Source organism: Roseovarius sp. MBR-51, from assembly GCF_053628575.1.
The window spans coordinates 111,468-223,870 of the sequence record NZ_JBRJGQ010000007.1; the positions used below are offsets into that span (position 1 = coordinate 111,468).

Sequence of the window (112,403 nt, forward strand, 5' to 3'; positions counted from 1 at the left end):
TCAAGGACAGTCTCAAGCGCTGGCGCGAGATGGCCGGGGACGCCCCCGAGCGTGCCGAACTCCGCGCCTTGATTGCGGACCAAGCGATCGTGGTCGATATGGGCGGACGCGAGCCGGATACGCTCTGGCTGAAACTGCTGGAGACCGAAGAGGCGTTGATTCCCGAGGGCATGCATGTGCTGGGGCGGCCCATGAGCGCCGAAGCGCGGGCGGGCTATCTTGCGATCATGGACAGCACCGATGCCGAAACGCGCGCTCGGGTTGATCTGATGCTGCAACAGGAAACGGAGATCCCCGCCCTGCTGCATGCGCTGGGCGGGCGGTTCACCGCGCCGGTGCCGGGGGGCGACCTGATCCGCTCGGCGGATATTCTGCCCACGGGCCGCAATATCCATGCCTTCGATCCCTTCCGCATGCCCACTGAATTCGCCTGTCGGGATGGTGCGCGGCAGGCACAGCGTCTGCTCGACACGCATAAGAGCCTGCCGCGTTCAATCGCGCTGGTTCTCTGGGGATCGGACAATATAAAATCCGACGGTGCGCCGATGGCGCAGGCGCTGGCGCTGATGGGGGCAAAGCCACGGTTTGACTCTTTTGGACGCCTCTCCGGTGCGGACCTTATCCCGCTCGAGGTGCTGGGCCGCCCACGCATTGATGTGATGATGACGCTTTCGGGCATTTTCCGTGATCTGCTGCCCTTGCAGACGCGGATGCTGGCCGAAGCGGCCTTGGTGGCCGCACAGGCCGATGAGCCCGACGAGATGAATTTCATCCGCGCCCATGTGCGCGCTCAAATGGCCAAAACCGGGTGTGATCTCGAGGCGGCAGCGCTGCGGGTCTTCTCGAATGCCGAGGGTGCCTATGGTTCGAATGTGAATCAGATGGTGGACAGTTCCGCCTTTGACGACGAGGACGAGCTGGCCGATGCCTATCAGGCGCGCAAGGGCTTTGCCTACGGCGTCAACGGCAAGGCGACCGCCCAGGGCGCGCTGTTGCAGGCGGCGCTGGAACGGGTCGAAGTGGCCTATCAGAACCTCGAGTCGGTCGAGTTGGGTGTCACCACGGTGGACCATTATTTCGACACGCTGGGCGGCATTTCCCGCGCCGTGCGCCGGGCGCGCGGCGGCAAGGAAGCGGTGATCTATATCTCGGACACCACGCGCGGCACCGGGACCGTACGCACACTGGCCGATCAGGTGGCGCTGGAGACACGCTCGCGCTCGCTCAACCCGAAGTTCCACGAGGGTTTGTTGCGCCATGGGGCCGAAGGCGTGCGCCAGATCGAGGCGCATGTGACCAATACGATGGGCTGGTCGGCCACCACCGGACAGGTGGAGCCGTGGATCTATCAGCGGATTTCCGAAACCTTCGTGCTCGATGAGGTGATGCGCAAGCGGTTGAGCGATCTCAACCCGGTGGCCTCGTCGCGCATGGCGAACCGCCTGCTCGAAGCGCATGACCGCGCCTATTGGCAGACCGATGCCGCGACCCTCGCCGCCCTGCAATCCGCAGCGGCGGCAATGGAAGACCGTATGGAAGGGGTGGCCGCAGAATGACGACTGTTTGCACATGTGACGAGTGCCGGCGTGGGGGCCAGCCCCCACACCCCCGGAGTATTTCGGGAACGATGAAACACAACATCACGGCGCAAGCCGATTGGAGGACAACATGAGCCCGCGCGACGACATTCCCAGCTTGAGGGGACAGGACGGCGAGGGATCGGTGCAGGTGCATCAGGACGCCGATATGAAAATCGAAGGCGCCAAGGTGTTCTCGGTCTATGGCAAGGGCGGGATCGGCAAATCGACCACCTCGTCCAATCTCTCGGCGGCCTTTGCCGCCATGGGCAAACGGGTGTTGCAGATCGGCTGCGACCCCAAGCATGACAGCACCTTTACCCTGACGGGTCAGTTGCAGCCGACGGTGATCGACATTCTCAAGAGCGTCGATTTCCATGCCGAGGAATTGCGCCCCGAGGATTTCGTGACCGTGGGCTGGGGCGGCGTGAAATGTGTCGAGGCTGGTGGCCCCCCTGCCGGCACCGGCTGTGGCGGCTATGTGGTCGGCCAGACGGTCAAACTTCTCAAGCAGCATCACATGCTCGATGATGCCGATGTGGTGATTTTTGACGTGCTGGGCGATGTGGTCTGCGGTGGCTTTGCGGCACCGTTGCAGCACGCGGATCGCGCTCTCATCGTCACCGCCAATGATTTCGACAGCATCTATGCGATGAACCGGATCATTGCCGCCGTGCAGGCCAAATCCGCCAATTACAAGGTGCGGTTGGCGGGCTGTGTCGCCAATCGGTCCAAGGATACGGACGAGGTGGACCGCTATTGCGACGTGGTGGGCTTCAACCGCATTGCGCATATGCCCGATATCGACGCCATCCGCCGCTCGCGTCTCAAGAAAAAGACGCTGTTCGAGATGGAGCTGGATGACGAGGTGCAGATGGTGCGCGACATCTACACAGGGCTGGCGCAGCATCTCTGGAACGGCACCGATCCCTTGGCCCCCGCGCCGATGGAAGACCGCGACATCTTTGAATTGCTGGGGTTCGATTGATGCGTGACTTCAGCTCGCCTCCGGCCCTTGGTGCCCCCCAGGATGACTGGGCGCAGACGCGCGACCGGGTCGAGACCTATTTCGACCGCACCGCGACCCAGGTCTGGGAGCGGCTGACGTCGGATGCGCCGGTTTCGAAGATCCGCCAGACGGTGCGGATCGGTCGCGACGCGATGCGCGCGCAGATGCTGGCGTGCCTACCGCAGGACATGCGTGGTCTGCGGGTGCTCGATGCGGGCTGCGGCGCGGGGCAGATGACGGCGGAACTGGCGGCACGCGGCGCCGAGGTGATGGCGGTCGATATCTCGCCCGCCCTCATCGACGTGGCGCGGCGGCGGTTGCCGGAGACGCTGGCGCCGCATGTCAGCTTTCACGCGGGCGACATGCTCGATCCGGCCCTTGGGGTGTTCGATCACGTCATGGCGATGGACAGCCTGATCTATTACACTGAGGCCGATCTGGCGCGGGCGCTTGATGCGTTGGCGGCGCGGACCAAAAGCACGGTGATCTTTACCGTGGCGCCGCGCACGCCGCTCTTGATGGCGATGTGGCGCATGGGCAAGCTCTTTCCCCGCGCCGACCGGTCGCCCAGCATGGTGCCGCATTCGTCGGCGCGGCTGCTGCGGGCGCTGCGCTACGCGGGCAGCACATGCAGTTTGAAACCGCTAGAGCGGGTGACATCGGGCTTTTATATCTCTCAGGCGATGGAGGTGCTGGGATGAGCATGCGCCGCCCCTCCCCCCTTATGGCGCTGACCACGCGCTGGCTGCCCTTTGCAGATGCGGCAAGCGAGGGTCTGCCGCTTGGGCAGCTCTTGCGCCTGTCGCTCTTTCAGGTGTCGGTGGGGATGGCGACGGTGCTGCTTTTGGGCACGCTCAACCGGGTGATGATCGTGGAGCTTTCGGTGCCGGCCCTCGTGGTTGCGACGATGATCGCGCTGCCGGTGCTGATCGCGCCGTTCCGGGCGCTGATGGGGTTTCGGTCCGACACACACCGCTCGGCGCTGGGGTGGAAGCGTATTCCCTATCTCTGGTTTGGGTCGCTCTGGCAGATGGGTGGGCTGGCCGTCATGCCCTTCGCGTTGTTGGTCCTGTCGGGCCAACAGGTCGTCGGCCCGACGTGGGCGGGCGAAGTGTTGGCGGCGCTGGCTTTTCTGATGACCGGCCTTGGGCTTCATATGACACAGACCGCCGGTTTGGCGCTGGCCAGTGACCGCGCCACGGATGAGACGCGGCCGCGCGTCGTGGCACTCCTTTACGTCATGTTCCTTTTAGGCATGGCGATTTCGGCCATCGTGATCGGCTGGCTCTTGCGGGATTTCGCGCCCTTCACGCTGATCCGCGTGGTGCAGGGCGCGGCGTTGGCTGGTATCCTGTTGAATCTTGTGGCGCTCTGGAAACAGGAAAAGTTGAACCCGATGAGCCGCGCCGAACGCGAGGCTCCACGCCCCGAATTCCGTGCCGCCTGGGCCGACCTGATGGCCGGGGGCACGGCAGGGCGTTTGCTGGCGGTGGTGTTCCTTGGCACCATGGCCTTCAACATGCAGGATGTGCTGCTGGAGCCTTATGGCGGTGAAGTCCTAGGGCTTTCGGTGTCATCCACGACGATGCTGACCGCCGTTTGGGCGATCGGCGCGCTCATGGGGTTTGCGCTTGCGGGACGCGCGCTCTTGCGGGGGGCCAATGCCTATCGGATGGCAGGCACCGGCCTCTTGATCGGGATTGTCGCCTTTTCCACCGTGATCTTTGCCGCGCCGATGCAGGCACCTGCGCTGTTTTTTGCCGGGGCTGGTCTCATTGGTCTCGGTGGCGGACTCTTTGCGGTATCCACACTGACCGCCGCCATGGCGCTGGCCGCGGGCGGCATGGCCGGGCACGGTCTCGCACTTGGCGCTTGGGGGGCCGCACAGGCCACGGCGGCGGGGCTCTCGATCGCGATTGGCGGCGGCGTGCGCGACGCGGTCAATCATCTGGCCCTATCAGGGCAGATGGGCGAGGCGCTGAGCACAGCAGCCACCGGTTATTCGGTGGTCTATCACGGGGAAATTGCCCTGCTTTTCATTACCCTGGCCGTTTTGGGACCGCTGGTGCGGTTCAAGCAATCCGGCAGCACAACACAATCCGGGGGCGGCCGCATCGGGCTGGCCGATTTCCCCACATGACCTGCGTTCGCTCGAAAGGAGTCTGACATGACCGAGCCGTTCTTTGGAAATTTCGATCTCGCGAGCCTCTCACTTTGGCTTTTCTATGGGTTTTTCGCGCTGCTGATCTTTTACATTCAGCGCGAGAACATGCGGGAAGGCTATCCGCTGGAGGATGACGACGGCAGGCCGTCGGCCAATCAAGGGCTGTTTCCGCTGCCCGGCGACAAGACCTTTAAGCTGCCGCATGGACGGGGTGAATTGACGGTGCCCTCGGGGCAGAACCCCGAGCGCACCGATCTGGCGCTGGAAAAGACCGCGGCGGGCAACGGGTTTCCGTTTGCGCCCACTGGCGATCCGATGGTTGACGGTGTTGGTCCCGCCTCTTGGGCACCGCGCCGCGATGTGCCGGAACTGGATGGCCACGGCCACCCCAAGATCGTGCCAATGGCTGCGACCGAGCATTTCGTCGTGGCCGCTGGCCGCGATCCCCGCGGCCTTGCGGTTCATGCCGGTGACGGCGAGATCGTGGGCAAGATCAGCGACATGTGGATCGACGAGCCCGAGCAACTGGTGCGCTATCTCGAGATTGATCTGGCGGCCCCGTTTGGCGAAGGCAAGCGACTGGTGCCGATGACCTTTGCCCGGATCAAATCCGACCGCGTCAATGTTCGCTCGATCTTTGGCAAGCATTTCGCGGGCGTGCCGCACCACGCCTCGCCGCGTCAGGTGACCTTGCTCGAAGAAGACAAGATCAGCGCCTATTACGGCGGTGGGACACTCTACGCCAGTGAAGCGCGGCAAGAGCCGCTGCTGGGATAAGGACCGAAGCCATGAGCCACGACGATTTCGCCTTTGAACCCGTAAAGGGCCTTCCAGAGACACCGCCAGACGGCGAGCGTATTCTCTGGCAAGGTCGACCCGACTGGTGGCAACTGAGCGTTGAGTCGCTCAGCCTGCCGTGGGTTGCGGGCTATTTCGTCGTGCTCGCCGTCTGGCGGTTCGTGACCCTGATGGATCAGATGCCGCTCATAGGGGCCTTTGCCGCCGCCTCGCCGCTCTTGATCATGGGCGTGGTGGTGTGCCTGATGCTGATGTTGGTCGGTTACATTCAAGCGCGCGCCACGGTTTATACGATCACCAACCGCCGCGTTGCGATGCGGATCGGGGCGGCGCTGACGGTCACGCTCAACCTGCCCTATACGCAGGTCGGACGCGCCGATTTGAAGCTCGGGCGTGGCGGCACCGGCACCATCGCGCTCGATTTGATGGGTGAGACCCAGCTGAGTTATCTGGTCTGCTGGCCGCATGTGCGCCCTTGGGTGATGCGCCGCACTCAGCCTGCGCTGCGCTGTATTCCCGAGGCCGCCAAAGTTGCACAGATGCTGGCCGAAGCGGCGGAGACCCGCATCGCCACGCCCAAGATCATGCGCAGCGCGCCCGCGCGTGCCATGGCGGCGGAATAGACAGGAGCCGATGACATGACCGATACAAGCGCCCCAAGGTATAAAGCTCCGCCAGATCGCGACCTCGTGCCGCGCATGATGATCCGCGCGATGCTGGGGCTGGTGCTGGCGGTGCTGGCGCTGGTCACCTACGCGCGCCTCACCGATGCGCCGCTGGTCGCGACCCCGCCCGACAGTGAAATCGTGCTGGAACGCCATGTGTTTCTGAGCGGCGACATGAGCGGGGCGGCGACGGTTCTGGATGCCAATGGCACCCTGATCGCCAATCTCTCGCCCGAAGAGGGTGGATTTATCGCCGGTGTCGCCCGCGTTCTTGACCGCGAGCGCGCCAAGCATGGCGTGGACCTCACCGGCCCCGTCACGATCATCGCCCGCAAGGACGGCCGCCTCTCGGTCTACGACCCCTCGACCGGATGGGGCGCGGATCTGATGGGCTTTGGCCAGACCAACTCGATGGCTTTCACCAAACTTTTGACCCGCTAGGAAAGGAACACCACGATGGGACTTCTGACACGCGAATTTGAACGCGCGCCCTGCACGGTCGAGATCAGCCACTGTTTCGAGAGCCTGCACGCCCATGTGCGTTTCAACAACGGCACCACCGTCTATCCCGGCGACAGCGTCAAGGTGCATGGCCCCGAGATCATGGCCCCCTACGGCATGGTCGTGAGCGAAGACCGCGAGGCCACCATCATCCGCGCGAGCGCGATTGAGCGCCTCTGGACCCGCCTGACTGGCGATTTCGAAGTGATGGAACTCTGTGAATTCTCCTTCTCCGATGAGGTGACGCTATGAATATCGCCGTCAAACATTCCGCCGACGCCACCACCGTCGAAGAGGGTCTCGCCATCCAAGAGGCGAATGCGAAATTCGACAGCAAGGCCGCCACGGACCTCGCGATGCAGAACACCCTGCTTACGCCGCGCTTTTACACCACTGATTTCGACGAGCTTGACGCGATCGACGTCTCGTCGGTGCGCGAGGACTGGGACAAGCTGATCGACCAGATGGAAGCAGACCCCAACAAGGGTCATTTCAAGAAGAACGAGGACTGGGACCATGTCGATTGGGCGGGGATGGAACCGAAACTGAAGAAAGAGTTCATCGACTTTCTCGTCTCAAGCTGCACTGCCGAGTTTTCCGGCTGCGTGCTCTACAAGGAAATGAAGCGGCGCGGCAATAACAAGGACATCACCCAGCTCTTTCAACTGATGGCGCGCGATGAGGCACGCCATGCGGGCTTTATCAACGACGCCCTGCGCGAAGCGGGCGTTGCGGTGAACCTCGGGTTTCTGACCCAGCAAAAGAAATACACCTATTTCCGGCCCAAGTTCATCTATTACGCCACGTACCTCAGCGAAAAGATCGGCTATGCCCGCTATATCACGATCTTTCGGCATCTTGAGGCGCATCCCGAGCACCGGTTCCACCCGATCTTCAAATGGTTTCAGGAATGGTGCAATGACGAGTTCAGCCATGGTGAGGCCTTTGCGCTTCTGATGAAGACCGACCCCAAGCTGACGAGCGGCAAGAACGTGCTGTGGATCAAGTTCTTTCTCACTGCCGTCTATGCCACGATGTATGTGCGCGACCATCAGCGGCCTGCCTTTCACAACGCGCTCGGGGTTGATCCCGATTGGTACGCGCATGAGGTGTTCACCAAGACATCGGACATCAGCAAGCAGATTTTTCCGATCACCCTCGATATCGAAAACCCACGCTGGCAAGCGGGGCTGGTGCGGCTGCAAAAGGCCAATGCAGACCTCGCGGACGCGCGGGCACAAGGCGGGTTTGGCGGACGCTTGCGGTCAATCGGCGCACAGATGCGCGCGGCGGCGGCCTTTGTCGGGCTCTACACGATCCCGGCCAAGAAACATGCGCTGCCTGCGTCGCCCCGGATGGTTCCGGCCTATTGAAACGATGGATCTGGATATTTCTTGCAAGATGAAGGACTGACCGTGCAAAGCCCTTGGATCGCAGCCCTCTTGGCGCTTTTTGTCTGGTGGTTCGCCACCGGGGCGATCCTCTTGGTGGTGCGCCTGTGCGAGCGCAAAGGGGACAGGGCCGGCCGCCGCGCGGTGCTTCTGGCCCTTCCTGTGCTGGGTCTTGGCATCTGGGGCTATGAGGCGAGTTTGGGCTTGACCGGCACCGGGGCGGCCTGCGGCGCATTCCTTGCTGCACTGGCGATCTGGGGCTGGATCGAGATGAGCTTTCTCACCGGGGCGATCACCGGACCCAACACGCGCCCCTGCCCGGCACATGTGGTCGGGTGGGAACGGTTCATCCGCGCCTGGGGCACGGTCGCCTATCACGAGATGCTGCTCACCGGCGTTCTGATCCTGCTCTGGTTCTATGCCGCCGGTGCAGTCAATACCGTCGGGTTGTGGACGTTTACGATCCTCTATTTTGCCCGCATCAGCGCCAAGCTGAACCTCTATTTCGGCGTGCCCAAGATCAACACCGAATTCCTCCCCGCGCAGCTGGCGCATCTGGCCAGCCATTTCCGCGTGGCCCCGGTGGGCTGGTTCTTTCCGCTCACGGTCTCGGCGCTCAGCTTTGCCGTGGCCTGCTGGCTGGAGCGGCTCTGGTCCGCGCCCACGCCCGAAGCGGTTGTGGGATTTGCGCTTTTGGCGGCAATCACCGCGTTGGCGCTGCTCGAACACTGGTTGATGGTGCTGCCATTGCCGGATGCGAAACTCTGGCGCTGGATGCTGCCCGCGCCCAAACCAACACCTGAAAAATCAAGACCGGAGGGACATCATGGATTTTGATGCCATGTTCACGGCGCAGTTGGACGCGCTGAAAAAGGAAGGCAACTATCGCATTTTCGCGGAACTGGAGCGGCAATGCGGTGCCTTTCCCAAGGCCAAGAGCCATGACGCGGAGGCGCCTGCAGAGGTCACGGTCTGGTGTTCGAATGACTATCTCGGCATGGGACAGCATCCCGTGGTCCGCCAAGCAATGAAGGACGCGATCGACGCCTGCGGCACGGGTGCTGGTGGCACGCGCAATATATCCGGCACGGCGCATCACCATCTGGTGCTGGAGCGCGAGCTGGCCGATCTGCATGGCAAGGACGCCGCGCTTCTGTTCACCTCGGGCTATGTGTCGAACTGGGCTGCGCTCTCGACCTTGGGCGCGCGGCTGCCGGATGCCGTGATCCTCTCGGATGAGCTGAACCATGCCAGCATGATCGAAGGCATTCGCCACAGCCGTGCCAAAAAGGTGATCTGGCGGCATAACGACCCCGAGGATCTGGATCGCAAGCTGGCCACCCTGCCCGCTAATGCGCCCAAGATCGTGGCATTCGAGAGCGTCTATTCGATGGATGGCGACATCAGCCCCATGGCGGAAATCGTTGAAGTTGCAGAGAAACATGGCGCGATGACCTATCTCGACGAGGTGCATGCCGTGGGTCTCTACGGCCCGCGCGGCGGTGGAGTGTCAGAGGAACGAGGCCTTGCGCATCGGATCACGCTGATCGAGGGAACGCTGGGCAAGGCCTATGGCTGCATGGGCGGCTATGTCACCGGGTCGGCGGCGATGTGCGATTTCATCCGGTCCTTTGCGAGTGGATTTATCTTTACCACGGCCCTGCCCCCGGCGGTGGCGGCGGCGGCGACGGCGAGTATTCGGCATCTCAAACAGTCGCAGGAGGAACGGCAGGCGCAACGGGCGCAGGTGGCGCGGCTGCGGTCGCTGCTGGACCGGGTGGGGATTCCACATCTGGAAAACGACAGCCATATCATCCCGGTGATGATCAAGGACCCGGTCAAATGCCGGATGCTGGCCGATATCCTGATGCGCGACTACGGGATCTATGTGCAGCCTATCAACTATCCCACCGTGCCTAAAGGCACGGAAAGGTTACGTTTTACCCCCGGTCCGCTGCATTCGGATGCCGATATAGATCATCTGGTCCGGGCGCTGACCGTGCTGTGGAAACAATGCGCTCTGGCGCATGCGGTGGCCTGACAACGCCACCTCACACAGGCTGCGCACGCGGGCTGACAAGCGCGTGATCCGAGCCCTACACTGATTGACTCAGCCTGTCTGCCGCCCACCTATTGAGGGGGCGCGCAGAGGCGAGAGGGATACACAGTGTACAATCTGTACGCGATTTTTGTACTCGGTTTTGTCGGTCTCGCAGGACCGGCCCTCGCCGGGGATGTGGCGCGGGGCAAGGCGCTGTTCAAGGACTGCCGTGCCTGTCATTCGATCATCGACGAGACCGAAACGCCGGTGGTGCGGGGTGGGCGAACCGGTCCCAACCTCTATGGTGTGATCGGGCGGCATGCGGGTAGCGTGCCGGGATTCCACTACTCGACCTCGATGATCGCGGCGGGCAAGTCCGGCCTGCGCTGGAATGAGGAAGATTTCGTGGTCTACGTGCGTGACGCCACGGCCTATCTGCGCAATTACCTCGACGATCCGAGCGCTCGCGGCAAGATGGCCTATCAATTACGAGACGTGCAAAAGGCGCGCGATGTCTGGGCCTATCTCCAGACCGTGACACGCCCTTGAAGCCATATTCTGTCAGAGCACCTGACGCAGCGGCACGACCTCTGCACGACCTGCCAGAGCGGCCCGGATCATATCGGCAATGCCGGTGGCCGACAGTCCGGCATCAGCATACATATCCTCGGGGTTGGCCTGATCAATGAACCGGTCGGGCAGGCAGAGGGTGCGGAGGATGAGACCTTTGTCAAAGGCGCCGCGCCGGGCCAATTCGTGCATCACCATGCTGCCAAAGCCGCCCATCGCCCCCTGCTCCACGGTGATGAGCGCGCGGTGGTGGCTGACGAGTTGCATCAAGAGATCAGTGTCGAGCGGCTTGGCAAAGCGGGCATCGGCCACAGTCACGGAAATTCCATCATCGGCGACCATGTCGGCAGCGACCTGACATTCAAAGAGATGCGCGCCAAAGCTGAGGATCGCCACATCCGTGCCCTCCTCGATGATGCGGCCTTTGCCGATGGCGAGCGGTTTGCCCCGTTCCGGCAGAGCCACGCCGGTGCCGGATCCGCGCGGGTAGCGGAATGCGATGGGGCCGGTATCATGGGCGGCCGCCGTAGCGACCATATGCACAAGCTCGGCCTCGTCTGCGGCGGCCATCAGGGTCATGCCGGGCAGATTGCCGAGATAGCCGATATCGAACGCCCCCGCGTGGGTCGCGCCATCGGCCCCGACCAACCCGGCGCGGTCGATGGCAAAGCGGACGGGGAGCCCCTGAAGGGCCACGTCATGCACCACCTGATCATAGGCGCGTTGCAGGAAAGTCGAGTAAATCGCGCAGAAGGGTTTGAGCCCCGAGGCCGCCATGCCAGCGGCAAAGGTCACGGCATGCTGTTCGGCAATGCCCACATCGAACACCCGCGCCGGAAACCGCTCGGCCATTTTGGTGAGGCCGGTGCCATCGGGCATAGCGGCGGTCACGGCCACGATGCGATCATCGCGCGCCGCCTCATCCGTCAGAGCCTGCCCGAAGACGCCCGTATAAGAGGGAGCGCCGGGTTTTGATTTGGCCTGTGCGCCGGTGGCGGGATCGAATTTCGACACGCCATGCCCGCGGTCGGCGGCCCCTTCGGCCGGGGCATAGCCCTTGCCCTTGACGGTGCAGCAGTGAATGAGGACAGGCCCGGTCGCCCGAGTGCGCGCGGCGCGCAGGACCGATAGAAGCTGCCCCATGTCATGGCCGTCGATGGGGCCGACATACTGAAAGCCAAGTTCCTCGAACAGAGTGCCGGAGCCCGTCAGCCCCGTCACCAATTGGCGCGCCCGCTTGGCGCTCTCGCGCAGGGGCGCGGGCAAGGCGGCCTCGAACCCTTCGGCAAGCGAGGCCATGCGCGCCAGAGGTTCGCTGGCATACATCCGGCTGAGATAAGAGGACATGGCACCCACCGGCGGCGCGATGCTCATTTCATTGTCGTTGAGAATGACGAAGAGGCGGCGGCCCTCGGCCCCGGCATTGTTCAGCGCCTCATAGGCCATGCCCGCGCTGATCGAGCCGTCACCGATCACCGCGATGGCGTCGCCTGTGGCCTGTCCCATGTCGCGGGCCACGGCAAATCCCAATGCCGCACTGATCGAGGTCGATGAATGGGCCGCCCCAAAGGGATCGTAGATGGATTCCGAGCGTTTGGTGAATCCGGAGAGCCCGTCCTTTTGCCGCAGGGTGCGGATGCGGTCACGGCGGCCGGTCAAGATCTTGTGCGGATAGCACTGATGGCCCACGTCCCAGACGAGTTTGTCAATCGGGGTGTTGAAGACCGCATGAATGGCCACCGCCAATTCGACCACGCCAAGCGATGACCCGAGATGCCCGCCGGTTTCCGAGACAGCGGAAATGACCTCGGCGCGCAGTTCATCGGCAAGCAGGGCCAGTTTCTCATCGGGCATCTGTCGCAGATCCGATGGTCCGGCGACGCGGTCCAGAAGCGGTGTGTTGGGTCTGTCTTGGGTCATGGCGGCCTCCTCCCCGGTGGCGCTGATGCCACCCGCGCGAGGGGCGGCAAGGGGCAGCGGGGGCGCATCAAGCGCCCCCGTGCATCATCAGTTGCTGTAATCCGGCTCGCCGCTGGTGGTGGCGAGTTCCGGCCAGTTGCCGATCACATTGGTGCCTTGCAGGGGCTGCTGATAGCCCTTGTGGCAGGTCTTGCAGGCGGCCTTGGGCGCGTCTGCATAGATCGGGCCTAGGCGCTCTTCGGGCAAGAGACCTTCGAGCGGCACGAGATAGGTATTGTTCAACTCCAACACCATCTCGATGCCCAAAATCTCTGTGCCCCATTGCGGCGTCACTTGAGACCCGTCGTAAAAGGCGCGGCTGTTGTGGCAAAAGACACAGTTCACCCCGAGCGAGTTGCTGACATAGTTCATCAGCGCAAAGGTCCGCTCTGCCTGTTGGATGCCGGGATAGTCATCGGTGCCCGGAATTCCGGCCACGCGCGATTCCAAGTCATGCACCTTGATGCTCTCGCCATCGAGCAGGTATTTCTCGAGCGCATCCGAGGGCAGCGAGGTATATTGCGACTGCACCGTCACCCGGTTCTGATTGGCCGACCAGCCTTCGGTGCTCTCGTTCACCGGGTTGATCCTGAACCAGACATCGGACGGCACCGGCTGACCACGGTGACAGGTGTAACAGGTCACACCCACCTCCTTGTTGGCGTTTACATGGCCGGACCATGCCTCGTTGAGGTTTTGGGTCATGCCGATCATCACATGGCCAACAGCGGTCTGGTAGTTGTCCGGGCTCTCGAAGAGATCGGGAATCCCGGTCCAGACACGCATTGCAGCCAGCAGGCGGTCATAGTTCTCGACCGTCAGCCCCTCCAACCCCGGCGGCACGTTCTCACGCGCCTCACCAGCGGTCTGCTCGCCACCCTGCGGCACCACCGGTGCCGAGGTTGAGGCAAGAAAGCTCTCGATCCCTGGATCTGGCTTGGCCAGATCCAGCTTGAACTCGGGCACCGACATGCCGGTGCCGCGCGGGCCGGTCTGGAGGCTCTCGGTGGCATAGGGCTGACCCCATGTCACCAAGACTGCTGCCACGAACACTGCCCCGCCGATCACACCTATGCCAATCGCAGGCCCATAGATATTGGTCGGATTCTGACGGTTCCATTTGTCAAACCATTTGGGAAACATGGCTTACTCTCCTTGTCCGATGAAGGCTTCGTAAGAGCCGTAAGCGTCGTAGCCGTAAGATCCGTCATAAAGGGGCGCAAAGTTGTGTTCCTGTGCCCAGATGAACCAGTTGTCCACGACCGTGCCGGTCAGAAGGATGCCGATACCACCCGTGATCGGGGTGAGAACTGCAAACCACCAGGCCCAGCGGTGAATCCCCTCCATTGTCGCGTTGAACCCCATGGTCCAGCGCCAGAAGAGGGCGGCGCGCTCTGAGGCCGTGCCACGGTCAACGATCTGCTCCAACTCCCGGTCGCCGCCGAAACGGCTAACCGCGAGAATGGTGGCACCGTGCATCGCAAAGAGCAGGACCGAGCCATAGAGGAAGACGATCGAAAGGCAGTGGAACGGGTTGTAGTAGAGGTTGCCGTAGCGGATCGAAAACGCGGTGGTCCAGTCAAGGTGCGGGAAGATGCCGTAGGGCACAGCCTCGGACCACGATCCCATGAGGATCGGCCGGAAGAGGCCCAGCACCAGAAAGAGCCAGATCGCAGAGGCAAAGGCCCAGGCGACATGCTTGCCCATCTTGTGGCTCGCGGCCAGTTGATAGGTGCGCAGCCACCAGCCCAGCACCGCCACCAGCAAAAAGAAGGACGAGATGATATACCAGCCGCCATCATTGAGCGGGGGCATCGACAGGCCGTGCTCGGGCCCCGGCGGCTCCAGTGCCAGCCAGAAGAGTTGGCGCAGGAATTCCGGCAGCGACCAGCCGACCTGCGCCAGCATGTTGAGGCCCACGATAAAGAACCAAATGAAGCCGCTGGCAAGACTGATCACACCCAGCATGCCGAGATTGATCGGTCCGATCTGCGCGTTTCCGAGCCAGCCTATGAGGGTTGAGAAAAACGGCTTGCCAACCCGCTCTTCCATCATCCGGCCGTTGTCGTCCATGCCCCATTCAGGTTGGCCCTGAACCTGCACTTGGGTGAATATATTCTGATACTCAATCATTGTCACATCCCCACTTGGCTAGGCCAGATCGGCAGCTCGAGCCACCAATTCCACCATTCGGGCCAACCCTTGGTCCAGACCGGGCCGGAGATGATGATACAGACAGCCGAGAAAAAGACCGCATTGATCGCCAGAAGAAAGCCGACACGGTGGATGCCCAATGTGCCAACAGAGTAGCCAATGAAGTCGCGAAAGAAGGTATCCTCGTGATCGGGCGTTTTCATCTCTTCGCCCTTCTCGGGATTGGCCGCCGACAGGATCAACCCGCCATGCAGCGCCAGTGCAAAGGTGGTGGTGAAGAACAGTGTCACCGCCAGCATGTGCGCCGGGTTATAGTGGAAGTGCAGATAGGCATATCCGGTGTTCGAGACCCAATCGAGGTGACTGAAGATCCCGTAGGGAAACCCGTGCCCCCAGGCTCCCATCAGAAGCGGGCGAAAGATCACCAGCGTCATATAGGCCAGGATCGCGAAGCTGAAGGCGAAGGGCACATGATAGCCCATCCCCAGCTTGCGACAGATTTCCACTTCACGCAGCGCCCAGCTGATAAAGGCACCGGTGGCGCAGAAGGTGATGATTTGCCACAATCCCCCCTCCATCAGCGGTGCCAGACCCAGACCGTAGCTGAGGTCGGGCGGCGCGATATTGATGAGCCATGGGTTGAACGTCCCTTGTTGCGACGCCCCCCAGAAAATCAGGATCGTGCCCAAAGCGGCGAAAAATGCTGTCGTGACCCCGAAGAAACCGACATAGAAGGGCCCGACCCAAAAATCGAACAGATCGCCGCCTACCAGCGTTCCTCCGCGGACACGGTACTTTCTTTCAAAACTGAGCAAAGCCATCTCGTGGTCCCCGCGTTGTGCGGCTGTCCGGATGTCCCGCTCAGCCGTTTCGTTTCGTTTGGTGGCTGCGGGCGAAGATCGACGCCCCGCCCGCAGCGATCATGTGGACGGCGGGGTCATTACCCGCCATACTTTGCTGTCGCGATTTCAAGCCAGTTGAAACCGTCGGTGCTCAGCAGCACGAGGTGAATCATCACCGCGAGCAGAAACAGGAACACGCCCTGCGCCACGAATACGCGGCGGGGGTCGAAGATGAGCCAGATCTTGTAGAACTTTGCCATGTCTTAACCCCTTTCCTAGAACCACGGGAACCAAATGAAGGTTGCAATATGTGCAACCACTGCAATCGCCGTGAACAGCCATAGGCCGCTCATGTAGACGGAATGCAGCTCTTGGGCCTGCTCGTCTGTGAGACCTGTGAACGACAGGTCAGATTTATCAGCCATGAACTTTCCTCCGGAACGTTATGCTGACGTCGCGTGCCCCGCGACCGGGTCCTTCGAGGCCTGCATGGCCCCGCAGGTTTCTGTCCGCCCCATCATGGGACAGGCAGTCCTTGATCTCGGTCCTTGTCAGGCCGAGAATATCAATGGCGTTGTGCGGTCCGCCTCGGCCCAAGCGCGGGCCAAGGGGCCGCGCAGATCGAGGGTGCGGTACTGAACCGCCTCGCGCATCCAACGGAACGTTGCGAAGGGCAGAGCCAACACAAAGATCATTGCGAAATAGAGCTGAAATTCCAGACCCCGCCGGCGTGCCTGCCGGCTGCGCACACGGGGCGGGTTTGATGTCATGTCAGTCATCGTCTCAGTCCTCCTCTCGAACTGGGGCCCCGGCCATACGGGGTGAAATCGCTTGAACGGTTTGCAGCACGACACGTTCGTCGCCCTGCCGCAGCGCGGCCTCTTCGGCGGCGTCGCGCAATGTCTTGGCTGCGGAAATTCGGGTGAGCACCGGATGGGAGGCGACGATCCGCTCCAATTCGCGGGCCGCGTCCGAATCCCATGGGAAATCCCGGCGCAGGGGCGTGGGCGTGGCCTGAACCGCGTCCATTTCCGTGCCCAAGGGCAGGATGTGAAAGAGCGCATCAAAGAGACTGTTGCACACTTCCTGAACCAGCCATGTGGCCCCCGCATAGCCCATCACCGGAGTGCCGGTCGCGCGCCGGATGGCAGCGCCCGGAAAGCTCATCGGGATGAAAGACGGCTGCGGGCCAAACCCGGCCTTCATCTCGGCCAGATACATTTTCTCGTTGATCGACCCCATCAGGATAAGGGGTCGTTTGGTGTGCACAAGGCTGCGCACCTCCTCGTTGTTGGTCTTTTTCCCGGCTGTCCGGGCCACCGCAAAGGCGCAGGGCAGGCCCATGTCAGTCTCGAGGAAATTGCGCACCCCGCGCGCGTAGGTTTCATTGGCCACGATGCCAAAGTTCGCCGTGGCAAAGAAATCCTGCGTCACCGAGCGCCAGAGATCCCAGACGGGTTTCAGCGTCGAGTGCTTTTCGCGGGCGATGAAGGGTTCTGGGTCAAGCCCGAGCATCTCGCCCAGTGTCCGCAGGAACAGCGTGGTCGATTCGACCCCGATGGGGGCCTGAAGATAGGGCTTGCCCAGAACCTCGGCCAAACCGCGGCCAAACTCACGATACATGACGATATTGACGTCGGCGTTGACCAGATTGCGCATCTCGGCCAGATGCGCGCCCAGAGGCATCACCATGTTCACCTCTGCCCCGACCCCTTCGACCAGACGACGGATTTCATGCAGGTCCGACGGCATGTTGAAGGTGCCATACATCGGCCCAAGGATATTGACGCGGGGGGCGCTGCCCTCTTCGCGCTTTTTCTCGGGGGGCATGCGCCCCTTGGTCATGCCGAATTCGCTGAAGATCCAGGTCATCGCGCGATCCGCCGACTGCCATTGATCCTCATCAATGGTGCGCGGCAGGAAGCGTTGAATATTGGTGCCCTGCGGCGTCACACCGCCGCCGATCATCTCGGCAATAGAGCCGGTGACAACGACCGCTGGCAGGGCGGGATCAAGCGTGCCCCAGGCGCGTTTCATCGCCTCTTCGGTCCCTGATCCCATTTCGCTCTCGCCCAGACCGGTGACCACGATGGGCAATTCATGGGGGGGGAGCGCGTCGGTGTAATGCAGGACCGATGTGACGGGGAGGTTTTCACAGCCCACGGGGCCGTCGATCACCACCTGCAAACCCTTGACGGCGCAGAAGGCATAGACCGCCCCCCAATATCCGCCCGCGCGATCATGATCCTGAATGAGCATCAGATCATCTCCTGCGCGGCTGCGGCGCGGGCCTGCTTGTCGAGTTTCTTCTGATGCTGCGCGCGGAAATCGGGGCGCAGATTCGGGCTGCCCTCCCAGATTCCGGCGGTATCGCCTTCGCCCACACCGGCAAAGAAGGCGCGCATGTGATCCATCCGGGCCTTGTTGCCCATGGCGGCATTGACCACCTCGGCCAAGCTGCCCGCACCGGCCGGCCCCATAAGCGGGCGGGCGGAGATGAGATTGGTGAAGTAGAGCGCCGGGATGCCCTGCTCCTTGGCCTTTTGCACGACGGGCGTGGTGCCGATGGCGAGATCAGGTTTGACCGCCTCCATCGCGGCGCAATCATCCTCGAGCGAGGCGCGGAACTTGACCTTGACGCCTTTGGCCGCAAGCCACTCGGCGTCCGCCGCAGACCACGGGGTTTTCGGGCAGGCGGTGCCGACATAAGGCACATTTGCGCCGCTTTCGATCAAGAGACGCGCCACCAGCAATTCGCTGCCCTCATAGCCCGAGAGCGTGATCGTGCCCTTGATGGGCGCATTGGCCAACGCGCCCTTGATGGCGGGCAGGAAGGCGTTTTGCGCCGCCGCAACCCTGTCCGACGAGAGACCAAAGGCGTCGCCGATACCCGCAAGCCAAGTGGCAGTGCCGTCATGGCCCACCGGGGCCGAGCCCACGATGGGGCGGCCTGCGGCCTCGAACTCGCGGATCGCGGCGGTGTAGAACGGATGGATCGCCGCCACCGCCCCGCAGTCGAGCGCGGCATAAAGCTCCCGCCACTCACGGCAGGGCACGACGGGACCGGCGGCCAAACCCATGGGGGCCAGCATCGCGCCGATCATCATCGGGTCCGCCGGAAACATCTCGCCCAGCAGCGTCACCGTGGGACGGTCGGATTTGCCACCCTGAGGGGCCGCAACCGGGCCTGCCATCACTTCTTTGCGGGCGTAACTCAGCATCGCGCCGGCCAACACATCCTTGGCCTCGGCATGGGTGGGGATACCAAAGCCCGGCACGTCGATGCCCACGATGCGCACGCCGTTGATTTCGCTGGGGAGTAGACGCAGCGGCACGCCGCTCGCGGTTGGCACGCAAAGGTTGGTCACGACAATGGCGTCGAACCGATCCGGGTCCGCCATCTCATGCACGCTCTCGCGGATATCCTCAAAGAGCTTACCGGTAACGAGCGTCTCGGAATTGAAGGGGACGTAACCCACCGAACGGCGCGCCCCGTAGAAATGCGACACGAAAGTCAGGCCATAGACGCAGCAAGCGGACCCGCTCAGCACCGTCGCCACGCGCTTCATGCGCAGGCCCACACGGAGCGAGCCAAAGGCCGGGCACATGCTCTGGGGTTGGTCATGCGGTCCCTTGGGATAATCGCGGGCGTATCGGTCGAGCAATTCGGATTGCCCCGCCATACGCGCGGCCTTGTCCATCTCCGCCCCGGAATGGCAGCCCCCTGCCCCGTCCGAAACCTCGGGCGAAGACTCTACGGCGGTGCCGGAGATCACATGGGCCGTTGCAGCCCCGTCATATGTGACTTCATCGCTCATGAGACCCGCCTTTGGGGGGATGCTCGCTCATCCCGGTCGGTGATCTGATCTGCGGCCCGGTCTGCGGCCCGGTCTGCGGCCTGAATATCGGCCAAGAGGCGGCACAATTGCTCGGGGCGGGCGCGCGCCAGCAGTCGCTGCACCTCGGCCAATGTCTCGCGGCGGGGGTGATCAGGCGTCGTCATAGACCACCTCCAGCGATGCTTTGGGGGCGGCGTATTTGCCGCGCATATCCTCGTCTGTTGCAGGCACCAGGACGTAATCTCCGCCGGTGTCCTTGCTGTCGAAGAGGCCCAGAAGCCCATCCTGATCGAGCGGATTGGGGCGTACCGGGGGCGCGACAGAGACCGCGTTGGCCAGTTCGGCAAAGAGATCACCCCATTGGCTCGCCGCTGTGCCGACGATCTGGTAGTTCGCGGATTTCTTGCGCAGGTCATCATCCTGCGGGATCGCAGCCAGCACCGGGATATTGACCGCCTTGGCAAAGGCCTGCGCCTCTCCGGAATGGTCATCCTTGTTGATCACAAGACCCGCGACACCGACATTGCCGCCCAGCTTGCGGAAATACTCGACCGCGGAGCAGACGTTGTTGGCGACATAGAGCGATTGCAGATCGTTCGAGGCCACCAGAATGACCTTTTGCGCCATGTCCCGCGCGATGGGCAGGCCAAAACCGCCGCAGACCACATCGCCCAAGAAGTCCAGAAGGACGTAATCGAAATCCCAATCGTGAAAGCCGAGTTTCTCCAGCAGCTCAAAGCCATGGATGATCCCGCGCCCGCCACAGCCCCGGCCCACTTCCGGCCCGCCCAGCTCCATCGCAAAGACGCCGCCGCGTTTGAAACAGACATCGCCGATCTTGACCGGCTCACCAGCCAGGTTCTTCTTGGCGGAGGTTTCGATGATCGTGGGACAGGCTTTGCCGCCAAAGAGCAGGCTTGTGGTGTCGGATTTCGGATCACAACCGATCAGCAGCACGCGTTTGCCCATTTCAGCCATCATATGGCTGAGGTTGGCGAGCGTGAAACTCTTGCCGATGCCACCCTTGCCATAAATCGCAATGATCTGCGTCTTGGACTTGGGTTCGCCCTGCGGAATTTCGAGTGTCGGCTCTTCATGCGCTTCGTCGCGCAGCCGCTGGTCGAAATCCTTCAGATTCGGTACTTCGTCCTTCATGCCGCGTCCTTCCAGTTGAGTATCATTTTCAGGCAATCGGGATCGCTGAACGCGGTCCGATAGGCCTGCGGCGCGGCATTGGCCGACGCCTGATGCGTGATCAGCCCCCCGAGGCTGAGCACGCCCGATTCCACCAGCGCACGAGTTGCGGTCAGGTCGTCATTAACCCATTCCGCCGCCACGCGCAGCCGCGCTTCCTTCATGAACGCCATGGGAAAGGCAAAGCTGAGCGCCTGCGGATAGAACCCCGCCAGCACCACCTCGCCGCCCTTGGCCAGACGGCCAATCAGTGTGTTGAGTATGGTGGGGTCGCCAGAGGCGTCGTAAATGGCGCGGTAATCGCGGCGCGTATCCGTATCGGGATGCATTACCGGATACCCCTGCGCGCCCTTGCAACGGTCAGCCTGGGTTTCCCAGACGGTCGGCGCAGGCGCACCGGCGGCAATCGTCAACCGCGCCAGCAAACGGCCCAGAACGCCGTGACCGACGATCAGATCCGGCACTGCCTTGTCCAGCCCCGCCATCGCATGCCGCGCCGTGGCTGCAAGCGCGAGAAGCGCACCCTCGGCCCCGAAACCCGCATCGATTCGACACACACGCGAGGCCTTGGTCACGAGGCGCGCAGAGGCGCCACCAAAGAGACCAAACGCCCCTTCAAAACAATCAGCACCGGGCACGAACACATGATCGCCGGGTTTGTAGCCTGTACCAGGAGCCGCCTCGACCACTTCGCCTGCGGCTTCGTAGCCAGGCACCAGCGGATAGCCCATGCCGGGAAACGGCGGCATCTGACCGGACCAAAAGAGTTTTTCCGTGCCGGTGGAAATGCCTGAATGGGTCACATCAACCACCAAATCGCCCGCACCCGGCGCCTTGAGCATCAGGGTGTCAACCGAGAGATCTTCTGGACCTCTGAGATGGACGGCGCGGGTTTCGATGGTAGCCTCCTATCCCTTGTCTGACACTGTCAGATTTTGGATTCCTCTTCCTTGTAAGTGTAACCGGACACGCCAATGTGTCACTCTTTCTTTACATGTATATTCAAATTTCCGTCAGGCTGACTTGACACACATCACCGCGCTGGCAACGAAAGGGCGCAGGCTGCGCGGTGTGTGGATATGGTCAAATCCAGCGGTCCGGCAAAGCTCGGCGATGCGCGCGGCAGAACGTGCGCGTCCGGTACCCATCGCCATGGTATAAAAGGAAAAATACACATCGCCCGCGCGCTCTGGCCGTGCGCCACCGGCCATTGGCTCGGCCACGATCAGCCGCCCGCCGGGGGGCAAGGCGGCATGTATCTTGGCCAAGAGCGCCGTCACCGTGGCGTCGTCGTGATCGTAAAGCACCCGGATGAGCGAGATTGTATCCGCGCCCGTGGGCAGGGAATCTGTGCGAAACGAGCCGGGAACGAGTGTCAACCGCGCGCTCAACCCAGCCTGTGCCAGACCGGCGCGCGCGGAGGGGATCACCTCGGGGAGATCGAAGAGCGTAAGGCTCAGCCTGGGGTAACGCGCGGCGACGGCGCCCAGAAACGCGCCGCTGCCGCCGCCGATATCCAGCAGGTGATGCGTGTCCTTGAACGGGATCATCCGCAGCACATCCTGCGCCACAAGTCCCTGAGATTGCGCCATGAGGTCCGAATAGCGGCGGGCGACCTCCGGCTGCATTTCTGCGGCTGCGCCAAAGACATAGGGCCAGAAGCGAGCCAATTCCGTCTCGCCCTGCCCGCGCAAGAGGGCGACGGGATCTGCCATGTCGGCGTAAAAGGCGTGATGATGGCGAATCATCGCTTCAAGCCCCGGCACCCCGAGAATGGCTGCGCCTTTGCGGGCCAGGGCATAGCGCCCGTCCCGACGACGTTTGAGGAGATGGAGGGCCGCGCCCGCCTGAAGCAGAATCGTCATGCGATCCTCGGGCACACCCGTGCGTCGCGCCAGACCGGCGGGGCCCTGCGGTCCCTCGGCGAGACGATGCAAAAGCTCCAGCTCGACCAGCGCCGATAGCACCTGGGACTGCACAAACCCTTGGACGATATCGAAAATCTCGGCCCCGTCGCGCCGCGCAATGCCGCGCGTCAAGGGAAAGCCGCTGGCCCAATGCTGAAAGCGTGGATTGGAGATCAGGCGCGTGAGCCAGCCGCCGCGCCTCTGCGGGCGACGCTCTGTCAGGTCGCCGGCCACGGTCATGCGATCAGGCCCGCATGCGCGCGGGCAGAACAGAGATGATCCGCTCGGCCTGCATCTGCACCATCTTGGCCAGACGCGCCTCGCCGGGGCAGGACGGGATCGAGGAAATCGCCCCCGCCAGAATATCCTTGAGCCGCGTCACGGCGCCGGGCACACCCAACTCCGCCACCGCATTGGGCCGCCCGTGCAGATCGTCCTGCCCCACCGGCTTGCCCAAGGTCTCGGCATCCAAGAGCGCGTCGCGCAGGTCGTCGGCCACCTGAAAGGCGGCACCGATACGCGCACCCAACTCATACCACGGTTCGGGTTCGTGCCCCGCCGCGATGGCCCCCATCTGGGTTGCGGCGATAAAGAGCGCGCCGGTTTTCGAGCGGTGATAGGCCTCGAGATCGACCTTTGGTTCGCTCTCCCAGCCCTGCCCTGCGCAGATCCCATTCGGCATGCCGCTGCGGCGGGCAAGCGCAAGAATCAACGCCGTGGCGCGGCCGGCATCGTGATGGGCCACGCGGGCGAGAATTTCAAAGGACATGATGATCAGCGCATCGCCGGTCAGCACTGCCAGCGGTTCGGAATAGGCGCGATGCACCGACGCCTTGCCGCGTCGCAGATCGGCATCGTCGAAACAGGGCAGATCGTCATGCACAAGGCTCGCACAATGCATGATCTCCAGCGCGGCGGCGGCGGCATCGCTGAGGTCGGGCCGGTCATCGCCACAGGCCATTGCCACAGACATGAGAATCGTCGGGCGGATGCGCGCGCCACCGGGGCTTGTCGCGTAATCAAGGGCGTCGGCCAGCCGTGCCGGGGTCTGCCCTGCCTGCCCCCGCGCAATCGCCTGCGCAATGGCCGCCTCAATGCGGGTCTCGATGGGCATAGCCGCTCCTTTTCGCCGGATGTCTCACAAATCTGACACATCATGTGTAAATCATACTGGACACATTGCGTGCATGAGTCAACAATCGCGTTATGAAGTCAGACACCCCTCTTTCAGACGCGCGCAACCGGGTCGTGGTCGTCGGTGCCGGGATCGCGGGGCTGGCGGCGGCTGTGCGGCTGGCGCATGCGGGCCTGTCGGTCACAGTGCTGGAACGCCACGCCGGTCCGGGCGGCAAGATGCGCGCCCTGCCCTCGGAGGCCGGGCCGGTCGATGCGGGGCCAACTGTTTTGACCCTGCGCGGCGTGTTTGACGCGCTCTTTGCCAGTATCGGCGAGCGTCTTGAGGATCACATCGAGCTTGTCCCGCAAGAGATCCTTGCGCGGCATTTCTGGCCGGATGGCAGCGCGTTGGACCTATTTGCCGATGAGACGCGGAGCCGCGCGGCGATCCATGCCTTTGCCGGGGCGCGGGCCGCGCGGCAGTTTTCTAGATTTTCCAAACGCGCACGCCGCCTCTTCGCGGCTTTTGACGGGCCGATGATGCAGGCGACAGCGCCTTCTCCGTTTGCCCTGAGCGCCGTTGTTACGCGACAACCGACGCTGATCCGCGCCATGGCGCCGCTGTCCACACTGGCGCAGAGCCTTGCGCGGCACTTTGACGACCCACGTCTGGCACAGCTCTTTGGGCGCTATGCGACCTATGTCGGCGGGTCGCCCTATCACTCCCCAGCCCTTCTGGCATTGATCTGGCGAGCCGAGGCGGCGGGGGTCTGGGTGGTGCGGGGCGGCATGCACCGGCTGGCGCAAAGTCTGATGGATTTGGCGCGCGCGCGCGGGGCCGAGTTCCGATTTCAGGCGCATGTCGCGCGGATTGATACCGTCGCAGGGGTCGCGACCGGCGTGACCCTTGCCGATGGCACCCATATTCACGCAGCGCATGTGGTTTTCAACGGCGATCCGCGCGCTTTGGCCTCGGGGGCGCTTGGGCCAGACCTGTCGCATATTGCCCCGCAAACACTCAAGACCGCGCGCAGCCTCTCGGCACAGGTCTGGGCCTTTGCCGCCACGCCCTCGGGCATTGATCTGGCGCATCACAACGTGTTCTTTGCCACCGATCCCAAGGCCGAATTTGACGACCTGCGCACCGGGCGCTGCCCGCGTGATCCCACGGTCTATGTCTGTGCGCAGGATCGTGGACTGCTCGAGCCGCCCCCAACGCGGGAGCGGTTCGAGATCATTCTGAATGCTCCGCCGCTCGACGGCCTCACCCAAGCAGCCGAGGATTTTGCCTCATGTCACACCCGGACCTTTCAGACCCTCGCGGGTTTTGGCCTACGCTTCAATCCCTTGCCGGGCGAGGGGGCGCTGACGACGCCGGCGCGGTTCGACCGGATGTTTCCAGCCTCGCTCGGATCGCTCTACGGGCAGAGCCCGCAGGGGATGATGGCGGCCTTTCAGCGCCCCGTCGCGCGGACGCGGGTGACGGGCCTCTATCTGGTGGGGGGTGGGGTACATCCGGGGGCGGGCGTGCCCATGGCCACGCTCTCCGCCCGGCACGCGGCCGAGGCGATTCTGAGCGACCGAATTTCAACCTCGACGTCCCAAGCAATGGCTATGCCTGGTGGTATATCGACGGCCTGAGCGACGATGGCCGCCGTGCGGTCAGCGTCATTGCCTTCATCGGGTCGGTATTTTCACCCTGGTATGCGTGGTCAGGCCGCAAGACCCCCGCCAATCACGTCTGCATCAACGTGGCCACCTACGGGCAAGGTGGGCGGTTTACTATGACCGACCGAGGCACCTCGGCGCTACGGCAGACGCAAGAGTGTCTCACGGTGGGTCCGTCGTCGATGCGGTGGGAGAACGGGCGGTTGATCATAGAGATTGACGAGATTTCCTCGCCCCCGCTCATCGCCCGCGTGCGGGGGCGGATCACGGTCACGCCCACCGCGTTGACCGGGGTGGAATTGCCGCTCACACCTGAAGGCACCCACATCTGGCGGCCCTTTGGCCCCACCTCGACCATCGAAGTCGATCTCGACGCGCCCGGTTGGCAATGGCAGGGGCACGGCTATTTCGACGCCAATTTCGGCACGCGCGCGCTGGAACAGGATTTTCGCTATTGGACCTGGGGGCGGTATCCGGTGCGGGGGGGCTCGACCTGTTTCTACGATGCGGTGCGGATGGATGGATCGGAACTGGCGATGGCGGTGCATTTTGATGCAGAAGGCAACGCGGAAACCATTCCTCTGCCACCCAAGGTGGCGATGCGCCGGAGTCTCTGGATGGTGGCGCGCGAGACCCGGGCCGATGCAGGCTATCAGCCCAAGCAGGTCAAGCCAATGCTGGATGCGCCGTTCTACAGCCGCTCGGCAGTCCGCACGCGTCTGGATGGTGAGGACACCGTGGGCGTGCACGAGGCGCTGGATCTGACACGGTTTCGGATGGGGTTGCTCAAGCCGATGCTCGCCGTGCGCGTGCCACGCCGATCACGGTGGCGGTTTGAGTAGAGACGGGAAACTGAGCCAAGATGACATTGCTCGAGGTCAGAGGGGCCGCGTGGGTAAACCGCAACCAAGCTCCGCTCAAGACCAATCGCCGTGGGCTAGCGCACCGCATCCGGGTTGAGCCGCAGCACTGACAGGTTGAGCAGCCCCGCCACGCTGACCCATGTGAGATAGGGTACAAAGAGCAGCCCTGCGATCCAATCCACGGACCAGAGCGCCACCAACGTTGTCGCCACCGAGACCCAAAGGGCGCAGAGCACGATCAGCCCCAACCGCATCCGCCGCAGGCCAAAGAAGACCGGCGTCCACAGGCCGTTGAGGGCGATCTGTAAGGACCAGAGCGCCATCGCAATCCCGTTGCCGGGGCTGACCGCCACGCGTGCGCCCGCCGCCGCAATGCAGACATAAAGGGTCGTCCACGCCACGGGAAAGAGCCAGTTGGGCGGAGTCCACCACGGCTTTTTCAGGCGCGCATACCAGTCACCCGGCGGAAACAGCCCGCCGGTCGACCCTGCCGCGAAGCAGGCTGCCAGAAAAATTCCGAAGGTGATCCATATCATGCAGTCTCTCTAACCTGTCCGACATCGCGGCTCAACCCTGTCTCGCGCTCGATGTCCTGAGCCTTGAGGCGGGCCAGCGCCTCGTAGAGCGTATCGCTCCAGTCGGCGGCGCGCGGGGCATCCTGAGCGGCGGCGCGCACCAGAAACTCGGTTTCAGGCAGGGATTTGGCGTAGATCATGGGGGAGCGGGGCAGGATCACCGTGCCGCCCGCCCGAAGCATGGCCAGCATGAGCCAGCCCAGTTTCTGTCGACCATTGGTGCGGGCGCGCCGGGTGATGCTGTCATAGCCACCGGCCCGCACCCGCCCGCCAATTCCGGCGTAGATGAAGCGCGCGGCAAAGATGCCCGGCCGTGCCGCGATCGGAAGTGCAGCAATGCCGGATTCAGAGCGGTGATAGAGCGCTTCGGCCTCGTGCAGGAGTTTGCGCACCATGCGACGGTTCTCGGAGGTTGCCGTTGTGCTGTGCAGGAACGCCTCGGGCGTCATGCCCGCCTCGGAGAGCCAGTCGAGCGGCAGATAAAGCCGCCCCTCGCGCGCGTCTTCTCCGACATCGCGGGCAATATTGGTGAGTTGCATGGCAACGCCCAGATCGCAGGCCCGTGCCAGCGCATCACGGTCGCGCACCCGCATCAGCACGCACATCATTGCGCCTACGGCAGAGGCCACGCGCGCCGCATAGGCCCGCAACTCGGACAGGGTTGCATAGCGCCGCCCTTCGGCATCCCAAGCCAAGCCTTCGAGCAGCGCATCAGGCAGGGCGCGCGGCATGTCGAACCCTTCGATGATGGCGGCAAAGGCGCGGTCGGCGGGGGCATTGCGGGGTCGCCCCGCATAGGCGAGATCCAGACGTTCGTGCAGCGACAGGACCGCCGCCGCCTTTTCCCGGTTCTCGTCTACCGCATCATCCGCCAGACGGCAAAAGGCGTAGAGCGCCAAGGCCGGATCGCGGACCCGGCGCGGCAAGAGTTTGGAGGCGGCGTGAAAAGAGCGTGACCCGTGGCGGATCGCCTCGGTGCAATGCGCCAGATCATGCGGGTCAATCATCGCTCTACCCCCACGGGCACCGCATCGGGCACCAATTGCGCCAGCACTTCGGCGCTGGAAATCACCCCCGGCAATCCCGCGCCCGGATGGGTGCCTGCCCCGACAAGGTAGAGGCCACGCGCCTCTTCACTGACGTTATGGGGGCGGAACCACGCGCTTTGCAGGATGCGCGGCTCGATGGAAAATCCGGTGCCATAGGGGCTGAGATAGCGGTCGCGAAAGGTTTCGGGCGTGAAGACCTCGGACGCGGTCAGATGCGCGCCCAACCCCGGAAGTAATTGATCTTCGAGCACCTTTTGCACCTTTTTGCGATAGGGTTCGGCCTCGGCGGCCCAATCTACCGGATCGGCATGGCCCAGATGAGGCACCGGGCTGAGCGCGTAAAACGTGTCCCCCCCCGCAGGGGCCACACCCGGATCGGTGACTGAGGGGCGATGCACATAGAGGCTCATGTCCTCGGACAGAATGCCACGCCGAAAGATGTCGCGCACCAGCCCTTTGTACCGGGGGCCGTTCAGAATGGTGTGATGGCCCGCATCCGGCCACATCTCGCGCGTGCCTTGGGTGCCGAAATACCAAACAAAGAGGCTCATCGACCAGCGCGAGCGTTTCAGACGTGCCGGTGTCCAGCGCCGTTTTGCGTGATTGCGCAACAGGTGGTCATAGGTGTGTCCGGCATCGGCATTGGAGACGACGATATCGGCGTTGATCGCCTCACCACCCAACAGCTTGACGCCCGTTGCATGGCCCTTGGTGATGACGATCTCATCGACATCGGCCCCCTGCCGGATCAGACCGCCCTGCCCCTCGATCACCCGGACCATGGCGCGGGCGATGGCATCGACACCGCCGATGGCGTAATGCACCCCAAAGGCCGCCTCCAGATGGCTGACGAGCGCGTACATGGATGTCACGTTGAACGGATCACCGCCGATGAAAAGCGGATGGAAGGACAGCGCCATGCGCAGGCGTTCATCCTTCATCCGCCCTGCCGCATGGGCATAGACCGAGCGGTCGGCCCGCAGCCACGCGAATTTCGGCAAGACCTTGATCAGATCGACCAGACGGTGCATGGACCTGCGCCCCAGATCCTCGAAGCCGAACCAATAGCGCGCCTCGCTGTCCTTGACGAAGCGATCATAGCCCGCCAAGTCACCGGGTGACAGGCGAGAGACCTCAGCGCGCATCGCCTCCCGGTCCTGACGTGCCGTAAAGGTGCTGCCATCCGGCCAGCGGATTTCGTAGAATGGATCGAGCGCGCGCAGATCGACATCGGTGTCGAAATCGCGCCCGCAGGCCGCCCACAACTCGCGAAAGAGCTGCGGCACGGTGACAATTGTCGGCCCCAGATCAAAGCGGTGACCGTCCTTGGTGATGCTGGAGCCGCGACCGCCGGGGCTGTCAAGGCGGTCCAGGACTGTCACGCGGTATCCCTTGGCCCCCAGTCGCATCGCGGAGGCCAAACCCCCGAGCCCTGCCCCAATGACCACAGCATGCGGGGCATCGGCGCGTGTGGCCTGTTCCATCAGGCGCGGATCGACTCTTGTCAACATAAGATGACCCTACATGTGTCTAGTTTAATTGACAATCATTTCTCGCGCCTCTTTTCTTGCGCGTCAAACCATGTCAGACTTATCTGACAGCCTGGAAAGGAGCGGTGCCATTCAAACCGTCAGCCTCAGTTTTTTCCGCTTTTCGCGCGGTATCGACCGGCTCTGGGCGCTGACCATGATGGGCGCGGCACGTCTGGCCCTGCCAAAGGTGCCGGAAATCGGGTTCTGGAAGCTGTTGGGGTCCGGCACAGGTGAAGGATTCACCCCCATTCCGAACACTGGCGTCTATGCCATTCTTGCCGTCTGGCCGGACGCGGCCACGGCCCGCAAACAGACAGAGACCGCGCCGATTTTTGGCCGCTACCTGACGCGCGCCACGGAAAGTTGGACGCTGTTCCTATCGCCCACCTCGGCGCGGGGGCATTGGTCGGGCGAAGCCCCGTTTCAGATCACCAGCCCCGCCAGCACCGGCCCGCTTGCGGCGCTCACACGCGCCACGGTGCGCCCGCGTAAGGCGCTGCAATTCTGGCGCCGCGTGCCAGATATCAGCGCGGTGATCGGAGCGGACCCTAATGTTGCGTTCAAGATCGGGGTGGGCGAGGTGCCGTTCTTGCATCAGGTCACATTCTCGATCTGGCCCGATGCACAGAGCATGACAGCGTTTGCCCGCCATGATGGTCCGCATGCCCGCGCCATCGCCGCCGTGCGCGACGGCGATTGGTTTCGCGAAGAACTCTACGCCCGCTTTCGTGTCATCGGCGAACGTGGCACATGGGGGGGCGCGAGCCCGCTCACTCACATCAAAGGACAGATATGACCGCAGCTTTTCCGTTTTCCGCCATTGTCGGTCAGGACGACATGAAACGTGCCATGATCCTCACGGCAATCGAGCCGGGGCTTGGTGGCGTGTTGGTATTCGGCGACCGGGGCACTGGCAAATCCACAGCCGTCCGGGCGCTGGCCGCGCTCTTGCCGCCCATTCGCATGATCGACGGCAGTCCGATCAATGCAGAGCGTCCCGAAGACACGCCCGACTGGTCCACCGCGCCTCTGGGCGACATGGTCGAGCGGCCAACCCCGGTGGTCGATCTGCCCTTGGGTGTGACCGAGGACCGCGTGACCGGCGCGCTTGATATCGAACGGGCGCTGACCTTGGGCGAAAAGGCGTTTCAACCGGGGCTCTTGGCACGGGCCAACCGCGGCTATCTCTATATCGACGAGGTCAATCTGCTCGAGGATCACATCGTCGATCTTTTGCTCGATGTGGCCCAATCCGGCGAGAACGTGGTCGAGCGCGAGGGTCTCTCGATCCGCCATGCGGCGCGCTTTGTGCTGGTGGGCTCTGGCAACCCCGAAGAGGGCGAATTGCGCCCGCAACTCTTGGACCGCTTCGGTCTCTCGGTCGAGGTGCGCTCGCCCAAGGACATCGAAGAGCGCATCGAAGTGATCCGCCGCCGGGACGCCTATGAGCGCGACACGGCAGCGTTCATGGAGAAATGGCAGGCCGAAGATGGTCACATTCGCGCCGCCATCCTTGCCGCGCGCGACGCCCTGCGCCGCGTGGGTACTCCCGACGAGGCCTTGCGCGATTGCGCGACGCTCTGCATCGCCATCGGCGCAGACGGGCTGCGCGGCGAATTAACCTTGCTGCGTGCCGCCCGTGCATTGGCGGCCTATGAGGGGGATGCCGCCGTGACCCGCGATCATCTTGCCCAAGTGGCGCCCCTGGCACTCAGCCACAGGCTGCGCCGCGATCCTTTGGACGAGGCGGGCAGCGCCACGCGCATCGCGCGCGCCATGTCCGAGGTCTGGGGATGACGCCGAGTCCGGCATGGGCGCGCGCGCTGCGGGCGCTCACCTTGCTGGCGATTGATCCCGAAAGGCTCCGTGGTCTGACGCTGCGAGCCCGCGCAGGGCCGGTGCGGCAGGCGTTTGAAATGGCCCTCGCCCGCCTGCCCGGCCCCGCCCGCCGCATCCATCCCGACCTGACGGATACACAGCTGTTTGGCGGGGCGGATATTGCCGCGACACTGGCCGCCGGATGTCTCATTCAGAGTGCGGGACTGGCGCAGAGCCCGTCCCGGCTTATCCTGACCATGGCCGAGCGCACACCGCCGTCGCTTGCCGCACGGCTGGCGCAACTGCTGGACCAGAGCGGCGCGCATGCGCTGGTGCTGTTGGACGAGGGGATCGACGGCGAGGAGGCGGCACCGGCGACCCTGACAGAGCGGCTTGGACTGCATGTCACACTGGACGATATTCGCCACGATGCGGCCCCCGCCCTGATGCCGGCCCCCGCAGATCTGATGGAGGCGCGCGACAGGCTTGCGGGCGTGACGCACAGCCCCGAAGATATTGCCACGCTCACGGCGCTGGCTGCCAGTTTCGGCATTGACAGCCTGCGCGCGCCGCTCCTCGCGCTGTGGGCCGCCCGCGCTCTGGCCGCACTGGCTGATCGCGGCACGGTCACGCAGGACGATCTGCGCGAAGCCGCAGAGCTGGTGTATCCGTCGCGGGCCACGCAGCTGCCACAAGAGCCCGAAGACGAGAGACCCGACGAGACACCCGAACCCGAGGACCAATCCAGCGCGGAAACGCCCGACATTCCCGATGAGGTGCTGCTCGAGGCGGTGGCGGCCCTGTTGCCCCCCGCGCTGCTGGACAGTCTGGCCAGCCGCTCGGGTCAACGCCGCGCGGCTGGCTCGGGCGCGGGGGCGCGGCGCAAGGCGCATCAGCGCGGTCGCCCTCTTCCGGCCCGCGCCGGTGCCCCGGATGGGCGAGGGCGGATTGATCTGATTGCCACGCTGCGCAGCGCAGCCCCCTGGCAAGCCCTGCGGCGGCGCACCCGGCCCGATGCGCCGGGTCTCATCATTCACGCCTCGGACATCCATATAAAACGGTTCGAGGATCGCGCCGACCGGCTGGTGATCTTTGCCGTGGATGCCTCTGGCTCGTCAGCGCTGGCTCGTCTGGCCGAGGCCAAGGGTGCGGTCGAACTGCTGCTCGCTCAGGCCTATGCACGGCGCGACCGTGTGGCGTTGATCGCGTTTCGGGGTCAGGGCGCAGAGCTGATCCTGCCGCCGACGCGCGCGCTGGTGCAGGCCAAGCGGCGGCTTGCAGGTCTGCCCGGTGGCGGCGGCACGCCTCTTGCTGCCGCGCTTGAGGCGGCGCTGATCCTTGCCCGTCAGGCCGAGACCCATGGTCTGAGCCCGGCGCTGGCGCTGCTGACCGATGCGCGGGCCAATATCACGCTTGATGGCCACGGCGACCGGGTGCAGGCGGGGTTGGATGCCACGCGCATGGCCCGCCTGTGGCGCGACCAGAGCCTGCCCGCCATCGTCATCGACATCTCAGCCCGTCCTGGCCCGGAACCGGCACATCTTGCGGCCGAGATGGGCGCGCGGCACCTGCCTCTGCCCCGCGCCGATGCACGCGCAATCTCTGCGGCTGTGACCTTGGCCTTGGGAGATTGAGTCATGGACTGGCAGCGCGATCTGGCGACATGGCCCCATAACGCGCATTCCCGGCGGCTATACAATGCGCCACATCACTGGCATGTGCAGGAAATGGGCAGCGGTCCGCTGGCGCTCTTGCTGCATGGGGCCGGGGCCTCGACCCATAGCTGGCGTGATCTTATGCCGCTTTTGGCGCAGAGCCACAGGGTGATCGCCATTGATCTGCCGGGTCAGGGATTCAGCCGCGCCGGTGCCAAGCGTCGTCTGGGCCTGCCCGGTATGGCAGAGGATATCGCAGCCCTTTGCGAGGCGCAGGGGTGGCAGCCCGATCTGATTGTTGGGCATTCGGCAGGGGGCGCGATTGCGCTCGAGCTGGCCACGCGTCTGAGGACCCCCGAGGGCACGCCGCCGGACATTGCCTGTCTCAATGCCGCCTTGGGCCCCTTTGAGGGCGTCGCGGGCTGGCTGTTTCCAGTGTTGGCCAAGCTGCTCGCGCTTAACCCTTTGACAGCGGCGCTCTTTACGTTGGGTGCGGACAAGGTGACGCGCGCACGTCGTCTGATCGAGAGCACGGGATCGCGCATCCCGCCCGAGGGTCTGACGCTCTATGGGCGTCTGATCGCGGACCGGGCGCATGTCGATGGCACGTTGCAAATGATGGCGCAATGGAATGTGGCCCCCTTGCTGGACCGGTTGAGTGCTGTTCCCAACCGGTGCCTCTTGATCACCGGTGTGCGGGATCTGGCGGTGCCGCCCGATACCTCGATGCGCGCGGCGGCACGCCTGTCCTGCGCGCAGGTGGTTGCGTTGGACGGGTTGGGGCATCTGGCCCATGAAGAGGACCCTGCGCGTATTCTGGCGACGTTGAACGACAGCGCAAACTGGCCCGGCTGATCCGGCTCAGGCGAGGCCCGGCAGAGGGGGCGTGCGGCACGGTTGCGCGGCGTGGACGATCGCGCGTCCGCGGCCTGACGCCTTGACGGCATAGAGCGCCAGATCGGCGTCGGCCATCATCCGAACAGGCTCTGGTCTATCATAACCACAGCTCAACGTGACGCCGATACTGGCTGATATCCGGCACTCCTGAGCGTGAAAGACCACGGGCTCTTGCAGCCGGGCAATCATGCGCGTGGCTAGGTCTCTGGTCGGCGCGTGGTCTGTCATACCCAAGAGGAGAATGACGAATTCATCCCCGCCCACCCGCGCGATCAGGTCGTCGGCGCGCACTTCGGCCAAGAGCCTCTCTGCGACCACTTGCAACACGTGATCGCCCGCGGCATGGCCCAGTGTGTCATTGACCTGCTTGAAGAAATCGAGATCCAGATGCAGAAGTGCGAAATCCTGCTCGCTCTGCATCAGTCGATCAAGCACATGATCGAGCGCGCGCCGGTTCCTGAGACCGGTCAACGTGTCGGTGAAGGCCTGTTCTTCGGCAGCGATGCGCGCGCCCTGCAGCCGTAGATTCAGCTTGCGCGAGGCCTCCATTGCGGCGGATTTTGCCTCTATCAGATAGAGCATCTCGGTCGTGAGATCGGTCGCGGTGAAATCCGCGCCGGTGAGGCCAAAATCGCGCACGGCCTCCCCAACCGAAATCCCGAAGGAGAGGTTCACCACCGCGCCGCCGCCGGGCAGGGCCAGCAGCAAACCCTTGAGCGTGGTCCGTGGCGCGGCCCGCAGACGGAGCCGCAGACGCACGCCGTGACAGGCGCGCAGCTCCACCATATCGCGCGCTTTTTGCGGGCGGCAGAGGTCGATCAGGTCCAGAAACCGCACGCCGTGCATCGGACTATCTCCAAAGAGCTTGGCAAGGGTTGGCCCCGACCCCACCACATGCCCGGTTTCGTCCAGCACTGCATGCATCGGGCAAAAGCCCGTCAGAATCTGGCACAGCACCTGATCGCAATTCGTCATGGCGCAGCCCCTCCCGCCCCCAGAACAAAGGCGCGCCCATCGGCAAACCCCTCGTCCAGAAGCCGAATTTCGAGGATCTCGCAGGCCCCGCCCTCGCCCTGATGCTCGACCACCGCGAGCGCGCCGTAATCATCCGCCATCGCCCGCAAGAGCCCGACCATAACTGGCCCGAAACGCAGCCCATCCCCTTCTGGACAACCGACATGCAGGCGGTAGAGCCCACCGCCCTGATCAAGCAGTTCCAAGGCGGGCAAGTCGAGGTCGGAAACCGCAAGGCGCGCGCGCTCGGGCAGGTCATCGAGCGAATGCAGGAAATCGACAAAATCCACACCGCTGAACCGCAGCAAGCGGCGCAACGCCTCGGTCGCCGGATTGGAGACCAGATAGGTGCCGATATCCTCGAGCAGATCATCGCTCCCGCGCGCAAGCCGCGTACCTACCGCCGCAAGCACCCGTGCGGTCACCTGCGGCTCATAGATCATCATCGATTCAAATTCGGTCAGGCCCAGATCCAATCGCCGGACCGTGTCAATCCACACATCGCGCCCATAGGTATCCCTGACAAATCTCTCGATGGCGCGGTTGACCAGCCCGTGCATGACACTCTCCCCTCAGATGGCGCCAGCCTGACAGCCAAGTCCTAACAAGCGCTGAACATCTAAAATGCAGGGTATATTCCCTACGCCACCCCAGACTTGCCAACCGCAAGACGCATTGCTAAACCTGACATATCCGTTGGGGTGCCCACTTGGGGCTGAGAGGCGAAGAGCCAACCCATCGAACCTGATCCGGCTTGCACCGGCGGAGGGAACGGAGACCGCGCAGCCTTGCGCCCTTCTTCCCCTTAGCCTGCGGCCCAAGTTTGAAGAGGCCGCGCATGACCGCACCGCCCAGTCTGACCCTCGATGGCAGCGCCCGGATTGGGGCGGTGCCGGTCTTTGGACCGCTGCGGCTAACCCTGAAGGCCGGGCGCATAACCTGTCTGCTCGGACCGTCCGGCGTGGGCAAGACGACGCTCTTGCGCTTGATTGCCGGGCTGGACGAGGTGACGGAGTTTGCCGGGACAATCACCGCCTCGGACGGTCTGCCGCTTCCGGGGCGCATGGCGCTGATGGCGCAGGGTGAAATGCTGATGCCCTGGCTTGATGTGCTGGGCAATGTGACGCTTGGGGCGCGGCTGCGCGGCAGACCGCGCGACAGTCTGCGTGCGCGCGAGATGCTGGCGCGCGTGGGTCTGGCGGATCATGCCGACAAGCGGCCCCATGCGCTCTCGGGCGGGCAGAAACAGCGCGTGGCGCTGGCCCGCACGCTGATGGAGGATCGGCCCATCGTCCTCCTCGACGAACCGTTTTCGGCGCTGGATGCGCGCACCCGCGCGCAGATGCAGGATCTCACGGCCACGCATCTGACGGAGCGCACCGTGCTGATGGTCACGCATGACCCGGCCGAGGCCGCGCGCATGGGACACGCCATCCATATCCTGACCGAGACCGGGCTGGAGGATGTGACGCCGCCCTCTGCTCCGGTGCCGCGCGCGGTGGATGACCCCGAAACCCTCGCCGCACAGGGCCGCCTCTTGGCCCGCCTGCGTGCGCCCGCCTGAGAGGACCCCGCCTTGCGCCCCACCGACCAACTCAAATCCCTTGTGGCGACCGATTGGCAGGCCGCCACCCGGCACGCATTTACCGACCAGCTTGCGGCGGGCACGCTGCCCGAGGCGCTGATGCTCGCCTATTTGCAACAGGATTACCTCTTTATCGAGGATTTCGTGCGGCTCTTGGCCTCTGCCATCGCCCATGCGCCCAGCCTGCCCGATGCCATCCCGGCGGCGCAGTTTCTGGGGCTGATTTCAGGACCGGAGAATACCTATTTCCTGCGAGCGATTGACGCTTTGGGCGGCACAACAGAACCGCCCGCCGCGCCCCACCCGGTGACAGCCGAATTTCAGGCGCTGATGCGCGCGGCGGCAAGATCAGGGCGCTATGCGCAGATGATCGCGGTGCTGAGCGTCGCCGAATGGACCTATCTGGACTGGGCCAGCCCGCATGCAGAGCGTGCCGAACACCTGCCGTTCTGGTTCGGGGAATGGATCACCCTGCACAGCGGGCCGGGGTTCGAGGGCGTCGTCACCTATCTGCGGGATCAGCTTGATCAGGTCTGGCCCACGCTCTCGCCCGAGGATCAAGCCGCCGCGCAATCCGCCTTTGTCACCGCCACGCAACTGGAGCGCGCCTTTTTTGACGCGGCCCTCGCCGGATACCCGACCGCATGAGCCGCCTCATCACCATCGCCACCTCGACAGCCCTCGCGCTGGTGCTCTGGCAGGCGCTGGTGACGCTGGCGGCATTGCCGCCCTTTATTCTGCCGGGGCCGCTGCGCGTGGCCGAAACCCTCTGGGCCAGCCGGGCGCTGATTGCCCATCATGCGACCATCACCGCCGCAGAGGTGCTGCTTGGCTTGGCCTTGGGTGCCATACTCGGCGGTCTCTCGGCGATTGGCCTTGCCTCCTCGCCTATGGCGCGGCGCCTGATCCGCCCGATGATGGTATTTTCCCAAGCGATCCCGGTCTTTGCCCTCGCGCCGATCCTCACGCTCTGGCTGGGCTATGGGCTCTGGTCCAAGGTCGCGATGGCGCTCTTGATCATCTATTTCCCGGTCACTTCGGCGTTTTTCGACGCGCTGATGCGCACACCGCCGCAGTGGCTCGACCTTGCGCGGGTCATGGGGGCCAGCCGCCGCCGCCTCATGTGGTACATTCGCGTGCCAGCGGCCCTGCCCGGTTTCGCCTCCGGCCTGCGTCTGGCAGCGGTCTATGCCCCCATCGGGGCCATTATCGGCGAATGGGTGGGGGCGTCCAAGGGCTTGGGCTACCTCATGCTTCTGGCCAATGGCCGCGCCAAGATTGATCTGATGTTCGCCGCCCTGATCGTGCTGGCGATCCTGACGCTTTGCCTTCATGCCGGGGTGGACCGGGGGTGTAGAAGGTGGCTGGATGGCAGGGCGGCGGGCTGAGCTTTTTCTTGGACAAATACTCCTACCCGCTACTGCCCCGCAGTCACGCACCTGACGTGCGCGCCATAAAAAAGATCGTCTGCCGTCCCAATTCCATCCATATTCACGTTCTAAGCTGCAGGCATGAGCACATTGCCCCCGACCCGCCTTACGGTGCCGTTGCGCCTCTCGGTCTTTGTCGACGCCGAGAATATCCCTGTGACGCATGCTCAGACCATCCTTGATCTGGCCCACCGCCACGGTGCCCCTGACCTGCTGCGCGCCTATGGCAATCTCGGCCTTCTGCCTGATTGGGACAAGGTCGCCGGCTTTCAGTTCATCCATTCCGGCAGCGGCAAGAACGCCACCGACATGCTGATTTGCGTTGACGCGATGGAGCGCGCGCTCTCGGATCAATGTGCGGCAGTTCTCTTGGTCAGTTCCGATCAGGATTTCACCCATCTCGCCACCCGCTTGCGGGGCTATGGTCTCACCGTAATCGGGGCGGGAGAGGCCAAGACATCAGAGCGGTTTCGGGCGGCGTGTTCAGAGTTTAAAGTGCTTGCGTTCAATCCGACAATTTCCAGGCCGGTCTCACAAACAAAGTCAGAAGCCGCAAAGCCATTGATGGCAGACCCCGTGACAGAATTCGATCAGAAAATCCGCAATCTGATCCGGTCCAACGGCAAGGACGCAACCGGGCTCGAAGTCAATGTGCTATCTGGGCTTATGTTCAAGGCACATAACTTGAAGATCGGCACGACGCCTGAGAAGACGTGGCGCGCTTACTTTGTAAAACGCCCAACGCTCTACGCGCTTGACCCTAAGGGGCCGAATGCGAAGGTCCGCTATAGACCCGAAGCCTTTAGCAGGCTGCTGAAAAAGTCGGCCCTCGACGCGGTTATGAGAACATGATTCACTTCCGGCATGGCAGCGGCAGCAGGAGGTGGCGATGCGTGGGACGGACGAGGCAAGCGGGTCGCTGTTCAGCTATGTTGATCTTGAGCAGCGGGTTCCGGATCGTCATCCGCTGCGGTTGATCCGTCGGGTCGTCAATGACGCGCTGGCCAGCCTGGATGCCGAGTTCGCCGCGCTCTACACCGATTTTGGCCGCCCCTCCATCGCGCCGGAGCGACTGATCCGTGCGAGCCTTCTTCAGCTCCTGTTCTCGATCCGCTCGGAACGGCAGCTGATGGAACAGATGAACTATAACCTGCTGTTTCGGTGGTTCGTCGGCCTTGGCATCGACGATCCGGTCTGGGTTCCTACGGTGTTTACCAAGAACCGCGATCGGCTGCTGACGACCGACATGTCGCGCAAGCTGATGGCGGCGATCCTGGCGCACCCGGAGGTCCGTCCGCTCCTCTCGGATGAACACTTCTCGGTAGACGGCACTTTGGTCAAGGCGTGGGCGTCCATGAAGAGCTTTCAGCCCAGGAACAGCGCGCCGCCACCGCATGACGATGATCCTGGCGGACCGCCACCACCGGCCGACGCGACCTTCGCAAACACCGAACCGCAGCCCCAGCAGACAGAAACGCAGCCGATGCCCGACACGCCCCGCCATATCCGCAACGCCGCAGTGAACTTCCGGGGCCAGAAGCGCTCGAACGCAACCCACATCTCTGTGACGGACCCCGATGCCCGTCTCTACAAGAAAGCACCGGGTGCCGCGGCGACATTGTGCTTCATGGGACATACGCTGATGGAGAACCGCAACGGGCTGATCGTGCAGGCCGATTTGACCCATGCCGATGGTTACGGCGAGCGCAAGGCGGCCCTCGAGATGATCAACCGACACTCCCCTGGCTCGACCCGGCGCCTGACGCTTGGAGCAGACAAGGGATATGACAGCGCCAACTTTGTTGCCGCACTCAGGCGCATGGTTGTGACGCCACATGTCGCGCAGAAGGCCCGGAGTTCCGCAATCGACGGGCGAACCACCCAGCATCCCGGTTATGCCTTGTCACAGCGGCGCCGGAAGAAGATCGAGGAACCCTTCGGCTGGGCCAAGACCGTGGGCGGCATGGCCCAGACTGTTCATCGCGGCCTCGACAGGGTCCGCGCCCAATTCACAATGACCATGGCAGCCTGCAATCTGGCCAGACTACCGAAACTCCTTGCCCCCTGACGAAGGGGTCAAACCCGACCCGGCGTCCGCAGTCGCAAAGAGCCACCTTCAAACCGTGGGGGAAGAATAACGTCCTTCAAGGCTGACTTCTTCAGCAGCCTGTTAGGACTGCATCCGCCTGAAACACTTCGGTTTCCATCATGGAAGGTCACCCCTTTTGCTTTGGGACTCAAAGTGGACCAGTATAGCCCTCAATCAACAAGCCTCTCACGCACCGCAGCGACACCGACGTCATACCGACAAGAGACCGACGCCGCGTTCAACACCCTCAGAAATCCGTCGGTGCCCCGCCCTCGGCCTTGCGCCGGGCCACGAAATCCGCCAGTTCCTCGCGCACCGCATCCTCCATCGGGGGCGGCTCAAAGCCCGCGATGATGTCTTGGAACACCTGATGCGCACGCGCGGGCGTCCAGACGGCGCCTGCCGCCTCCCATGCCTCATAGTTTCGCCAATCGCTGAGGAAGGGCTGATAGAAGGCCGTGGTATAGCGGTCCTGTGTGTGCTGGATGCCAAAGAAATGCCCTTTGTCGCCGACCTCCCGGATCGCCTCAAATGCGATTTCGTCGGGTCCGGTGGCCCAGAGCATCGGGTCCATATAGCGTTGGATTTGCTGCAGGATTTCGCAATCCATGATGAATTTCTCAGGGCTGGCGATCAATCCGCCCTCAAGCCATCCGGCGGCGTGATAGACCATATGCGCCCCCGCCTGCACCGCGGACCAGAGGCTGTTGGAGGTCTCCCACATCGCCTGTCCGTCGGGCACATTGGCGGCACAGACGCCAGACGCGCGCATCGGCAGCTTGTAGAACCGCGCCAATTGCCCGGTCATCTGGGTGGCGCGCATGTATTCCGGCGTGCCAAAGGCCGGTGCGCCGGATTTCATGTCAACATTCGAGGTAAAGGTGCCAATGGCACAGGGCGCGCCGGGGCGGATGAGCTGCGCCAGAACCACCGCACAGAGCGCCTCGGCAATGGATTGCGCCACCGCGCCCGACATCGTTACGGGAGCCATGGCGCCAGCCAGAGTGAAGGGTGTGACCACAAGCCCCTGCCCCCGCCGTGCCAGACGCATCCAACCATCGAGCATCGGGTAGTCGTGTTTCAAGGGCGAGGTCGAGTTGATGTTGGTATACATGCGGGGCGTCGCCTCGAATTCCTCGTGGCTGAGGCCGCCCGCGATCCGCACCATCTCCATCACGTCCTCGACCCGCTCTGCGCCCAGGCTATAGGCATGCATCGCCTTGTCGGTCAGCGTCAGCTTGTCGTAGAGCACGTCGAGATGCCGGACGCTGGCGTGAATGTCCTGCGGCTCCACCGGATAGCCGCCCGCGAAATGGATGCAGTTGAAATACTGCGTCAGTTTCAACAGGTTCTGGCACATCTCGCGGGTGCCCGAGACCTTGCGTCCGATCTTCATATCCCAGTAACTCGGCGGTGAGGATACGTTGCCGAAGTTGAGGTGATTGCCGCCGATGGTGATCACGCGGTCCGGGTTGCGCGGTGTGATGGTCCAGCTTTCCGGTGCCTTGCCAATCATCTCCATGACGAAATCGCGGCCCATCCGGACGTTTTCGCCGTTGATCTCGCAACCTCCCGAGGCGCGTAGAATTTCGACTGCTTCCGGGTTGAGGAACTCTATTCCTATCTCTTCAAGAATGCGCATCGCGCCATCATGAATTGCCAGCACCCCCGCATCGGTCAGCGGCTCGGTCGGGCGGTCGCGGTTGATGGGCGGGTTCCACGGCATCTGTTCGATGACCGCGCTGCCGCGCCGGGCCACCCCGCCTGCGCGCCCACCGCTGCGTGTCCTGCGTTTGAGATCTTCGGCCATCTGATGCCCCTCCGGTGCTCGTTTGACCTCACGAAACACCGCGCAAGGCTGCGTCACATGCCGCTTTGCGACTTATGCTGTCGTTTTTGTTTTTTGCGCATCACGTTTGCTGCGCCATGCGCCGCCGCCCGGTCTGCCAGAGGTAGATCGCCAGCGTGACCACCACGATCACACCCCCCGCCAGCATCATGGGTGTCGGCCCCTCGCCCGTGCCCAGCCAGACCCAGAGCGGTCCCAGCACCGTTTCAAGAAGGAGCAACAGGCTCACATTCGAGGCATGGGTGTAGCGTGAGGCAAGCGACAGCGAAAAGAACGACACCGGCAGGATCACGAGGCCGCAGATCGCAATCGCCCAGACCTCGCCCTGCAGCATCATTGCAGGCCCGGTCACGATCACACCGGAGGTGCCTGCCAGCACCGCGCCCAACCCGATCACCAAGAGGATCGGGATTTGTGGCTGTGCCCGGAGGATCACGAAATTGAGCGCCAGCACCATCGCCACGCCCAATCCTGCGAGCGCCCCCCAGAGCGCGGCGCGGTCCAGCGTCACATCGCCATGCCCGCCGCCAAAGACAGCGAGCGCGATGCCCGCCATGACGACGACAATGGTGATCCATGTGGCGGTGCGCGTCGGCTCTCCGATGATGAGCCGGGCAAAGAGGGCCGCGAACACCGGCACGGTCGCCACGGCACAGAGCACGACAGCGACCGGCGCATTGGCGATGCCAAGGCTGAAGAGCGTCGCATTGGCATATTGGCAGACCACGATGCCAATCCCGTAACCGCTCACCAGAACGCCCAGGTCACGCAACCGGTGCTTGGACGTCAGACCCCAGAGGATCAGGAAGACCAGCCCCATCAGCAAGCCGCGCCAGCCGACCATCTGATAGCCGCCCATGCCCGACCAACGCATGAAAAGCGCATCGGGCGTGAGCATCAGCGCGCCGAACGTCGCCAGCGCCAGCCCGAACAGGGGGTGTTGCCTCATGCGGTCAGCCAAGCCGGGATATGGCCGATGTCGGGCAACACGATATCGGCGAGCGTTTCCAGATCGGCGCGGCTTGCCGTGCCGGTCAGCACGCCCACGCATTGCATCCCCGCCGCGCGCCCCGCCATCAGGTCATGGGTGCTGTCACCCACCATGACGACGCGGGCAGGGTCCAAGCCCATAGCGCGAGAAAAGGCCAAGAGCGGCCCCGGCGCGGGCTTGGCCCCATAACCGGAATCAAACCCGGCAATGAAATCGAAATGCGCCAGCACACCTGCCGCAGTCAAATGCGCGCGCGCGCCGTATTCGGTGTCATTGGTCATCACCCCAAGCCGGAGTCCCCGCGCCGAGAGCCCCTCAAGATAAGGGGCCAGCGGCACCGCCGAGGCCAGGGGGGCGGTGGCCGCACTCAGCCTCAGATGATCCTCGATCTCGTCAATCGTGCGGTCTGGCAGGGCGCGGCCCAGACATTCGGCGGCTTGCCGGTTGGTGCACGCGATGATTGGGCTGGTGGGGCGAAACCGCCGCGCCCCCAAGTCGTAATGTGCCTCATGGGCGATCCGCTCCATGACAGCGGGATCGCCCGTTGCAAGATCGGAGATCACCCCATGCGCCCAGACGCTCCAGGTGGCGTGGAAATCAAACAAGGTGCCGTCCTTGTCGAAGAGGACGCCATCAGCGCGGCTCATGTCCAGCTCATCTGCGCGCCGCCCGGCAGCGCCGCGCGCGCCATCATCGGCGTCTCGTATTTCAACCCCTGCGCATCGCAGAAGCCAACAACCCAGGCGTCATCCATCATCAGGAAATCCAGCACTGCGCCCAAAAACTCCGGCTCTGTTGCGCGAGCCCGAATATCGTCCTGCGAGGCCCCCGTCGCCCCCAGAAACACAGGCAACAGATCGTCCTGACCAGCCAGCCAGCTGAGAGCCTGCAACGCGATTGTTTCGGCGGTTTCCTGCTGCATCGTCATCCCGGTTAATTTCTGGAAAGGTTTTCTTAACCTCTGCCATGGATAGTGAACCAATCGTAAAGGGCAAGAGCAAAGGCGCTACGTCCATGTCAGGTAGAATTCTGATCGTCGACGATCTTGCGACAAATCGGATCGAGTTGAACGTCAGGCTTTGCGCTGCGCATTATGAGGTTTTACAGGCTTCTTCGGCCAAAGAGGGCATGACGTTTGCGGTCCGGGACCGTCCTGATCTCATCCTCGCCAATGCCCGTCTTGCCGATGTCACGGCGGCAGAGTTCGTGACCGCGCTGCGCCGCTCCGACGCGGTGCGGGGCATTCCGCTCATGCTATTGCAACCCGGCATCTGTCAGACGGAACGCCGTGCCGCACTCTGTGCCGGGGCGGATGACATTCTGATAAAACCGGTGTCCGAGGCGTTGCTTTTGGCACGATTGCGCAACCTCTTGCGGCAACATCACAGCGAATTGGAGCTCAGCGGCCAGATTGGCACCGCACAGGCCTTTGGATTTGCCGAGGCGCATGCCGGTTTCGATCTTCCAGGACGCATTGGCATCATCTCAAGATCACGCACCGAGGCACTTGCCCTGCAAAGCTGTCTCGCAGGGCGCTCGATCCACGGCACCAGCATAATCGACATGGATCACGCGCCGCCCCTTTCAGGGATGCAGTCGTCTGCCGATATTTACTTGCTGCGCATCGCCGCTGTCGACTCAGAAGAAGGGTTACGCCTGTTGGCGGAATTGAAGACGGCGCAACGCACCCGTTGCAGCCCGGTTATCGCCCTCTTGGATGCCGAGACAGACTCCCTTGCAGTGACGCTGTTGGATATGGGGGCGGATGACGTCATCAATGGCCAGTCGGATCACGAAGAACTGATCCTGCGCATCTCCACGCAACTGCGGCGCAAGCGGCGTGCAGAACGGCTTCGGGCGGCGTTACGCGATGGGCTAAAGGCGGCGATGATTGACCCGCTCACAGGCGCGCACAACCGCCGGTTCGCCATACCCTTCCTGCAACGGTTGATAGAAACGAGCCAGAGCACCGGCGAGAGCTTTGCCGTGATGGTCGCCGATCTCGACTTTTTCAAACAGGTCAATGACCGATACGGTCATGCGGCAGGCGACCGGGTGCTCTGCGAAGTGACGCGCCATCTTCGGGCGCATCTGCGCGAGGGCGACATGCTCGCCCGTATTGGCGGCGAGGAGTTTCTGATCGTGGTGCCTGCAACCACCCGCCTGCGCGCCCAACACACCGCCGACCGGCTCTGCGCCATGATCGCTCAGACCCCGATCACCCTCTCGGGGCACAAAGCTACGCTGCATGTGACCGTGTCGATTGGTGTCACAATGGCCAATCCCTCCCCTCGCCGGGCCGCTCCGCCCGTCGGGCAACTGCTGGAAGAGGCGGATCGCGCGCTCTATGCGGCCAAGGCACAGGGCCGAAACACGGTCACCTTCTGCGCCCGGTCCGCCGCCTGATCACCTGTCCTGTCCCAGCCGAAAGGCGCGCGGCGACTGCCCCCATGCCTCGACAAAGGCACGGGTAAAGGCGCTGCGGCTGGCGAATCCCACCATCTGCGCCACCCGCTTGACCGGCACACGTTGATCGACCAAGAGCTGTGCGGCCCGCGCCAGACGCAGCGCCCGGAGAAACCCCATCGGACCCTGTCCATAGGTCGCCTGAAACCGCTCGGCAAAGCGCGACCGGCTCATGCCCGCCGCCTCGGCGAGGCTCTCGAGCGCATGGGGGGCGCCGGGATCTTCGAGCATCGCACAGAGCGCCCGCCACAGCCCCGGATCGGCCAGCGCGCCCAGCCAGAGCACCGCCGGATCGCCCGCCTCGAGCCGTCCGCGCAGCATCTCGATCACGCATTGCAAGAGCAGCACCCGCACCATGGCCCGGCCACCGGGGCGCTCTTGCGTGACCTCGCTCATCAGCGTCTCCATCGCGCGGGCCGCGCCCGGCGTCGTCGTCAGATCAAGGGTCAGTGGCGCGCGCATCAGATCAATCAGACCATGTGTGCCGCGCAAGCCCAGATGCAGCCGCGCACAAAGCACCACCATCGTGCCCTCGCCCTCGCCTCGTGCGACATGTTCTTCGAGATCGAGCCCGGCAGGTCGACACTCGGGCAGGCCTGTCGCCCCCGTGCCATTATGACTGAGCGAATGGCGCGCACAGGACGGCACCAGCACCATCCGCCCCGGAGCAAGGAGAATCGCGGCGTGATCCTGAAGGCTCAGATGCCCCTCGCCGCTCAGGACATAATGCAGTGTCGCCCCCGGAACCCGCCCCAACCCAAGGCTGCACATCCCCTCCAACGCACAGAGCGCGAAGGGTTCGGGCTGAATATCCAGCTCGCTCAGGATGCGGTCATGGGCCGCTGTCATGTGCTCAGGGACAGGCATAGACAAATAGTGCCACGCCTCGGCGGTATTGGCACGAAAATAAGATACGACGCCCCGCATTCGGGACGCAAAGGCACATTGACCCTGTCACAGTCAAGGCACTCACACATCACTCAGGAGAGAGACCATGTGCAATTGCCCCGATCACAACCACGATAAGACCCTCACCCGCCGTCAGGCGCTGACCGGCACCGTGGCCCTTGCCGCCGCCGCAACCGGCCTTGCCGCCACCGGCGCTCAGGCGCAGGACAATCCCTACGCGGAGCCTGCAGAACCGGCGCTGCCGCCCAGCGACATGAAAATCGACCTCGCCCGTGTCGCCCTTGTGGTTACCGACCCGCAAAACGATTTTCTCAGCCCCAATGGCGTCACTTGGGGCGTCGTTGGCGCCAGTGTCGAGCGCAACAACACCGTCGCCAATATCGAGAGCCTGTTCAAGGCGGCCAAGGCGGCGGGCATTACGGTCGCGGTGTCGCCGCATTACTACTACCCCACCGATCATGGCTGGAAATTCGAAGGCGCGCTCGAAAAGCTGATGCACAAGATCGGCATGTTCGACCGCAAGGACCCACTGTCGCTTGAAGGCTTCGAAGGCTCGGGTGCCGATTTCCTCGATCTCTACAAACCCTATATCAATGACGGCAAAACCATCGTCACCTCGCCTCATAAACTCTACGGGCCAGAGCATAACGACCTTGCCCTGCAACTGCGCAAACAAGGCGTCGATCAGGTGATCCTCGCCGGCATGTCCGCCAATCTCTGCACCGAGAGCCATATGCGCGAATTGCTGGAACAGGGATTCGAGGTCGCGGTGATCAAGGATGCCACCGCCGCCGCCATGCTGCCGGAAGGGGATGGTTATCTCGCCGCCCTGATCAACTTCCGCTACATGGCCAACGCCGTCTGGAGCACCGAAGAGGTCGTGGCGATGCTGGGCTAACGCCCGCTGCCATAGCGCCTGCTTGCCGGGGATGACAGGCAGGCACGCCCGCGCGGATCACGGACCGCGCGGGCATTTTCATTTGCCGCGAACCGTCGTAACCATGACCCCAAGAGGCATCAGACAGGACAGCAGCACATGACACAGACCATGATCGGGGTGATCGGCGGTTCCGGGCTCTACGAGATTGACGGGCTGCAAGGGGCTGAATGGCGCACGGTGGAAACCCCTTGGGGCGCGCCCTCGGATGCGATCCTCACCGGCACGCTCGACGGGGTGCCGATTGCCTTTCTGCCCCGTCACGGGCGCGGTCATGTGCATAGCCCCTCTTCCGTCCCCTACCGTGCCAATATCGACGCGCTCAAACGTCTGGGTGTCACGGATGTGATCTCTGTCTCGGCCTGCGGCTCGTTCCGCGAAGATATGGCACCGGGCGATTTCGTCCTTGTCGATCAATATATCGACCGCACCTTTGCGCGCGAGAAATCCTTTTTCGGCCCCGGCTGCGTGGCCCATGTCAGCGTGGCGCATCCCACCTGTCCCCGCCTCTCAGAGGCTTGTGCGGCAGCAGCGGAAGCGGCGGGCATCCCCGTGCATCGCGGCGGCACCTATCTTGCCATGGAAGGCCCACAATTCTCGACGCTGGCCGAGTCGAAGCTCTACCGCACCGTCTGGGGCTGCGACGTGATCGGCATGACCGGCATGCCCGAGGCCAAACTCGCCCGCGAGGCGGAACTCTGCTATGCCTGCGTCGCCATGATCACCGATTACGATAGCTGGCATCCGGATCACGGCGCTGTCGATATCACCGCCATCATCGCCACCCTCACCGGCAATGCCGAGAAGGGGCGCAACATGGTCCGCCGCCTGCCCGCCCTTCTGGGGGCCGACCGCGCGCCTTGCCCGCATGGCTGCGACCGTGCGCTCGATTATGCGCTGCTGACCGCCCCCGAGAAACGCGACCCGGCGCTGATGGCGCGGCTCGATGCGGTGGCGGGGCGGGTGCTGGGCTGATCGCACCTGCTCAACTCTTCGCGCGCGGGCTGTCACACCACTGGACGCCCGCGCGCGCCGCGCCCACAACAGGCGCATGAGCCATTTCATCGACAAACTCACCAATCAACAGTGGCGCTACGCCATGGGGCGCCGGTTCGAGGCGCTCACCGATGAGATATTTCAGGTCATCCGCTGGGTTCTGGTGGTGGGCTTTGCCAGCTATCTGGCGCGCACCAATCATCAGCCGATCATCCTCGCGATCTATTGGATCCTCTCGGCGCTGCTCTTTGGCTATATCGCCTCGCGCTTTCTCTTGCGGCCCGAGATTGCCTTTCTTGGTAACCCTGAGGGGCGGCTGGCGCGGCTGGCCCAATCCGCGCTCAATTTCCTCCTCTGCATCGTGGTCTTTGGCCTCACCCTCTGGGCCATCGGCACCCTGACCGAGGTCATCGCCCAGTATCGCACCACGCACTGAGCGCTTGCGCCCACGCGCGCCCTGCGCCACAACCCTGCCGCAGCCAGCCGGAGCCACACCATGCCACCGATTAAAACCGTCCGCGACTATATCCGCACCATCGTCGATTTCCCGCATGAGGGTATTCTCTTTCGCGATGTGACCACGCTCTTTGCCGATCCGCGCGGCTTTCGCATGGCCATCGACCAGATGCTGCATCCCTATGCAGGCCAGCCGATCGACAAGGTGGCAGGGCTTGAGGCGCGCGGCTTCATCCTCGGCGGTGCCATCGCGCACCAATTGTCCGTGGGTTTCGTGCCGATCCGCAAAAAGGGCAAACTGCCCGGCGCGGTGATCTCAGAGGAGTATCAGCTCGAATATGGCGAGGCGGTGGTCGAAATCCATGATGACGCCATCCAGCCCGGCGAGCGCGTGCTCTTGGTCGATGACCTGTTGGCCACGGGCGGCACGGCGGCGGCGGGCATTCGGCTCCTCGAACGGCTGGGCGGGATCATCACCGGCTGCGCCTTTGTCGTCGATCTGCCCGACTTGGGCGGCCACAAGCGGCTGACCGACATGGGCATGGAGGTCCATACGCTCTGCACCTTCGAAGGCCTCTGACCCCGCCTTTCATCGGTCTGCAAATACTCAAATCGCCCCACCAGCCAAGAGACACAGCGCATCCGGCTATTTCAGCGCCTCCCAAAAGAGCGCCAGATGCCGCTGGACAATCTCGCCATAGCGCCCGCTCTCGCGCAGCTTGGCCAGTCCCGCATTGAGCCGGTAGAGATGCGTCGTGCCGCGCCAATGGGTCTTGGAAATCACCGCATGGAGCGCCTCACGCGAGAGCGGTTGATCCACCGGCACCACCTGCCCGCGCAGGCCCATGGCCACGATTTTGGCCGCGCCCTCGAACACATCGAGGCTGACGGCATCGACCGCCCCCGCCATCAAGAGCGCAAAGCATTCCTCGGGGCTGCCGGGCTGGGTCAGGCTGATCTTGCCTTCCGCCAGCCACCGCCGGTCCGCCCGGTCAAGATCATGGGTAAAGCGCCCCGCCGGACGGCAGAGCCGCTTGCCCAGAATATCGGCATCCTCGGAATAGCGAAAATCGCTGTCGGCGCGCCGGAACAGCATCACCGGCAAATCCATCACGGGCTCGGAAAAATGAAACGCGGTGCAGAGCGTTGCATCCGGCGTCAGGTTGCAATCGGGCTTGATCCAAGGAAAGCCCATATCATAGCGCGTCTGCCCCAAAAGCGGCTCCGGAGTCTGGCTGCGCTCCGGCTCCCACACGATTTCATAGGGCACGGGCGAGGGGCTCAGTTCCAGCGCGGCATTGACCAATTCCGTGACCATGCCCCCACCCGGCCAGTCCTGATCAACAAAGGGCGCATCCCCCCCGGCGGTGAGCAAGGTCAATTCCGCGCCGCGCTGCAAGAGCGGCGTGGCGTCCGGCTCCGGGTTCTGCGCCGGACAGGGAATATAGACCTCGCTCCCTGCCACCAGCGCCTGACCCTGCCCTGCCAGCCCGGCCTGATTGGCGTAATAGATCAGCGCCCATTGCTCGGCATCCTCGTAATGCACAGTGGCAATCGAGGCCAGCGTATCGCCCGGCTGCACGCGATATGTCACATCGCAGAGCGCCTGCGCGCCGCCCGGCAGTATCAGGCCCAACGCCAGAACCCAGCCTGCACCCCAGTCCTGCATCCCTCAGAGCCCCGCCCAGACGCGGGTCATATGGGCCTCAATGATCTGTTGATAGGTGCCGTTGGTCCGGATTTCTTCCAGACCTCTGTTGAACACGGCAAGCAGCGCTTGGCCATCGGGATGCGATTTATGCACGACCATATGGGCACCATCGACCGAGATCGGCTGACCATCGGCCACCATGACGCGGTCCTCCAGCCCCAAGTCCTTGACCTTGCGCCGACCCTGAAACTCGTTGAGGACCACACCGTCAACCGTCCCCTCCACCAGCATGCTCAGGCAGGCCTCCGCCGTTGCCGGTGTCGTGAGCGTGATCACTCCCGCCCGCAACCAGTTGCGCCCCTGATGTTCGAAGAGGGCAGTATCAAGGCCAGCAGGCTGACACAGCGTCTTGCCCTGAAAATCCGCCGCTGAGTGAAAGGCGATGGGGCGCGTTCTGTCCACAAAGAGCAGGATCAGCACCTCGAACATCGGGTCAGAGAACAGCAGGTTGACACAGCCGTAGACCTCTGGGGCCGCGGTGCAATCCGGCTTGGGCCAGGGAAAACCAATATCGAGGAGCCGATTGGACAGGAGGGGGTCCTGATGCGCGGACCAGTCATCTATCCAGTGGATGGCAAAGCCCTGCGCGGGCTGTGCCGCCTCCATCGCCGCGCGCACGACCTCTGTCAGCATACCCCCTTCAGGCAGGGACTTGTCGGCAAAGGGCCACAGATCGCTGCCAGTGAGAATAGTGATCCTGTCCTGCCCGGACGCCATGTCGGGGGCGACCGCCCAAGCCGCAGAGGTTGCTTTTTGGGGCTTTGCCGTCACAAAGGTCGATGCGTCCAATCCGACGGGCAGGCCATTGATACAGCGCAGGTGCAATCGCATCCCGGCCCGGACCGTGTTGGGGTCATTGCCGATCTTATCCAGATTGGCCGATTGGATCACCGTCCACTTGCCCGCATCCTGATAGTAGCGTTCTGCGATCATCGACAGCGTTTCGCCGGTCTGGACCACATAGCTGCCCCCGCAGCCCTGCGCCTCTGCCTGCCCGCCCAACGCTCCGGCGACCAGCAACACAGCCCCACAAATAGCGCTTCTCATACAAACTTCCCCAGATAATGGGGGTACTAAGGCTATTCTGGCAGATTCGGTCAAGACGTTTCCACCCGGCTGCCGCCTTTGCAGGCTCAGTGCGCGCCCGCGTGACCAATCCGCGCCGCCAGCCGCAGCGCATGGCTTGCGTCCTGACTGACCGGCGGCAAAACTGGATCATACCCGGCCCGGATCAGCGCCCCAATCTCGGGGCGCAGCACCACAGCGCCACCCGGCAGCGTAGCCAGCGTCGAGCGGTCCTGAAACGCCCGGTCCGACCACACCAGCATGCTCTGCACAATCTGGCTCAGCGCCAATGTCTCGGCGGGCACCGCACTCAGATGCGCGTCCATGCGCAGGAACACAAAGCAGGCCCGAATGGCCCCCGCCGGATCAAAGCGGAAAATCCGGTATTGATTGGCCTCCGCCACCTCCAGCTTTGCCACCAGCGGGCCAAGATCCGGGATCAGCCGATCCAGCCCCGGAACCTCCGGCAATTCCTGCCAGTCGCGAAAGAAAAAGAGCATGAGGTTCGCGCCCAGCTCCGGGTCGGTTTCGGCCATCTGATGCCCGGCCAAAGCCACAACCGCCTCGAGCGCGCCCTTGACCACGCTCAGGGTCGCGTCATCCGTGCCGAACACCACCGGCACAATGGGCCGCCCCCAGCGGGCAAAGAGAAATTCCCCATCCGCACGGGTAAATAGCGCCGCAATCTCGTCAGGTGTCAGGGTGTCGCTCATGCCAAGCCCCTGCAATCCAGGCACACCTTGCCTTTCATCGTTCTGAAAACACTCAACTCCGACATCACCAACCGCGCCTTACCCCTCGAAGAGATCACTCTGCCCTTTCGGCCCCGGTGCAAGACCTACGGCACAATCACCTCGTCTCTCGTGTAGTCGATGGTCATCAGTCAGACGACTCTATCATTTCAATTTTTCCTCCGAGAGGGAAATGGCAATTTCTGCAGTTTCGGAAATAAGAACTGCCCTACGTGGTTGCGTCCAGACAAATTCATCCGGGAATTCAATCGGCACCTCGTCGATGAACTCCTGAATGATCGACTGCGCGTTCAAAATGAGATTACGCAGGTTTCTCTTGGCGAAAGGGCCAATCTCGATCCGAAAATTTCCAGAACTCGGATAGGCCGTAAGCTGACATGTCGGATTGGGAACGGCGTCAAGCGTAGAACACTCCACATGGGCAAAAATCTTCTCATCATCCATCAGAAGGTAGTTTCTCGGCAATTTTGCAGAGCTTCGATCATAACCGGAAAAGCAATGTTCAATTTCTTCGGGCACAATACTGACGGATACGTACTTTCGATCCTTGGAAAAGGTAAGGCTTCGCAGCAACACAGCTTGATCCAGTTGCGTGCAGTACGATGTTGCCTGTTCATATTGCGGCAGAATTTTATTCCTTAAAGGAATGGGAAAATCTCTTATAGGAGGGAGTATATTCTGGAGCATTTCCAGATCTGAAATCTGTTGGCCACCAGCGCGAGAAACGTATGCATAGGCGGAATATTTACAGGGAAGGTCGGAATAGTTTTGCAGACAATTTTTCAACAGTACCCCTGCAGGGCGCTGTATCCGATACTGAAAATCTGAGTCCCTGTCCGATAGATCTACGCCTTGGGCAAGCCCCAAGTGCGTGTACGAGATAATCATGAAAACGGTTACACTCAAAAAACGCACCAAGGTCCGATTAGCCATTTTGATGCGCCTCAATTGATCGCTCGAGTGTCATAAGTCTCTTCATGAATACCTCGCTCTCACGAAAAACGGCACCACGTTCATTACCAAGCAACTTTCCCCGACCGCCAATCCCCCGCGCCGCGATGCACCGTCCCCATGTCTCCGCTCTCCCCGGACATCATTTGCCACTCTCGAATAGATCACTCTGCCCTTTCGGCCCCGGTGCGGCCAGCCCCAGATGCGCCCAGCCGCCCTGCGCCAGCATCCGCCCGCGCGGGGTGCGTTGGATCAGGCCCTGTTGCAGGAGAAACGGCTCGATCACCTCTTCCAGCGCATCGCGGCTCTCACTCAGCGCCGCACTGATGGTCTCGATCCCCACCGGCCCGCCCTGATAGGCCTCGGCAATCAGGCGCAGATAGCGCCGGTCGGCACCATCGAGCCCCAGATGATCCACCCCCAGCCGGGTGAGCGAACTGTCCGCCAGCGCACGGCTGATCACGCCACCGCCCTCAACCACCGCGAAATCCACCACCCGGCGCAGCAAACGCCCGGCAATGCGCGGCGTGCCGCGCGCACGGCGGGCAATCTCGCGTGCGCCGTCGGTATCGGTGGGGATGTTCAAGAGCTTTGCGTTGCGCGTCACGATCTCGTGCAACTCGTCGATCTCGTAGAATTGCAGCCGCGTGGGAATACCGAAGCGGTCGCGCAACGGCGTGGTCAAGAGGCCCAACCGCGTCGTCGCCCCCACCAGCGTGAAGGGCTGCAACTCGATCCGCACGGTGCGCGCCGCCGGCCCCTCGCCGATCACCAGATCAAGCTCGAAATCCTCCATCGCCGGATAGAGCACCTCTTCCACCGCCGGGTTGAGGCGATGGATTTCGTCAATAAAGAGCACATCATTGCGCTCCAGATTGGTGAGGATCGCCGCGAGGTCCCCGGCCTTGGCCAGCACCGGACCAGAGGTCATGCGAAACCCCACCCCCAATTCCCGCGCCATGATCTGCGCCAGCGTCGTCTTGCCCAGACCGGGGGGGCCGTGAAAGAGCGTGTGATCCATCGCATCACCGCGTTGCCGGGCGGATTGGATAAAGACCGCCAGATTGGCCCGCGCTTCCTTTTGGCCGATGAACTCCGACAGCGCCTGTGGCCGCAGGCTCCGGTCCTGATCCTCGGGCAAGGCCGCGCCGCGCAATGTCGGGTCTGGTTCAGCCATGATTTACCCTTTCGGCGCCAGCCGCCGCAGGGCGGCGCGGATCAGATCCGATGTCGTGCCCTCGGGCATCTCGCCCGCCACCTGCGCCACGGCCCCTGCCGCCTCGCCGGGGGAATAGCCCAGATTGGTCAGCGCCGACAGTGCCTCGGCCTGTGCACCGGGGCCGGGGGGGACCGTGGCGGGTGCGGCCACCAGCACAGTTTCGATCACCTCGCCCGTGTCGGGCGCAGGCGGGGCTGGGGGCGGTGCCGCCCCCATCGCCATGACCAACGGCGCCTTGTCCTTCAACTCGTTGACCACGCGCTGCGCGGTCTTGGCCCCGATGCCCTTGGCCGCCGTGACCGAATTCCAATCCCCAATCGCAATCGCGCGCCCCACGCCCTCTGGCCCAAGCGCCCCCAAAATGGCGAGCGAGGCCTTGGCCCCCACCCCCTGCACGCTCATCAACAAGCGGTGCCATTCCTTTTCCACCAGGGTTGGAAAGCCGAAAAGCTGCAAGAGATCCTCGCGCACCAGCAGATCCGTATAGAGCGCGGCCATCCCCCCAACCCCCGGCAGCGCCGAGAGCGTCCGCTCCGAGCAATAAACGAGATAGCCCACCCCGCGCACGTCGATCAGCACATGATCCGTGCCGCGGTAATCAATCCGCCCGGCAACCCGCCCAATCATGCGCTGGCCCTCGCCACCGCCCGCGCCAGCATGTCAGAGGACCGCGCGTGATGCGCGTGACAGATCGCAATCGCCAGCGCATCCGCTGCATCCGGCCCGGCCAGCACGACACCGGGCAGTTGCACCTTGACCATATGCGCCACCTGCTCCTTGGCGGCATGGCCCACGCCCACCACCGTTTTCTTGACCGTATTGGGCGAATATTCCCCAACCGTCAGCCCGTATTGCGCGGGCACCAACAGGGCAATGCCCCGCGCCTGACCCAGTTTCAGCGTGCCCGCCCCGTCCTTGTTGACAAAGGTCTGCTCGACCGCTGCCGCCTGCGGATCAAATCGGTGCAGAATATCGGTGAGTTGTTCATAGAGCGACAAGAGCCGCGCCGCGAGGTCCGGACCACTCGAATGGCAGATGCCGTTGGCCACATGGCTCAGCCTGCTGCCCTCGACCTCGATCACGCCCCAGCCGAGGTTTCGCAACCCGGGATCAATGCCCAATACCCGCATGTCTCTGCCCTGCCTTTTCGCTTTTTTTCAGCATTAGCACGAAACGGGAACAGGCACCAAGCGGAATGCGTGTTCACAAACTGCCCGATTTGGCATCATTGCGTTGCAGAATTGTCTCTATTTGGGACGTAGCGTCATCCAGATGAACTATAAAATCGTTTAAAAACAATAGGATTACCCGTAGTTATACCCATGCATAAAACGCATAAGAACTATGCAATAAACTCGCCTTGTGAGAACGGAATTGCCGGACTACCTGCCACTCAGAAACAGACATGCTCTGTCCCCTCAATTCACAGGAATAAAATCATGGCCGCTCTTGATAGCACCCGCTCCCACACCACAAACGCCGGCTTCGGCGCAGTCTTTTCCCGCGCATTTTCGGTTCTTGCCGCATGGAACGAGCGTCGCGCCACCCGCGCTGCACTGTCTCGCCTGTCGGACCGCGAACTTGACGATATCGGTCTGAGCCGTGGCGACATTGATCTGGTTGCGCGTCAGGTCTGACCCTCCGTCGCTACCCATGAAAAAGCCCGCGCCGGTATCACCAGCGCGGGCTTTTTACATTTCGGAGCCGACTGTAGACCGCTCAGAGCAACCTCAGTGCAGGATCGGACGCAGATAGGACGCGAGTGTCAGGCTCAGGGGATCGGCGCGCATCACAACGGACCCGACTTGCTCGACGACGCTGCCTTGGGAAAGTTGTGACAGGCGGTCTCCGTAGAGAGGCAGCCCGAGATGCGCGATGATCACGGCCTTAAAGAACATGAACCCCAGCAGCATATAGAGCAGCCCGCGCACCGGAATGCCGGAGTTTCGACGTTTGGGGCGAAAAATAATCAGCCCGTCCTTGCCGACCTTGCTGACATAGCCCCGCGCTAATTTTGTCCGCTTGCGGCCAATAGTCTTGAGGCGCGCGTCGAACTCTTGAAATGCGTCACTCATATCGAGACATCCCGTTATCACGACCCCCACCGCGATAAGGAAAAAGGTATGCCCGAAATGTGGCGAAAGAAAGGCAGGCCCTCTGGCTAGCCCTAATTCTGACGCATTTTCATAGACTTTTAGATAGGGTCAGCGTCGTCCAGTCACCAATCTCTTCGCGATGCTCAAGACTGTTTCCAATCGCGCAGTAAACGTCGCATACCTCATCGGCCTGTTCGTTCAAAATACCCGAGAGAATCACCTTGCCCCCGGGGGTCAGCGCCGCCGTGATGCCCGGTGCCAGCAGGATCAGCGGCCCCTTTAGGATATTGGCAAACACCAAGTCATAGGGGGCTGCCGCGCTCAAGCGCGGATGCTCAAGCCCCTCGGCCTCGATACACTCGACCCGGCCTTCAAGGGCGTTTGCCGTGACATTGGCGTTTGCCACGTCAACCGCCACCGCGTCGATGTCGCTGGCCAGCATGACACCCGGCCAAATCCGCGCCGCAGCCATCGCCAAAACTGCCGTGCCGCATCCCAGATCCAGCACAGAGCGCCCGACAAAACCCGCGTTGGCCAGCCGGTCCAGCGCCTTGAGACAGCCCTGCGTCGTGCCATGGTGTCCGGTGCCAAAGGCCATCGCCGCTTCGATCAATAGCGGCTCGCAATCCTCGGGCACCTTGTCGGCATCATGGCTGCCATAGACAAAAAACCGCCCCGCAACGACCGGAGTCAAATCGCGGCGTACCTTGGCCACCCAATCCACCTCTGGCAACTCGGAGATGACAAAAGGCTTTGCCCCGTGCACCTTGGCCAAAAGCGCCAGCGCCACGTCATCGGGGGTGGCCTCGAAATAGGCGCCAATCTCCCACAGGCCCGATCCGTCCTCCATCTCGAATGATCCGATGCCGGTCGGTTCCGGCTCCAGATGCTCCAAGGCTTCGGCCAGCGCCTCGGCATTGGCGCGTCCGGGCAGGGTCGTGAGGGCGGTAAAGGTCGGCATGCAGTTTCCTTTTCGGGAGAACGGGATCACTCGGCGGGGGCGGGAACAAAGCGCGCAAAGATCGTCTCATTGCCCGGCTCCGGATGGCGCGGGATCAACAGCGCAAGGCCGAATGACACCCCCGCCATGCCCGCCGCCCCTACGAACACCGCCGCCGGCGACACCAGCCACAAATAGCCCAGCGCCGCAGGCAGGAACACCGCCGCGATATGGTTGATGGTAAAGGCAACGGCGGCGGTGGGCGCAATATCGCCGGGATCGGCGATTTTCTGGAAATAGGTCTTGAGCGCCAGAGCCAGCGAAAACAGGATATGGTCGATCACATAGAGCGTCGCCGCCAGCACCACGCCCCAGCCAAAGAAGTAAATGCCGCCATAGGCCAGAAACACAATCGCCAGCCCAGCGTATTCAAACAGCAGCGTCCTGCGCTCGCCAAAATGAAACACGGCCTTGCCCATCAGGGGCGCGAAAATCATGTTGACCACAAGGTTGATGAGAAAGAGCGCTGTCACCTCATGCACGTCAAAGCCGAATTTCTCGACCATCATGAAGCCAGCAAAGACGATGAAAATTTGCCGCCGCGCCCCGGCCATGAATTGCAGCGCATAATAGAGCCAGTAACGCCGCCGCAGCACCATCTTCTTGAGCTGCGGATTGGGGGCCTCGAACCGGGGATAGGCAATCAGGCAGAACACCGCCACCAGCGCCGTGAACCCGCCCGAGACGAGATAGACGAAATTGTAACTCAGATCAAAGGCCTGCCACGTCAGCACAATGAGCACATAGGCCACCAGCGTCGCCGCCGACCCGCCCGCCATCAGCCAGCCCAGCATCTGCGGCGCGCGCAGCTTGTCCAGCCATTGCAATTGCAGCGATTGGTTCACGGTCTCGAAATAGTGAAACCCGATGGAACTGAGCATGGTGATCATCAGAATCCCGCCCAGACTCGGGAAATGCGCCGTGATCGCGGTCGCCACCCCCAAGAGCAGCAAAGAGACCAGCGCCAGAACCTGCTCATGCATGAAGAGGATGAGCGCGATCACCCCGATGGCCAGAAACCCCGGAATTTCCCGCACCGTATGCAACCAGCCGATATCAGAGCCGTTGAACCCCGCCACCTCGATCACAAAGTTATTGAGCAGCGCCGACCATGTGGCAAAGGCCACCGGCATCGCGGCGGCCATCAGGAACAGCAGCGTGACAGGCCTGCGCCAGAATGGCAGCTCTTGTGCTCTGCCCAGAGGGAATTGCGGTCTCATATTTTCCCTTTACGCCCAAGTCGCCGCCTTGGCGAGAGGCTGCGCCATGGTCCCCTTCAATAAAAACTCTGCGGATCAATATCGACCGTGAGGCGCATTTGCGCGGGCAACCGCACCTGCGCGATCCACTCGGACACCGCCGCCTGCAACGCCGCCCCCTTCGGGGCCTTGACCAGCAGGCGCACCCGGTGCCGTCCTCGGATACGGGCAATCGGTGCCGGTGCCGGGCCAAAGACCTGCGCCCCCACCGCCCGAATAGGCCCATCGCGCCGCGCCAGCGCCTCGCCCAGATCGAACACCGCCTGCATGTCGGGCGACGACAGGATGATCCCGGCCATCCGGCCATAGGGCGGCACGCCCGCCTGCCTGCGCCCCTCGGCCTCGGCGCGCCAGAACCCCTCTTCATCGCCCGCCAGAATTGCCCGTATTACGGGATGCTCGGGCTGGAACGTCTGCAAGAGCGCGCGCCCCGCCCGCTCGGCCCGCCCCGCACGCCCCGCCACCTGCCGCATCAATTGAAACGTCCGCTCGGCGGCGCGCAGGTCAGACCCTTGCAATCCCAGATCGGCATCAATCACCCCCACCAGCGTCAGCAGCGGAAAGTTATGTCCTTTTGCAACCAGTTGCGTGCCGATGATGATGTCAGCCGCCCCTTGGGCAATCTCGACGATCTGCTCTTTCAACGCGCGTGCAGACCCGAACAAATCCGACGACAGCACCGCGATCCGCGCCTGCGGGAACAGCGCCGCCGCCTCTTCCGCCAGCCGCTCCACCCCCGGCCCGACCGCCGCCAGTTTGCCCGCCACACCGCAGGACGGGCAGGCCTCGGGCATGGCGGCACTCTCACCGCATTGATGGCACATCAACCGCCTTTGAAACCGATGCTCGACCATCCGCGCATCGCACTGCGGGCATCCGATCTGATGCCCACAGGCGCGGCAGATCGTGGTCGGCGCATAGCCGCGTCGGTTGAGGAACAAGAGCGCCTGTTCCCCCGCCGCCACCCGTACATTGACCGCCGCCTGCAACGTGGGCGAAATCCAGCGGTTCGACGGCAATGTTTCCGCCCGCATGTCGATCGCTGCCAGTTCCGGCATCACCGCCGCGCCGAACCGCGCATCGAGATCCAGTCGTTCATACTTTCCGGCTTCGGCATTGGCCCAGCTTTCAAGGCTTGGCGTGGCCGAGGCAAGAACCACCCGCGCCCCACACAGGCTCGCCCGCAAGACTGCCATATCGCGCGCATGATAGAGCGCGCCGTCCTCTTGTTTGTAGGAACTGTCATGTTCCTCATCGACCACGATCAGCGCGAGGTTCTGAAACGGCAGGAAAAGCGCAGACCTTGCGCCCACCACCATTTGCGCGCCCCCCTGCCCGACCATTTTCCACACCCGCCGCCGCTCGGTCATGGTGACACCGGAATGCCATTCCGCCGGGCGCGCGCCAAACCGCGCCTCAACCCGCGTCAGAAATTCGGCGGTCAGCGCAATCTCGGGCAAGAGCACCAGCGCTTGCCCCCCTTGGCGCAGCGCCTCGGCCACGGCCTCCAGATACACTTCCGTCTTGCCCGATCCGGTCACACCGCGCAGCAAGGTTGTGCCATAGCCCTGCCCGCGCAGCCCCGCGCGCAACCGCTCCGCCGCCGCTGCCTGATCCTCGGTCAGCGCCTTGGCGGGCAGGTCTGGATCAAGCTGGGCAAAGGGCGTATCGCGCGGCGTGTCCTCTTCGCGCACGGCCCCTTGCGCCACCAACCCCTTGACGACAGAGGGTGTCACCCCCGCCAGATCGCTCACTTCCTTGAGTGTGAACCCCAGCCCGCCATGGTCGCGCAAGACCTCCAAAACCCGCGCCCGCGCATCGGTCAGGCGCGCAGGCTCCACCTCGCCCAGACGGTAAATCTTCTGCATCGAGGGCGGGTCGCTCAGCCCCGGCGCGCGCGTCGCCAGCCGCAGCATCGCAGGCAAAGGCGTCAGCGTATACTCGCCCGCCCGGCGCAGAAACTCCTGCATTTCCTCCCGCATCGGGGCCACGTCGAGCACGCGCAAAATGCTGCGCGCCTTCTTGAGGTCGAATCCGCCCCGCCCCCGTCCCCAGACCACGCCCAATACCTTGCGCGGCCCCAAAGGCACCTCGACAAAGGCCCCGGCCATGACCCCGCCCTCAGGGGCCAGATAGTCCAGCGGGCCGTCCAATGGCTGCGCCGTCAGCACGGCCACCAACTCGCCCTCGTGATAGAAGTCGGGCAAGGCTTGGGTCAACGGACGGCTCCTGTCGCGTGAGGGGTTTCGGCGGGCGTGCCTATGAGGTAAACGCTTCGGCAAGCAAACCCAACCCGCCACAGAGGGCCCTCCCATGAAATTCTTTGTCGATACCGCCGAAACCGATCAGATTGCCGAACTCAATGACCTTGGGATGGTGGACGGCGTCACCACCAACCCGTCGCTCATCCTGAAATCCGGTCGCGACATTCTCGAAGTGACCAAAGAGATTGCCGAAATGGTCGATGGCCCGGTCAGCGCCGAGGTTGTGGCGCTCACCGCGGACGAGATGATCGCCGAGGGGCGCAAACTTGCCGCCATCGCGGGCAATATCGCCGTCAAGGTGCCGCTCACCTGGGACGGTCTCAAGGCGTGCAAGGTGCTCTCGGGCGAGGGGCACATGGTCAACGTGACGCTCTGCTTTTCGGCCAATCAGGCGCTCTTGGCGGCCAAGGCGGGGGCCACGTTCATTTCCCCCTTTATCGGGCGGCTCGATGACATCAACCTCGACGGAATGGAACTGATCGCCGATATCCGCACGATCTATGACAATTACGGGTTCGAGACCCAGATACTCGCGGCCTCGATCCGCACCGTCAACCACGCCTTTCAGGCCGCCTATATCGGCGCTGACGTGATGACAGCCCCACCGTCCGTGATCAAGAAGATGGCAGAGCATCCGTTGACCGATCAGGGGCTCAAGACCTTTATGGCCGATTGGGAAAAGACTGGTCAGAAAATCCTCTGACCCTCTGCTTCGGATCTCACGATCCACAATCTTCATCGACTTCAAAGGGGCGCTCTTGGGCGTCCCTTATGGTTTTTGCAATCCTATACAGCGTCGTGTGGTCAACAGGACCAAATCAGCCGATGGTCGGGATCAGATCCTTTCGACGGCTGTGCATGGAGGTCTTGATGAATTCCATCACGGCGCGTTCGCGCAGCATGGCGCGCACATCGCGGTGACAGGTCAGCCAATAGCTGCGCAGGATCGTGATCTCTGACGGCAGAACCGGCACCAAATCGTCGTAATGCCGCGCGATATAGCAAGGCAGCACGCAGAGACATAGACCCGCGCGCACGGCGGCCAGTTGGTTAAAGATCGACGAACTCTTGAACACGGGGCGAACCTTGGGATGCACATCCCCCAAATAATCAAGACCGCGCGCAAAGATCATGTCTTCGATGTATCCGGCAAAGGGATGGTCAAGCAGCTGCTCGCGCCGGGTGATCGCAGTCCGGGCCTGCAGATATTGCCGTGTCCCGTAAACCCGGAGCGCATAATCGACAATCTTTTCCGAATGATAAGGCGAGGCTTTGGTCGGATCGAGTGTCACGGAAAGATCAGCCTCGCGGCGCGACAGGGACATGACTTGCGGCAGCGTGATCAACTCCAGCGCGATGTTTGGGAATTTGTCCATGAACTGCGGCAGCAGGCTCTCGCTGAAAAAACTGGCAAATCCCTCTGGCATGGCGACGCGCAACAACCCGCGCTGCGCCCGGATGTCTCCGGTCAAATCCAGCAACAGGCGATCGGCCTCCTGCTCCATCCGCTCGGCCGTTTCAACCAACCGTCGCCCGTTACTCGTGAGTTCATAGCCGCGTGGATTGCGCTCGAACAGGCGCAGATCAAGACCGGCCTCAAGCCGATCGATTCTGCGCGAGACAGTGACGTGGCTGGTTTGCAATTGGCGAGCCGCCCGCGACAACTGCCCCTCACGCGCCACCGCCAGAAAAAACTGCAGATCGTCCCAAGTGAGATGTGCCATATGACCACTTCTGTTCATTTTCGTACAGACAATGTATGAAATTAGCCAAAAGTGAACTGTTGTGTCAAAGTCTAAAAGTTGTATCACTAGGGCGTCGGGACGTCTGGGGAGGCGACCGACGGAATTGAATCGAAATCATAGCTCAACCCGATGGGAGTCCCGTAACCGGGCCCCACAATCGTAGGTTGGCTTGGGAGGATACTCATGCGTAAACTGCTTACATCCGCTGCGGCGATCGGCTTGCTGGCCGCGCCCGCTCTGGCGCAAGTCAGCGACGACAAGGTCAAGATCGGCATTCTGAACGATCAGTCCGGCGTCTATGCCAACTTTGGCGGTCGCTATTCCTATGAAGCGGCCCTGATGGCCGTCGAGGATTTTGGCGGCACTGTCTTGGGCGCGCCGGTCGAAGTGACCACCGCCGACCACCAGAACAAGGCCGACATCGCCTCGAATATCGCGCGTCAGTGGTATGACACCGAGCAGGTCGACAGCATCATGGAGCTGACCACCTCTTCGGTCGCTCTTGCGGTTCAGGCCCTGTCGAAAGAGGCCAACAAGATCACCATCACAACCGGGGCCGCCACGACCGAGCTGACCGGCGCACAGTGTTCGCCCTATGGCTTTCATTGGGCCTATGACACCCACGCTCTGGCTGTGGGCACTGGCGGCGCGCTCGTCGAGCAGGGCGGCGACAGCTGGTACTTCCTGACCGCCGACTATGCCTTTGGCTATTCGCTGGAAGAGAACACCGGCAATTTCGTCAAGGCGAATGGCGGCGAAGTGGTGGGTGCCGTCCGTCACCCGCTGGCCTCGACCGATTTCTCGTCCTTCCTGCTTCAGGCACAGGCCTCTGGTGCCAAGGTGATCGGTCTTGCGAACGCAGGGGCCGATACGCAGAACGCCATCAAGCAGGCTGCCGAATTCGGGATCGTGCAAGGTGGTCAGCGTCTTGCGGCGCTCCTGTTCACCCTGTCGGAGGTCAATGGCCTCGGCGCAGAGGCGGCTCAGGGTCTGACCCTGACCGAGAGCTTCTACTGGAACCGCACCGACGCCTCGCGCGAATTCGGCAAGCGTTTCTTTGAGCGCACACAGGCGATGCCCAACATGATCCATGCCGCGACCTATTCGGCCGTGACATCGTATCTCAAGGCCATCGAAGCTGCGGGCACGGATGAGACCGAAGCAGTCGCTGCCAAGCTGAAGGAACTGCCCGTGCAGGATCTTTTTGCTGAGAACGGCGTCGTCGCTGCGAACGGTCGCATGATCAAGGACGTCTACCTGATGGAAGTCAAAGCGCCTGACCAGATCACCGAGCCATGGGACTATTACAACGTCCTGTCGACGATCCCCGGCGATGTGGCCTATATCAAACCTGCCGAGAGCGGCTGCCCGCTCGTGACGCAGTAAGGCATCCCAGGTCGATGAACGCACAGCCTGTGACCAAGCAGGACCAGCCGCGGGTGGTACTTTCCGCCCGCGGCCTTGGTAAGGACTTCTCGGGTTTCACCGCCGTCAACAACGTCGATCTCGACGTGCAGCACGCGCGCATTCATGCGCTGATCGGCCCGAATGGCGCGGGCAAGACGACGGTGTTCAACCTGCTGACCAAGTTCCTGCAACCCACCCGGGGCAAGATCACCCTGCTCGGGGCGGATATAACCAACATGAAACCTGACCGCGTGGCCCGGATGGGTCTTGTCCGGTCTTTCCAGATTTCCGCCGTTTTTCCGCATCTGACGGTGCTGGAAAACGTGCGCGTGGCGCTGCAACGGCCCAACAATCTGGCGACGCAATTCTGGTTGCCCATGTCGGCTCTGGACCGCCTGAACGGTCGGGCAGAGGTGCTGATTGACGATCTGGGACTGAGTGAATACCGCGACACCCGCGCGTCGGACCTGTCCTATGGCCGCAAACGCGTGCTGGAAATCGCAACCACGCTGGCCCTCGACCCCGAAGTCCTGCTTCTGGACGAGCCGATGGCGGGCATGGGGCGCGAGGACGTCACGCTCGTGGCGGATATCATCCGCGACGTGGCCCGGCACCGCGCGGTGCTGATGGTCGAGCATAACCTGTCGGTGGTGGCCGACATCTGCCACCATGTCACCGTGTTGCAACGGGGCGAAATCATCGCCGAGGGCGATTACGACAGCGTCTCGCAAGACCCGGTCGTGCGCAGCGCCTATATGGGGAGCGAGGCATGAGCGAACCACTGTTGAAGGTAACGGACCTGCATGCCTGGTATGGCGAAAGCCATGTTCTGCACGGTGTGAACCTGCATGTGAACGAAGGCGAGACCATTTGTATTCTCGGTCGCAACGGCATGGGCAAAACCACCACATTGCGCACCGTCATGGGCATCCTGCGCAAGCGCACAGGCCAGATGCAGTTTGCCGGACAGGACCTGATGACAATGCCGCTGCACCGCACCGCCCATACTGGACTGGGATTCGTTCCCGAGGAACGCGGGATTTTTGCGACGCTGAATGTCGAGGAGAATCTGATGCTCCCGCCCAAGGTGGCCGAGGGCGGCATGACGGTCGAGGAAATCTTTCGCCTCTTTCCTAACCTCAAGGAACGGCGCAATAGCCCTGGAACCAAACTCTCGGGTGGCGAACAGCAGATGTTGGCGATGGCCCGTATCCTGCGCACCGGCGCGCGCTGTCTTCTTCTTGACGAACCGACCGAAGGTTTGGCCCCGGTCATCATCGACGCCATTGGCGAGGTGCTGACGGAACTCAAGAGCCGGGGCATGACGGTGGTGCTGGTCGAGCAGAATTTTCGCTTTGCCAGCCGGGTCGCAGACCGCTTTTACCTGATGGATCACGGACAGATGGCGATGGAATTCCCCGTGGGCGACCTAGAGGCGCGCCGTGAAGACCTGAACCAAGCGCTGGGAGTGTGACATGATAACGATATTCGGAGTGCCCACAGCCGCCCTCTTTGGACAGCTTCTGGTCGGCCTGATCAATGGCTCGTTCTACGCCCTGCTCAGCCTCGGGCTTGCGGTGATCTTTGGCCTGTTGCGGGTGATCAACTTTGCGCATGGGGCGCAATATATGCTCGGCGCCTTCGCGGCCTACCTTCTGTCGCTCTGGCTCGGCCTGGGGTATTGGTCAGCGCTGATCCTTGCGCCGGTTCTCGTCGGGCTTGCCGGCGCGGTGGTCGAGCGGACGATGCTCTCGCGCCTCTACAAGCTGGATCATCTCTACGGCCTGCTTTTTACCTTCGGCCTCGCGCTGACCATCGAAGGCACCTTCCGGTACATCTATGGGGCGGCGGGCCAGCCGTATCCAACCCCGGAAGCTCTGGCAGGAGGCGTAAACCTGGGCTTCATGTTCCTGCCGATCTACCGTGGCTGGGTGGTGGTCGCCTCTATGATCGTCTGCCTCGCCGTCTGGCTCCTGATTGAAAAGACGAAACTCGGCTCCTATCTCCGGGCGGCAACGGAAAACCCGATCCTCGTCCAGAGCTTTGGGGTCAATGTGCCGCTTTTGCTGACCTTCACCTATGGCTTGGGGGCGGCCCTTGCTGCCTTTGCAGGGGTTCTGGCGGCCCCGATCTATCAGGTCAGTCCGCTCATGGGGTCCAACATCATCATCATCGTCTTTGCGGTTGTCGTCATCGGGGGCATGGGGTCGATCCTGGGTGCGATCGTGACAGGCTATCTCTTGGGAATTGCCGAAGGTCTCACCAAGGTCTTCTACCCCGAGGCGTCAAACATCGTGGTTTTCGTCATCATGGCGATTGTCCTCATCCTGCGTCCCGCAGGGCTGTTCGGAAAGGATGTGTGACATGGCAGGCAAATCTGAACCCATCGCAAACCAAACCAACACCATTCTGCCGAATGCCGGGCCTGTGCGGATCGTGCTGTTGCTCATCGCACTGGCCCTCCTTCTGGTGGCGCCGTTCTACCTCTATCCGATCTTCGTGATGAAACTCCTGTGTTTTGCTCTCTTCGCAGCGGCCTTCAATCTGCTGCTGGGCTACACCGGATTGCTCAGCTTCGGACATTCCGCCTTTTTCGGTGGTGCAGCCTATTTTACCGCCCATGCGGTCAAGGAATGGGGCTGGTCGCCGGAATTGGGCATCCTGCTCGGGGTTGTGGGGGCTGCGGGGCTCGGGCTGATCATGGGGGCGATCGCCATTCGCCGACAGGGCATCTATTTTGCGATGATCACGCTTGCGCTCAGCCAGATGTTCTTTTTCTTCTGCGTGCAATCGGGCTTCACCAAGGGTGAAGATGGCATCCAGTCGGTGCCGCGCGGCGAATTGTTTGGCTTTATCGACCTCTCGGATGCGACCAACATGTATTATTTCGTGCTGGGCGTGTTCCTCTTGGGCATGTTGATCATCTGGCGCATTGTCAATTCGCCCTTCGGCATGATCCTCAAATCGATCCGCGAGAATGAGAGCCGCGCCACGTCTCTTGGCTATTCCGTGACACGGTACAAGCTGACGGCCTTCGTGATGTCGGCGGCCCTCACCGGCCTTGCGGGCGGGATCAAGGCGCTTGTTTTCCAGTTTGCCACATTGACCGATGTCACATGGCAAATGTCGGGCGAAGTCATCCTGATGACCCTGCTCGGCGGCATCGGCACGCTGATCGGTCCGATCTTTGGCGCGGGCATCGTCGTGACCTTGCAGAACTATCTGGCCACCTCTGACTTTCCGGTGACGATCATCACCGGCGTGGTCTTCATGGTCTGTGTGCTGCTCTTCCGCCGGGGTCTCGTGGGCGAATTCTACGCCTCCCGACTGGGCCGCCGCCTTGGGTTCAACCCGGACAATTGACGCACTGGCCGGGCTGCAAATCGCTGGCCCGTCCGTTTTCTGATCAAAGAGCGACCGGGTGCGGCCCGGTCAGGTGACTCCTGTGGCCAAGCGGCAGGAATGAGAGAGGGTGCATGGATCACTATGATTACATCGTCATTGGCGCAGGCAGTGCGGGTTGCGTGCTCGCCAACCGACTGTCGGCTGATCCCGCAACCCGCGTCCTTCTGCTCGAGGCGGGGGGACGCGACAATTACCATTGGATTCACATTCCGGTCGGATACCTCTATTGCATCGACAATCCCCGCACCGACTGGCGGTTTCGAACCCAAGCCGAACCGGGGCTGAACGGCCGCACCCTGCTCTATCCACGCGGCAAGGTGCTGGGCGGCTGCTCGTCGATCAACGGTATGATCTACATGCGCGGGCAGAGCCGCGATTATGACCAATGGGCGCAGATGGGCTGCAGCGGCTGGGGCTGGGACGATGTGCTGCCGCTCTTTCGCCGCGCCGAGGATCACCACGCGGGCGAGAGCGACCTGCACGGTGCGGGCGGCGAATGGCGGGTGGAAAAGACCCGCGTCCGCTGGCAAGTGCTGGACAGCTTTCTTGAGGCTGCCGAACAGGCGGGAATCCCTCGCACCGACGATTTCAATTCCGGCGACAACGAGGGGGGCGGCTATTTCGAGGTCAACCAACGCTCGGGCATCCGCTGGAGCACGTCCAAGGCCTTTCTGCGTCCTGCCAAAAACCGCAAGAACCTGCATATCCTGACCGGGGCTCAGGCCGAACGGTTGATCATTCAGGAGGGCGAGGTCAAGGGCGTGGTCTACCATCACCAAGGTCGCAGCCTTACCGCCCATGCCGCCTGTGAGACCGTATTATGCGCGGGCGCAATCGGTTCTCCGATGCTGCTGGAACTCTCGGGCATCGGCAATGGCGCGACCCTTCAGACCGCAGGCATCGCCCCCGTGGTCGAAGTGCCGCAGGTGGGGGGCAATCTTCAGGACCATCTGCAATTGCGCCTCGTCTACAAGGTTCACGGCGTGCCGACCCTCAATGAACAGGCGAGCAGCCTGCGCGGCAAGCTGGGGATTGGGCTGGAATATCTGCTGACCCGCTCTGGTCCAATGTCGATGGCCCCCAGCCAATTGGGCATCTTCACCCGCTCAGGCCCGGAAAAGGAAACGCCGGACCTGCAATACCATGTCCAGCCCGTCAGCCTCGACAAGTTTGGCGACCCGGTCCACCCCTTTCCTGCAATGACCGCCAGCGTGTGCAACCTGCGCCCCGAGAGCCGGGGCAGCGTGCATGTGACCTCGCCCGATTTCCGCGCGAGCCCAGCGATTCGCCCCAACTATCTCTCCGCAGAGGCGGATCGCGATGTGGCGGCCCGCGCCATCCAACTGACCCGCCGGATCGTGGCGCAGCCCGCCTTTGCCAAATTCCACCCCGAAGAATACCGGCCCGGACCCGACTATCAGACCCGCGAAGACCTGATCCGCGCCGCGGGCGATATCGGCACCACGATCTTTCACCCGGTCGGCACCTGCCGGATGGGTGCGGATGAGGCTGCGGTGGTCGATCCGCGCCTCCGGCTGAAAGGCCTGGGGCGGTTGCGCATCGCCGATGCCTCGATCATGCCCACGATCACGTCGGGCAACACCAATTCCCCCACGGTGATGATCGCCGAAAAGGCGGCACGCCTCATTCTCGAGGACGCGCGCGGCTGAGGGCCGCCATCATATCCGGCCCATGCTGAGACAGGACAAGGGGCAGCCATGGGCGCCTCTCCATCTGTCCATGTCACCGAGCACATGGACGTAGAGACCTATCCGCATTACACAGCACCGGAAATCCATCGACGCATGCGCGGTGTTCACAAGAGGAGAGTTCATGAGACTGTTTGCCCTTGCCCTGCTGGGCGCGCTGACGCTGAGCGGAACCGCCGACGCGCATGGCGTGAAAAAAGACAAGATCGAGATCATCCATCCGCATATCAACGAACCCTTCGCCGGTGCCAAATCGGCTGCTGCCTATATGGCGATCAGCAATGAGGGCGCAGCGACCGAGCGCCTGATCGGCATCGAAACACCTGCAGCCAAGAAGACGAGCCTGCACACCACCGAGCATGCCAGCGACGGGGTGGCGCGGATGCAACCCGTTGCCGGGATCGAGATCCCGGCAGGCGAAACCGTGGTTCTGGAACCGGGCGGCCTGCATGTGATGCTGATGGGCCTCACCGCCCCGCTCAAGGAAGGGGACATGGTGACCTCAACCTTCGTGTTCGAGCAGGCTGGCCGGATCGAGGTCGAATTCATGGTCGATCCGACCGACGGGGTCGACCATTCAAAGATGGACCACGGCACCGGGACGGACTGAGCCGGGGCGCGGCCGACCACCGCGCAGCACAGAAAAAGGGGTGCCCGAGGGCGCCCCAAGTTTTGCTGATCAGGCTCATCATTTGACCGCTCGGTTTCTGCCTGCGGCCTGATCCGCCCGGGACGAGCGCACCCGCCCCGTGTCTCAATTCCTCAGCTACACCCGCTCGTTGCCCCACAGGTGTTGCACTTCATGCAGGTGCCGTTACGGACCAGCGTGTAATTGCCGCAATCGCCGCAGGCCTCGCCCTCGTAGCCCTGAAGCCGCGCCTTGGTGCGGGCGTCCATGCTCACCGAACCCGAGGCAACTGCCGTGGTCGTGGTCATCGTCGCCGCCATCGTGGCACTTGAGGTTTCCGGCACCAATCGCGCCAACATGCTCATCGCATCCATGCCGTCGCCCGACGCGCGCGCGATGTTTTGGCCGCCTTGGAACACCGTCAATTCCTGCGGCAGACGCTTGCGCAGATAGCCGGTCGAACTGATCTGACGGAGCACTTCCAAGGATCGGCTGGCGGCGGCCTCGCTCATCTCCGAGACATTGCGCACGCCCTCTTCCTCGCCCCGACCGAGATCGTCAAAGCTCGCCCCCAAGGGTTTGACATGCGCCAGATCGGTCCGGTCGAGATAGCTCACCGCCAGTTCGCGGAATATATAATCGAGGATCGAGGTGGCATTCTTGATGCTGTCATTGCCCTGTACCATGCCCGCCGGCTCGAACTTGGTGAAGGTGAAGGCGTCGACAAACTCCTCCAGCGGCACGCCATATTGCAGGCCAACCGACACCGCGATGGCGAAATTGTTCATCATCGCGCGGAACCCGGCACCCTCTTTATGCATATCGATAAAGATTTCACCGAGCTTGCCATCCTCATACTCGCCGGTGCGCAGGTAAACCTTGTGCCCGCCGACAATCGCCTTTTGCGTATAGCCCTTGCGCCGTTCGGGCAGCTTTTCGCGATGCGATTTCTGGATTTCCTTGATGATCACCTTCTCGACGATCTTCTCGGCCAGCACCTGCGCCTTTTGCTGCGGCGTGCCAGATTCAAAGATTTCGGCGGCTTCTTCATCATCCTCGACAAGGCTGGCCGCAAGCGGCTGGCTCAGCTTCGATCCATCGCGATAGAGCGCATTGGCCTTGACGCCCAACGACCACGACAGCTCATAGGCCTTTTGGCAATCCACGATGGTCGCGTCATTGGCCATGTTGATGGTTTTTGAAATCGCCCCCGAGATAAAGGACTGCGCCGCCGCCATCATGGTGATGTGGCTCTCGACCCCGAGATACCGCTTGCCCTTCTTCCCGCAGGGATTGGCGCAATCAAAGACGTGGTAGTGATCCGTCTTGAGATAGGGCGCACCCTCAAGCGTCATCGTGCCGCAAACATGGTCATTGGCCAGCTCGATATCGCGCTTGGAATAGCCCAGATGCGCCAGAAGGTCGAAGGTCGGATCATTCAGCTTTTCATTGGGGATGCCCAATACCTTGGTGCAGAACTCCGCCCCCAAGGTCCACTGATTGAACACAAACCGGATATCAAAGGCCGAGCCGAGCGCGGCATCCACCTTGGCCAGCTCCGCCTCGCCAAACCCATGACCGATCAGCGACGTGTGGTTGATCCCCGGCGCGTTGCCGATGGTGCCATGGCCCACGGCATAGCTGACGATTTCCTCGATCTGCGCCGGACCATAGCCGAGCTTTTCAAGCGCTGCGGGCACCGAATGGTTGATGATCTTGAAGTAACCACCACCCGCCAGCTTCTTGAACTTCACCAGCGCGAAATCGGGCTCGATGCCGGTCGTGTCGCAATCCATCACCAGACCGATGGTCCCGGTGGGGGCGATCACCGTCGATTGCGCGTTGCGATAGCCGTGCTTTTCACCCAGCTTCAGCGCCTCATCCCAAGACGCCATCGCCAGATCAACCAGCCGCGCATCTGGGCAATTCTTGTGGTCGAGCGGCACGGGTTTCACCGCCAGCGCCTCATAACCCTCGGTCGCGCCATAGGCGGCGTTGCGGTGGTTGCGGATGACGCGCAGCATGTGCTTGCTGTTGCGCTTGTAGCCCGCAAAGGCACCCAGCTCCGCAGCCATTTCTGCGCTTGTGGCATAGGCCACGCCGGTCATGATCGCCGTCAACGCCCCACAGAGCGCGCGGCCCTCGTCGCTGTCATAGCCAAAGCCCATGTTCATCAGCAGGCCGCCGATATTGGCATAGCCCAGACCCAGCGTGCGGAACTCATAGCTGAGTTGCGCGATTTCCTTGGACGGGAACTGCGCCATCGTCACCGAGATTTCCAGCGTCACAGTCCAAAGCCGCGTGGCATGCATATAGGCGTCGGCATCAAACTTGCCGTCCACGTAGAACTTCAAGAGGTTCATCGAGGCCAGATTGCAGGCCGTATCGTCTAGGAACATGTATTCCGAGCAGGGATTCGAGCCGCGAATCTCACCGTCCTCCGGGCAGGTGTGCCAGGCGTTGACCGTGTCGTGATACTGAATACCCGGATCGGCACAGGCCCAGGCCGCGTGCCCCACGTCTTCCCACAGATCACGCGCCTTGATCGTCTTGGCGACCGACCCATCGACACGGTTGATCAGCGCCCAATCGGCATCGTCCTTGACCGCCTTGAGAAAGGCATCGGTGACGCGGATCGAATTGTTGGAGTTCTGACCCGAAACGCTGGCATAGGCCTCGCTGTCCCAATCGGTGTCATAGGTCGGGAATTCGATGCTCTCATAGCCTTGCTTGGCATAGTCCAGCACGCGCTTGACATAGGTCTCGGGGATTTGGACCTGCTTGGCACCACGAATGGCGGCTTTCAGACCGGGGTTCTTCTTGGGATCGACCGAATCCTCAGAACTGCCATCCCAGGCGCGGATCGCGGCAAAGATCTCGTTGAGCTTCTGCTCGTGCATCTTGGAGCCCGCGACGATGCTGGCAACCTTTTGCTCTTCCTTGACCTTCCAGTTGATGAATTCCTGAATGTCGGGGTGGTCGGCGTCACAGATCACCATCTTGGCCGCACGCCGCGTGGTGCCGCCCGATTTGATGGCCCCTGCCGCCCGGTCGCCAATCTTGAGAAAGCCCATGAGGCCAGAGGATTTGCCCCCCCCCGACAGCCGCTCGCCCTCACCGCGCAGGCTGCTGAAATTCGTGCCGGTGCCGGAACCGTATTTGAACAGACGCGCCTCACGCACCCAGAGGTCCATGATCCCGCCATCGCCGACCAGATCATCCTTGACCGACTGGATAAAGCAGGCATGCGGCTGCGGATGCTCATAGGCAGAGGCGGATTTGGTCAACTCGCCGGTCTGGAAATCGACGTAGTAATGCCCTTGGCTCGGACCGTCGATGCCGTAAGCCCAATGCAGGCCGGTGTTGAACCACTGCGGGCTGTTGGGGGCTGCCATCTGGCGCGCCAACATATAGCGCATCTCGTCGAAATAGGCGCGGGCATCGTCCTCTTTGGTGAAATAGCCGCCCTTCCAGCCCCAATAGCACCACGCCCCCGCCAAGCGGTCAAACACCTGCTTGGCCGATGTTTCGCCACCGAATCCGTCATTGTCCGCCGCGGGCACTGACCGCCAGAGAAACTCAGGGACCCCCTCTTCCTTGAGCTTTTCGATCCGGTTGGGGATGCCTGCCTTGCGGAAATATTTTTGCGCAATCACATCGCTCGCGACCTGACTCCAGCCACGGGGAACCTCGATCTCGTCCAGCCGGAACACCGTCGTGCCATCCGGGTTGCGGATCTCGGAACTGGTGGTCACAAATTCAAGCGCGGCATAGGCGTCTTGTCCGGCGGTGGTGAATTTTCTCTCGATTTTCATCTGTGCTGCCCCATCGCAATAGTTCTTGGACCTTTGGCCCGGTGTGAGTTGTTCAATCCGATCCGAAACGGCGTCACCTCGGCGTCACACACGCTCTGCGCGCAAACGATCCGGATCGGTAGCTGGTCGGTCATAGCGAATTCTGATGTCATGTCCCTGCCCGGACTAACCACTATATGTTGTGGCCTTGATGCCCGCCCACACAAACTGACGTATATTGCCATATGCGGTCAACGAAAACTTTTCTGATTAATGCAGAAAAAATGTTTGACTAGGTTTCCGACCAACCCATCCACATGCGTCCCTATGATTCATCCACAGGCTGAGAGGCAGGATGCGCAGCCGCAGCGCCCAAACCAGACAGGCAATAAGCCGTTGTTTCCGGCACAGTTGGACGCCACAGTTGTCAGATTGCGTGAACTGCGCCCTGCACCGGGCACAAACGCAAACAGCGCGCCAGAGTGGCACGCTGAGCGTTTGTCGTCTTGTGAAGATAAACATTGGTCGGGGCGATAGGATTCGAACCTACGACCCCCTGTTCCCAAAACAGGTGCGCTACCAGACTGCGCTACGCCCCGGACCGTGCGCCTGCATACTGACGATTGCAGCGCTTGAAAAGCCAAAAACCGGCATCACGCCGCTTTATTGGCTTTCTGAACAGGGCCAAGCGGCCTTGGTCTGATCTATGGCGGTATGGCGCATGGTCCAACCTTCGGAAATACCGATCTTGCGCGCCAGACCACCGTTGATTTCAAGCACCGCCAGAATCTCCTCCCCACCAAAGATGGGGGACTCGTCCAGGGGCTGTGCCTCGTGATGCACTTTCTTGACGGTCCCGGTCTCGTCCATGAAAATCATGTCGAGCGGAATCAAGGTGTTCTTCATCCAGAACCCCACCGGCTGTGGTTCTGGATAAATAAAGAGCATGCCCGCGCTCATCGACATGGTTTCTCGATTCATGAGACCCTGCGCGCGTTCCTTTTTGTCATCGGCGACTTCGATCCGGAATCGTGCGGTGCCCCCATCGCTTCGCAGCATCGCCACATCCTCGCGACATGATTCCGCTGCCGCAGCACTTGCCAGACAGGCCAGCAAGGCCGTCACTGTCACTCTGACGATTTTACCGCCGTTTCCCATCCACACACCTCGGTTGCCATACGCCCCCTTTTACCATCAATCACGCGAATAGCCAGCGCCTCACCGGGCTGAACATCCGCAAGACCGGAGCGGCGCAGAACCTCGACGTGAACAAACACGTCCTCTTCCCGCCCAAAGGTATTGGCAAAACCGAATCCCTTGCCCTTGTCGAACCATTTGACGCGTGCGGGCTGTAGCGGCGCATTGCGAATGATCTCGGGATCAATATCATCGAGATCGGCCAGGCCCGTATGCTCGAGATCATCCGGTGGATTTATTGCATGCACGGCGACGGCCTGCCGACCGCGTTCGGTCTGCTGTACGTCCAACTCAACCCCGGCGCGATCGGCCACGGAACTTTGACCAAAGTTCCGCAGAACATTGGCATGGAGCAAAATATCAGGGCCACCTTCATCGGCAATTACAAACCCGAACCCCTTAACAGGGTCAAACCACTTAACGCGCCCCTTTACTCTTCGAATTTCATCATCGTTTATCGTCACTTTGTCCTACCTTACAGCCTTCATCCCCAAGACTGCGTTAACACTTGCTTCATATTCACACCTGCTTGCAAGCGGTTAATAATACCTATTTTCAAGCCCTTGCATTTCACGCAACGTGAAATTCATGGGTTGAGGCGTTGAATTTTCCAGGTTTCCGTCGGGGAAGCCCGGCGCCAGACGAACCGATCATGCAGGCGAAAGGCCCCATCTGCCCAAAACTCGATTTCAACCGGAGCGATTCTAAAGCCGCCCCAAAAGGCGGGTCTCGCAGGATTCGGCCCCTTGAGTGCGGTGATCTTGGCCACTTTCGCCATCAATGTCGCACGGCTATCGAGCGGCTGCGATTGCTCCGACGCCCAAGCCCCGAGCCTGCTCTTGAGCGAGCGCGAGGCGTAATAGGCATCCGCACGCTCACCTTCTTCGCGGCTCACGGTGCCACGGACGCGAATCTGTCGGCGCAAGGATTTCCAGTGCAACACCATCGCCGCCTTGGGCGTCGCCGCCAATTCCCGCCCCTTGGCGCTGTTGTAATTGGTATAAAAGATGAACCCGTCAGAGGAGATTTCCTTGAGCAAGACCATCCTCACATTCGGAAGTCCGTCGGCATCCACTGTTGAAAGAGCCACCGCATTAGGGTCATTCGGCTCTGACTCTTCCGCCTCGGCGAGCCAAGTGCGGGCAATCTCAAACGGGTCATCGCCCGCAAACTTTCCATCTCGTTCCATCTAACTGTCCCGATGCCTTATCTCAAAAACCGAACTCTGCGGATCTATCTAACGCACATAGCGGCATTTGACAGCTTGCGCGCCTGAATGACCAGCCCTTGATGCAATCCCCCCAATCGCCTAAAGGTCAGAAAAATCGTGATGGCCGGGGGCTGGGAATGTCGAATAATCTGATGGCGGGAAAACGCGGGCTGATCATGGGGCTCGCCAATGACAAATCAATCGCCTGGGGAATTGCCCGCGCCTGTGCCGATGCAGGCGCAGAGCTTGCCTTCAGCTATCAGGGGGACGCGCTCAAAAAGCGGGTCGATCCTCTGGCGGCGGAACTGGGGTCAACAATCGTCCTGCCCTGCGATGTGGGCAACATGGCCTCGATCGATCAGCTCTTTACCGATCTGGGCACCCATTGGGACAGCCTCGATTTCGTGGTCCATGCCATCGGCTTTTCCGACAAGAACGAATTGCGCGGGCGCTACGTCGACACCAGCCGCGACAATTTTCTGATGACCATGGACATCTCGGTCTATTCCTTTACCGCCGTGATGCAGCGCGCGGAAAAGATGATGGGCGAGGGCGGATCGGCCCTCACCCTTACCTATTACGGGGCCGAACAGGTCATGCCGCATTACAACGTGATGGGGGTGGCCAAGGCCGCCCTTGAGGCATCGGTCAAGTACATGGCCGAGGATCTGGGCAAGGACGGCATCCGCGTCAACGCCATCAGCGCCGGGCCGATCAAGACGCTGGCCGCTTCCGGTATCGGCGATTTCCGCTATATCCTGAAATGGAACGAATTGAATTCCCCCCTGCGCCGCAACGTGACCATCGACGACGTGGGTCGCTCCGCGGTCTACCTGCTCAGTGATCTGGGATCTGGCGTGACCGGCGAGACGCTGCATGTCGATGCCGGCTACCATATCGTTGGCATGAAGGCCGTGGATGCCCCCGACATCGACGCCACCGGCGGGCGCAAGGATCAGGATCAGTGACACTCGCGGCCTTTCTCGCCATTTGCGTCCTGCACCTGATGGCGGCGATCAGCCCCGGACCAGCAGTCTTGATGGCCGCGCGCACCGGCGTCACCGAAGGTCTGCGCACCGGCGCCTTTCTGGCGATGGGCATCGGCGCGGGCGGCGTGATCTGGGCGGCGGCGGCGCTCTTTGGCTTGGGTCTGGTGTTTCAGGCCGCCCCGGCCCTGCTCTGGGCGCTCAAGATCGTCGGAGCCGCCTATCTCATCTGGATGGCTTGGGGCCTGTGGCGCGATGCCGACCGTCCGCTCGACATGGGCGCAGAGGCGCGGCTGCCCCGCTCTGCGGCTTCGGCCTTTCGGCTAGGCCTGATGACGCAATTGGCCAACCCGAAACCGGCGGTGCTCTTTTCCGCAATTTTCATCGGCACCGTGCCCCCCGGCACCTCGCCTTTGATCTTTGCCGCGCTGCTGGCTGTGGTTTTTCTCAATGAAACCCTGTGGAACATCCTTGTTGCGCGCATCTTCTCGCTGAAACGCAGCCGCACCGCCTATGTCAGCCTGAAATCCATCCTTGATCGCACGTTCGGCGGGCTTTTGGCCCTGCTTGGCGTCAAGATCGCGAGCACCTGAGAGGACAGCCCATGACCGCGCTCGATCTTCTGGCCTTCAACGCGGTTCTGGCCGCGGCCATTCTCAGCCCCGGTCCCGCCCTCTTGTTTGCCCTGCGCACCGCATTGGCCGATGGCCGCAGCGCGGGCATCGCCGCAGGACTGGGCCTTGGCCTTGTCGCCGCACTCTGGACACTCGCCGCACTTCTGGGGCTCGAGGCGCTCTTTACCCTCTTTCCTTGGGCCTACATGGCGCTCAAAATCGCAGGGGCGGCCTATCTCCTCTATATCGCCTGGACCACATGGCGCGCCGCGCGGCAGCCCGTGACCGAAGGAACCCGCAAACCGCGCGGGCGCGCATTTCTGGATGGCATCCTGATCAACCTTGGCAATCCGAAATCCGCGCTCTTCGCCGCCTCGGTTCTGGTTGTGATCTTTCCCAAGGGGCTGTCGGCGCTGGAAATCGCGCTCATCACCGCCAATCACATGCTGGTGGAATGGCTCTTTTACGCGGGCTTCGCCACCCTCCTGAGCGGGGCAGCCGCCCGCAGCGCCTATCTTGGCGCAAAACCGGTGATCGACCGCGCAGCAGCCCTCCTTCTGGGCGCGCTCGGGCTGAAACTCCTCTTGAGCAGGTAACGACATGATGGACCGCCTCCCCCATGAAAAGGGCTTTCACGTAAGCTGGGATCAACTCCACCGCGACGCCCGCGCCCTTGCATGGCGATTGCAGGACAAGACGCCCGAGAACGGCTGGCGCGCCGTTGTGGCGATCACGCGCGGCGGCATGGCCCCGGCAATGATCGTCGCGCGTGAGTTGGACATTCGCACCGTCGACACAATCAGCGTCAAATCCTACAACCACCAGACCCAGACCGCGCCCGTGGTGATCAAATCCCCGGATATGACGATCATGGGCGATGGTGCGGGCGTGCTGATCGTCGATGATCTGGTGGACACTGGCCGCACACTGGAAGTCGTGCGCCAACATCTGCCAAAGGCGCATGTCGCCACCGTCTACGCCAAACCGATGGGCCGCGCACAGGTCGAAACCTTTGTGACCGAAGTCAGTCAGGACACCTGGATCTTCTTCCCTTGGGACATGGCGCTGCAATATGTCGAACCCTACCGGGGCACCTGACATGACCAACCTGCCCCGCACCGCCTGCACCTTTTCACCCCCCGTGATGGAGGCGCGGCGTTGGCTCAATGGGGTGACATTCCCGGCCCATCGCCCGCTCATCAACGTAAGCCAAGCCGCCCCTGTCGCGCCCCCGCCAGAGGCGCTGCGCCGTGCGGTGGCTGAGGCGGCGCTGAATGAACCGCAGGCGCATCTCTACGGCCCCGTGCTGGGCCTGCCCGACCTGCGCGCAGAAGTGGCGGCGCACTGGTCCGCGACGTATGGCGGCAGCATCACGCCCGCTCAGGTCGCCATCACCTCGGGTTGCAATCAGGCCTTTTGCGCAGCCATCACCACGCTCTGCGCCGAAGGGGATGAGGTTATCCTTCCAACCCCTTGGTATTTCAACCATAAAATGTGGCTCGACATGGCAGGCGTGCGGGCTGTCCCGCTTCCTGCGGGGGCCGAACTCTTGCCCGATCCGGATCAGGCAGCGGCGCTCATCACGCCCCGCACCCGCGCCATCGTGCTCGTCACCCCCAACAATCCGGGCGGCGTGGAATACCCCAGCGACCTCACCCGCGCCTTCTATGCTTTGGCGCAAGAGCGCGGCATCGCCCTCATCGTGGATGAAACCTACCGCGATTTCGATGCCCGCCCCGGCGCGGGCCATGATCTCTTTCACGATCCCGACTGGGCCGATACGCTCATCCAGCTTTATTCCTTCTCCAAGGCCTACCGCCTGACCGGGCACCGCGTCGGCGCGATGGTGGCCTCCCCGACCCGTCTGGCCGAGGTCGAGAAATTCCTCGACACCGTTACCATCTGCCCCAACCAACTGGGTCAGATCGCGGCGCTCTGGGGGATGCGCAATCTGGGCCAATGGCTCGCAGGCGAGCGCGCCGAAATCCTCGACCGGCGCGCGGCCATCCATGACAATATGCCCAAACTCTCCGGGCAGGGCTGGCGCCTCTTGGGGTGTGGTGCCTATTTCGCCTATATGGCGCATCCCTTCGCGATGGCCTCCAACCAACTGGCACAGGCGCTGGTGCCCGAGGCAGGCGTGCTCCTGCTCCCCGGCACGATGTTCCGGCCCGCCGATGACCCACAGGGGCTTCGCGAATTGCGCGTGGCCTTCGCCAATCTCGACCGCGCCGGCATCGACACGCTCTTTGACAGGCTGAGCGCCCTCCGCTGGCCTCTTGTCCCGAGCGGCGACACCGCGTAGACAGTCGCCCAAGCAGGCAGAAGCCACAAACGGACAGGGGGCCATCATGGCGGTCAAAGGTATTTCCAAAGGCGCAATGTGGGTTCTGATGGGGCTCTTGATCGTGGGCCTTGCCGGGTTTGGCGCAACCAACCTCTCTGGCACCGTGCGCAGCGTCGGTCATGTCGGCACGGCCGAGATTGACCTGACCACCTATGCCCGTGCATTGCAGAACGAAATCCGCGCGCTCGAGGCAGAGCGCGGCTCCGCCATCAGCCTTGCCGAGGCCCGCGCGGCCGGGGTCGATACCGATGTGCTGTCGCGCCTCATCGCCCGCGCCGCATTGGAACACGAGGCCGACCGTCTGGGACTGTCCATCGGCGACGTGAATCTGCGCGAGCAGATTGTTGAAATTCCGGCCTTTCAGGGGCTGGACGGCAGCTTTGACCGCGAGGCCTATCGCTTTGCCCTCGACCAAGCGGGGCTGAACGAGACCCAGTTCGAGGAAAACATCCGCGCCGAAACGGCGAGCACATTGGTGCAGGCCGCAGCCCTCGCCGGGTTGCAAACCCCTGCGACCTATCTGGACACGATGATGACCTATCTGGCAGAGCGTCGCAGTCTGGCCTTTGCCGTTCTGGATCGCAGCGCGTTGCAATCCGGCCTGCCCGTCCCCTCGGAAGAGGATTTGCAAGCCTATCATCAGGCCAATCTCCCGAGCTTCACCACACCTGAAACCAAGAAAATCGCCTTTGCGTGGATCACGCCCGCCATGATCATCGACAGTGTTGAGGTCGAAGAAGCCGCCTTGCGCGACGCCTATGCCGAACGTGAGGCGGAGTTCAACCTGCCCGAGCGGCGGCTGGTGGAACGTCTGATCTTTGCCGATACAGAGGCCGCGACCCGTGCCCGGACCCGCATCGACGAGGGGGTAGCCCTCGAAATGCTCGTCTCCGAGCGCGGACTAGAGATGTCCGATGTCGATCTGGGCGATGTCGCACGCGAGGATCTCGGCAGCGCTGCGGAGCCAGTCTTTTCGGCCGAGGCCGGAGAGGTGGTTGGCCCGATTGACACCAATCTTGGCCCAGCTCTGTTTCGCGTCAACGCCATTCTGGCCGCTCAAGTCACCCCTTTTGAAGAGGCAGAGCCGCAGCTGCGCGATCAACTTGCTAGTGACCGCGCCCGCCGCGTGATCGAAGCGCAGATCGACACCGTAGACGATCTTCTCGCAGGGGGCGCGACGCTCGAAGATGTGGCCAAGGAAACCAACATGGAACTCGGCAGCATCGACTGGCATCCCGGCCTGACCGAAGGCATGGCGGCCTATGACAGCTTCCGCGAGGCCGCCGATGCCGTAGCGACGGGCGATTACCCGGAAGTCGTGCAGCTCGCCGATGGCGGCATCTTTGCCCTGCGTCTCGACGGCATCGACGAACCACGCATTCAGCCGCTTGAGGATGTCCGAGACGCGGTTGTGACCGGCTGGCGTACCAAGGCGACAGTAGAGGCGCTCAAGACCCAAGTGGAGCCGCAACTCGCAGAGTTGCGCGCCGGGGCGAGCTTTGCCGATCTCGGCCTGACCGCGACCGACATCACCAACATGACCCGCCGCGATTACCGCCCCGAGGCCCCGGCCGAATTCATCGACACCGTGTTTGACATGGAAGAGGGAGAGGTTCGCGTGATCGAGGGCGAAGGCCGTCTTTTCGTCCTGCGACTCGACAGTATCGCGCCGCCCGCTGAGGATGCCGAAGACGAGGATCTCGCCCGCCTGCGCGCAGCGCTTCAGGATCAGGTGGCCGGTGATCTCGGGCAGGATCTCTTTCAGGTGCTGGCCAACGATATCCGGGCCCGCGCGGGTGTCGAACTCGATCAGGCGGCCCTCAACGCCGTGCATGCCAATTTCAACTGAGGACCGCGCAATTGGAACTGACCCCGTCGTTCGAGGATTTCGCCCGCGCCTATGAGGCGGGCGAAAATCAGGTGGTGCATGCGCGGCTTGCGGCCGATCTCGACACGCCCGTATCTCTGATGCTCAAGCTGACAGGGGCGGCGCGTGATGCCTTCCTGCTCGAATCCGTGACGGGCGGCGAATTGCGCGGACGCTATTCCATCATCGGCATGAAACCCGATGTCATCTGGGAGTGTCACGGCACCAGCAGCCGCATCAACCGTCAGGCCCGGTTCGATCACGACGCCTTCGAGGATCAGCAAGGCGATCCCTTGACCAACCTGCGCGCCCTCATCGCCGAGAGCCGCATCGCCCTGCCCGAAGGCATGCCCGCCGCCAGCGCCGGGCTCTTTGGCTATCTTGGCTATGACATGATCCGGCTTGTCGAACACCTACCGAATGTGAACCCGGACCCGCTTGGCCTGCCCGATGCCGTGATGCTGCGCCCGTCCGTGATTGCCGTGCTCGACGGCGTCAAGGGCGAGGTGATGGTTGTGGCCCCCGCTTGGGTCGGCACCGGGCAATCGGCACGCGCGGCCTATGCGCAAGCCGCCGAGCGGGTGATGGACGCAGTCCGCGATCTCGAACGCGCCTTGCCGCAATCCAGCCGCAGCTTGGGCGAGGCGCATGAAGACGCAGCGCCCGTGTCGAATTTCACCCGAGAGGCCTACAAGGCCGCCGTGGACAAGGCCAAGGATTACATTCGCGCAGGCGACATCTTTCAAGTCGTCCCCTCACAGCGCTGGACGCAGCCTTTTCGCCAACCCCCATTTTCACTTTACCGATCTTTACGGCGGACAAACCCATCTCCATTCATGTTTTTCTTTCACTTTGGCGACTTTCAGGTGATTGGGGCCAGCCCTGAAATCCTCGTCCGCGTTTTCGGCCAAGAGGTAACGATCCGTCCCATCGCTGGCACCCGTCCCCGCGGCGCGACACCCGAAGAAGACCGCGCTCTCGAGGCTGATCTTCTGGCGGATAAAAAGGAACTGGCCGAGCATCTCATGCTGCTTGATCTGGGCCGCAATGACGCGGGCCGCGTCTGCAAGATCGGCACCGTGCATCCCACCGAGAAATTCATCATCGAGCGCTACAGCCACGTCATGCACATCGTCTCGAACGTCGTGGGGGAGTTGGCCGAAGATCAAGACGCGCTGAGCGCCCTCCTTGCCGGTCTGCCCGCTGGCACGGTCTCGGGCGCGCCCAAGGTCCGCGCGATGGAGATCATCGACGAGTTGGAGCCCGAGAAACGTGGCGTCTACGGCGGCGGCGTTGGGTATTTCAGCTCAGGCGGCGATATGGATGTCTGCATCGCCCTGCGGACTGCCGTGGTCAAGGACGAGAAGCTCTATATTCAGGCGGGCGGCGGCGTGGTCTATGATAGCGACCCCGAGGCGGAATATATGGAAACCGTCCATAAATCCAACGCTATCCGCCGCGCGGCTGCCGATGCCGCACGCTTTGGCGGCGACACCAACGGCTGATCCCATTTGACTCAGGTCAAGGCGTGCGCGCTCTTGCGGGCGTAGGCCTAACCCATCATATTCCAATTTAGGAATATAATGGGGGAAGCCAATGATCCGCATGACCCGATTCGACGCCCCGGCCCTTGTGGCCCTCGCCCTGGCCCTTGCACCGCTCTCCAGCGCCGCCGGGGGCGCGCTACACCTGCAAGACCCCATCGCCGCTGAAACCCTGAGCAAGAGCAAACAGACCACTCCCGGCCTCTATATCACCGCCGCCGATGCCGCCCGCGTGCTGGCCGACCACCCCAATGTGGCGCTCATCGACGTGCGCACCCCGTCCGAGGTGAACCTGATCGGCTATGCCACCGCTGCGGCCGCCAATATCCCCTCGAAACTGATGGACCCCGCCCTCGCCTTCGACGCCAAGAAGGGCATGTATAAAATGGTGGACAACCCCGCCTTCGTCGACGAGATGAAGACGTGGCTCGCGAGCGATGCCGCCGCCGGCGTGGATACCCTGCTGGTGATGTGCCGCTCTGGGTCGCGCAGCGCCGAGGCCATCGCCAAACTGGTCGAGGCCGGTGTCGCTGTGACGCTCTACAACGTCGTCGACGGCTTTGAGGGCGACACCAACGACGCAGGCGCGCGCGTCGTCAACGGCTGGCGCAATGCCGGTCTCCCTTGGACCTACAAGATCCGCGAAGGCCTGCGCCCCGGCTATAACTGAGACTTGCGGCGGGCCTGTCCCTGAGGCATCAGAGGTGCATGGCCCGCCTCATCCTCTTCAACAAACCCTATGACGTGCTGTCGCAATTCACCGATCGCGGCTCTGCGGATAGCCCCCGCGCCACGCTCTCGGATTTCATCGACGTGCCGCGCGTCTATCCCGCCGGACGGCTGGACCGCGACAGCGAGGGGCTCTTGGTGCTGACCGATGATGGCCAACTTCAAGCGCGCATCGCAAACCCCCGTTTCAAAACTGAAAAAACCTATTTCGCCCAAGTCGAGGGACTACCCGATGACGCGGCCCTCGCGGCGCTGCGCGCAGGTGTCACGCTCAACGATGGCCCAACGCGCCCCGCGCGTGTGGAACGGATGGAGCCGCCAACCCTCTGGCCGCGCACGCCACCTGTCCGCTTCCGCAAATCCGTGCCGGATTGCTGGCTGAAACTGACGATCTCCGAGGGGCGCAACCGTCAGGTGCGCCGCATGACTGCCCATATCGGCCACCCCACCCTGCGCCTCATCCGCTGGCGCATTGGTGAGTGGACACTGGACGGCATCGGCCCCGGCCAGTGGCGGGGCTGACGCGGCGGGTTCAGATGAACGCGGCCTTCGCTTCGGGCATCGCCCGCGCGACCTCCAGAGCCTCGGCCAGATCGACATCCTTGGACAACAGCGCGCGCCCGATGAGTGTCCCCGCGATATTCGGAATATAGCGCAACCGCGCCACATCATCGACCGTCCGCACCGTGCCACGCGCAATCACCGCATGCCGCGTCTTGGCTGCCAGCCCGGAAATCACTCCGAGACTGCCATCACTATCCTCGATGTCGGCATCAATATCGGTAATCAAAAGACCTGCCAGCGGCACACCGTCAAAGGCCGCAATGAATTCGGCCGGGCCAAAGGCGGAAGCCGTGCGCCAGCCATCGGTCATCAACTGACCCTGATATATATCAACTGCCACAACGATCTGATCCGGGTGATACTTGGCCAGAGCCTTGACCGCCTCAGGGTCCTGTATCGCCATCGTGCCCAGCACAATCCGCCCCGCACCTTTGTCGATCCAGCGCTCCACCGCCTCACGCGACCGAAAACCGCCGCCCAATTGCACCGGAATACCCACGGCACGGATGATCTGCTCGATGAGATCATTGTTGTCCCCCGCGCCACGCAGCCCGCTCATATCCGTAAGATGCATCCATTCGGCACCCGCCGCAACAAACCCGCGCGCGGTCTCGACCGGATCCAAATGCCATCGCACGGGCTCATTCAGCCGTCCCCGAGTCAGGGTGACACATTTACCATCGAGAATTTCCAAGGTGGGATAGAGGATCATCGCCATGCCCTTTCGCTATGGGTGTGAGCATATCCTGAGGTCAAACCACCCCTCCGGCTGTCTCCGGTGCGGCATGATACGCGCGTTTCGCGGCCAGAACGGCCCAAGCGCTCTTGGAACTATTCCACCCGGATCATTCCGACCTCAGCACCGCCGACACTGGCGCCAGCGCCACGCTCGCGGCCCGGTCCTGCAATCCCCATAAGAGAAGCGCGCTGATCGTATCCGCCCGCATCCGGCCCAACATGATTACGCCCTCCTCCTGCTGATCCGCCTTCATTGCGGCCTGATCGAGAAACCGCCGGATCGCAGCGGCATTCTGCCCCTCGCCGTCAAAATCCCGGAATAGACTGGCCGAAGGCACGCCTTCACGCGCAATCAGTTTTTGTGCGGTGTTCAGCCCATTGGGATGCATCACCAATCCATGCCCGCTCTCCTTGAGAATCGGAGCCAGTTGCGCACTCGCCTCACGGCTCGATTGCAGGCCGGTGCCGGTCCCCTCAAGCACGGCCACCGCCTGCGGCACCTGAGCGAACCATGCCTGCATCGCGACCTCTGCATCCTCGGGGCGCGCACCCTCTGGCAGATCGGTCATCGCCAAGACCTCGAATCCGGCGGCGCGGTAACGTTCCGCCGCCGCCGCCGCCCCGGTCCATCCGACATCGACCGCGAAGTTCAACGGATAGGGAAAACTCTGAAGCGCCTCGATCCCAATCGGGCTCTTCCCGTCATCCATGAGGATGATCGCCATCAGAGGTTTGCCCTCGGGATTGTCGAACGCCACCCGATTGCGGGCCAGAGCCCCCTCCTGCGTCACGGGCTCCACCGCCGCCTCAACCTCTGGCGCCGGGTCAGCGAGACTGGGGAGGCGATTGGTCGTCACCCCGTCCGCGCGGTTGCCGATGGTGCCGAGGGCGGGCAGCGTCTTGGAGACGGTCTCGTCTTCGGGCGCGGTTGCCGTCGCCGCCTGCTCTTCGGCCTCCGGTGACATATCCGTCATGCCGTCCCCGTCGGATGCCTCTGGAATGAGCACTGGGGCAGGTTCTTCTTCAGGAAAGATCGACAGGTCAGTCTCTGCCTCGGCAGCGTCCGCCGCATTCTCTTGCGGCGCGCTCGGACCGGCGCTCTCTCCCTCCGGTTCAGGGGCGGGCGGCTGCGCCGGATCAGTCGAGATCGCCAAGGACTCCTCGTTGGACGGCACGTCTGGCGGCGACAGCAGCGGGCTGGGCAGCACCGGATCATCCGTCTGCACCGCGACGCCAGAAGTCTCGCCCCCCACCGAAGGGGCCGCAGCCAGTTCCGCCGCCTCGCCGGTCTCAGGAGACTGAGACGGCGTGGTATCCGCGCCGACAGAGGCCAGATCATCCGGTGTGGGCGGTGCGACTTGCGACACGGCCCCACTTTCAGGCGCGGCCTGCGCCTCTGGCAAGGCCGCTTGCTCATCGTCTCGCCGAAGGTCGAACCCTGATCCGGCTGGCACCTCTAGGCTCACCGCCTCTGGCGGAGTGACGCCCGGTCCCCCACTCAGAACCGACAGCGTACCCAAGGCCAGTCCCGAGACCAGCGTTCCCGTCATCATGCCTGCCAATACCCCGCGTGCCACTGCCATTGCCCCCGTATCTGCCTGTTTTGCCTGTTATCCGGCCTAGCGCCTCTTGACGGTACCGCGCAAGACTGAACAAGTATACCGCGACCGGGCCCTTGGCCTCCAGCCCCCTTTGCATGAGGACAGGCGCGAATGCTGCTCTTGATAGACAACTACGACAGTTTCACCTATAATCTCGTCCATTACGTAGGCGAATTGGGTGCCGAAACCCGCGTTCTGCGCAACGATGCGCTCAATGTGCAAGAGGCGATGGCGATGCGCCCCGATGGCATCCTGCTCTCGCCCGGCCCCTGCGACCCGGATCAGGCGGGCATCTGCCTGCCGCTGACACTTGCCGCCGCTGAGGCGGGCATTCCGCTGCTTGGCGTCTGCCTTGGACATCAGACCATCGGTCAGGCCTTTGGCGGCAAGGTCATCCGCCATTCCGAAATCGTGCACGGCAAGATGGGCCAGATCCATCATCAGGGCAAAGGCGTCTTTGGCGGCCTGCCCTCACCCTTCGAGGCCACGCGCTATCACTCGCTGGTGGTGGAACGCTCTAGCCTGCCCGATTGCCTCGAGATCACCGCAGAGCTGGCGGATGGCACCATCATGGGCCTGCAACACCGCGACTTGCCGATCCAAGGCGTGCAGTTTCACCCCGAATCCATCGCCTCGCAACACGGTCACGCCCTGCTCAAGAACTTCATCGACATGATGCAGGTTCCGGCATGAGCGACCGGCTCAAACCCTTGATCGGCGCGGCCGCCGACCGGCCGCTCACGCGACAAGAGGCCGAAATCGCCTTTCAGATCCTGTTCGAGGGCGAGGCGACGCCTGCCCAGACGGGCGGCTTTCTCATGGCGCTGCGCACGCGCGGCGAGACGGTCGATGAATATGCCGCCGCCGCCGCCGTGATGCGCGCCAAATGCAACGCGGTGCGCGCGCCCGAGGGCGCGATGGACATCGTGGGTACCGGCGGCGATGGCAAGGGCACGCTCAATATCTCGACCGCAACCGCCTTTGTCGTGGCGGGCGCTGGCGTGCCGGTGGCCAAGCATGGCAATCGCAACCTCTCCTCCAAATCCGGGGCTGCGGATGCGCTGACCGAAATGGGGATCAAGGTGATGGTGGGCGTACCCGTGGTCGAGCGCGCGCTCGCTGAGGTGGGCATCGCCTTCATGATGGCGCCCATGCACCACCCGGCGATGGCACATGTCGGCCCCGTGCGTACCGAATTGGGCACCCGGACCATTTTCAACATCCTTGGCCCCCTCACCAACCCCGCGGGCGTCAAACGCCAACTTACCGGCGCATTTTCGCGCGACCTTATCCGCCCCATGGCAGAAACGTTGGGGCAATTGGGCTCGGAACGCGCCTGGCTCGTGCATGGCTCGGACGGCACCGACGAGATGACCATCACCGGTCTCTCTTGGGTCGCGGCTCTCGAAGACGACGGCAGCATCCGCGAGATCGAATTGCACCCCGAAGATTTCGGCTTGCCCGTGCATCCCTTTGAGGCCATCTTGGGCGGCACCCCGGCGGAAAACGCCACCGCGCTGCGTGCGCTGCTCGATGGTGCACCCGGCGCTTACCGCGATGCCGTCCTGCTCAATGCCGCAGCGGCCCTCACCGTGGCCGGCCATGCCAGCGACCTGCGCGAGGGCGTGGCCCAAGCCGCCGAGAGCATCGACAGCGGCGCGGCCCGCGCGAAACTCACCGCTCTGGCGAAACTGACATCGGAGACCGTATGACCAGCCCGACCATTCTGGACAAGATCAAAGCCTACAAACTCGAGGAAATCGCGGCAGCCAAGGCCGATCATCCCACGTCTGAAATCGAAACATTGGCCAACGAAGCGCCCCCGGTGCGCCCCTTCGCCGAGGCGCTGCACAAGGCCAGCAAGTCCGGTTACGGTCTCATTGCCGAGATCAAAAAGGCCAGCCCCTCCAAGGGCCTCATCCGTGCCGATTTCGACCCGGCCGCTCTGGCAGAGGCCTATGCGACGGGCGGTGCCACATGTCTTTCGGTGCTGACCGACACGCCCAGCTTTCAGGGTGCACCGGACTATCTGAAAGAGGCACGCGCCGTCTGCGACCTGCCCGTGCTGCGCAAGGATTTCATGTATGACCCCTATCAGGTCGCCGAAGCGCGCGCTTGGGGGGCCGACTGCATTCTGATCATCATGGCCAGCGTGTCCGACGCGCAGGCCCTCGAGTTGGAAGAGGCCGCGACGCACTGGGGCATGGATGCCCTGATCGAGGTTCACAACCGCGCAGAGCTTGACCGCGTCGGCCACCTCACGTCGCGGATGATCGGCATCAACAACCGTGATCTCAACAGCTTTGAAACGTCGCTCGACACCACCCGGCAATTGTCGAAATTCGTCCCCCCCGAGCGGATGATCGTCTGCGAGAGCGGCCTTGCAACGCCCGCCGATCTCTCGGACATGGCGCGTTACGGCGCGCGCAGCTTTCTTATCGGCGAAACCCTGATGCGCGCCGACGACGTGGCACAGGCCACCCGCGACATACTCGCCAATCCGCTCATGCCCGGAGGCTTTTGATGGCAGGGCTCAGCCATTTTGACGGCCAGGGCCATGCCCATATGGTCGATGTCTCTGACAAGGACATCACCGCGCGCGTTGCAGTGGCCGAGGGTCACATCAAGATGGCCCGAGAAACCTTTGATATCATTGCCGAAGGCCGCGCCAAAAAGGGCGATGTTCTCGCCGTCGCCCGCCTCGCCGGGATCATGGCGGCCAAGCGGACGCCAGACCTCATCCCGCTCTGCCACCCGCTCTCAATCACCAAGGTCACGGTGGATCTGACACTCGATCCCGAGCTACCCGGCGTCCGCATCGCGGCCACGGTGAAAACCACCGGCCAGACCGGCGTCGAGATGGAAGCACTCACCGCCGCCTCCGTCTCTGCCCTCACGGTCTACGACATGACCAAGGCAGTAGACAAGGCTATGGAAATCGGAGGCCTCCGCGTCATCCTGAAAGATGGTGGAAAATCAGGGCGGTATGAGGCGACATGATCACCGTTGACGCGGCTCTCGCGCATCTCTTCACCCTCGTGCAACCGCTCGACATCGAAGAGGTGCCGCTCGCACAGGCTGCGGGCCGTATCCTCGCCCGCGATGTGACCGCGACTCGCGACCAGCCGCCCTTTGCCGCCTCCGCCATGGACGGCTACGCAATCCGCGAGGAAGACGCCGCACCCGGCGCGCGATTTACCGTCATTGGCGAGGCGGCGGCGGGCCATGCCTATGTCGGCACCGTCGGCGCAGGCGCGGCAGTGCGCATCTTTACGGGCGCGCCGCTGCCCAAAGGTGCCAGCCGCGTGATCATCCAAGAGGACGTGACGCGCGACGGCGATCAGATCACCCTCGGGGATAAACTGGATACCAAGGACCATATTCGCCTCTTGGGCTGCGATTTCCGCCTTGGGCAGGCGATCACAGCCCCCCGCCGCCTACGCCCCACCGATATCGCCCTTCTGGCCTCGATGAACATCGCCGCCGTGCCGGTGCGCCGCAAACCAAAGGTGGCGCTGATGTCCACCGGCGACGAATTGGTCATGCCCGGAGAGTCCCCCGGCCCCGATCAGATCATCGCCTCCAACACCTTTGGCCTCAAGGCGCTGCTGGATGCGCTCGGGGCAGAGGCGCGCATCCTGCCCATCGCCCGCGATACCGTGGCCTCGCTCACCGCAGGCTTTGCCCTCACGCGCGGCGCTGATCTGATCATCACCATCGGCGGTGCCTCGGTCGGGGATCATGATCTCGTGGGCCGGGTGGCGGGCGATCTGGGCATGGACCGTGCCTTCTACAAGGTCGCCATGCGCCCCGGCAAACCGCTGATGGCCGGTCGCATGAACGGCGCGGCCATGGTCGGCCTGCCGGGCAATCCGGTCTCGGCCATGGTCTGCGGCCATGTGTTCATAGCACCGATGATAAACGCCATGCTGGGTCTGGGCGCGCAGGCCGCGCCCCGCCTGCGCGCGCCACTGGCAATCCCCCTGCCACCCAACGGCCCGCGAGAGCATTACATGCGCGCAGCCCTCACACCGGCGGGCATCCACCCCGAGGACAAGCAGGACAGTTCGCTCCTTAGCATCCTCGCCAACGCCGAGGCGCTCATGGTCCGTCCCGCCAGCGACCCGGCTCGCAACGCAGGTGACATGGTCGCGTATCTGCCGCTCTAGGCTGGGCAGGCTCACAGATTGGATTTGACCCCGATCTCCAAAGCGCGGACTGAAAGCGGAGCATGCGCCACAGCGCAGCGCCCGTCGCTCACGGGCAGAAGATATCGTTGAACAACGCGAACAGCATCAACGACAGAATCAGCGTCAACCCCACGGTCATCAGCACCCGCAGCGCGCGCTCACTCGGCGGACGGCCCGACACGGCCTCATAGGCATAAAACACCAAATGCCCCCCATCCAGAACAGGCACCGGAAAGAGATTGAGCAAACCCACAGCCGTTGACAGCACCGCAATGAACCAGATGAAACTCTCCGGCCCTTGGCTCGCCATCGCCCCCGAAACCTGCGCTATGCCAATCGGCCCGGACATGTTGCAACTGCTGATCGCGCCGGTGATCATGTGATAGAGACCCGAAAGCGAGCTCTGGATGATCTCGCCGGTCTGCCCCACCGCATCGCCGACGGCCTCGACCGGACCCAACCGTTCGGTTGCCGGCTCGAACGCCATGCCGCCCGCGATGCCAATGCGCCATTCGGTGCGAAACCCGCCCTCGGGCTGCGGCTCGTCCACCCGTCGCGGTGTGATGTTGACCTCATAGGTCTCGCCCCCCGCGCGCCACAGCGTCAGCGCCAGAGGCGCGCCATTCGATCCCTCAACCACATCCTTGAGTTCGTCAAAGGCCACAACCGGTGTGCCATTGATCGCCGTGATCACATCACCCGGCTGCAAATCCGCATCGAACGCCGCTGATTGCGGTGCGAGACCGCTGATCAATGGTGGCATAAGCTGCGGCCCCGCCGCAGTAACCCGGCTCCCCGCGCGCTCGACCTCATAGCGCAAGAGCGCCTGCCGGGGCAGCGCATCAATCAGATCGTCATAGACTTCGCCCGCCGCCACATCAGGCAGGCTTTGCCCCTCGATGCTCAGCACCCTGTCACCCGACTCCAGCGTGATCCCTTCCACCGGCAAGGGTTTCAGCGCACCAACTGTCAAAGGATCAGCGGTCTTGCCGCCGCTCATCATCACGGCGCTGAAAATCAGGATCGACAGGATAAAATTGAACACCGGCCCCGCCGCGACCGTGGCCGTGCGCGCCCAAAGCGGCGCCCCGTGCATGGTCTGGCGCAGGCGCTCCGGCGGCAGCGCCGCCATTGCGGCCCCATCCTTGCCGCTCGCAGCATCGGCATCGCCCAGAAACTTGACAAAGCCGCCAAACGGCAGCGCGGCCAGTTGCCAGCGCGTGCCATGTTTGTCGGTGCGCGCGAAAAGCACCGGGCCAAACCCAAGCGAGAACACCTCGGCTTTGATCCCGGACCAGCGGCCGACGATGTAATGACCATATTCATGCACCGCCACGATCACCGAGAGCGCGACAACAAAGGCCAGTATCGTCAGGAAAACATTACCGAATTGCGGCAGAAAAGTCAGAATGTCCAAGCTTTATCCTTGCGTTGTTCGCGTCAACACGACCTGATCGGCCTGCGTCCTTGCCAGATGGTCCATATGGGCCACCACATCAAGGGTCATCTCGGAATTCCGTGCCTCTGGCGCATCGCCCAGGGCGTTCAGCACCTCTTCGACCACCATGTTCATATCGGTAAACCGGATGCGCCCCGCGATGAAATGATCCAGCGCCCGTTCCTTGGCCGCGTTGAAAATCGCACCCGACAGACCGCGCGCCTCCATCACCTCGCGCGCGAGGCGCAGCGCGGGATAGCGCTCGGGGTCAGGCGGGCGGAATTCCAGCGTGCCGATGGCCGCCAGATCCAGCACCTCGACCGGCAAGGCCTGCCGCTGCGGCCAGTTCAGCGCATAGCCGATCGCATGGCGCATGTCCGGTGGCCCCACATGCGCCATCAGCGCCCCATCGCAGAACCCCACCAGCGCATGTACCAAGGATTGCGGATGGATCAGCACCTCGATCTGCTTGGGGGTAAAGCCAAAGAACTCCCGCGCCTCGATCATCTCCATCGCCTTGTTGAACATTGAGGCGGAATCAATGGTGATCCGCTGCCCCATCGCCCAATTGGGATGCGATGAGGCCTCGGCCACGGTGGCACTTGCCAGTCGCTCCAGCGGCCAATCGCGGAACGCCCCCCCAGAAGCGGTGATGATCACCCGGCTCACGGCGGCAGAATCCTCGCCCACCAGCGCCTGAAAGATCGCCGAATGCTCGCTGTCCACCGGCAGGATGGTGGCGCGGTTGGCGCGCGCGGTGCGCATCATCAACGCCCCCGCCGTGACCAGCGATTCCTTGTTGGCCAACGCCAGTGTCGCACCCTGCTCCAACGCCGCCAGACCGGGGGCAAGCCCAGCCGCGCCGACAATCGCCGACATCACCCATTGTGCCGGTCGGCCGGCGGCCTCGATCAAGGCGGCCTTGCCCGCCGCCGCCTCGACCGTGCTGCCCTTCAATGCCTCACGCAGCGATACCAGCAGATCGTCATGCGCCGTCACCGCCACATCCGCCCCAAGCGCTATGGCATCGCGGGCCAGCCTGTCGATCTTGCGCCCTCCGGTGAGCGCCACGACGTCATAGGCTCCCGGCGACCGCTTGATCAGATCAATCGTGTTCTGCCCGACAGAGCCGGTTGCCCCCAAAATGGAAATGCGTTTCATGCCACCCCCGGCAAGAGGCCCACGGCCCACAAGATGACACCAACGAACGCGGCACCCAGCATCGCATCAAACCGGTCCAACACACCGCCATGACCGGGAATGAGGTTCGAGCTGTCCTTGACCCCGCGCAGCCGCTTGACCGCACTTTCGGCAATATCGCCCATCTGCCCGGCAAAGCTCACCAGAACCGACAACGGCACCAGCGCCAGCCCCGCCCCGGTCGGTGCCGCAAAGATCAATCCAACGCCCGCCGCACCAATCCAACCGGCAAGTGTGCCCGACCATGTCTTTTTGGGGCTGTAGCGCGGCCAGAACTTGGGCCCGCCCAACGAGCGCCCCGCAAAATAGCCCGCGACATCAGAGATCACGACCACCGCCACGAGCCATAAGACCCAAATCAAACCAGCCTCGGCGCGCAGCGTGCCCATGGCGTAGCAGCCCAAGAGCGACCAGATCGCCAGCGCGAAAAACGGCCCGCGTTCCCGCTCGATCGAACTCGACGCGACCACCACCGCCGCCAAGAGGATCGGCAGCACCATGATCCCCGGCAACCACAGCGCCAAGGCCACCGCCACGGCCGCCAGAACGCCAGACCGCAACGCATCGGGCGCCGCGAACATCCGCGCCGCCTCCCAGATCATCGCCCCAGCGAGCACACAGACCAGCGCCGCAAAAGGAAACCCACCAAGCCAGATTTCGACCGCACCGACGACAATCAGCACGATGCCCGACACCATACGCGGCCAGAGATCGGTCCAGCGCGCCGCCCCGCTCATACAGGTGCAGCCCCGAACCGACGATCCCGCGACCCGTATTGTGACAGCAACCGGGCAAAAACATCCGGGGTGAAATCCGGCCAGAGCGTGTCGATGAACTCATATTCCGCATAGGCCGATTGCCAGAGCAGGAAATTGGAAATCCGCGCCTCGCCGCTGGTGCGGATCACCAGATCGGGATCGGGCAATACGCAAGTATCCAGATACCGCGGCAGGGTTTCCTCGTTGACGTCCTCTGGGCGCAGCCGTCCCTCGGCCACGTCAACCGCCAGACGCTTTGTGGCGCGCGACACCTCGTCCCGCCCCCCGTAATTGAGCGCGATGGTCAGATTGGTGCCGGTGCAATGCGCGGTCATCGCCTCGGCCTCATCCATCAGACTGCGGAGCTTGGCATCCAGCCGGGGACGATCCCCGATAAAGCGCACCTGCACATTCTCGCGCACGAACTCCTGCATTTCCTTCATGATATAGCGGCGAAAGAGGCTCATCAGCCCCGCCACCTCGGTCTGTGTCCGCTTCCAGTTTTCGGTAGAAAACGCGAATATTGTCAGATATTTGACACCCAATCCGGGGCAGGACTGCACGATCTCGCGCACCCGCCGCGCGCCCGCGTGATGACCGAACAGGCGCGGTCGACCGCGCTTTTGCGCCCAGCGGCCATTGCCGTCCATGATGATCGCCACATGGCGCGGCCCCTCGGTCGGGGATGATTTTCCTGCCATGGGCGCGACTTTCGGCATCAGACCTGCATGATCTCCGCTTGCTTGCCGTCCAGAACCTCGTCCACATGCTTGATAAAACGGTCGGTCAGGCTCTGCACTTCACCTTCCCAGAATTTTTGATCGTCCTCGGACATGCCGTCGGCCTTGGCCTTCTTGATTTGATCCATGCCGTCGCGGCGCACATTGCGCACAGCGACGCGGGCATGTTCGGCATATTGCGCCGCAACCTTGGTCAGCTCTTTGCGGCGCTGCTCGTTCAATTCCGGAATCGGCAGCATGATGATCGTGCCATTGAGCTGCGGGTTGATGCCCAGACCACTCTCGCGGATGGCCTTTTCGACCTTGCCGACCAGACCCTTGTCCCAGACGTTGATCGTGACCATGCGCGGCTCCGGCACGTTGACCGTGCCCACCTGATTGATCGGGGTTTTCTGGCCATAGGCATCGACCATGATCGGCTCCAGCATCGAGGCAGAGGCGCGCCCTGTCCGCAGGGATGCAAATTCCGTCTTGAGCGCGCTCATCGCGCCTTCCATCCGGCGCTCCAGATCGCCCGTGTCGATTTCGATATCTTCCGCCATGTCGTCTTGGTCCTTCTTCCGGCTCTTGTCCTGTCAGCCTTGTTTTGCCTCAACCGTGGACAGTTGTATAGGTGCCCTCACCGGCCAGAATGCCCTTGAACCCGCCCGGTTCGTCAAGAGAGAACACGATGATAGGCAAGTTATTATCCCGTGCCAGCGCAATAGCAGAGGCGTCCATCACTGCCAGATGCTGTGCCAGCACCTCATCATAGGTCACGCGATTATAGCGTTTCGCGTCCGCATACTTGATGGGGTCCTTGTCATAAACACCATCCACCTTGGTGCCCTTGAAGATCGCCTCGCAGGCCATTTCATTGGCGCGCAGCGTCGCCGCCGTATCGGTGGTGAAATAGGGATTTCCGGTGCCCGCCGCAAAGATACAGACGCGCTTTTTCTCAAGATGCCGCACCGCGCGGCGACGAATATACGGTTCTGCCACCTCGTCCATGCGAATGGCGGAAATCACCCGGCAGAACACACCGATTTTTTCCAGCGCCGATTGCATCGCCAGCGCGTTCATCACCGTGGCCAGCATTCCCATGTAATCGGCCGTCGTGCGCTCCATCCCCTGCGCGCTGCCTTGCAACCCGCGAAAGATGTTGCCGCCCCCGATCACCATACAGATCTCGACTCCCAGATCATGCACGATCTTGACCTCGCGCGCGATCCGCTCGACCGTCGGCGGATGCAGCCCATAGCCCAGATCCCCCATCAGCGCCTCCCCGGAAATCTTGAGCATCACGCGGCTGAATTTCGCTCGGTCCGGGCTGGTCATGGGCATTCTCCGCTGCGTCAGGGTAATCGCGCGCAAAATGTCGCAAATGCCGCCCATGTGCAATCGCTGATCATCCCGTTTCGCGGGGAAAAGGCGGCAAACCGCCTCGCCAAACCGAGCGATTGACGCTAACCCGGTCGCATGAGCCTGCCCGTTGACATCCCCCCTGACCGCCCCGTCCTGATCGCCGGCCCCACCGCCAGCGGCAAATCGGCGCTCGCGATGCGCATCGCCCGCACCCAAGGCGGCGTGATCGTAAATGCCGATGCTCTGCAAGTCTATGAAAACTGGCGCATTCTCAGCGCCCGGCCCACCGCAGGGGATGAGGCCGCAATCCCCCACCGCCTCTATGGTCATGTCGGTGCGCTCTCCCCCTATTCAACCGGCCACTGGCTGCGCGAAGTGGCGCAGATCCTCCAGTCCCCCGCGCGCCCCATCATCATCGGCGGCACCGGGCTCTATTTCACGGCGCTGACCGAAGGCTTGGCCGATATCCCCACACCCCCCGCCTCACTCCGCGCCGAGGCGGATCACCTGCTGGCCACCCAAGGGCTATCCACGCTTCTCGACGCGCTTGACCCCCTGACCCGTGCCCGGATCGACACCCACAACCCCATGCGCGTGCAGCGCGCCTGGGAGGTGCAGCGCGCCACGGGCCGGGGATTGGCCGCATGGCACGACGACACGCCGCCCCCGCTTCTGCCGCTCGACGCCTGTACGCCGCTCTTGATCACCGCCGACAAGGAGTGGCTCACCGCCCGCATCGCCCGCCGCTTTGACGCCATGCTAGACGCCGGGGCGCTCGACGAGGCGCGCGCCAACCTCCCCCTCTGGAACCCCACACTGCCCTCGATGAAGGCCATCGGTGCGCCCGAACTCATCGCCCATCTGAGGGGCGAAATGACCCTCGATCAGGCCCGCGAGGCCGCAACCATCGCCACCCGCCAATATGCCAAACGCCAGCGCACATGGTTCCGCGCCCGCATGCGCGCTTGGCAGCCCATCGCAGCGGAAACGCTCACCGCCTGACGCATTCGCATTTCGTGCAGCTATTTCGCATTTCGTGCAGCGCACCGCGATTTTCAGGACATGTGAGGCGACAAATCGCCTCTGCCCTCGCCAAATCCGCCCAAGGCCATCCGGCCCCGTCTTTGGGAGGAGACCACATGATTCCAGCCGCATTCGAGTATCACCGCCCCGGTGATCTTCCCGCCGCCTTGGCCCTCTTGCAGGAGCATGGCGACGACGCCCGTGTGATCGCGGGTGGTCATAGCCTCATTCCGATGATGAAGCTGCGCATGGCCGAGGTGCCGCATCTCATCGACCTCCAAGCCATCGAGGCGCTGCGGGGCATTGCCATAAACGGCAGCCGCATAACCCTGGGTGCGATGGTCACGCAGGCGGACCTCATCGCCCACGCCGGCCTCACCACCCACGCCCCCATCCTGCGCGAGGCCGCACTTCAGATCGCCGACCCGCAGGTGCGCGCCATGGGCACGGTCGGCGGCAATGTCGCCAATGGCGATCCCGGCAATGACATGCCCGGCCTCATGCAATGCTTGGACGCCACCTTCCACGTCACCGGCCCGGCTGGCAGCCGGACCATCGCCGCGCGTGATTTCTATGAGAGCGCCTATCTCACCGCCCGTGAGGATGACGAAATCCTGACGGCCGTCAGCTTTGAGGCACCCACCGGTGGACAAGCCTATGAAAAACAGAAACGCAAGATCGGCGATTACGCCACCGCCGCCGCCGCCGTGATCCTGACCCGAGAGGGGGATCGTTGCACCGCCGCTTCCATCGCTATGACCAACCTGTCGGACACGCCCATCTGGGCCGAGGCGGCAGGCAAGGCCCTCATCGGCACCGCCTGCGACGAGGACGCGGTGATTGCCGCCATCACCGCCATGCAGGACGCCATCGACCCGTCAGAGGACAATCGTGGCCCTGTTGCCTTCAAACGCCACGCGGCAGGCATTGTCCTTGCCCGCGCCATCGCCCGCGCTTGGTCGCGCGCCTGAGGGAGAGAAACACATGTCCAAGAAGATGCAGATCACCCTCACCGTCAACGGCACCCGGCACGAAGTGCTGGCAGAGTCGCGCGAACTCCTGATCCACGTCCTGCGCGAACGCCTCAACATCACCGGCCCGCATATCGGCTGCGAAACCTCGCATTGCGGCGCTTGCACCGTGATCATGGGCGAGCGGTCCATCAAATCCTGCACCGTCTTTGCCGCGCAGGCCGATGGCGCCACCATCACCACCATCGAAGGTTTGGGCACGCCCGACGCGCTCCACCCGCTGCAAGAGGCGTTTCGCGAACATCACGGGCTGCAATGCGGCTTTTGCACACCAGGCATGATCACCCGCGCGGCGCAACTCCTCAAGGAGAACCCAGACCCGACCGAAGAAGAGGTGCGTTTCGGCATGGCCGGCAATCTCTGCCGCTGCACCGGCTATCAGAACATCGTCAAATCCGTGCTCGCCGCAGCCGCCACACTCAATTCCGCCAAGGAGGCCGCAGAATGAACGACCTGACGCCAGACCGCGACGACCGCGCCGCCAAGCTCAAGGGCATCGGTTGCGCCCGCAAGCGCGTCGAGGACGCGCGCTTTACCCAAGGCAAGGGCAATTATGTCGATGACATCAAGCTGCCCGGCATGCTCTTTGGCGATTTCGTGCGCTCGCCTTACGCCCATGCCCGCGTCACCTCCATCGACACCTCCGCCGCCATGGCGCTTGACGGCGTGGTCGCGGTCCTGACCGCCAAGGACTTGGAACCGCTCGGCCTGCACTGGATGCCCACGCTTGCGGGCGACAAACAGATGGTCCTGGCCGATGGCAAGGTGCTCTTCCAGGGGCAAGAGGTCGCCTTTGTCGTCGCCCGCGACCGCTATGTCGCCGCCGATGCCGTGGAACTGGTCGAGGTCGAGTATGAGGAACTGCCCGTCATCACCGACCCCTTCGAGGCGCTCAAATCCGACACCGTGCTGCGCGAGGATCTCGCCCCCGGCGCGGATGGTGCCCACGGCCCCCGCCGCCACCCCAACCATATCTTTCTCTGGGAACAAGGCGACAGGACAGCCACCGAAGAGGTGATCGCCTCCGCCGATGTGGTGGCCGAGGAAATGATCTACTACCACCGCACCCACCCCTGCCCGCTGGAAACCTGCGGCTGCGTCGCCTCGATGGACAAGGTCAACGGCAAGCTCACGGTTTACGGCACCTTTCAGGCCCCGCATGTGGTGCGCACCGTGGCCTCGCTGCTCTCGGGCATCGACGAACACAACATCCGCGTCGTGTCGCCTGACATCGGCGGTGGATTTGGCAATAAGGTGGGCGTCTATCCCGGCTATGTCTGTTCCATTGTCGCCAGTATCGTCACCGGCCTGCCGGTGAAATGGGTCGAGGACCGGATGGAAAACCTGATGGCCACCGCCTTTGCCCGCGACTACTGGATGAACGGCAAGATCGCCGCCACCAAAGAGGGCAAGATCACCGGCCTCTGGTGCCATGTCACCGCCGATCACGGCGCCTTTGATGCCTGCGCCGACCCCACCAAATTCCCGGCCGGGTTCTTTCACATCTGCACCGGCAGCTATGACATCCCCGTGGCCTATGTGGGCGTCGATGGCGTCTATACCAACAAGGCCCCCGGCGGCGTCGCCTATCGCTGCTCCTTCCGCGTGACCGAGGCCGCGTATTTCATCGAACGCATGATCGAAATACTGGCCATTGAATTGGGCATGGATGCCGCAGAGCTGCGCCGCATCAACTTTATCCGTGCCGACCAATTCCCCTATCACTCAGCCTTGGGCTGGGAATACGACTCTGGCGATTATCACACTGCTTGGGATAAGGCGCTGAAGGCCGTGGATTACGACGGCCTCCGCGCCGAACAGGCCGACCGCGTCGCGGCCTTCAAGCGCGGCGAAACCCGCAAACTCATCGGCATCGGCCTCACACATTTCACGGAAATCGTCGGCGCAGGCCCGGTCAAGAATTGTGACATCCTCGGAATGGGCATGTTCGACAGCTGCGAGATTCGCATCCACCCCACCGGATCGGCCATCGCCCGCCTTGGCACGATTTCCCAAGGCCAAGGCCACGCGACAACCTTCGCCCAAATCCTCGCCACCGAAATCGGCATCCCGGCGGACAAGATCACGGTGGAAGAAGGCGACACCGACACAGCCCCCTACGGCCTTGGCACCTATGGCAGCCGCTCAACCCCCGTGGCAGGGGCAGCCACCGCGCTCGCCGGTCGCAAAATCCGCGCCAAGGCGCAGATGATCGCGGCCTATCTCTTGGAAGTCCACGACAGTGACGTCGAATTCGACATCGACCGCTTTGCCGTCAAGGGCGCGCCGGAACGGTTCAAGACCATGGCAGAGATCGCCTATGCCGCCTACAATCAGGCCATTCCCGGAGTCGAGCCGGGGCTGGAGGCGGTCAGCTACTATGACCCGCCCAACATGACCTATCCCTTTGGGGCCTATATCTGCGTGATGGAGATTGACGTCGACACCGGCGAGACGCAAATTCGCCAGTTCTACGCGCTCGACGATTGCGGCACGCGGATAAACCCGATGGTGATCGAGGGCCAAGTGCACGGCGGCCTGACCGAGGCGCTCGCCATCGCCATGGGGCAAGAGATCGCCTATGACGAGATGGGCAATGTCAAAACCGGCACTCTGATGGATTTCTTCATCCCCACCGCGTGGGAAACGCCGCATTACACCACCGATTACACCGAAACCCCCTCGCCGCACCACCCCATCGGGGCCAAGGGCGTGGGTGAGAGCCCGAATGTCGGCGGTGTTCCGGCCTTTTCCAACGCGGTGCATGACGCCCTGCGCCCCTTTGGCTTGCGGCACACCCATATGCCGCATGACCACTGGCGCATCTGGCGCGCCGCGCATGAGCTTGGGCTGCATGGCTGAGAGCGGACGGGGGGCGCTGCCCCCCGGACCCCCCGGAGTATTTCAGGAACAATGAAAGAGCGGGACAGCATGGCGGACTGGCGCGATCTGCAACAGGGCATGGCGGAGCATGGCTACATTGCGGGCGATGATCTGGTCATGGCCTTGCATATCGCGCTGTCGCTGGGGCGGCCTCTCCTGCTCGAAGGGGCGGCGGGCGTGGGCAAGACCGAAGTGGCGCGGGTTCTCGCGGCGTTGAAGGGGGCGCGTCTGATCCGGCTGCAATGCTACGAGGGGCTCGACGCGGCCCAAGCTATCTACGAATGGAACTACCCCCGCCAACTGCTCGCCATCCGCGCCGCAGCCGAAGGCGGCGAGACGGGAGCGGGCGTCGAGGCGCGGATCTTCTCGGATGAATATCTGCTGGAACGACCCCTGTTGCAGGCGATAAGGCAGGCAGAGCCGCCAGTCCTGCTGATCGACGAGATCGACCGCGCCGACGAGGAATTCGAGGCCTATCTGCTTGAAATTCTGTCAGAGTTCCAGATCACCATCCCCGAGATGGGCACCATCACCGCCACCGCGCGCCCCATGGTGATCCTCACCGCCAATGGCACCCGCGACCTCTCGGACGCGCTGCGCAGGCGTTGCATTTATGCCCATGTCGATTACCCGGACCGCGCCGCAGAGCTTGCGATATTGCAAAGTCGCTGCCCCCAGATCGACCAGCACCTTACCCGCCAGATCGTCAGCTTCGTGCAGGCAATCCGCCGCGAGGATCTGGAGAAAACCCCCGGCATTGCCGAGACGCTCGATTTCGCCGCTGCCCTTGCTGGCCTCGGCATCAACGATCTGACCCATGATCCGGTGATCCTGCAAGCCGCCCTTGCAACCCTGCTCAAGACCCAAACCGACCGCGCCAATATCACCACCGAAGTGGCGCAGCGCCTCGCAGGGCAGGCCGCATGAGCCGCGTCACCCGCTTTGCCGCCCGTGATCCGGGGCCATCCGCGCGCGTGGCGGGCTTTATCTCGCATCTGCGCGACAACGGCTTGCGTTTGGGCGTGGGCGAGACGGAAACAGCCCTTCGGGCCCTCACACATATCAACGCGGCCAGTCCCGACGAAACACGCCGCGCGCTCAAATCGGTCTGCGCCAGCACCGCCGATGACGTGGCCCAGTTCGACGCGCTTTTTGACAGCTATTGGCTGAACGCGGGCCGCGTGCGCGAGAAATTCTCCCCCAGCGACCGAAGCGGCAACGCGCACAGCCGCAACAGCCGCGATGCAAACGGCGAAAACAGCACCGCGCGCGGCCAGATTCATGCCCCCGACGAGGACGCAGGCGCATCCCATGGCGACGGCACCGGCACGCTCATCGCCAGCCGCACCGCGAGCCTGATGCACCACGACATGCGCAAACTGGTCAGCCCGCAGGACATTGCAGCGGCTGAATCCATCGCCCGCCGCCTCGCGCACGCCCTCGCCTACCGCCGCTCGCGCCGCCGCCGCGCAGCCCGCCGGGGCGATCAACTGCACTTCCGCCGCCTCATCCGCGCCAGCCTCTCGACCGGGGGCGAGCCGCTGACGCTGCCGCGCAAGAAACGCCCCGATCGGCAAATGCGGATCGTCGCCCTCTGCGATGTCTCCGGCTCGATGACGATCTACGCGCGGGTGTTCCTTGCCTTTCTCACCGGGCTTATCCGTGCTGATGACGCGACCGATGCGTGGCTCTTTCACACCCGCCCTGTCCACATCTCGGACGCGCTGCGCGACCCTGATCCGCTCCGCGCCCTCAATCGCCTGTCGCTCCTCGCGGATGGCTTTGGCGGCGGGTCCAAGATTGGCGCATCACTCGCGCAATTCGCCCGTGGCCCCGCGCGGCATTGCGTCAATTCCCGCTCGGTGGTGGTGATTCTCTCGGATGGATATGACACCGATCCGCCCGAAGCCTTGACCGATGCACTCACCCGCCTGCGCAAACGGGGGGGCCGCATCATCTGGCTCAACCCCTTGAAAGGTTGGAAGGATTACGCGCCCGTGACCGCCGCCATGGCCGCCGCCCTACCCCATCTCGACCTCTTCGCAGCAGCCACGACGCTCAATGATCTGGCGTCCCTTGCCCCGCAACTGGAGCGCCTGACATGATCCCCGACGCGCACGAGAGCGCCACCCGTCGCCTTGCCTCTGCCCGCACCCCCTATGCCATCGCCACGGTGATCCGCACCGTCGGGGCCACCGCCGCCAAACCCGGCGCGCGGGCGTTGATCCTCGCGGATGGCACCATCACCGAGGGCTGGATCGGCGGCGGTTGCGTGCGGGGCGCGGTGTCCCGCGCCGCCCAGAGCGCCATCGCCGAGGGCGCACCGCGCCTGATTTCCATCCAACCCGAAGAGGACCTGGCCGCGCAGGGCCTCAGCCCCGGTCAACGCCACGAAGGCCGCGACATCGCCCGCAACGGCTGTCCCAGCAAGGGCGCGATGGAGATTTTCGTGGAACCTGTCCTGCCCCGTCCCGAACTCGTGATCCTTGGTGCCTCGCCCGTAGCCTTGGCGCTTGCCACCCTTGCGCAGCCCTTCGGCTTTGACGTCACCACGCCCGATGCCATGCCTGAGTCTGGCCCGCTACCCGCCGCCAACCATGCCCGCATGGTGGTCATCGCCACGCAAGGGGTGGGCGATCTCGACGCCCTGCGCACGGCACTGGCCTCTGAGGCCGACTATATCGGTTTTGTCGCCAGCCGCCGCAAATTTGCCACCCTTGCCGCGCGTCTAGACGCCACCCCTGAGGCGCTCGCGCGCGTCCATTCACCAGCAGGCCTTGCGATCAATGCTGTCACGCCCGAGGAAATCGCGCTCTCGATCCTCGCGCAGATCGTCCAGCACCGCCGCCAAGGCCAGCGCCAGACCTGAGATTTCCCCTATTTATCAAGGAGCCCCAAATGGACCTCGCCGATGAAATCACCCTCAATGCGCCCAAGTCCCGCGTCTATGCCGCGCTCAACGATCCCGAAATCCTGCGCCAGAGCATTCCGGGCTGCGAGGAACTGATCAAACATTCCGATACCGAATTAGAGGCGCGCGTCGTGCTCAAGATAGGCCCGGTCAAGGCGCGCTTTACCGGCACGGTCACGCTCGACACCTCCGGCGCGCCGGATGCCTTTTCACTGACGGGTCAGGGCAATGGCGGGGCTGCAGGCCATGCCAAGGGCGGCGCGGATGTGACCCTGACCGAAGAGGAGGGCGTCACCACCCTGCGCTACACCGCTCGCGCCGACATCGGCGGCAAGCTCGCACAATTGGGCAGCCGCCTCATCCAGAGCACGGCAAAGAAGCTCGCCGCGCAGTTCTTTGCCAATTTTCAGGAGGTGGTCGCCCCGGCAGAGGTTTAGAGCTTCTCCAGAAACGCGGCGATCCCGGCCTCTGCGACCTCGCGATCCTGCATCGGCGTGCCCGAACTCACGCCGATGCCGCCGACAACCTCGCCATCCACCAGAACTGGCAGGCCACCGCCCACCACCATCAGCCGCCCGCCAATGGCCGAGGCGATGCCGTAAACCGGCTTGCCCGGTTGGCTCACCTCGCCATATTCATGCGTCGCCTTCTTGGCCCCGGCGGCGGTGAACGCCTTGTCGATGGCGATGGTGATCGACGTGACCTTGCCGCCATCCATCCGCTCGAACGCCACCAGATTGCCGCCCTCGTCGGTGATGGCGATGCACATCGGCACGCCCATCTCGGCGGCCTTGGCGCGCGCGCCTGCCAGCAATACCCCGGCATCCGCCAGATCGAGCCGTTTCACTGTCATCATGGCCTTGCCCCTTATGCCGCCTTGACCCCACGCCGCGCCGCATGCAGCAGCGGCTCGGTATAGCCCGAGGGCTGCTTGGCCCCCTCAAAAATCAGATCCCGCGCCGCCTTGAACGCCGCCCCGTCGAAATCAGGGGCCATCGGGCGGTAGGCCGGATCCTGCGCGTTCTGCGCATCCACCTTAGGGGCCATCCGCCGCAGTGACGCGTCGATCTCTTCGGCCGAGCATATGCCATGGATCAGCCAGTTGGCCAGATATTGCGAGGAAATGCGCAGCGTCGCCCGATCTTCCATCAGCGCCACATCATTGATGTCCGGCACCTTGGAACAGCCGATGCCCTGATCGACCCAGCGCACCACATAGCCCAAGATCGACTGACAGGAATTGTCCAACTCGCGCCGTACTTCCTCGCCCGAGAGGTTCCGCCCCACCATCAGCGGCGGCGTCAAGAGATCGGCGCGCGATGCACGGTCCCGCCCCTTCAGCGCCTCTTGCAGCCCGGCCACATTGACCTGATGGTAATGCGTGGCATGCAGCGTCGCCGCCGTGGGCGACGGCACCCAGGCGGTATTGGCCCCGGCCTTGGGATGGGCGATCTTGACCTCCAGCATATCGGCCATGTCATCGGGTCTGGCCCACATGCCCTTGCCGATCTGACCCCGCCCCGTCATGCCCGCCGCAAGGCCCGCATCGACATTCCCGGCCTCATAGGCCGCAAGCCAGATCGCCTTTTGCATCTCGCCCTTGGGAATGACCGGCCCCGCCTGCATCGAGGTGTGAATTTCATCCCCGGTCCGATCAAGAAACCCGGTGTTGATGAACACGCAGCGATCCTTGACCGCCTTGATACAGGCCATGAGGTTCGCCGAGGTGCGCCGCTCTTCATCCATCACGCCCAGCTTGACAGTATTGCGGGGCAGCCCCAGCATCTCCTCGACCTGCCCATAGAGCGTATCGACAAAGGCGCATTCCTCCGGCCCATGCAGCTTGGGAATGACGATATAGACCGATCCCGCCCGCGAATTGCCCGCCGCGCCACGCGCCAGATCATGCATCGCCGCCGCGACCGTGACGGCGGCATCCAGCATCACCTCGGGCGTTTCCTTGCCCTCCAGCAGCACCGCATCGGTGGTCATCAAGAGCCCCACATTGCGCACCAGCATCAGCGCGCGACCGGGATGCAGCACCTCATTGCCCTGCGGATCGACATAGCTCACATCCGGATTCAGCCGCCGGGTCAAGAGCCGGCCACCCTTCTCGAAGCGCTCTTCCAGATCGCCGCGCATCAAGCCCAACCAATTGCCATAGACCACGCATTTGTCGTCGGCATCCACCGCCGCGACCGAATCCTCGCAATCCTGTATAGCGGTCAGCGCGCTCTCGATCCGCACATCGGCAATGCCCGCCGGATCATCGCGACCAATCGCCGACGCAGGATCAATCACGATCTCGATCATCAACCCGTTGACGCGCAGCATCACACTGCCGCCCGCCGTATGGCCCGCAAACTGCGCCGCATCCGCCAGCCCGGTGATTTGCCCGGCCACGATGACACGCAACCCGCCGTCCACCTCCAAGGTCTCGACATCGGCCCAGGACCCGGCGGCCAAGGGCACCACCTTGTCCAGATGCGCCCGCGCCCATGCAATCACCTGGCGGCCGCGCGCCGCGTCATAGCCCGGACCCGCTGCACGCCCCGAAATCGCATCCGTGCCATAGAGCGCATCATAGAGACTGCCCCACCGCGCATTCGCGGCATTAAGCGCAAAGCGCGCATTCATCACCGGCACCACCAATTGCGGCCCCGCCACCTGCGCAATCTCGGCATCGACATTCTCCGTGCCCAGCTCGAACGCCTCCGGCTCCGGCACCAGATAGCCGATCTCGGTCAGGAATTCTCGGTACGCCGCCCCGTCAAACTGCTGCCCGCGCCGCGCCCGGTGCCAGCCGTCAATCTGCACCTGCAATTCACGGCGCTTGGCCAAAAGCGCCGCGTTCTTCGGGGCCAGATCCCGCAGGAGCGTGGCATATCCCGACCAGAATGCGTCAGCACTCAGCCCCAACAGCACCTCGTCCTCGATCAGACGCGCCAGCGGTGCCGCCACGCTCAGGCCGTGGCGCTCAACATATGTGGTCATGGTCGTCCCTCCGATAATCAGGAAATTCATTGGATTTGCAGCTACTTCAGCGGCACTGTACTTGTAAGAACGGGAAAAATGTTTTCCATTGTATGGAAAGGTATACCGAAAATGTCCGACCCTCAATCCCAAGGCGTCCAGTCCGTCGCCCGCGCGCTGCGCCTGCTCCAGTTGCTCAGCCAGCAGGACGAGGGTATGCGCGTCTCGGACCTTGCCCGTCAGGCGGATTTGGCGATCTCGACCACGCACCGCCTCCTCACCACGTTGGAATTGCAACACTTTACCCAGTTCGATTCCGACCGCGCGCTCTGGCATGTGGGGCGTGGTGCCTTTTCGGTGGGGGCAGCGTTTTCCCGGCGGCAAAATTTCGTGGCCCCGGCCTTGCCGCTCCTGCGCCGCTTGCGCGATGCCACGCGCGAGACCGCCAATCTCGGGATTCTCGATCAGGATGAGCTTGTCACCCTCTCACAGGTCGAAAGCCGTGAAATCATGCGCGCCATCTCGCCACCGGGCGGGCGCGTGCCCGCCTTTTGCTCCGGCATGGGCAAGGCGATTCTCGCGACCTGGCCCAACGCCGATATTGCGGATTTCGTGGCGCGGACCGGCTTTCACCCGATGACCAAGCGCTCGCACCGCAGCCTGAGCACCGCGATGGTCGATATCAGGCGTATCCGCGCCCAAGGCTATGCGCTCGATGACGAAGAACACGTAACCGGCCTGCGCTGCCTTGCCGCCGTGGTCTGGTCGCCTCAGGCCGAGGCGGTCTGTGCCATCTCGGTCTCGGGCCTTGCCGCCCGCCTGCCGGACGCCCGCCTCAGCGCGATCGGACGTCAAGTCGCCGACGCCGCAGCAGATCTAACGCTCAAGATCGGCGGACAGGAGCCGGTTTGAGACGGGGGGCTGTTGCTGACTTCGCCCCAAGCGCCAAAGAGCGGAATCAAGGTGCCGCAGGCACCGCCGCGCCCTCTTCTCACCGCAGCTTCAGCGTCGCCAATCCGACCATCGCCAGAATGAGCGCGATGATCCAGAAGCGGATCACGATCTGCGGCTCGGCCCAGCCCTTTTTCTCGTAATGGTGATGGATCGGCGCCATCAGGAACACCCGCTTGCCGGTGCGTTTGAAATAGAGCACCTGAATGATGACCGACAGCGCCTCGACCACAAAGAGGCCGCCGACGATGCCCAACACAAGCTCATGCTTGGTGGCCACCGCAATCGCACCCAATGCCCCACCCAGCGCCAATGATCCGGTATCGCCCATAAACACCGCCGCAGGCGGCGCATTATACCACAGGAACCCCAGACCGCCGCCCACCAGACCGGCGACAAAGATCAGGATTTCCCCTGTGCCCGGCACATAATGCAGCCCCAGATAATCGGTGAAATCAACCCGGCCCACGGTATAGGCAATCACGCCCAAGGCGGCCGAGGCGATCATCACCGGCATGATCGCCAGACCGTCCAGACCATCGGTGAGATTGACCGCATTGGCCGCCCCCACGATCACGAACATCGCAAAGGGGATGAACAAGAACCCCATGTTGACCAGCACATCCTTGAAGACCGGCAGCGCCAATTGATACTGCAATTCCGTAGGATGATGCAGCCCGGCCCAGTAGGCCGCGATAAAGGCGATCACAAAGCCCAACCCCAACCGCGCCTTGCTCGAAACGCCCTTGACGTTCTGCTTGCTCACCTTGGCGTAATCATCGGCAAATCCGATCAGGCCAAAGGCCACCGTGACGAACAGCACCAGCCAGACATAGGGATTGTCCAACCGCGCCCAGAGCAAGGTCGAGGTCAAGAGCGCGCCCACGATCAAGAGCCCCCCCATAGTGGGCGTGCCCGCCTTGGAAAAATGCCCTTCCGGCCCGTCGCTGCGAATGGGTTGCCCTTTGCCCTGCCGCTTGCGCAGCACAAGGATCAGGGGTGGCCCGAACAGGAAACCAAAGATCAGCGCCGTCATAAAGGCTCCGCCCGCACGGAACGTGATGTAGCGGAAGAGATTGAAGAAATCCCCGCCATCCGACCAGATGGTCAGCCAATAGAGCATTTCGCTATCCTTCCTCTGCCACCCGGCCCGCGCGCCGCAGCGCCTCGACCACAAGGCTCACCCGGCTCCCCTTGGAGCCCTTTACCAACACCACATCACCCGCATCAATCAGTCGGTGCGCCTGCGCCGCGAGATCCTCGGCGGTCGCGGCCCACCGGCCCTGCCGGTCCTCGGCCAACACTTCCCAGAGCGCGCGCATGCGCGGCCCCACACAATGGATTTCGTCGATCTGCGCCATAGATGGCAAATCGGCCAATCCGGCGTGCATCGCGACTTCATCCGCGCCCAATTCCAACATATCACCCAGAATTGCAATGCGCCGTCCACGGGCCACGCGTCCCACACCATCGCGCGGCTGCGCCGCCGCCAGAACCTCGAGTGCTGCGGCCATCGAGGTCGGATTGGCGTTGAATGCGTCGTCGATCAGATCAATGCTCATCCCGTCGCTGGCCAGATCAAGCACAAGCTCCTCGCGGGTGCCGCGCCCGGCAGGCGGGGCCCATCCTGCCAGATCGGCCATCGCCACGGCCCGGTCACAGCCAAGTACCTGCACCACCGCCAGCACGGCCAACGCGTTCATCGCGAAATGCCGCCCCGGCACACCAACCTTGTAGACCAGCGGCGAGCGCCAGGCGCGGGCGTGGCCCACGGTGACACGGTCATGCAGTTCAACGTTGAGCAGGCGATGATGCGCGCCCCGAGCGGTGCCAAAGCTGAGGGTCCGCGCAGCATGGCGCATGGCCTCGGCCCGCAGGATCGGCGCCGTTGCGATATCGGCATTGATCACCGCGACGCCCCCCGGCTCCAGCCCCTCAAAGATGCTGGCCTTTTCGCGCGCGATGCCTTCGATATCCTCGAACGCCTCCAGATGCGCCGCCGCCACCGTGGTGATGACCGCCACATGCGGCCGCGCCATCCGCGCCAGAGGCGCGATTTCGCCCGGGTGGTTCATGCCGATCTCGATCACGGCAAACTGCGTATCGACCGGCATCCGCGCCAGCGTGAGCGGCACCCCCCAATGATTGTTGTAACTGGCCTCCGCCGCATGGGTGCGGCCCTGATGGCTCAGTACATCGCGCAACATCTCCTTGGTCGAGGTCTTGCCGACCGATCCGGTCACAGCCACCACCTTCGCCCGGCTGCGCGCCCGACCCGCGCGGCCCAATGCCTCCAGCCCCGCCTGCACATCCTCCACGACCAGGAGCGGTGCATCCGCACCAACCCCTTCGGGCACGTGGCTCACCAATGCCGCCGCCGCCCCCTTGGCCAGCGCTTGCGCAACAAACTCATGCCCGTCGCGCGCCGCACTCAGCGCCACGAAGAGATCACCGGGCCTGAGCGTGCGCGTGTCGATCGACACGCCCGACACCTGCCAGTCGCCCGTCACCCGCCCACCTGTGGCCGCAGCGGCCTCCTGCGCCGACCAGAGGCTCATATCCGCCCCCCGTCCAATACCGTCACCGCCAAACTCGCCTGCTCCGCATCGTCAAAGGGCAATACATCCTCGCCCACGACCTGCCCGGTCTCATGCCCCTTGCCACAGATCAAGAGCGCATCCCCCGGCCCCAGCGCATCCACCCCGCGCAGGATCGCCTCGGCCCGGTCGCCCACTTCGGACGCCCCCGGACAGCCCTGCATCACCGCCGCCCGGATACTCGCCGGGTCTTCGGAGCGGGGGTTGTCATCGGTCACGATCACCAGATCGGCATAGGTGCCCGCCGCCTGCCCCATCAAGGGCCGCTTGGCGCGGTCCCGGTCGCCCCCCGCGCCCACGATCGCAATCAGCCGCCCCATGACATGCGGACGCAGCGCCTTGATCGCGGTGGCCACGGCATCCGGCGTGTGCGCATAATCCACGAACACGGTCGCACCAGTGTCCCGCGTTGCAGCCAGTTGCATGCGACCGCGCACCGTCTTCATTCCCGGCAGAGTTTCGAACACGCGCTCGGCATCGGCCCCGGCCCCGATCGCCAGCCCGGCGGCCAAGAGGACATTCTCCGCCTGAAACCCGCCAATCAGATCAAGGCGAAGCTGATGCACCTCATCTTCCCACTCAAACCGCAACGCCTGCCCCGTGGCATCGAACCGCTGCGCCTTCAGACGCAGATCGGCCCCGACCTCGCGCCCGACGGTGATAAGATCCTGCCCCCGTTCGGTGGCAATCGCCGCCATCTCGGCCCCTCGGGAATCGTCGATATTGATCACCGCAACCCCATCCTCGGGCAAAACGCGGGAAAACAATCCCGCCTTGGCTGCGAAATACTCGTCAAAGCTGGCGTGATAATCCAAGTGATCTTGCGTGAAATTGGTGAATCCTGCCGCCACCAGATGCACACCGTCCAAACGCCTCTGCGCCAATCCATGCGACGACGCTTCCATCGCGGCATGGGTTACACCCGCCAACTCGCATTTCGCCAGCATACGGTGCAGGGTGATCGGTTCGGGCGTGGTATGGCCAAGGGGCGCGCTATAGGCACCCTCGACCCCCGTCGTGCCCAGATTGACCGCATCAAAACCCAGCCGCTCCCAGATCTGCCGGGTAAAGGTGGCGACGGATGTCTTTCCATTGGTGCCGGTTACGGCAATCATCGTCTCGGGCTGAGCGCCGAACCAAAGGGCAGCGGCAAAGGCCAGCGTTTGACGCGGGTCTTCGGCCACCACGAGCGCCGCATCGCTCAGGCTGAGAAAGTCCTGCGCCAACCGCGCGCCGATGGCATCGGTCAGGATCGCACCCGCCCCTTGCCGCAACGCATATTGAATGAACTCGGCGCCATGCACCTTGGTCCCCGGCAAAGCGGCAAAGAGATAGCCGGGCTTTACCTCACGGCTGTCCACCGCCAAGCCTGTGATGTCAGCCTGCCGTCCGGCTTGGGCTGTTAATCCCAACGCCGCCAATGTTCTGATTTGCCCCACCGCACTGCCCCGTTCCG

At 63.0% G+C, this 112,403-nt stretch carries 113 protein-coding genes, 1 tRNA gene and 1 riboswitch (1 of these 115 only partly in view); of the genes, 60 read left to right on the forward strand and 54 right to left on the reverse strand.

The window, feature by feature from the left end; all coding sequences use genetic code 11:
- The 12 genes from ACSSVY_RS11800 to ACSSVY_RS11855 all read left to right on the forward strand — a co-directional run.
- Window positions 1–1,556, forward strand: partial view of a magnesium chelatase subunit H gene (locus ACSSVY_RS11800; RefSeq protein ID WP_454269750.1) — the final stretch only. It extends 1,999 nt beyond the left edge of the window; the window shows 1,556 of its 3,555 coding nt (coding positions 2,000–3,555); its start codon lies beyond the left edge, outside the window; its stop codon occupies window positions 1,554–1,556.
- 112 nt (window positions 1,557–1,668) lie between these two features.
- Window positions 1,669–2,565, forward strand: a complete 897-nt coding sequence (gene bchL, locus ACSSVY_RS11805; RefSeq protein WP_454269751.1) for a ferredoxin:protochlorophyllide reductase (ATP-dependent) iron-sulfur ATP-binding protein — start codon at window positions 1,669–1,671, stop codon at window positions 2,563–2,565.
- Window positions 2,565–3,287, forward strand: coding sequence for a magnesium protoporphyrin IX methyltransferase (bchM, locus tag ACSSVY_RS11810; protein WP_454269752.1), 723 nt, complete (start codon window positions 2,565–2,567; stop codon window positions 3,285–3,287). Before bchL ends, bchM begins: the two co-directional genes overlap by 1 nt.
- Entirely contained in the window at window positions 3,284–4,726 is a 1,443-nt protein-coding gene (locus ACSSVY_RS11815; protein ID WP_454269753.1) for an MFS transporter, read from the forward strand. The genes bchM and ACSSVY_RS11815 overlap by 4 nt, the downstream gene beginning before the upstream one ends.
- A gap of 27 nt (window positions 4,727–4,753) precedes the next feature.
- Window positions 4,754–5,527 (forward strand): photosynthetic reaction center subunit H, encoded by a 774-nt coding sequence (puhA, locus tag ACSSVY_RS11820; protein ID WP_454269754.1) that lies wholly within the window; start codon window positions 4,754–4,756, stop codon window positions 5,525–5,527.
- A gap of 11 nt (window positions 5,528–5,538) precedes the next feature.
- Window positions 5,539–6,171: a photosynthetic complex putative assembly protein PuhB gene (gene puhB, locus ACSSVY_RS11825; RefSeq protein WP_454269755.1), complete on the forward strand. Its 633-nt coding sequence runs from the start codon at window positions 5,539–5,541 to the stop codon at window positions 6,169–6,171.
- A gap of 15 nt (window positions 6,172–6,186) precedes the next feature.
- Complete coding sequence (puhC, locus tag ACSSVY_RS11830) at window positions 6,187–6,654, forward strand: photosynthetic complex assembly protein PuhC (RefSeq protein WP_454269756.1); 468 nt, start codon at window positions 6,187–6,189, stop codon at window positions 6,652–6,654.
- A 15-nt stretch (window positions 6,655–6,669) separates the two neighbouring features.
- Window positions 6,670–6,966, forward strand: coding sequence for a hypothetical protein (locus ACSSVY_RS11835; RefSeq protein WP_296638055.1), 297 nt, complete (start codon window positions 6,670–6,672; stop codon window positions 6,964–6,966).
- Window positions 6,963–8,087 (forward strand): magnesium-protoporphyrin IX monomethyl ester (oxidative) cyclase, encoded by a 1,125-nt coding sequence (gene acsF, locus ACSSVY_RS11840; protein ID WP_454269757.1) that lies wholly within the window; start codon window positions 6,963–6,965, stop codon window positions 8,085–8,087. The genes ACSSVY_RS11835 and acsF overlap by 4 nt, the downstream gene beginning before the upstream one ends.
- A gap of 42 nt (window positions 8,088–8,129) precedes the next feature.
- Window positions 8,130–8,942, forward strand: a complete 813-nt coding sequence (gene puhE, locus ACSSVY_RS11845; protein ID WP_454269953.1) for a putative photosynthetic complex assembly protein PuhE — start codon at window positions 8,130–8,132, stop codon at window positions 8,940–8,942.
- The gene (gene hemA, locus ACSSVY_RS11850; RefSeq protein WP_454269758.1) at window positions 8,932–10,146 is read left to right on the forward strand and encodes a 5-aminolevulinate synthase; all 1,215 of its coding nucleotides are present in this window, start codon (window positions 8,932–8,934) and stop codon (window positions 10,144–10,146) included. Before puhE ends, hemA begins: the two co-directional genes overlap by 11 nt.
- 126 nt (window positions 10,147–10,272) lie before the next feature.
- On the forward strand, window positions 10,273–10,695 hold the full coding sequence (locus tag ACSSVY_RS11855) for a c-type cytochrome (RefSeq protein ID WP_454269759.1): 423 nt from the start codon (window positions 10,273–10,275) through the stop codon (window positions 10,693–10,695).
- A gap of 12 nt (window positions 10,696–10,707) precedes the next feature.
- Here the strand turns inward: ACSSVY_RS11855 and dxs are convergent, their stop codons facing one another.
- The 14 genes from dxs to ACSSVY_RS11925 all read right to left on the reverse strand — a co-directional run bounded on the left by dxs (window position 10,708) and on the right by ACSSVY_RS11925 (window position 23,725).
- Window positions 10,708–12,636 carry a 1-deoxy-D-xylulose-5-phosphate synthase gene (gene dxs, locus ACSSVY_RS11860; RefSeq protein ID WP_454269760.1) on the reverse strand — a complete coding sequence of 643 codons (1,929 nt, stop codon included), beginning with the start codon at window positions 12,634–12,636 and terminating at the stop codon, window positions 10,708–10,710.
- A gap of 87 nt (window positions 12,637–12,723) precedes the next feature.
- Complete coding sequence (gene pufC, locus ACSSVY_RS11865; protein ID WP_454269761.1) at window positions 12,724–13,818, reverse strand: photosynthetic reaction center cytochrome PufC; 1,095 nt, start codon at window positions 13,816–13,818, stop codon at window positions 12,724–12,726.
- A gap of 3 nt (window positions 13,819–13,821) precedes the next feature.
- Entirely contained in the window at window positions 13,822–14,808 is a 987-nt protein-coding gene (gene pufM / locus ACSSVY_RS11870) for a photosynthetic reaction center subunit M (RefSeq protein WP_454269762.1), read from the reverse strand.
- A 2-nt stretch (window positions 14,809–14,810) separates the two neighbouring features.
- Window positions 14,811–15,650, reverse strand: a complete 840-nt coding sequence (pufL, locus tag ACSSVY_RS11875; RefSeq protein ID WP_454269763.1) for a photosynthetic reaction center subunit L — start codon at window positions 15,648–15,650, stop codon at window positions 14,811–14,813.
- Window positions 15,651–15,769: 119 nt separating this feature from the next.
- Window positions 15,770–15,931, reverse strand: coding sequence for a light-harvesting antenna LH1, alpha subunit (gene pufA, locus ACSSVY_RS11880; protein ID WP_050662776.1), 162 nt, complete (start codon window positions 15,929–15,931; stop codon window positions 15,770–15,772).
- A 15-nt stretch (window positions 15,932–15,946) separates the two neighbouring features.
- The gene (gene pufB / locus ACSSVY_RS11885; RefSeq protein WP_009819267.1) at window positions 15,947–16,096 is read right to left on the reverse strand and encodes a light-harvesting antenna LH1, beta subunit; all 150 of its coding nucleotides are present in this window, start codon (window positions 16,094–16,096) and stop codon (window positions 15,947–15,949) included.
- 126 nt (window positions 16,097–16,222) lie between these two features.
- Window positions 16,223–16,450, reverse strand: a complete 228-nt coding sequence (gene pufQ / locus ACSSVY_RS11890; protein ID WP_454269764.1) for a cytochrome PufQ — start codon at window positions 16,448–16,450, stop codon at window positions 16,223–16,225.
- A 4-nt stretch (window positions 16,451–16,454) separates the two neighbouring features.
- A complete protein-coding gene (bchZ, locus tag ACSSVY_RS11895; RefSeq protein WP_454269765.1) occupies window positions 16,455–17,930 on the reverse strand; it encodes a chlorophyllide a reductase subunit Z in 1,476 nt (491 codons plus the stop codon).
- The gene (bchY, locus tag ACSSVY_RS11900) at window positions 17,930–19,489 is read right to left on the reverse strand and encodes a chlorophyllide a reductase subunit Y (RefSeq protein ID WP_454269766.1); all 1,560 of its coding nucleotides are present in this window, start codon (window positions 19,487–19,489) and stop codon (window positions 17,930–17,932) included. The genes bchZ and bchY overlap by 1 nt, the downstream gene beginning before the upstream one ends.
- Entirely contained in the window at window positions 19,486–19,674 is a 189-nt protein-coding gene (locus tag ACSSVY_RS11905; protein ID WP_454269767.1) for a hypothetical protein, read from the reverse strand. Before ACSSVY_RS11905 ends, bchY begins: the two co-directional genes overlap by 4 nt.
- Window positions 19,661–20,665 (reverse strand): chlorophyllide a reductase iron protein subunit X, encoded by a 1,005-nt coding sequence (locus ACSSVY_RS11910; RefSeq protein ID WP_454269768.1) that lies wholly within the window; start codon window positions 20,663–20,665, stop codon window positions 19,661–19,663. The genes ACSSVY_RS11905 and ACSSVY_RS11910 overlap by 14 nt, the downstream gene beginning before the upstream one ends.
- Window positions 20,662–21,603 (reverse strand): chlorophyll synthesis pathway protein BchC, encoded by a 942-nt coding sequence (gene bchC, locus ACSSVY_RS11915; RefSeq protein ID WP_454269955.1) that lies wholly within the window; start codon window positions 21,601–21,603, stop codon window positions 20,662–20,664. The genes ACSSVY_RS11910 and bchC overlap by 4 nt, the downstream gene beginning before the upstream one ends.
- A gap of 114 nt (window positions 21,604–21,717) precedes the next feature.
- Entirely contained in the window at window positions 21,718–22,851 is a 1,134-nt protein-coding gene (locus ACSSVY_RS11920; protein ID WP_454269769.1) for a methyltransferase, read from the reverse strand.
- 4 nt (window positions 22,852–22,855) lie between these two features.
- Window positions 22,856–23,725 (reverse strand): polyprenyl synthetase family protein, encoded by an 870-nt coding sequence (locus ACSSVY_RS11925; protein WP_009819274.1) that lies wholly within the window; start codon window positions 23,723–23,725, stop codon window positions 22,856–22,858.
- Window positions 23,726–23,817: 92 nt separating this feature from the next.
- Between ACSSVY_RS11925 and crtD the strand changes: the two genes are divergently transcribed.
- Together crtD and crtC are read left to right on the forward strand one after the other, a co-directional pair.
- A complete protein-coding gene (gene crtD, locus ACSSVY_RS11930) occupies window positions 23,818–25,368 on the forward strand; it encodes a 1-hydroxycarotenoid 3,4-desaturase CrtD (RefSeq protein WP_454269770.1) in 1,551 nt (516 codons plus the stop codon).
- Window positions 25,365–26,237, forward strand: coding sequence for a carotenoid 1,2-hydratase (crtC, locus tag ACSSVY_RS11935; protein ID WP_454269956.1), 873 nt, complete (start codon window positions 25,365–25,367; stop codon window positions 26,235–26,237). The genes crtD and crtC overlap by 4 nt, the downstream gene beginning before the upstream one ends.
- Before the next feature lie 95 nt (window positions 26,238–26,332).
- On the opposite strand, the gene tspO is transcribed toward crtC, so the two are convergent.
- From tspO to ACSSVY_RS11950, 3 genes are read right to left on the reverse strand one after another with little or no spacing between them, the layout of a single operon-like run.
- On the reverse strand, window positions 26,333–26,794 hold the full coding sequence (gene tspO, locus ACSSVY_RS11940) for a tryptophan-rich sensory protein TspO (protein WP_454269771.1): 462 nt from the start codon (window positions 26,792–26,794) through the stop codon (window positions 26,333–26,335).
- Window positions 26,791–27,840, reverse strand: coding sequence for a 15-cis-phytoene synthase (gene crtB, locus ACSSVY_RS11945; protein ID WP_454269772.1), 1,050 nt, complete (start codon window positions 27,838–27,840; stop codon window positions 26,791–26,793). Before crtB ends, tspO begins: the two co-directional genes overlap by 4 nt.
- A complete protein-coding gene (locus tag ACSSVY_RS11950; protein WP_454269773.1) occupies window positions 27,837–29,393 on the reverse strand; it encodes a phytoene desaturase in 1,557 nt (518 codons plus the stop codon). The genes crtB and ACSSVY_RS11950 overlap by 4 nt, the downstream gene beginning before the upstream one ends.
- 70 nt (window positions 29,394–29,463) lie before the next feature.
- Here ACSSVY_RS11950 and crtA point away from each other — a divergent pair, with 70 nt between their 5' ends.
- The 4 genes from crtA to bchO are packed head-to-tail and all read left to right on the forward strand — an operon-like array spanning window position 29,464 to window position 33,742.
- Window positions 29,464–30,210, forward strand: a complete 747-nt coding sequence (gene crtA, locus ACSSVY_RS11955; RefSeq protein ID WP_454269774.1) for a spheroidene monooxygenase — start codon at window positions 29,464–29,466, stop codon at window positions 30,208–30,210.
- On the forward strand, window positions 30,207–31,211 hold the full coding sequence (bchI, locus tag ACSSVY_RS11960; RefSeq protein WP_454269775.1) for a magnesium chelatase ATPase subunit I: 1,005 nt from the start codon (window positions 30,207–30,209) through the stop codon (window positions 31,209–31,211). The genes crtA and bchI overlap by 4 nt, the downstream gene beginning before the upstream one ends.
- The gene (locus tag ACSSVY_RS11965) at window positions 31,208–32,866 is read left to right on the forward strand and encodes a magnesium chelatase subunit D (RefSeq protein ID WP_454269776.1); all 1,659 of its coding nucleotides are present in this window, start codon (window positions 31,208–31,210) and stop codon (window positions 32,864–32,866) included. The genes bchI and ACSSVY_RS11965 overlap by 4 nt, the downstream gene beginning before the upstream one ends.
- A gap of 3 nt (window positions 32,867–32,869) precedes the next feature.
- Window positions 32,870–33,742: an alpha/beta fold hydrolase BchO gene (bchO, locus tag ACSSVY_RS11970; protein ID WP_454269777.1), complete on the forward strand. Its 873-nt coding sequence runs from the start codon at window positions 32,870–32,872 to the stop codon at window positions 33,740–33,742.
- A 6-nt stretch (window positions 33,743–33,748) separates the two neighbouring features.
- Here the strand turns inward: bchO and ACSSVY_RS11975 are convergent, their stop codons facing one another.
- Together ACSSVY_RS11975 and ACSSVY_RS11980 are read right to left on the reverse strand one after the other, a co-directional pair.
- Entirely contained in the window at window positions 33,749–34,759 is a 1,011-nt protein-coding gene (locus ACSSVY_RS11975; RefSeq protein WP_454269778.1) for a diguanylate cyclase, read from the reverse strand.
- Window positions 34,756–35,358 (reverse strand): heme NO-binding domain-containing protein, encoded by a 603-nt coding sequence (locus ACSSVY_RS11980; RefSeq protein ID WP_454269779.1) that lies wholly within the window; start codon window positions 35,356–35,358, stop codon window positions 34,756–34,758. The genes ACSSVY_RS11975 and ACSSVY_RS11980 overlap by 4 nt, the downstream gene beginning before the upstream one ends.
- 127 nt (window positions 35,359–35,485) lie before the next feature.
- Window positions 35,486–35,586, forward strand: a riboswitch (TPP riboswitch).
- Window positions 35,587–35,636: 50 nt separating this feature from the next.
- Here ACSSVY_RS11980 and ACSSVY_RS11985 point away from each other — a divergent pair.
- From ACSSVY_RS11985 to ACSSVY_RS12005, 5 genes are all read left to right on the forward strand, one after another.
- Window positions 35,637–36,362 (forward strand): ABC transporter ATP-binding protein, encoded by a 726-nt coding sequence (locus ACSSVY_RS11985; RefSeq protein WP_454269780.1) that lies wholly within the window; start codon window positions 35,637–35,639, stop codon window positions 36,360–36,362.
- Between the two features lie 12 nt (window positions 36,363–36,374).
- A complete protein-coding gene (locus tag ACSSVY_RS11990) occupies window positions 36,375–37,031 on the forward strand; it encodes a TenA family protein (protein ID WP_454269781.1) in 657 nt (218 codons plus the stop codon).
- Window positions 37,028–37,771: an ABC transporter permease gene (locus tag ACSSVY_RS11995; protein WP_454269782.1), complete on the forward strand. Its 744-nt coding sequence runs from the start codon at window positions 37,028–37,030 to the stop codon at window positions 37,769–37,771. Before ACSSVY_RS11990 ends, ACSSVY_RS11995 begins: the two co-directional genes overlap by 4 nt.
- Window positions 37,772–37,894: 123 nt before the next feature.
- Window positions 37,895–38,665, forward strand: coding sequence for an NYN domain-containing protein (locus ACSSVY_RS12000; protein ID WP_454269783.1), 771 nt, complete (start codon window positions 37,895–37,897; stop codon window positions 38,663–38,665).
- 37 nt (window positions 38,666–38,702) lie between these two features.
- Window positions 38,703–39,881, forward strand: coding sequence for an IS5-like element ISRssp10 family transposase (locus tag ACSSVY_RS12005; protein ID WP_008281741.1), 1,179 nt, complete (start codon window positions 38,703–38,705; stop codon window positions 39,879–39,881).
- Between the two features lie 268 nt (window positions 39,882–40,149).
- On the opposite strand, the gene ACSSVY_RS12010 is transcribed toward ACSSVY_RS12005, so the two are convergent.
- From ACSSVY_RS12010 to ACSSVY_RS12025, 4 genes are all read right to left on the reverse strand, one after another.
- Window positions 40,150–41,712: a trimethylamine methyltransferase family protein gene (locus ACSSVY_RS12010; RefSeq protein WP_454269784.1), complete on the reverse strand. Its 1,563-nt coding sequence runs from the start codon at window positions 41,710–41,712 to the stop codon at window positions 40,150–40,152.
- A gap of 100 nt (window positions 41,713–41,812) precedes the next feature.
- On the reverse strand, window positions 41,813–42,700 hold the full coding sequence (locus ACSSVY_RS12015) for a DMT family transporter (RefSeq protein WP_454269785.1): 888 nt from the start codon (window positions 42,698–42,700) through the stop codon (window positions 41,813–41,815).
- Complete coding sequence (locus tag ACSSVY_RS12020) at window positions 42,697–43,389, reverse strand: HAD family hydrolase (protein WP_454269786.1); 693 nt, start codon at window positions 43,387–43,389, stop codon at window positions 42,697–42,699. The genes ACSSVY_RS12015 and ACSSVY_RS12020 overlap by 4 nt, the downstream gene beginning before the upstream one ends.
- Window positions 43,386–43,670, reverse strand: a complete 285-nt coding sequence (locus ACSSVY_RS12025) for a DUF3572 domain-containing protein (protein ID WP_454269787.1) — start codon at window positions 43,668–43,670, stop codon at window positions 43,386–43,388. Before ACSSVY_RS12025 ends, ACSSVY_RS12020 begins: the two co-directional genes overlap by 4 nt.
- 86 nt (window positions 43,671–43,756) lie before the next feature.
- Between ACSSVY_RS12025 and ACSSVY_RS12030 the strand changes: the two genes are divergently transcribed.
- Window positions 43,757–45,148, forward strand: a complete 1,392-nt coding sequence (locus ACSSVY_RS12030) for a diguanylate cyclase (RefSeq protein ID WP_454269788.1) — start codon at window positions 43,757–43,759, stop codon at window positions 45,146–45,148.
- Here ACSSVY_RS12030 and ACSSVY_RS12035 read toward each other — a convergent pair whose 3' ends face one another.
- Window positions 45,149–46,135 (reverse strand): AraC family transcriptional regulator, encoded by a 987-nt coding sequence (locus tag ACSSVY_RS12035; RefSeq protein WP_454269789.1) that lies wholly within the window; start codon window positions 46,133–46,135, stop codon window positions 45,149–45,151.
- A 67-nt stretch (window positions 46,136–46,202) separates the two neighbouring features.
- Here ACSSVY_RS12035 and ACSSVY_RS12040 point away from each other — a divergent pair, with 67 nt between their 5' ends.
- The 4 genes from ACSSVY_RS12040 (at window position 46,203) to ACSSVY_RS12055 (ending at window position 49,086) form a co-directional block, all read left to right on the forward strand.
- The gene (locus ACSSVY_RS12040; protein ID WP_454269790.1) at window positions 46,203–47,015 is read left to right on the forward strand and encodes a cysteine hydrolase; all 813 of its coding nucleotides are present in this window, start codon (window positions 46,203–46,205) and stop codon (window positions 47,013–47,015) included.
- Between the two features lie 138 nt (window positions 47,016–47,153).
- Window positions 47,154–48,029, forward strand: a complete 876-nt coding sequence (locus ACSSVY_RS12045) for an S-methyl-5'-thioadenosine phosphorylase (RefSeq protein WP_454269791.1) — start codon at window positions 47,154–47,156, stop codon at window positions 48,027–48,029.
- A gap of 76 nt (window positions 48,030–48,105) precedes the next feature.
- Entirely contained in the window at window positions 48,106–48,486 is a 381-nt protein-coding gene (locus tag ACSSVY_RS12050; RefSeq protein WP_454269792.1) for a hypothetical protein, read from the forward strand.
- 60 nt (window positions 48,487–48,546) lie between these two features.
- The gene (locus ACSSVY_RS12055) at window positions 48,547–49,086 is read left to right on the forward strand and encodes an adenine phosphoribosyltransferase (RefSeq protein WP_454269793.1); all 540 of its coding nucleotides are present in this window, start codon (window positions 48,547–48,549) and stop codon (window positions 49,084–49,086) included.
- Between the two features lie 66 nt (window positions 49,087–49,152).
- On the opposite strand, the gene ACSSVY_RS12060 is transcribed toward ACSSVY_RS12055, so the two are convergent.
- The 7 genes from ACSSVY_RS12060 to ruvC form a co-directional block, all read right to left on the reverse strand.
- Window positions 49,153–50,175 (reverse strand): ABC transporter substrate-binding protein, encoded by a 1,023-nt coding sequence (locus ACSSVY_RS12060; RefSeq protein WP_454269794.1) that lies wholly within the window; start codon window positions 50,173–50,175, stop codon window positions 49,153–49,155.
- 3 nt (window positions 50,176–50,178) lie between these two features.
- Window positions 50,179–51,264, reverse strand: a complete 1,086-nt coding sequence (locus ACSSVY_RS12065) for a LysM peptidoglycan-binding domain-containing protein (RefSeq protein ID WP_454269795.1) — start codon at window positions 51,262–51,264, stop codon at window positions 50,179–50,181.
- Window positions 51,265–51,350: 86 nt separating this feature from the next.
- Window positions 51,351–51,995, reverse strand: a complete 645-nt coding sequence (locus ACSSVY_RS12070; protein WP_454269796.1) for a hypothetical protein — start codon at window positions 51,993–51,995, stop codon at window positions 51,351–51,353.
- Between the two features lie 183 nt (window positions 51,996–52,178).
- The gene (locus ACSSVY_RS12075; protein WP_454269797.1) at window positions 52,179–52,967 is read right to left on the reverse strand and encodes a hypothetical protein; all 789 of its coding nucleotides are present in this window, start codon (window positions 52,965–52,967) and stop codon (window positions 52,179–52,181) included.
- 160 nt (window positions 52,968–53,127) lie between these two features.
- Window positions 53,128–54,162, reverse strand: a complete 1,035-nt coding sequence (gene ruvB / locus ACSSVY_RS12080; protein ID WP_454269798.1) for a Holliday junction branch migration DNA helicase RuvB — start codon at window positions 54,160–54,162, stop codon at window positions 53,128–53,130.
- A gap of 3 nt (window positions 54,163–54,165) precedes the next feature.
- On the reverse strand, window positions 54,166–54,831 hold the full coding sequence (ruvA, locus tag ACSSVY_RS12085; protein ID WP_454269799.1) for a Holliday junction branch migration protein RuvA: 666 nt from the start codon (window positions 54,829–54,831) through the stop codon (window positions 54,166–54,168).
- Window positions 54,828–55,334 (reverse strand): crossover junction endodeoxyribonuclease RuvC, encoded by a 507-nt coding sequence (gene ruvC, locus ACSSVY_RS12090; protein ID WP_296633108.1) that lies wholly within the window; start codon window positions 55,332–55,334, stop codon window positions 54,828–54,830. Before ruvC ends, ruvA begins: the two co-directional genes overlap by 4 nt.
- 309 nt (window positions 55,335–55,643) lie before the next feature.
- Between ruvC and ACSSVY_RS12095 the strand changes: the two genes are divergently transcribed.
- On the forward strand, window positions 55,644–55,841 hold the full coding sequence (locus tag ACSSVY_RS12095; RefSeq protein ID WP_045683437.1) for a DUF1127 domain-containing protein: 198 nt from the start codon (window positions 55,644–55,646) through the stop codon (window positions 55,839–55,841).
- A 93-nt stretch (window positions 55,842–55,934) separates the two neighbouring features.
- Here the strand turns inward: ACSSVY_RS12095 and ACSSVY_RS12100 are convergent, their stop codons facing one another.
- From ACSSVY_RS12100 to ACSSVY_RS12115, 4 genes are all read right to left on the reverse strand, one after another.
- Window positions 55,935–56,279: a hypothetical protein gene (locus ACSSVY_RS12100; RefSeq protein WP_454269800.1), complete on the reverse strand. Its 345-nt coding sequence runs from the start codon at window positions 56,277–56,279 to the stop codon at window positions 55,935–55,937.
- Between the two features lie 109 nt (window positions 56,280–56,388).
- Window positions 56,389–57,261 (reverse strand): 50S ribosomal protein L11 methyltransferase, encoded by an 873-nt coding sequence (locus ACSSVY_RS12105; RefSeq protein ID WP_454269801.1) that lies wholly within the window; start codon window positions 57,259–57,261, stop codon window positions 56,389–56,391.
- Window positions 57,262–57,287: 26 nt separating this feature from the next.
- On the reverse strand, window positions 57,288–58,520 hold the full coding sequence (locus ACSSVY_RS12110; protein ID WP_454269802.1) for an MFS transporter: 1,233 nt from the start codon (window positions 58,518–58,520) through the stop codon (window positions 57,288–57,290).
- A 56-nt stretch (window positions 58,521–58,576) separates the two neighbouring features.
- Window positions 58,577–60,778, reverse strand: a complete 2,202-nt coding sequence (locus ACSSVY_RS12115) for a primosomal protein N' (RefSeq protein ID WP_454269803.1) — start codon at window positions 60,776–60,778, stop codon at window positions 58,577–58,579.
- A 94-nt stretch (window positions 60,779–60,872) separates the two neighbouring features.
- Here ACSSVY_RS12115 and fsa point away from each other — a divergent pair, with 94 nt between their 5' ends.
- The gene (fsa, locus tag ACSSVY_RS12120) at window positions 60,873–61,526 is read left to right on the forward strand and encodes a fructose-6-phosphate aldolase (RefSeq protein ID WP_009819313.1); all 654 of its coding nucleotides are present in this window, start codon (window positions 60,873–60,875) and stop codon (window positions 61,524–61,526) included.
- A gap of 115 nt (window positions 61,527–61,641) precedes the next feature.
- On the opposite strand, the gene ACSSVY_RS12125 is transcribed toward fsa, so the two are convergent.
- Window positions 61,642–62,547: a LysR family transcriptional regulator gene (locus ACSSVY_RS12125; protein ID WP_454269804.1), complete on the reverse strand. Its 906-nt coding sequence runs from the start codon at window positions 62,545–62,547 to the stop codon at window positions 61,642–61,644.
- Between the two features lie 204 nt (window positions 62,548–62,751).
- On the opposite strand from ACSSVY_RS12125, the gene ACSSVY_RS12130 reads away from it, so the two are divergent.
- From ACSSVY_RS12130 to ACSSVY_RS12160, 7 genes are all read left to right on the forward strand, one after another.
- Window positions 62,752–63,954 (forward strand): ABC transporter substrate-binding protein, encoded by a 1,203-nt coding sequence (locus ACSSVY_RS12130; protein WP_454269805.1) that lies wholly within the window; start codon window positions 62,752–62,754, stop codon window positions 63,952–63,954.
- Window positions 63,955–63,968: 14 nt separating this feature from the next.
- Window positions 63,969–64,748, forward strand: coding sequence for an ABC transporter ATP-binding protein (locus tag ACSSVY_RS12135; RefSeq protein ID WP_454269806.1), 780 nt, complete (start codon window positions 63,969–63,971; stop codon window positions 64,746–64,748).
- Window positions 64,745–65,449 (forward strand): ABC transporter ATP-binding protein, encoded by a 705-nt coding sequence (locus ACSSVY_RS12140; protein ID WP_454269807.1) that lies wholly within the window; start codon window positions 64,745–64,747, stop codon window positions 65,447–65,449. The genes ACSSVY_RS12135 and ACSSVY_RS12140 overlap by 4 nt, the downstream gene beginning before the upstream one ends.
- 1 nt (window position 65,450) lies before the next feature.
- Window positions 65,451–66,338, forward strand: a complete 888-nt coding sequence (locus tag ACSSVY_RS12145) for a branched-chain amino acid ABC transporter permease (protein ID WP_040650746.1) — start codon at window positions 65,451–65,453, stop codon at window positions 66,336–66,338.
- A gap of 1 nt (window position 66,339) precedes the next feature.
- On the forward strand, window positions 66,340–67,338 hold the full coding sequence (locus ACSSVY_RS12150; RefSeq protein WP_454269808.1) for a branched-chain amino acid ABC transporter permease: 999 nt from the start codon (window positions 66,340–66,342) through the stop codon (window positions 67,336–67,338).
- 113 nt (window positions 67,339–67,451) lie between these two features.
- Entirely contained in the window at window positions 67,452–69,050 is a 1,599-nt protein-coding gene (locus ACSSVY_RS12155; protein ID WP_454269809.1) for a GMC family oxidoreductase, read from the forward strand.
- Between the two features lie 163 nt (window positions 69,051–69,213).
- Entirely contained in the window at window positions 69,214–69,699 is a 486-nt protein-coding gene (locus ACSSVY_RS12160; protein WP_454269810.1) for a copper chaperone PCu(A)C, read from the forward strand.
- Window positions 69,700–69,851: 152 nt separating this feature from the next.
- Here the strand turns inward: ACSSVY_RS12160 and ACSSVY_RS12165 are convergent, their stop codons facing one another.
- From ACSSVY_RS12165 to pdxH, 5 genes are all read right to left on the reverse strand, one after another.
- Window positions 69,852–73,532, reverse strand: a complete 3,681-nt coding sequence (locus tag ACSSVY_RS12165) for a vitamin B12-dependent ribonucleotide reductase (RefSeq protein ID WP_454269811.1) — start codon at window positions 73,530–73,532, stop codon at window positions 69,852–69,854.
- Between the two features lie 501 nt (window positions 73,533–74,033).
- Window positions 74,034–74,110, reverse strand: a tRNA-Pro gene (locus ACSSVY_RS12170).
- Between the two features lie 64 nt (window positions 74,111–74,174).
- The gene (locus ACSSVY_RS12175; RefSeq protein WP_454269812.1) at window positions 74,175–74,570 is read right to left on the reverse strand and encodes a DUF192 domain-containing protein; all 396 of its coding nucleotides are present in this window, start codon (window positions 74,568–74,570) and stop codon (window positions 74,175–74,177) included.
- A gap of 68 nt (window positions 74,571–74,638) precedes the next feature.
- Entirely contained in the window at window positions 74,639–75,151 is a 513-nt protein-coding gene (locus tag ACSSVY_RS12180) for a cold-shock protein (protein ID WP_454269958.1), read from the reverse strand.
- Window positions 75,152–75,294: 143 nt separating this feature from the next.
- A complete protein-coding gene (pdxH, locus tag ACSSVY_RS12185) occupies window positions 75,295–75,897 on the reverse strand; it encodes a pyridoxamine 5'-phosphate oxidase (RefSeq protein ID WP_454269813.1) in 603 nt (200 codons plus the stop codon).
- A 158-nt stretch (window positions 75,898–76,055) separates the two neighbouring features.
- On the opposite strand from pdxH, the gene fabI reads away from it, so the two are divergent.
- The 9 genes from fabI (at window position 76,056) to ACSSVY_RS12230 (ending at window position 84,527) form a co-directional block, all read left to right on the forward strand.
- The gene (gene fabI / locus ACSSVY_RS12190; protein ID WP_454269814.1) at window positions 76,056–76,886 is read left to right on the forward strand and encodes an enoyl-ACP reductase FabI; all 831 of its coding nucleotides are present in this window, start codon (window positions 76,056–76,058) and stop codon (window positions 76,884–76,886) included.
- Window positions 76,883–77,497 carry a LysE family translocator gene (locus ACSSVY_RS12195; protein ID WP_454269815.1) on the forward strand — a complete coding sequence of 205 codons (615 nt, stop codon included), beginning with the start codon at window positions 76,883–76,885 and terminating at the stop codon, window positions 77,495–77,497. The genes fabI and ACSSVY_RS12195 overlap by 4 nt, the downstream gene beginning before the upstream one ends.
- Before the next feature lie 11 nt (window positions 77,498–77,508).
- Window positions 77,509–78,114, forward strand: a complete 606-nt coding sequence (locus tag ACSSVY_RS12200; RefSeq protein ID WP_454269816.1) for a LysE family translocator — start codon at window positions 77,509–77,511, stop codon at window positions 78,112–78,114.
- A 4-nt stretch (window positions 78,115–78,118) separates the two neighbouring features.
- Window positions 78,119–78,616, forward strand: coding sequence for a xanthine phosphoribosyltransferase (gene gpt / locus ACSSVY_RS12205; RefSeq protein ID WP_454269817.1), 498 nt, complete (start codon window positions 78,119–78,121; stop codon window positions 78,614–78,616).
- A gap of 1 nt (window position 78,617) precedes the next feature.
- On the forward strand, window positions 78,618–79,823 hold the full coding sequence (locus tag ACSSVY_RS12210; RefSeq protein WP_454269818.1) for an aminotransferase: 1,206 nt from the start codon (window positions 78,618–78,620) through the stop codon (window positions 79,821–79,823).
- Between the two features lie 46 nt (window positions 79,824–79,869).
- Window positions 79,870–81,714: a peptidyl-prolyl cis-trans isomerase gene (locus ACSSVY_RS12215; RefSeq protein ID WP_454269819.1), complete on the forward strand. Its 1,845-nt coding sequence runs from the start codon at window positions 79,870–79,872 to the stop codon at window positions 81,712–81,714.
- An 11-nt stretch (window positions 81,715–81,725) separates the two neighbouring features.
- A complete protein-coding gene (gene trpE, locus ACSSVY_RS12220) occupies window positions 81,726–83,237 on the forward strand; it encodes an anthranilate synthase component I (RefSeq protein ID WP_454269820.1) in 1,512 nt (503 codons plus the stop codon).
- A 91-nt stretch (window positions 83,238–83,328) separates the two neighbouring features.
- Window positions 83,329–83,946 (forward strand): sulfurtransferase, encoded by a 618-nt coding sequence (locus ACSSVY_RS12225; protein WP_454269821.1) that lies wholly within the window; start codon window positions 83,329–83,331, stop codon window positions 83,944–83,946.
- A gap of 38 nt (window positions 83,947–83,984) precedes the next feature.
- Window positions 83,985–84,527 carry a pseudouridine synthase gene (locus tag ACSSVY_RS12230; RefSeq protein WP_454269822.1) on the forward strand — a complete coding sequence of 181 codons (543 nt, stop codon included), beginning with the start codon at window positions 83,985–83,987 and terminating at the stop codon, window positions 84,525–84,527.
- A 10-nt stretch (window positions 84,528–84,537) separates the two neighbouring features.
- Here the strand turns inward: ACSSVY_RS12230 and ACSSVY_RS12235 are convergent, their stop codons facing one another.
- Window positions 84,538–85,281, reverse strand: a complete 744-nt coding sequence (locus ACSSVY_RS12235; RefSeq protein ID WP_454269823.1) for a 1-(5-phosphoribosyl)-5-[(5-phosphoribosylamino)methylideneamino] imidazole-4-carboxamide isomerase — start codon at window positions 85,279–85,281, stop codon at window positions 84,538–84,540.
- A 133-nt stretch (window positions 85,282–85,414) separates the two neighbouring features.
- Window positions 85,415–86,890 carry a divergent polysaccharide deacetylase family protein gene (locus ACSSVY_RS12240; protein ID WP_454269824.1) on the reverse strand — a complete coding sequence of 492 codons (1,476 nt, stop codon included), beginning with the start codon at window positions 86,888–86,890 and terminating at the stop codon, window positions 85,415–85,417.
- A gap of 129 nt (window positions 86,891–87,019) precedes the next feature.
- Between ACSSVY_RS12240 and ACSSVY_RS12245 the strand changes: the two genes are divergently transcribed.
- The 5 genes from ACSSVY_RS12245 to ACSSVY_RS12265 are packed head-to-tail and all read left to right on the forward strand — an operon-like array spanning window position 87,020 to window position 91,077.
- A complete protein-coding gene (locus ACSSVY_RS12245) occupies window positions 87,020–87,601 on the forward strand; it encodes an anthranilate synthase component II (RefSeq protein WP_454269825.1) in 582 nt (193 codons plus the stop codon).
- Window positions 87,598–88,620, forward strand: a complete 1,023-nt coding sequence (gene trpD / locus ACSSVY_RS12250; RefSeq protein ID WP_454269826.1) for an anthranilate phosphoribosyltransferase — start codon at window positions 87,598–87,600, stop codon at window positions 88,618–88,620. Before ACSSVY_RS12245 ends, trpD begins: the two co-directional genes overlap by 4 nt.
- Entirely contained in the window at window positions 88,617–89,432 is an 816-nt protein-coding gene (trpC, locus tag ACSSVY_RS12255) for an indole-3-glycerol phosphate synthase TrpC (RefSeq protein ID WP_454269827.1), read from the forward strand. The genes trpD and trpC overlap by 4 nt, the downstream gene beginning before the upstream one ends.
- Window positions 89,432–89,908: a cyclic pyranopterin monophosphate synthase MoaC gene (gene moaC, locus ACSSVY_RS12260; RefSeq protein ID WP_454269828.1), complete on the forward strand. Its 477-nt coding sequence runs from the start codon at window positions 89,432–89,434 to the stop codon at window positions 89,906–89,908. The genes trpC and moaC overlap by 1 nt, the downstream gene beginning before the upstream one ends.
- The gene (locus ACSSVY_RS12265; RefSeq protein ID WP_454269829.1) at window positions 89,905–91,077 is read left to right on the forward strand and encodes a molybdopterin molybdotransferase MoeA; all 1,173 of its coding nucleotides are present in this window, start codon (window positions 89,905–89,907) and stop codon (window positions 91,075–91,077) included. The genes moaC and ACSSVY_RS12265 overlap by 4 nt, the downstream gene beginning before the upstream one ends.
- 88 nt (window positions 91,078–91,165) lie before the next feature.
- Here ACSSVY_RS12265 and rseP read toward each other — a convergent pair whose 3' ends face one another.
- The 6 genes from rseP to pyrH are packed head-to-tail and all read right to left on the reverse strand — an operon-like array spanning window position 91,166 to window position 96,557.
- On the reverse strand, window positions 91,166–92,515 hold the full coding sequence (gene rseP / locus ACSSVY_RS12270; protein ID WP_454269830.1) for an RIP metalloprotease RseP: 1,350 nt from the start codon (window positions 92,513–92,515) through the stop codon (window positions 91,166–91,168).
- A gap of 3 nt (window positions 92,516–92,518) precedes the next feature.
- Entirely contained in the window at window positions 92,519–93,697 is a 1,179-nt protein-coding gene (gene dxr, locus ACSSVY_RS12275) for a 1-deoxy-D-xylulose-5-phosphate reductoisomerase (protein ID WP_454269831.1), read from the reverse strand.
- On the reverse strand, window positions 93,694–94,473 hold the full coding sequence (locus ACSSVY_RS12280; RefSeq protein WP_454269832.1) for a phosphatidate cytidylyltransferase: 780 nt from the start codon (window positions 94,471–94,473) through the stop codon (window positions 93,694–93,696). The genes dxr and ACSSVY_RS12280 overlap by 4 nt, the downstream gene beginning before the upstream one ends.
- On the reverse strand, window positions 94,470–95,213 hold the full coding sequence (locus tag ACSSVY_RS12285; protein ID WP_454269833.1) for an isoprenyl transferase: 744 nt from the start codon (window positions 95,211–95,213) through the stop codon (window positions 94,470–94,472). Before ACSSVY_RS12285 ends, ACSSVY_RS12280 begins: the two co-directional genes overlap by 4 nt.
- Complete coding sequence (gene frr, locus ACSSVY_RS12290; protein ID WP_009819345.1) at window positions 95,213–95,776, reverse strand: ribosome recycling factor; 564 nt, start codon at window positions 95,774–95,776, stop codon at window positions 95,213–95,215. The genes ACSSVY_RS12285 and frr overlap by 1 nt, the downstream gene beginning before the upstream one ends.
- 49 nt (window positions 95,777–95,825) lie before the next feature.
- On the reverse strand, window positions 95,826–96,557 hold the full coding sequence (gene pyrH, locus ACSSVY_RS12295; RefSeq protein ID WP_217623018.1) for a UMP kinase: 732 nt from the start codon (window positions 96,555–96,557) through the stop codon (window positions 95,826–95,828).
- 135 nt (window positions 96,558–96,692) lie between these two features.
- Here pyrH and miaA point away from each other — a divergent pair, with 135 nt between their 5' ends.
- The 8 genes from miaA to ACSSVY_RS12335 all read left to right on the forward strand — a co-directional run bounded on the left by miaA (window position 96,693) and on the right by ACSSVY_RS12335 (window position 104,863).
- On the forward strand, window positions 96,693–97,580 hold the full coding sequence (miaA, locus tag ACSSVY_RS12300; protein ID WP_454269834.1) for a tRNA (adenosine(37)-N6)-dimethylallyltransferase MiaA: 888 nt from the start codon (window positions 96,693–96,695) through the stop codon (window positions 97,578–97,580).
- Window positions 97,581–97,717: 137 nt separating this feature from the next.
- Entirely contained in the window at window positions 97,718–98,572 is an 855-nt protein-coding gene (locus ACSSVY_RS12305) for an FAD binding domain-containing protein (RefSeq protein WP_454269835.1), read from the forward strand.
- Between the two features lie 13 nt (window positions 98,573–98,585).
- Window positions 98,586–99,080, forward strand: coding sequence for a (2Fe-2S)-binding protein (locus tag ACSSVY_RS12310; RefSeq protein ID WP_454269836.1), 495 nt, complete (start codon window positions 98,586–98,588; stop codon window positions 99,078–99,080).
- Window positions 99,077–101,494, forward strand: a complete 2,418-nt coding sequence (locus tag ACSSVY_RS12315; protein WP_454269837.1) for an aerobic carbon-monoxide dehydrogenase large subunit — start codon at window positions 99,077–99,079, stop codon at window positions 101,492–101,494. The genes ACSSVY_RS12310 and ACSSVY_RS12315 overlap by 4 nt, the downstream gene beginning before the upstream one ends.
- A gap of 69 nt (window positions 101,495–101,563) precedes the next feature.
- Window positions 101,564–102,442, forward strand: a complete 879-nt coding sequence (locus tag ACSSVY_RS12320) for an AAA family ATPase (RefSeq protein ID WP_454269959.1) — start codon at window positions 101,564–101,566, stop codon at window positions 102,440–102,442.
- On the forward strand, window positions 102,439–103,620 hold the full coding sequence (locus ACSSVY_RS12325) for a vWA domain-containing protein (RefSeq protein ID WP_454269838.1): 1,182 nt from the start codon (window positions 102,439–102,441) through the stop codon (window positions 103,618–103,620). Before ACSSVY_RS12320 ends, ACSSVY_RS12325 begins: the two co-directional genes overlap by 4 nt.
- Window positions 103,617–104,384 carry an XdhC family protein gene (locus ACSSVY_RS12330; protein WP_454269840.1) on the forward strand — a complete coding sequence of 256 codons (768 nt, stop codon included), beginning with the start codon at window positions 103,617–103,619 and terminating at the stop codon, window positions 104,382–104,384. Before ACSSVY_RS12325 ends, ACSSVY_RS12330 begins: the two co-directional genes overlap by 4 nt.
- Window positions 104,385–104,413: 29 nt before the next feature.
- Window positions 104,414–104,863: a CoxG family protein gene (locus tag ACSSVY_RS12335; protein WP_454269842.1), complete on the forward strand. Its 450-nt coding sequence runs from the start codon at window positions 104,414–104,416 to the stop codon at window positions 104,861–104,863.
- Here ACSSVY_RS12335 and ACSSVY_RS12340 read toward each other — a convergent pair.
- Both ACSSVY_RS12340 and ACSSVY_RS12345 read right to left on the reverse strand, forming a co-directional pair.
- Entirely contained in the window at window positions 104,860–105,282 is a 423-nt protein-coding gene (locus ACSSVY_RS12340; protein ID WP_296631644.1) for a GlcG/HbpS family heme-binding protein, read from the reverse strand. The two genes, ACSSVY_RS12335 and ACSSVY_RS12340, sit on opposite strands and share 4 nt — an antisense overlap.
- Window positions 105,283–105,293: 11 nt before the next feature.
- Complete coding sequence (locus ACSSVY_RS12345) at window positions 105,294–107,420, reverse strand: malate synthase G (protein WP_454269843.1); 2,127 nt, start codon at window positions 107,418–107,420, stop codon at window positions 105,294–105,296.
- Window positions 107,421–107,531: 111 nt separating this feature from the next.
- Between ACSSVY_RS12345 and ACSSVY_RS12350 the strand changes: the two genes are divergently transcribed.
- Window positions 107,532–108,311, forward strand: coding sequence for an IclR family transcriptional regulator (locus ACSSVY_RS12350; RefSeq protein ID WP_454269844.1), 780 nt, complete (start codon window positions 107,532–107,534; stop codon window positions 108,309–108,311).
- Between the two features lie 79 nt (window positions 108,312–108,390).
- On the opposite strand, the gene mraY is transcribed toward ACSSVY_RS12350, so the two are convergent.
- From mraY to ACSSVY_RS12365, 3 genes are read right to left on the reverse strand one after another with little or no spacing between them, the layout of a single operon-like run.
- Window positions 108,391–109,473 (reverse strand): phospho-N-acetylmuramoyl-pentapeptide-transferase, encoded by a 1,083-nt coding sequence (gene mraY, locus ACSSVY_RS12355; protein ID WP_009819358.1) that lies wholly within the window; start codon window positions 109,471–109,473, stop codon window positions 108,391–108,393.
- Between the two features lie 4 nt (window positions 109,474–109,477).
- Complete coding sequence (locus ACSSVY_RS12360) at window positions 109,478–110,908, reverse strand: UDP-N-acetylmuramoyl-tripeptide--D-alanyl-D-alanine ligase (protein WP_454269845.1); 1,431 nt, start codon at window positions 110,906–110,908, stop codon at window positions 109,478–109,480.
- Window positions 110,905–112,386, reverse strand: a complete 1,482-nt coding sequence (locus tag ACSSVY_RS12365) for a UDP-N-acetylmuramoyl-L-alanyl-D-glutamate--2,6-diaminopimelate ligase (protein WP_454269847.1) — start codon at window positions 112,384–112,386, stop codon at window positions 110,905–110,907. The genes ACSSVY_RS12360 and ACSSVY_RS12365 overlap by 4 nt, the downstream gene beginning before the upstream one ends.
- Window positions 112,387–112,403 lie beyond the last annotated feature (17 nt).

Bases quoted from the DNA above. Each gene is read 5' to 3' on its own strand.
- ACSSVY_RS12110 (WP_454269802.1), bottom strand. From the start codon at position 58,520: ATGAGACCGCAATTCCCTCTGGGCAGAGCACAAGAGCTGCCATTCTGG.
- crtD (WP_454269770.1), top strand. From the start codon at position 23,818: ATGAAGTCAGACACCCCTCTTTCAGACGCGCGCAACCGGGTCGTGGTC.
- dxr (WP_454269831.1), bottom strand. From the start codon at position 93,697: ATGAAACGCATTTCCATTTTGGGGGCAACCGGCTCTGTCGGGCAGAAC.
- ACSSVY_RS12010 (WP_454269784.1), bottom strand. From the start codon at position 41,712: ATGGCCGAAGATCTCAAACGCAGGACACGCAGCGGTGGGCGCGCAGGC.
- trpC (WP_454269827.1), top strand. From the start codon at position 88,617: ATGACCAGCCCGACCATTCTGGACAAGATCAAAGCCTACAAACTCGAG.
- ACSSVY_RS12055 (WP_454269793.1), top strand. From the start codon at position 48,547: ATGCCACCGATTAAAACCGTCCGCGACTATATCCGCACCATCGTCGAT.
- ACSSVY_RS12330 (WP_454269840.1), top strand. From the start codon at position 103,617: ATGATCCCCGACGCGCACGAGAGCGCCACCCGTCGCCTTGCCTCTGCC.
- pyrH (WP_217623018.1), bottom strand. From the start codon at position 96,557: ATGCCCATGACCAGCCCGGACCGAGCGAAATTCAGCCGCGTGATGCTC.
- bchM (WP_454269752.1), top strand. From the start codon at position 2,565: ATGCGTGACTTCAGCTCGCCTCCGGCCCTTGGTGCCCCCCAGGATGAC.
- ACSSVY_RS12035 (WP_454269789.1), bottom strand. From the start codon at position 46,135: ATGCGGGGCGTCGTATCTTATTTTCGTGCCAATACCGCCGAGGCGTGG.
- ruvC (WP_296633108.1), bottom strand. From the start codon at position 55,334: ATGCGGGTATTGGGCATTGATCCCGGGTTGCGAAACCTCGGCTGGGGC.
- ruvA (WP_454269799.1), bottom strand. From the start codon at position 54,831: ATGATTGGGCGGGTTGCCGGGCGGATTGATTACCGCGGCACGGATCAT.
- ACSSVY_RS12320 (WP_454269959.1), top strand. From the start codon at position 101,564: ATGGCGGACTGGCGCGATCTGCAACAGGGCATGGCGGAGCATGGCTAC.
- ACSSVY_RS12000 (WP_454269783.1), top strand. From the start codon at position 37,895: ATGAGCACATTGCCCCCGACCCGCCTTACGGTGCCGTTGCGCCTCTCG.
- bchO (WP_454269777.1), top strand. From the start codon at position 32,870: ATGGACTGGCAGCGCGATCTGGCGACATGGCCCCATAACGCGCATTCC.
- pufL (WP_454269763.1), bottom strand. From the start codon at position 15,650: ATGGCTTTGCTCAGTTTTGAAAGAAAGTACCGTGTCCGCGGAGGAACG.
- bchL (WP_454269751.1), top strand. From the start codon at position 1,669: ATGAGCCCGCGCGACGACATTCCCAGCTTGAGGGGACAGGACGGCGAG.
- ACSSVY_RS12305 (WP_454269835.1), top strand. From the start codon at position 97,718: ATGATTCCAGCCGCATTCGAGTATCACCGCCCCGGTGATCTTCCCGCC.
- bchY (WP_454269766.1), bottom strand. From the start codon at position 19,489: ATGAGCGATGAAGTCACATATGACGGGGCTGCAACGGCCCATGTGATC.
- ACSSVY_RS12335 (WP_454269842.1), top strand. From the start codon at position 104,414: ATGGACCTCGCCGATGAAATCACCCTCAATGCGCCCAAGTCCCGCGTC.
- ACSSVY_RS11975 (WP_454269778.1), bottom strand. From the start codon at position 34,759: ATGACGAATTGCGATCAGGTGCTGTGCCAGATTCTGACGGGCTTTTGC.
- ACSSVY_RS12070 (WP_454269796.1), bottom strand. From the start codon at position 51,995: ATGAGCGACACCCTGACACCTGACGAGATTGCGGCGCTATTTACCCGT.
- ACSSVY_RS11995 (WP_454269782.1), top strand. From the start codon at position 37,028: ATGAGCCGCCTCATCACCATCGCCACCTCGACAGCCCTCGCGCTGGTG.
- hemA (WP_454269758.1), top strand. From the start codon at position 8,932: ATGGATTTTGATGCCATGTTCACGGCGCAGTTGGACGCGCTGAAAAAG.
- pufC (WP_454269761.1), bottom strand. From the start codon at position 13,818: ATGTTTCCCAAATGGTTTGACAAATGGAACCGTCAGAATCCGACCAAT.
- ACSSVY_RS11815 (WP_454269753.1), top strand. From the start codon at position 3,284: ATGAGCATGCGCCGCCCCTCCCCCCTTATGGCGCTGACCACGCGCTGG.
- moaC (WP_454269828.1), top strand. From the start codon at position 89,432: ATGGCAGGGCTCAGCCATTTTGACGGCCAGGGCCATGCCCATATGGTC.
- miaA (WP_454269834.1), top strand. From the start codon at position 96,693: ATGAGCCTGCCCGTTGACATCCCCCCTGACCGCCCCGTCCTGATCGCC.
- fabI (WP_454269814.1), top strand. From the start codon at position 76,056: ATGTCGAATAATCTGATGGCGGGAAAACGCGGGCTGATCATGGGGCTC.
- ACSSVY_RS12125 (WP_454269804.1), bottom strand. From the start codon at position 62,547: ATGGCACATCTCACTTGGGACGATCTGCAGTTTTTTCTGGCGGTGGCG.
- ACSSVY_RS12325 (WP_454269838.1), top strand. From the start codon at position 102,439: ATGAGCCGCGTCACCCGCTTTGCCGCCCGTGATCCGGGGCCATCCGCG.
- ACSSVY_RS11965 (WP_454269776.1), top strand. From the start codon at position 31,208: ATGACGCCGAGTCCGGCATGGGCGCGCGCGCTGCGGGCGCTCACCTTG.
- puhB (WP_454269755.1), top strand. From the start codon at position 5,539: ATGAGCCACGACGATTTCGCCTTTGAACCCGTAAAGGGCCTTCCAGAG.
- ACSSVY_RS12175 (WP_454269812.1), bottom strand. From the start codon at position 74,570: ATGCTGCGAAGCGATGGGGGCACCGCACGATTCCGGATCGAAGTCGCC.
- ACSSVY_RS12310 (WP_454269836.1), top strand. From the start codon at position 98,586: ATGTCCAAGAAGATGCAGATCACCCTCACCGTCAACGGCACCCGGCAC.
- bchZ (WP_454269765.1), bottom strand. From the start codon at position 17,930: ATGCTCATTCAGGATCATGATCGCGCGGGCGGATATTGGGGGGCGGTC.
- gpt (WP_454269817.1), top strand. From the start codon at position 78,119: ATGATGGACCGCCTCCCCCATGAAAAGGGCTTTCACGTAAGCTGGGAT.
- ACSSVY_RS12230 (WP_454269822.1), top strand. From the start codon at position 83,985: ATGGCCCGCCTCATCCTCTTCAACAAACCCTATGACGTGCTGTCGCAA.
- bchI (WP_454269775.1), top strand. From the start codon at position 30,207: ATGACCGCAGCTTTTCCGTTTTCCGCCATTGTCGGTCAGGACGACATG.
- ACSSVY_RS11920 (WP_454269769.1), bottom strand. From the start codon at position 22,851: ATGACCGTGGCCGGCGACCTGACAGAGCGTCGCCCGCAGAGGCGCGGC.
- ACSSVY_RS12050 (WP_454269792.1), top strand. From the start codon at position 48,106: ATGAGCCATTTCATCGACAAACTCACCAATCAACAGTGGCGCTACGCC.
- ACSSVY_RS11925 (WP_009819274.1), bottom strand. From the start codon at position 23,725: ATGCCCATCGAGACCCGCATTGAGGCGGCCATTGCGCAGGCGATTGCG.
- ACSSVY_RS12210 (WP_454269818.1), top strand. From the start codon at position 78,618: ATGACCAACCTGCCCCGCACCGCCTGCACCTTTTCACCCCCCGTGATG.
- mraY (WP_009819358.1), bottom strand. From the start codon at position 109,473: ATGCTCTATTGGCTGACCATCTGGTCGGATGGCGGGGATTTCTTCAAT.
- ACSSVY_RS12100 (WP_454269800.1), bottom strand. From the start codon at position 56,279: ATGAGTGACGCATTTCAAGAGTTCGACGCGCGCCTCAAGACTATTGGC.
- ACSSVY_RS12200 (WP_454269816.1), top strand. From the start codon at position 77,509: ATGACCGCGCTCGATCTTCTGGCCTTCAACGCGGTTCTGGCCGCGGCC.
- ACSSVY_RS12245 (WP_454269825.1), top strand. From the start codon at position 87,020: ATGCTGCTCTTGATAGACAACTACGACAGTTTCACCTATAATCTCGTC.
- pufB (WP_009819267.1), bottom strand. From the start codon at position 16,096: ATGGCTGATAAATCTGACCTGTCGTTCACAGGTCTCACAGACGAGCAG.
- ACSSVY_RS12145 (WP_040650746.1), top strand. From the start codon at position 65,451: ATGATAACGATATTCGGAGTGCCCACAGCCGCCCTCTTTGGACAGCTT.
- ACSSVY_RS12105 (WP_454269801.1), bottom strand. From the start codon at position 57,261: ATGCCGACCTTTACCGCCCTCACGACCCTGCCCGGACGCGCCAATGCC.
- crtB (WP_454269772.1), bottom strand. From the start codon at position 27,840: ATGATTGACCCGCATGATCTGGCGCATTGCACCGAGGCGATCCGCCAC.
- ACSSVY_RS12030 (WP_454269788.1), top strand. From the start codon at position 43,757: ATGTCAGGTAGAATTCTGATCGTCGACGATCTTGCGACAAATCGGATC.
- trpD (WP_454269826.1), top strand. From the start codon at position 87,598: ATGAGCGACCGGCTCAAACCCTTGATCGGCGCGGCCGCCGACCGGCCG.
- ACSSVY_RS12240 (WP_454269824.1), bottom strand. From the start codon at position 86,890: ATGGCAGTGGCACGCGGGGTATTGGCAGGCATGATGACGGGAACGCTG.
- ACSSVY_RS12215 (WP_454269819.1), top strand. From the start codon at position 79,870: ATGGCGGTCAAAGGTATTTCCAAAGGCGCAATGTGGGTTCTGATGGGG.
- ACSSVY_RS12160 (WP_454269810.1), top strand. From the start codon at position 69,214: ATGAGACTGTTTGCCCTTGCCCTGCTGGGCGCGCTGACGCTGAGCGGA.
- ACSSVY_RS12280 (WP_454269832.1), bottom strand. From the start codon at position 94,473: ATGAGCGGGGCGGCGCGCTGGACCGATCTCTGGCCGCGTATGGTGTCG.
- ACSSVY_RS12095 (WP_045683437.1), top strand. From the start codon at position 55,644: ATGGCCGCTCTTGATAGCACCCGCTCCCACACCACAAACGCCGGCTTC.
- ACSSVY_RS12225 (WP_454269821.1), top strand. From the start codon at position 83,329: ATGATCCGCATGACCCGATTCGACGCCCCGGCCCTTGTGGCCCTCGCC.
- ruvB (WP_454269798.1), bottom strand. From the start codon at position 54,162: ATGGCTGAACCAGACCCGACATTGCGCGGCGCGGCCTTGCCCGAGGAT.
- fsa (WP_009819313.1), top strand. From the start codon at position 60,873: ATGAAATTCTTTGTCGATACCGCCGAAACCGATCAGATTGCCGAACTC.
- ACSSVY_RS12155 (WP_454269809.1), top strand. From the start codon at position 67,452: ATGGATCACTATGATTACATCGTCATTGGCGCAGGCAGTGCGGGTTGC.
- ACSSVY_RS11835 (WP_296638055.1), top strand. From the start codon at position 6,670: ATGGGACTTCTGACACGCGAATTTGAACGCGCGCCCTGCACGGTCGAG.
- ACSSVY_RS12025 (WP_454269787.1), bottom strand. From the start codon at position 43,670: ATGACGATGCAGCAGGAAACCGCCGAAACAATCGCGTTGCAGGCTCTC.
- acsF (WP_454269757.1), top strand. From the start codon at position 6,963: ATGAATATCGCCGTCAAACATTCCGCCGACGCCACCACCGTCGAAGAG.
- pdxH (WP_454269813.1), bottom strand. From the start codon at position 75,897: ATGGAACGAGATGGAAAGTTTGCGGGCGATGACCCGTTTGAGATTGCC.
- pufM (WP_454269762.1), bottom strand. From the start codon at position 14,808: ATGATTGAGTATCAGAATATATTCACCCAAGTGCAGGTTCAGGGCCAA.
- dxs (WP_454269760.1), bottom strand. From the start codon at position 12,636: ATGACCCAAGACAGACCCAACACACCGCTTCTGGACCGCGTCGCCGGA.
- ACSSVY_RS12020 (WP_454269786.1), bottom strand. From the start codon at position 43,389: ATGAGCCGCGCTGATGGCGTCCTCTTCGACAAGGACGGCACCTTGTTT.
- ACSSVY_RS12040 (WP_454269790.1), top strand. From the start codon at position 46,203: ATGTGCAATTGCCCCGATCACAACCACGATAAGACCCTCACCCGCCGT.
- pufQ (WP_454269764.1), bottom strand. From the start codon at position 16,450: ATGACTGACATGACATCAAACCCGCCCCGTGTGCGCAGCCGGCAGGCA.
- frr (WP_009819345.1), bottom strand. From the start codon at position 95,776: ATGGCGGAAGATATCGAAATCGACACGGGCGATCTGGAGCGCCGGATG.
- ACSSVY_RS12360 (WP_454269845.1), bottom strand. From the start codon at position 110,908: ATGAGCCTCTGGTCGGCGCAGGAGGCCGCTGCGGCCACAGGTGGGCGG.
- ACSSVY_RS12265 (WP_454269829.1), top strand. From the start codon at position 89,905: ATGATCACCGTTGACGCGGCTCTCGCGCATCTCTTCACCCTCGTGCAA.
- ACSSVY_RS11950 (WP_454269773.1), bottom strand. From the start codon at position 29,393: ATGTTGACAAGAGTCGATCCGCGCCTGATGGAACAGGCCACACGCGCC.
- ACSSVY_RS11910 (WP_454269768.1), bottom strand. From the start codon at position 20,665: ATGAAGGACGAAGTACCGAATCTGAAGGATTTCGACCAGCGGCTGCGC.
- ACSSVY_RS12005 (WP_008281741.1), top strand. From the start codon at position 38,703: ATGCGTGGGACGGACGAGGCAAGCGGGTCGCTGTTCAGCTATGTTGAT.
- tspO (WP_454269771.1), bottom strand. From the start codon at position 26,794: ATGATATGGATCACCTTCGGAATTTTTCTGGCAGCCTGCTTCGCGGCA.
- ACSSVY_RS12045 (WP_454269791.1), top strand. From the start codon at position 47,154: ATGACACAGACCATGATCGGGGTGATCGGCGGTTCCGGGCTCTACGAG.
- ACSSVY_RS12340 (WP_296631644.1), bottom strand. From the start codon at position 105,282: ATGATGACAGTGAAACGGCTCGATCTGGCGGATGCCGGGGTATTGCTG.
- ACSSVY_RS12065 (WP_454269795.1), bottom strand. From the start codon at position 51,264: ATGAGAAGCGCTATTTGTGGGGCTGTGTTGCTGGTCGCCGGAGCGTTG.
- ACSSVY_RS12150 (WP_454269808.1), top strand. From the start codon at position 66,340: ATGGCAGGCAAATCTGAACCCATCGCAAACCAAACCAACACCATTCTG.
- ACSSVY_RS12130 (WP_454269805.1), top strand. From the start codon at position 62,752: ATGCGTAAACTGCTTACATCCGCTGCGGCGATCGGCTTGCTGGCCGCG.
- ACSSVY_RS12165 (WP_454269811.1), bottom strand. From the start codon at position 73,532: ATGAAAATCGAGAGAAAATTCACCACCGCCGGACAAGACGCCTATGCC.
- crtA (WP_454269774.1), top strand. From the start codon at position 29,464: ATGTCAGACTTATCTGACAGCCTGGAAAGGAGCGGTGCCATTCAAACC.
- ACSSVY_RS12285 (WP_454269833.1), bottom strand. From the start codon at position 95,213: ATGCCGAAAGTCGCGCCCATGGCAGGAAAATCATCCCCGACCGAGGGG.
- ACSSVY_RS12015 (WP_454269785.1), bottom strand. From the start codon at position 42,700: ATGAGGCAACACCCCCTGTTCGGGCTGGCGCTGGCGACGTTCGGCGCG.
- ACSSVY_RS12315 (WP_454269837.1), top strand. From the start codon at position 99,077: ATGAACGACCTGACGCCAGACCGCGACGACCGCGCCGCCAAGCTCAAG.
- ACSSVY_RS11905 (WP_454269767.1), bottom strand. From the start codon at position 19,674: ATGACGACGCCTGATCACCCCCGCCGCGAGACATTGGCCGAGGTGCAG.
- pufA (WP_050662776.1), bottom strand. From the start codon at position 15,931: ATGGCAAAGTTCTACAAGATCTGGCTCATCTTCGACCCCCGCCGCGTA.
- puhA (WP_454269754.1), top strand. From the start codon at position 4,754: ATGACCGAGCCGTTCTTTGGAAATTTCGATCTCGCGAGCCTCTCACTT.
- puhC (WP_454269756.1), top strand. From the start codon at position 6,187: ATGACCGATACAAGCGCCCCAAGGTATAAAGCTCCGCCAGATCGCGAC.
- ACSSVY_RS12135 (WP_454269806.1), top strand. From the start codon at position 63,969: ATGAACGCACAGCCTGTGACCAAGCAGGACCAGCCGCGGGTGGTACTT.
- ACSSVY_RS12235 (WP_454269823.1), bottom strand. From the start codon at position 85,281: ATGATCCTCTATCCCACCTTGGAAATTCTCGATGGTAAATGTGTCACC.
- ACSSVY_RS12140 (WP_454269807.1), top strand. From the start codon at position 64,745: ATGAGCGAACCACTGTTGAAGGTAACGGACCTGCATGCCTGGTATGGC.
- ACSSVY_RS12350 (WP_454269844.1), top strand. From the start codon at position 107,532: ATGTCCGACCCTCAATCCCAAGGCGTCCAGTCCGTCGCCCGCGCGCTG.
- ACSSVY_RS11985 (WP_454269780.1), top strand. From the start codon at position 35,637: ATGACCGCACCGCCCAGTCTGACCCTCGATGGCAGCGCCCGGATTGGG.
- ACSSVY_RS12345 (WP_454269843.1), bottom strand. From the start codon at position 107,420: ATGACCACATATGTTGAGCGCCACGGCCTGAGCGTGGCGGCACCGCTG.
- ACSSVY_RS12060 (WP_454269794.1), bottom strand. From the start codon at position 50,175: ATGCAGGACTGGGGTGCAGGCTGGGTTCTGGCGTTGGGCCTGATACTG.
- ACSSVY_RS11980 (WP_454269779.1), bottom strand. From the start codon at position 35,358: ATGCACGGGCTGGTCAACCGCGCCATCGAGAGATTTGTCAGGGATACC.
- ACSSVY_RS12075 (WP_454269797.1), bottom strand. From the start codon at position 52,967: ATGGCTAATCGGACCTTGGTGCGTTTTTTGAGTGTAACCGTTTTCATG.